At 71.5% G+C, this 115343-nt stretch carries 94 protein-coding genes and 1 pseudogene (1 of these 95 only partly in view); 35 read left to right on the top strand and 60 right to left on the bottom strand.

From position 1 onward, the window contains the following. From argB to FH608_RS23695, 7 genes are all read right to left on the bottom strand, one after another. A protein-coding gene (gene argB / locus FH608_RS23725; protein ID WP_139632750.1) for an acetylglutamate kinase crosses the window boundary here: on the bottom strand, positions 1-367 show its beginning. Its footprint begins 506 nt before the window's first position; only the first 367 of its 873 coding nucleotides appear in the window; its start codon is at positions 365-367; its stop codon lies off the left edge, out of view. Next, entirely contained in the window at positions 364-1515 is a 1152-nt protein-coding gene (gene argJ, locus FH608_RS23720) for a bifunctional glutamate N-acetyltransferase/amino-acid acetyltransferase ArgJ (RefSeq protein WP_139632749.1), read from the bottom strand. The genes argB and argJ overlap by 4 nt, the downstream gene beginning before the upstream one ends. Continuing rightward, a complete protein-coding gene (gene argC, locus FH608_RS23715; protein WP_139632748.1) occupies positions 1512-2534 on the bottom strand; it encodes an N-acetyl-gamma-glutamyl-phosphate reductase in 1023 nt (340 codons plus the stop codon). The genes argJ and argC overlap by 4 nt, the downstream gene beginning before the upstream one ends. Before the next feature lie 458 nt (positions 2535-2992). Then, positions 2993-5032, bottom strand: coding sequence for a bifunctional aldolase/short-chain dehydrogenase (locus FH608_RS23710; RefSeq protein WP_139632747.1), 2040 nt, complete (start codon positions 5030-5032; stop codon positions 2993-2995). A gap of 6 nt (positions 5033-5038) precedes the next feature. Further along, positions 5039-6196, bottom strand: a complete 1158-nt coding sequence (rhaI, locus tag FH608_RS23705; RefSeq protein ID WP_139632746.1) for an L-rhamnose isomerase — start codon at positions 6194-6196, stop codon at positions 5039-5041. 10 nt (positions 6197-6206) lie between these two features. Beyond that, positions 6207-6524 (bottom strand): L-rhamnose mutarotase, encoded by a 318-nt coding sequence (locus tag FH608_RS23700; protein ID WP_139632745.1) that lies wholly within the window; start codon positions 6522-6524, stop codon positions 6207-6209. Between the two features lie 136 nt (positions 6525-6660). Continuing rightward, positions 6661-8589, bottom strand: a complete 1929-nt coding sequence (locus FH608_RS23695; RefSeq protein WP_139632744.1) for a beta-galactosidase — start codon at positions 8587-8589, stop codon at positions 6661-6663. Positions 8590-8938: 349 nt separating this feature from the next. On the opposite strand from FH608_RS23695, the gene FH608_RS23690 reads away from it, so the two are divergent. From FH608_RS23690 to FH608_RS23665, 7 genes are all read left to right on the top strand, one after another. Further along, the gene (locus tag FH608_RS23690; RefSeq protein WP_449866993.1) at positions 8939-9937 is read left to right on the top strand and encodes a LacI family DNA-binding transcriptional regulator; all 999 of its coding nucleotides are present in this window, start codon (positions 8939-8941) and stop codon (positions 9935-9937) included. Next, positions 9934-11346, top strand: coding sequence for a rhamnulokinase (locus FH608_RS23685; protein ID WP_139632742.1), 1413 nt, complete (start codon positions 9934-9936; stop codon positions 11344-11346). Before FH608_RS23690 ends, FH608_RS23685 begins: the two co-directional genes overlap by 4 nt. Positions 11347-11483: 137 nt before the next feature. Beyond that, entirely contained in the window at positions 11484-14708 is a 3225-nt protein-coding gene (gene fdh, locus FH608_RS23680) for a formate dehydrogenase (protein WP_139632741.1), read from the top strand. Next, the gene (locus FH608_RS23675) at positions 14708-15502 is read left to right on the top strand and encodes a 4Fe-4S dicluster domain-containing protein (RefSeq protein ID WP_139632740.1); all 795 of its coding nucleotides are present in this window, start codon (positions 14708-14710) and stop codon (positions 15500-15502) included. Before fdh ends, FH608_RS23675 begins: the two co-directional genes overlap by 1 nt. After that, complete coding sequence (gene nrfD, locus FH608_RS23670; protein WP_139632739.1) at positions 15499-16482, top strand: NrfD/PsrC family molybdoenzyme membrane anchor subunit; 984 nt, start codon at positions 15499-15501, stop codon at positions 16480-16482. The genes FH608_RS23675 and nrfD overlap by 4 nt, the downstream gene beginning before the upstream one ends. After that, entirely contained in the window at positions 16479-16640 is a 162-nt protein-coding gene (locus FH608_RS51610; RefSeq protein ID WP_153263969.1) for a hypothetical protein, read from the top strand. Before nrfD ends, FH608_RS51610 begins: the two co-directional genes overlap by 4 nt. Further along, complete coding sequence (locus tag FH608_RS23665) at positions 16637-17173, top strand: NUDIX hydrolase family protein (RefSeq protein WP_139632738.1); 537 nt, start codon at positions 16637-16639, stop codon at positions 17171-17173. The genes FH608_RS51610 and FH608_RS23665 overlap by 4 nt, the downstream gene beginning before the upstream one ends. An 18-nt stretch (positions 17174-17191) precedes the next feature. Here FH608_RS23665 and FH608_RS23660 read toward each other — a convergent pair whose 3' ends face one another. Genes FH608_RS23660 through FH608_RS23650 form a run of 3 tightly spaced genes read right to left on the bottom strand, consistent with a single transcriptional unit; the run spans position 17192 to position 20661 of the window. Next, on the bottom strand, positions 17192-18787 hold the full coding sequence (locus FH608_RS23660; RefSeq protein WP_139632737.1) for an arylsulfatase: 1596 nt from the start codon (positions 18785-18787) through the stop codon (positions 17192-17194). 53 nt (positions 18788-18840) lie between these two features. Beyond that, a complete protein-coding gene (locus FH608_RS23655) occupies positions 18841-19719 on the bottom strand; it encodes a sulfotransferase (protein ID WP_139632736.1) in 879 nt (292 codons plus the stop codon). A 57-nt stretch (positions 19720-19776) separates the two neighbouring features. Continuing rightward, complete coding sequence (locus FH608_RS23650) at positions 19777-20661, bottom strand: MurR/RpiR family transcriptional regulator (protein ID WP_139632735.1); 885 nt, start codon at positions 20659-20661, stop codon at positions 19777-19779. An 85-nt stretch (positions 20662-20746) separates the two neighbouring features. On the opposite strand from FH608_RS23650, the gene FH608_RS23645 reads away from it, so the two are divergent. From FH608_RS23645 to FH608_RS23615, 7 genes are all read left to right on the top strand, one after another. Beyond that, positions 20747-22300 (top strand): ABC transporter substrate-binding protein, encoded by a 1554-nt coding sequence (locus tag FH608_RS23645; RefSeq protein WP_139632734.1) that lies wholly within the window; start codon positions 20747-20749, stop codon positions 22298-22300. Then, on the top strand, positions 22300-23250 hold the full coding sequence (locus FH608_RS23640; protein ID WP_139632733.1) for an ABC transporter permease: 951 nt from the start codon (positions 22300-22302) through the stop codon (positions 23248-23250). Before FH608_RS23645 ends, FH608_RS23640 begins: the two co-directional genes overlap by 1 nt. After that, positions 23247-24065, top strand: a complete 819-nt coding sequence (locus FH608_RS23635) for an ABC transporter permease (RefSeq protein ID WP_139632732.1) — start codon at positions 23247-23249, stop codon at positions 24063-24065. The genes FH608_RS23640 and FH608_RS23635 overlap by 4 nt, the downstream gene beginning before the upstream one ends. 11 nt (positions 24066-24076) lie before the next feature. Then, a complete protein-coding gene (locus FH608_RS23630) occupies positions 24077-25225 on the top strand; it encodes an anhydro-N-acetylmuramic acid kinase (protein WP_264372916.1) in 1149 nt (382 codons plus the stop codon). Beyond that, the gene (locus FH608_RS23625) at positions 25222-26274 is read left to right on the top strand and encodes a serine hydrolase domain-containing protein (protein ID WP_139632730.1); all 1053 of its coding nucleotides are present in this window, start codon (positions 25222-25224) and stop codon (positions 26272-26274) included. The genes FH608_RS23630 and FH608_RS23625 overlap by 4 nt, the downstream gene beginning before the upstream one ends. Further along, positions 26271-27902 (top strand): ABC transporter ATP-binding protein, encoded by a 1632-nt coding sequence (locus FH608_RS23620; RefSeq protein ID WP_139632729.1) that lies wholly within the window; start codon positions 26271-26273, stop codon positions 27900-27902. Before FH608_RS23625 ends, FH608_RS23620 begins: the two co-directional genes overlap by 4 nt. 71 nt (positions 27903-27973) lie before the next feature. Further along, the gene (locus tag FH608_RS23615; protein ID WP_193318576.1) at positions 27974-28657 is read left to right on the top strand and encodes a sensor domain-containing protein; all 684 of its coding nucleotides are present in this window, start codon (positions 27974-27976) and stop codon (positions 28655-28657) included. 80 nt (positions 28658-28737) lie between these two features. Here the strand turns inward: FH608_RS23615 and FH608_RS23610 are convergent, their stop codons facing one another. The 4 genes from FH608_RS23610 to FH608_RS23595 form a co-directional block, all read right to left on the bottom strand. After that, a complete protein-coding gene (locus FH608_RS23610; protein WP_139632727.1) occupies positions 28738-32472 on the bottom strand; it encodes a S8 family peptidase in 3735 nt (1244 codons plus the stop codon). Between the two features lie 156 nt (positions 32473-32628). Next, complete coding sequence (locus FH608_RS23605; protein WP_139632726.1) at positions 32629-33714, bottom strand: PqqD family protein; 1086 nt, start codon at positions 33712-33714, stop codon at positions 32629-32631. A gap of 22 nt (positions 33715-33736) precedes the next feature. Then, on the bottom strand, positions 33737-34786 hold the full coding sequence (locus FH608_RS23600) for a ThiF family adenylyltransferase (protein WP_139632725.1): 1050 nt from the start codon (positions 34784-34786) through the stop codon (positions 33737-33739). 224 nt (positions 34787-35010) lie between these two features. Continuing rightward, positions 35011-35568 carry a dienelactone hydrolase family protein gene (locus tag FH608_RS23595; protein ID WP_139632724.1) on the bottom strand — a complete coding sequence of 186 codons (558 nt, stop codon included), beginning with the start codon at positions 35566-35568 and terminating at the stop codon, positions 35011-35013. A gap of 130 nt (positions 35569-35698) precedes the next feature. Here FH608_RS23595 and FH608_RS23590 point away from each other — a divergent pair, with 130 nt between their 5' ends. Further along, positions 35699-38680: an alpha-mannosidase gene (locus FH608_RS23590; protein WP_139632723.1), complete on the top strand. Its 2982-nt coding sequence runs from the start codon at positions 35699-35701 to the stop codon at positions 38678-38680. Positions 38681-38713: 33 nt separating this feature from the next. Here the strand turns inward: FH608_RS23590 and FH608_RS23585 are convergent, their stop codons facing one another. Next, entirely contained in the window at positions 38714-39868 is a 1155-nt protein-coding gene (locus tag FH608_RS23585) for an ROK family transcriptional regulator (RefSeq protein WP_139632722.1), read from the bottom strand. A gap of 87 nt (positions 39869-39955) precedes the next feature. Here FH608_RS23585 and FH608_RS23580 point away from each other — a divergent pair, with 87 nt between their 5' ends. Genes FH608_RS23580 through FH608_RS23570 form a run of 3 tightly spaced genes read left to right on the top strand, consistent with a single transcriptional unit; the run spans position 39956 to position 43040 of the window. Beyond that, positions 39956-41311 (top strand): extracellular solute-binding protein, encoded by a 1356-nt coding sequence (locus FH608_RS23580; RefSeq protein WP_139632721.1) that lies wholly within the window; start codon positions 39956-39958, stop codon positions 41309-41311. Next, complete coding sequence (locus FH608_RS23575) at positions 41308-42222, top strand: carbohydrate ABC transporter permease (protein WP_139632720.1); 915 nt, start codon at positions 41308-41310, stop codon at positions 42220-42222. The genes FH608_RS23580 and FH608_RS23575 overlap by 4 nt, the downstream gene beginning before the upstream one ends. After that, positions 42219-43040 (top strand): carbohydrate ABC transporter permease, encoded by an 822-nt coding sequence (locus FH608_RS23570; protein WP_139632719.1) that lies wholly within the window; start codon positions 42219-42221, stop codon positions 43038-43040. The genes FH608_RS23575 and FH608_RS23570 overlap by 4 nt, the downstream gene beginning before the upstream one ends. Before the next feature lie 45 nt (positions 43041-43085). On the opposite strand, the gene FH608_RS23565 is transcribed toward FH608_RS23570, so the two are convergent. Then, positions 43086-44759, bottom strand: coding sequence for an endo-1,4-beta-xylanase (locus FH608_RS23565; protein ID WP_139632718.1), 1674 nt, complete (start codon positions 44757-44759; stop codon positions 43086-43088). A gap of 286 nt (positions 44760-45045) precedes the next feature. On the opposite strand from FH608_RS23565, the gene FH608_RS23560 reads away from it, so the two are divergent. The 6 genes and pseudogenes from FH608_RS23560 to FH608_RS52905 all read left to right on the top strand — a co-directional run bounded on the left by FH608_RS23560 (position 45046) and on the right by FH608_RS52905 (position 50257). Continuing rightward, the gene (locus FH608_RS23560; RefSeq protein ID WP_226899812.1) at positions 45046-45495 is read left to right on the top strand and encodes a cupin domain-containing protein; all 450 of its coding nucleotides are present in this window, start codon (positions 45046-45048) and stop codon (positions 45493-45495) included. 85 nt (positions 45496-45580) lie between these two features. Beyond that, positions 45581-47242 carry a class I adenylate-forming enzyme family protein gene (locus tag FH608_RS23555; RefSeq protein WP_139632716.1) on the top strand — a complete coding sequence of 554 codons (1662 nt, stop codon included), beginning with the start codon at positions 45581-45583 and terminating at the stop codon, positions 47240-47242. Positions 47243-47451: 209 nt separating this feature from the next. Next, a complete protein-coding gene (locus FH608_RS23550) occupies positions 47452-47862 on the top strand; it encodes a hypothetical protein (RefSeq protein ID WP_139632715.1) in 411 nt (136 codons plus the stop codon). 18 nt (positions 47863-47880) lie between these two features. Beyond that, positions 47881-48234 carry a nuclear transport factor 2 family protein gene (locus FH608_RS23545; RefSeq protein WP_226899811.1) on the top strand — a complete coding sequence of 118 codons (354 nt, stop codon included), beginning with the start codon at positions 47881-47883 and terminating at the stop codon, positions 48232-48234. Positions 48235-48381: 147 nt separating this feature from the next. Continuing rightward, on the top strand, positions 48382-49671 hold the full coding sequence (locus tag FH608_RS23540) for an MFS transporter (protein ID WP_139632713.1): 1290 nt from the start codon (positions 48382-48384) through the stop codon (positions 49669-49671). A gap of 149 nt (positions 49672-49820) precedes the next feature. Beyond that, positions 49821-50257: pseudogene (locus FH608_RS52905) on the top strand (Uma2 family endonuclease). 7 nt (positions 50258-50264) lie between these two features. Here FH608_RS52905 and FH608_RS23530 read toward each other — a convergent pair. The 8 genes from FH608_RS23530 to infC form a co-directional block, all read right to left on the bottom strand. Next, the gene (locus FH608_RS23530) at positions 50265-50498 is read right to left on the bottom strand and encodes a hypothetical protein (protein ID WP_139632712.1); all 234 of its coding nucleotides are present in this window, start codon (positions 50496-50498) and stop codon (positions 50265-50267) included. A gap of 264 nt (positions 50499-50762) precedes the next feature. Then, positions 50763-53318, bottom strand: a complete 2556-nt coding sequence (locus tag FH608_RS23525) for a phenylalanine--tRNA ligase subunit beta (protein ID WP_139632711.1) — start codon at positions 53316-53318, stop codon at positions 50763-50765. Continuing rightward, a complete protein-coding gene (gene pheS / locus FH608_RS23520; RefSeq protein WP_226899824.1) occupies positions 53318-54358 on the bottom strand; it encodes a phenylalanine--tRNA ligase subunit alpha in 1041 nt (346 codons plus the stop codon). The genes FH608_RS23525 and pheS overlap by 1 nt, the downstream gene beginning before the upstream one ends. 129 nt (positions 54359-54487) lie before the next feature. Next, a complete protein-coding gene (locus FH608_RS23515; RefSeq protein ID WP_139632709.1) occupies positions 54488-55579 on the bottom strand; it encodes a sensor histidine kinase in 1092 nt (363 codons plus the stop codon). A 50-nt stretch (positions 55580-55629) separates the two neighbouring features. Next, complete coding sequence (locus tag FH608_RS23510) at positions 55630-56439, bottom strand: TrmH family RNA methyltransferase (protein WP_139632708.1); 810 nt, start codon at positions 56437-56439, stop codon at positions 55630-55632. Positions 56440-56603: 164 nt separating this feature from the next. Further along, positions 56604-56987, bottom strand: a complete 384-nt coding sequence (rplT, locus tag FH608_RS23505) for a 50S ribosomal protein L20 (RefSeq protein ID WP_139632707.1) — start codon at positions 56985-56987, stop codon at positions 56604-56606. Positions 56988-57011: 24 nt separating this feature from the next. Then, positions 57012-57206 (bottom strand): 50S ribosomal protein L35, encoded by a 195-nt coding sequence (gene rpmI, locus FH608_RS23500; protein ID WP_043622108.1) that lies wholly within the window; start codon positions 57204-57206, stop codon positions 57012-57014. Positions 57207-57347: 141 nt separating this feature from the next. Beyond that, positions 57348-57917, bottom strand: a complete 570-nt coding sequence (gene infC / locus FH608_RS23495; protein WP_226899823.1) for a translation initiation factor IF-3 — start codon at positions 57915-57917, stop codon at positions 57348-57350. A 326-nt stretch (positions 57918-58243) separates the two neighbouring features. Between infC and FH608_RS23490 the strand changes: the two genes are divergently transcribed. Beyond that, positions 58244-58474, top strand: a complete 231-nt coding sequence (locus FH608_RS23490; RefSeq protein ID WP_139632706.1) for a prevent-host-death protein — start codon at positions 58244-58246, stop codon at positions 58472-58474. Between the two features lie 106 nt (positions 58475-58580). Here FH608_RS23490 and FH608_RS23485 read toward each other — a convergent pair whose 3' ends face one another. The 9 genes from FH608_RS23485 to FH608_RS23440 all read right to left on the bottom strand — a co-directional run bounded on the left by FH608_RS23485 (position 58581) and on the right by FH608_RS23440 (position 69565). Then, on the bottom strand, positions 58581-59435 hold the full coding sequence (locus FH608_RS23485; RefSeq protein WP_139632705.1) for a shikimate dehydrogenase: 855 nt from the start codon (positions 59433-59435) through the stop codon (positions 58581-58583). A 395-nt stretch (positions 59436-59830) separates the two neighbouring features. After that, a complete protein-coding gene (gene mltG / locus FH608_RS23480) occupies positions 59831-60985 on the bottom strand; it encodes an endolytic transglycosylase MltG (RefSeq protein ID WP_139632704.1) in 1155 nt (384 codons plus the stop codon). Positions 60986-61196: 211 nt separating this feature from the next. After that, positions 61197-62204, bottom strand: coding sequence for an endolytic transglycosylase MltG (gene mltG, locus FH608_RS23475; RefSeq protein ID WP_226899810.1), 1008 nt, complete (start codon positions 62202-62204; stop codon positions 61197-61199). An 880-nt stretch (positions 62205-63084) separates the two neighbouring features. Then, positions 63085-63564, bottom strand: coding sequence for a Holliday junction resolvase RuvX (gene ruvX / locus FH608_RS23465; protein WP_139632703.1), 480 nt, complete (start codon positions 63562-63564; stop codon positions 63085-63087). A gap of 1 nt (position 63565) precedes the next feature. Further along, entirely contained in the window at positions 63566-66238 is a 2673-nt protein-coding gene (gene alaS, locus FH608_RS23460) for an alanine--tRNA ligase (protein WP_139632702.1), read from the bottom strand. A 17-nt stretch (positions 66239-66255) separates the two neighbouring features. After that, the gene (locus tag FH608_RS23455; protein ID WP_139632701.1) at positions 66256-66486 is read right to left on the bottom strand and encodes a hypothetical protein; all 231 of its coding nucleotides are present in this window, start codon (positions 66484-66486) and stop codon (positions 66256-66258) included. Then, positions 66483-67013, bottom strand: a complete 531-nt coding sequence (locus FH608_RS23450) for a DUF948 domain-containing protein (protein ID WP_139632700.1) — start codon at positions 67011-67013, stop codon at positions 66483-66485. The genes FH608_RS23455 and FH608_RS23450 overlap by 4 nt, the downstream gene beginning before the upstream one ends. A gap of 758 nt (positions 67014-67771) precedes the next feature. Further along, positions 67772-69013 carry a replication-associated recombination protein A gene (locus tag FH608_RS23445; RefSeq protein WP_455430071.1) on the bottom strand — a complete coding sequence of 414 codons (1242 nt, stop codon included), beginning with the start codon at positions 69011-69013 and terminating at the stop codon, positions 67772-67774. A gap of 69 nt (positions 69014-69082) precedes the next feature. Further along, complete coding sequence (locus FH608_RS23440) at positions 69083-69565, bottom strand: DUF2231 domain-containing protein (protein ID WP_139632698.1); 483 nt, start codon at positions 69563-69565, stop codon at positions 69083-69085. Positions 69566-69734: 169 nt separating this feature from the next. Between FH608_RS23440 and FH608_RS23435 the strand changes: the two genes are divergently transcribed. After that, entirely contained in the window at positions 69735-70646 is a 912-nt protein-coding gene (locus FH608_RS23435) for a peptidylprolyl isomerase (RefSeq protein WP_226899809.1), read from the top strand. 53 nt (positions 70647-70699) lie between these two features. Here the strand turns inward: FH608_RS23435 and aspS are convergent, their stop codons facing one another. Genes aspS through FH608_RS23420 form a run of 3 tightly spaced genes read right to left on the bottom strand, consistent with a single transcriptional unit; the run spans position 70700 to position 74384 of the window. Further along, the gene (gene aspS / locus FH608_RS23430; RefSeq protein WP_139632696.1) at positions 70700-72451 is read right to left on the bottom strand and encodes an aspartate--tRNA ligase; all 1752 of its coding nucleotides are present in this window, start codon (positions 72449-72451) and stop codon (positions 70700-70702) included. Then, positions 72448-73704 carry a histidine--tRNA ligase gene (gene hisS / locus FH608_RS23425; protein ID WP_139632695.1) on the bottom strand — a complete coding sequence of 419 codons (1257 nt, stop codon included), beginning with the start codon at positions 73702-73704 and terminating at the stop codon, positions 72448-72450. The genes aspS and hisS overlap by 4 nt, the downstream gene beginning before the upstream one ends. Next, on the bottom strand, positions 73704-74384 hold the full coding sequence (locus FH608_RS23420) for an MBL fold metallo-hydrolase (protein ID WP_139632694.1): 681 nt from the start codon (positions 74382-74384) through the stop codon (positions 73704-73706). The genes hisS and FH608_RS23420 overlap by 1 nt, the downstream gene beginning before the upstream one ends. A 138-nt stretch (positions 74385-74522) precedes the next feature. Between FH608_RS23420 and FH608_RS23415 the strand changes: the two genes are divergently transcribed. The 3 genes from FH608_RS23415 (at position 74523) to FH608_RS52900 (ending at position 77883) form a co-directional block, all read left to right on the top strand. Next, positions 74523-75389 carry a peptidylprolyl isomerase gene (locus FH608_RS23415; protein WP_317135577.1) on the top strand — a complete coding sequence of 289 codons (867 nt, stop codon included), beginning with the start codon at positions 74523-74525 and terminating at the stop codon, positions 75387-75389. Positions 75390-75451: 62 nt separating this feature from the next. Then, the gene (locus tag FH608_RS23410; protein WP_139632692.1) at positions 75452-76681 is read left to right on the top strand and encodes a DUF349 domain-containing protein; all 1230 of its coding nucleotides are present in this window, start codon (positions 75452-75454) and stop codon (positions 76679-76681) included. 110 nt (positions 76682-76791) lie between these two features. Continuing rightward, on the top strand, positions 76792-77883 hold the full coding sequence (locus tag FH608_RS52900; RefSeq protein WP_226899808.1) for a cupin domain-containing protein: 1092 nt from the start codon (positions 76792-76794) through the stop codon (positions 77881-77883). Positions 77884-77902: 19 nt separating this feature from the next. Here FH608_RS52900 and FH608_RS23395 read toward each other — a convergent pair whose 3' ends face one another. From FH608_RS23395 to pgsA, 19 genes are all read right to left on the bottom strand, one after another. After that, on the bottom strand, positions 77903-80092 hold the full coding sequence (locus FH608_RS23395) for a RelA/SpoT family protein (RefSeq protein WP_226899807.1): 2190 nt from the start codon (positions 80090-80092) through the stop codon (positions 77903-77905). 188 nt (positions 80093-80280) lie between these two features. Further along, positions 80281-80799 (bottom strand): adenine phosphoribosyltransferase, encoded by a 519-nt coding sequence (locus FH608_RS23390; RefSeq protein WP_139632690.1) that lies wholly within the window; start codon positions 80797-80799, stop codon positions 80281-80283. A gap of 261 nt (positions 80800-81060) precedes the next feature. Beyond that, complete coding sequence (gene secF / locus FH608_RS23385) at positions 81061-82053, bottom strand: protein translocase subunit SecF (RefSeq protein ID WP_139632689.1); 993 nt, start codon at positions 82051-82053, stop codon at positions 81061-81063. A gap of 1 nt (position 82054) precedes the next feature. Beyond that, entirely contained in the window at positions 82055-83875 is a 1821-nt protein-coding gene (secD, locus tag FH608_RS23380) for a protein translocase subunit SecD (protein WP_226899806.1), read from the bottom strand. 42 nt (positions 83876-83917) lie between these two features. Next, entirely contained in the window at positions 83918-84292 is a 375-nt protein-coding gene (gene yajC / locus FH608_RS23375) for a preprotein translocase subunit YajC (protein WP_226899805.1), read from the bottom strand. 229 nt (positions 84293-84521) lie between these two features. Beyond that, complete coding sequence (gene ruvB / locus FH608_RS23370; RefSeq protein WP_394367696.1) at positions 84522-85559, bottom strand: Holliday junction branch migration DNA helicase RuvB; 1038 nt, start codon at positions 85557-85559, stop codon at positions 84522-84524. Positions 85560-85877: 318 nt separating this feature from the next. Then, positions 85878-86498 (bottom strand): Holliday junction branch migration protein RuvA, encoded by a 621-nt coding sequence (gene ruvA / locus FH608_RS23365; RefSeq protein ID WP_139632686.1) that lies wholly within the window; start codon positions 86496-86498, stop codon positions 85878-85880. Positions 86499-86739: 241 nt separating this feature from the next. Further along, positions 86740-87270 (bottom strand): crossover junction endodeoxyribonuclease RuvC, encoded by a 531-nt coding sequence (ruvC, locus tag FH608_RS23360; protein WP_139632794.1) that lies wholly within the window; start codon positions 87268-87270, stop codon positions 86740-86742. 232 nt (positions 87271-87502) lie between these two features. After that, positions 87503-88645: a GNAT family N-acetyltransferase gene (locus tag FH608_RS23355; protein WP_226899804.1), complete on the bottom strand. Its 1143-nt coding sequence runs from the start codon at positions 88643-88645 to the stop codon at positions 87503-87505. Positions 88646-88656: 11 nt separating this feature from the next. Continuing rightward, positions 88657-90477 (bottom strand): carbohydrate ABC transporter permease, encoded by a 1821-nt coding sequence (locus FH608_RS23350; protein WP_139632685.1) that lies wholly within the window; start codon positions 90475-90477, stop codon positions 88657-88659. 189 nt (positions 90478-90666) lie between these two features. Beyond that, positions 90667-91416 (bottom strand): YebC/PmpR family DNA-binding transcriptional regulator, encoded by a 750-nt coding sequence (locus tag FH608_RS23345; protein WP_139632684.1) that lies wholly within the window; start codon positions 91414-91416, stop codon positions 90667-90669. A 3-nt stretch (positions 91417-91419) separates the two neighbouring features. Next, a complete protein-coding gene (gene pdxT / locus FH608_RS23340; RefSeq protein WP_139632683.1) occupies positions 91420-92034 on the bottom strand; it encodes a pyridoxal 5'-phosphate synthase glutaminase subunit PdxT in 615 nt (204 codons plus the stop codon). A gap of 171 nt (positions 92035-92205) precedes the next feature. Next, entirely contained in the window at positions 92206-93867 is a 1662-nt protein-coding gene (locus FH608_RS23335) for an alkaline phosphatase D family protein (protein ID WP_139632682.1), read from the bottom strand. Between the two features lie 218 nt (positions 93868-94085). Beyond that, on the bottom strand, positions 94086-94934 hold the full coding sequence (pdxS, locus tag FH608_RS23330; RefSeq protein ID WP_394367700.1) for a pyridoxal 5'-phosphate synthase lyase subunit PdxS: 849 nt from the start codon (positions 94932-94934) through the stop codon (positions 94086-94088). Positions 94935-95116: 182 nt separating this feature from the next. Further along, positions 95117-96133: a DUF3048 domain-containing protein gene (locus tag FH608_RS23325; RefSeq protein WP_226899802.1), complete on the bottom strand. Its 1017-nt coding sequence runs from the start codon at positions 96131-96133 to the stop codon at positions 95117-95119. Between the two features lie 61 nt (positions 96134-96194). Then, positions 96195-96725, bottom strand: coding sequence for a hypothetical protein (locus tag FH608_RS23320; RefSeq protein ID WP_394367699.1), 531 nt, complete (start codon positions 96723-96725; stop codon positions 96195-96197). Positions 96726-96733: 8 nt separating this feature from the next. Then, the gene (locus FH608_RS23315; protein WP_139632679.1) at positions 96734-97864 is read right to left on the bottom strand and encodes a glycosyltransferase family 4 protein; all 1131 of its coding nucleotides are present in this window, start codon (positions 97862-97864) and stop codon (positions 96734-96736) included. Beyond that, positions 97861-98769, bottom strand: coding sequence for a phosphatidylinositol mannoside acyltransferase (locus FH608_RS23310; protein ID WP_139632678.1), 909 nt, complete (start codon positions 98767-98769; stop codon positions 97861-97863). The genes FH608_RS23315 and FH608_RS23310 overlap by 4 nt, the downstream gene beginning before the upstream one ends. Further along, on the bottom strand, positions 98766-99389 hold the full coding sequence (pgsA, locus tag FH608_RS23305) for a phosphatidylinositol phosphate synthase (RefSeq protein ID WP_139632677.1): 624 nt from the start codon (positions 99387-99389) through the stop codon (positions 98766-98768). Before pgsA ends, FH608_RS23310 begins: the two co-directional genes overlap by 4 nt. A gap of 234 nt (positions 99390-99623) precedes the next feature. On the opposite strand from pgsA, the gene FH608_RS23300 reads away from it, so the two are divergent. The 3 genes from FH608_RS23300 (at position 99624) to FH608_RS23290 (ending at position 105726) form a co-directional block, all read left to right on the top strand. Further along, positions 99624-101765, top strand: a complete 2142-nt coding sequence (locus FH608_RS23300; protein ID WP_139632676.1) for an elongation factor G-like protein EF-G2 — start codon at positions 99624-99626, stop codon at positions 101763-101765. A 130-nt stretch (positions 101766-101895) separates the two neighbouring features. Further along, positions 101896-103467 (top strand): glycoside hydrolase family 10 protein, encoded by a 1572-nt coding sequence (locus tag FH608_RS23295; RefSeq protein ID WP_139632675.1) that lies wholly within the window; start codon positions 101896-101898, stop codon positions 103465-103467. A 156-nt stretch (positions 103468-103623) separates the two neighbouring features. Then, complete coding sequence (locus tag FH608_RS23290) at positions 103624-105726, top strand: hypothetical protein (protein ID WP_193318574.1); 2103 nt, start codon at positions 103624-103626, stop codon at positions 105724-105726. Positions 105727-105732: 6 nt separating this feature from the next. Here FH608_RS23290 and FH608_RS23285 read toward each other — a convergent pair whose 3' ends face one another. After that, positions 105733-106263 carry an HIT family protein gene (locus tag FH608_RS23285; protein ID WP_226899801.1) on the bottom strand — a complete coding sequence of 177 codons (531 nt, stop codon included), beginning with the start codon at positions 106261-106263 and terminating at the stop codon, positions 105733-105735. Positions 106264-106335: 72 nt separating this feature from the next. Here FH608_RS23285 and FH608_RS23280 point away from each other — a divergent pair, with 72 nt between their 5' ends. Both FH608_RS23280 and FH608_RS23275 read left to right on the top strand, forming a co-directional pair. Next, positions 106336-107058: a PIG-L deacetylase family protein gene (locus FH608_RS23280; RefSeq protein ID WP_193318573.1), complete on the top strand. Its 723-nt coding sequence runs from the start codon at positions 106336-106338 to the stop codon at positions 107056-107058. Between the two features lie 132 nt (positions 107059-107190). After that, complete coding sequence (locus tag FH608_RS23275; RefSeq protein WP_139632672.1) at positions 107191-108042, top strand: phosphotransferase enzyme family protein; 852 nt, start codon at positions 107191-107193, stop codon at positions 108040-108042. Positions 108043-108414: 372 nt separating this feature from the next. On the opposite strand, the gene thrS is transcribed toward FH608_RS23275, so the two are convergent. Beyond that, entirely contained in the window at positions 108415-110379 is a 1965-nt protein-coding gene (gene thrS, locus FH608_RS23270; RefSeq protein WP_394367695.1) for a threonine--tRNA ligase, read from the bottom strand. 209 nt (positions 110380-110588) lie between these two features. Further along, positions 110589-111503 carry a TIGR03564 family F420-dependent LLM class oxidoreductase gene (locus tag FH608_RS23265; RefSeq protein ID WP_139632671.1) on the bottom strand — a complete coding sequence of 305 codons (915 nt, stop codon included), beginning with the start codon at positions 111501-111503 and terminating at the stop codon, positions 110589-110591. Positions 111504-111600: 97 nt separating this feature from the next. Here FH608_RS23265 and pgm point away from each other — a divergent pair, with 97 nt between their 5' ends. After that, positions 111601-113232, top strand: a complete 1632-nt coding sequence (pgm, locus tag FH608_RS23260) for a phosphoglucomutase (alpha-D-glucose-1,6-bisphosphate-dependent) (RefSeq protein WP_139632670.1) — start codon at positions 111601-111603, stop codon at positions 113230-113232. 57 nt (positions 113233-113289) lie between these two features. Here pgm and FH608_RS23255 read toward each other — a convergent pair whose 3' ends face one another. Then, positions 113290-113982 carry a DUF2786 domain-containing protein gene (locus tag FH608_RS23255; RefSeq protein ID WP_139632669.1) on the bottom strand — a complete coding sequence of 231 codons (693 nt, stop codon included), beginning with the start codon at positions 113980-113982 and terminating at the stop codon, positions 113290-113292. 42 nt (positions 113983-114024) lie between these two features. Beyond that, the gene (locus FH608_RS23250; protein WP_139632668.1) at positions 114025-115263 is read right to left on the bottom strand and encodes a hypothetical protein; all 1239 of its coding nucleotides are present in this window, start codon (positions 115261-115263) and stop codon (positions 114025-114027) included. Positions 115264-115343 lie beyond the last annotated feature (80 nt).

The raw sequence follows: 115343 nt of genomic DNA, 5'->3' as shown, positions 1-115343 counted from the left end.
CGACGGCGAACGGGCCGTGCCGGTTGACCATGCCCACGATGTCGCGGTTGACCTGGCCGACCAGGACCATCCTGACGACCTGCATGGCCTCAGGCGTGGTGACCCGCAGCCCGGCGGTGAACGTGGACTCGATGCCCAGCCGGTCGAGCGCGCTGCTGATCTGCGGGCCGCCGCCGTGCACGACGACCGGGCGCAGGCCGGCGTGCTGGAGGAAGACGACGTCCTCGGCGAAGCCCTGTTTGAGCGCCTCGTCGGTCATGGCGTTGCCGCCGTACTTGATGACGATGGTCGCGCCGTGGAAGCGGGTCAGCCAGGGCAGCGCCTCGATCAGCGTCCCGGCCTTGGCCTGCGCGGTGGTGATCCTCATGAGGAGTACGCCGAGTTCTCGTGCACGTAGTCGGCCGTGAGGTCGGTGGTGTGGACGGTCGCGGTGTGCGGGCCGGCCGACAGGTCGATGGTGATCGTCACGTCCCTGGGACGCATGTCGACCTTGTCGCGGTCGTCGCCGACGGCGCCGCCCCGGCAGATCCAGATGCCGTTGATCGCCACGTTGAGGCGGTCGGGCTCGAACACGGCGTCGGTGGTGCCGACGGCGGCCAGGACGCGGCCCCAGTTGGGGTCCTCGCCGTGGATGGCGCACTTGAGCAGGTTGGAGCGGGAGACCGCGCGGCCGACCTTGACCGCGTCGTCCTCGGAGTCGGCGCCGACCACCTCGATGGCGATCGCCTTGGAGGCGCCCTCGGCGTCCACCAGGAGCTGCCTGGCCAGGTCGGCGCAGACCTCCTGGACCTTCTGCCCGAACTCGGCGAGGTCCGGCCGCACCCCGGCGGCGCCGCTGGCCAGCAGGAGCACCGTGTCGTTGGTCGACATGCAGCCGTCGGTGTCGAGGCGGTCGAACGTCCTGGAGGTGGCCTGGCGCAGCGCGGCGTCGAGCTCCTCGCCGGTCAGGTCGGCGTCCGTGGTGATCACGCAGAGCATGGTGGCCAGGGCGGGCGCGAGCATGCCGGCGCCCTTGGCCATGCCGCCCACCATGTAGCCGGCGCCCCGGCGGAAGGAGATCTTGGAGACGGTGTCCGTGGTGCGGATGGCGTCGGCGGCGGCCAGGCCGCCGTCGCGGGAGAGCTGGGCCGAGGCGGTCTCGACGCCGGCGAGCAGCTCGTCCATCGGCAGGCGCTCGCCGATCAGCCCGGTCGAGCAGACCGCGATCTCGCCCGCGGAGTCCTGGAGCACCTCGGCCGCCTTCTCGGCGGTGGCGTGGGTGTCCTGGAAGCCCTCGGGCCCCGTGCAGGCGTTGGCGCCGCCCGAGTTGAGCACCACGGCCCGCAGCCGCCCGCCCGCCAGGACCTGCTGCGACCACAGCACCGGCGCGGCTTTCACGCGGTTGGCGGTGAAGACGCCGGCGGCGGCCCTGCTGGGGCCGTCGTTGACGACGAGTGCCAGGTCACGGGCCCCGCCGCCCTTGATCCCGGCGGCGACACCCGCGGCTCTGAAACCGAGTGGTGCTGTAACGCTCACGGTGCGACTCCTGTCAGGGGAAGGCCCATCTCTTCCGGCAGGCCGAGTGCGAGATTCACGCTCTGGAGTGCGCCTCCCGCCGTGCCCTTGGTGAGGTTGTCGACGGCGGCGACGGCCACCACGCGGCCCGCGCGCTCGTCGAGCGTCACCTGCAGGGCGGCGGTGTTGGCGCCGTAGGTCATGGAGGTGGCCGGCCAGACGCCCTCGGGCAGCAGCCTGACGAACGGCTCGCCCTTCAGCGCCACCTCGTACGCCGTGCGCAGCGACTCCTTGGTCAGGCCCGGCGCGGCGGGGGCGGTGCAGGTGGCGAGGATGCCGCGGCTCATGGGGGCCAGCGTCGGGGTGAAGGAGACCCGCACCCGGGTGCCGGCGACCGCCGACAGGCCCTGCTCCATCTCGGGGGTGTGGCGGTGCACGCCGCCCACGCCGTACGCGCTGACCGAGCCCATCACCTCGCTGCCGAGCAGGTGGGGCTTGAGCGACTTCCCTGCGCCGCTGGTGCCGCTGGCGGCCACCACGACCACGTCCGGCTCGGCCAGCCCGGCGGCGAAGGCGGGCCACAGGGCGAGCAGGACGGAGGTCGGGTAGCAGCCGGGGACCGCGATGCGGGTGGCCGACCTGAGGACCTCTCGCTGGCCGGGCAGCTCGGGCAGGCCGTACGGCCAGGTGCCGGCGTGCTCGCCGCCGTAGAACTCCCGCCAGGCGGCCGGGTCGGCGAGCCGGTGGTCGGCGCCGCAGTCGACGACGACGGTCTCCTCGCCGAGCTGCGCGGCGACGGCGGCCGAGTGGCCGTGCGGCAGCGCCAGGAAGACGACGTCGTGGCCGGCCAGCGTGGCGGCCGTGGTGTCCTCGATGACGCGGTCGGCCAGTCGTGGCAGGTGGGGCTGGTGGGCGCCGAGGCGGCTGCCCGCGCTGGATGCCGCGGTGACCGCGCCGATCTCGAACTCGGGATGGCCGAGCAGGAGGCGGAGCAGCTCACCTCCCGCGTAGCCGCTGGCGCCCGCGACCGCTGCCCTCATTCGACCCTCCTGCATAGTTATGCATCATACCTCATGACCTTACTGGTGAAGATGATGCACTGCAGGGGATGAATATGCAAGCTGGAGCCGGTGCGGTGCCCACATCGTGAGACCCCCGTTCGGGTGCGGTGGCGCGGCCGGCGACGGGTCGAGGCGGCCAGGACGAGGCCACCGTGCGAAGAGGGCGCGGCGATGTCGGGGCCGGCCATGAAGCACGCTCCCCCGCCTCCCGATAGGCGCCCTCGATCGTGCGCGACCGGGTCACCTCGGGCGCCGGCGCGCTGCCTGCGCGGGCGTCCCGGTCGGGCATGTTCATCCACCGTACCCCGTGCCCGGCCGGGGCGCCTCCCGAAGATTGCTCGGGGTGACGGCCGGGCGCCCACAGGAGGAAGGGCGCCCGGCCGCCACCGCCGGGCCTCTCAGGAGAGCCGGGCCCACCAGGAAAGGACCGGCCGAGGTCAGCGGAGGAAGGCGGCGGCCACGCCGGCGTCCACCGGGACGTGCAGGCCCGTGGTGTGGGTCAGGTCGCTGCCGGTCAGCGCGAAGACCGCGGCGGCCACGTGCTCGGGCAGGACCTCGCGCTTGAGCAGGGTCCGCTGCGCGTAGAACTCGCCCAGCTTCTCCTCCTCGACCCCGTAGACGGCCGCCCGGTTGGCGCCCCAGCCGGAGGCGAAGATGCCGGAGCCGCGCACGACGCCGTCGGGGTTGATGCCGTTGACGCGGATGCCGTGCGCGCCCAGCTCGGCCGCCAGCAGCCGCACCTGGTGCGCCTGGTCGGCCTTGGCGGCGCCGTAGGCGACGTTGTTCGGCCCGGCGAAGACGGCGTTCTTGGAGGAGATGTAGACGATGTCGCCGCCCATGGCCTGGTCGATCATGATCCGGGCGGTCTCCCTGGACACCAGGAAGGAGCCCCTGGCCATGACGTCGTGCTGAAGGTCCCAGTCGGCCAGGGTGGTCTCCAGGAGCGCGCGCGACAGCGACAGGCCGGCGTTGTTGACGACGAGGTCCATGCCGCCGAACGCCAGCACGGCCGCGCGTACCGCCTCGACGACCTGCTCCTCGGACGTGACGTCCGCGCCGACGGCCACCGCGACGTCGGACACCCGGTAGGCCGCGGCGCCGATCTCGGCGGCCACCTTCTCGGCGGCGGCCAGGTCGCGGTCGGCGACCACCACGCACGCGCCCTCGGCGGCCAGGCGGCGGGCCGTGGCCGCGCCGATGCCCGATCCGCCGCCGGTGACCAGCGCGACCCGGGTCGCGAGGGGCTTCGGCCTGGGCATGCGGCGGAGCTTGGCCTCCTCCAGCTCCCAATACTCGATGCGGAACTTCTCCGACTCGGGGATGGGCGCGTACGCGGAGACCGACTCGGCCCCGCGCATGACGTTGATGGCGTTGACGTAGAACTCGCCGGCCACCCGCGCGGTCTGCTTGTCCTTGCCGAAGGAGAACATGCCGACGCCCGGCACCAGCACGATCGCCGGGTCCGCGCCCCTGATGGGCGGGGAGTCGGGGGTGGCGTGCCGGTCGTAGTAGGCGGTGTAGTCCTCGCGGTAGGCGGCGTGCAGCTCGCGCAGCCGTTCGGCCGCCTGCTCCAGGGGCGCGTCCGGCGGCAGGTCGAGCACCAGCGGCGCGACTTTGGTGCGCAGGAAGTGGTCGGGGCAGGAGGTGCCGAGCGCGGCCAGGCGCGGGTGCTCGGAGCGGGAGACGAAGTCGAGCACCTCGGGCGTGTCGGTGTAGTGGCCGACGACGCGGAGGTCCGTGGAGGCCAGGCCGCGGATCAGGGGGAACAGCGCGGCGGCGCGCCGGTGCCGCTCCGCCTCGGGCAGCGTCTCGTGGATCACCGAGCCGAACGGGTCGGGGCGGCCGTGCTCGGCGAGGTACGCCTCGGCGGTGCGGATGATCTCCAGCGAGCGCGCCTCGCACTCCTGCGAGGTGTCGCCCCAGGCGGTGATGCCGTGACCGCCGAGCACGCACCCGATGGCCCCGGGGTTGGCCTCCTTGATGGCGGCGATGTCGAGACCGAGCTGGAACCCGGGCCGCCGCCACGGCACCCACACCACCCGGTCGCCGAAGACGCGCCGGGTCAGTTCCTCGCCGTCGGCCGCGGTGGCGATGGCGATGCCGGCGTCGGGATGCAGGTGGTCGACGTGGCCGGCCTCGACCAGGCCGTGCATGGCGGTGTCGATCGACGGCGCGGCCCCGCCCCTGCCGTGCAGGCAGTAGTCGAACGCGGCGACCATCTCGTCCTCGCGCTCCACGCCCGGGTAGACGCCCTTGAGCGCGCGCAGCCGGTCGAGGCGGAGCACGGCGAGCCCGGGCTCCTTCAGCGTGCCGAGGTCACCGCCGGAGCCCTTGACCCAGAGCAGCTCCACCTCCTCCCCGGTGACAGGGTCGGGCGCGGCGCCCTTGGCCGAGGTGTTGCCGCCCGCGAAGTTGGTGTTGCGCGGGTCGGCGCCCAGGCGGTGAGAGCGTTCCAGCAGTTCCCTGATGACGTCCATGGTGCTTCAGGCCCCCCAGCCGGCCTGCGTGCCGCCGACGCGCTCGGCGGCGATCTTCTCGAAGTATCCGGACCTGGCGTACGCGGCCATCGGGTCGGGCGCCAGCCCCGACTCCTCCCGCAGCTCGGCCAGCAGCGGCCGCACGTCGGTGTTGTAGGCGTCCATGAACACGGCGTTCGCGCCCAGCACGTCGCCCTCGGACTGGGCGGCGGCCAGCGCCTCCCGGTCCACCAGCAGCGCCTTGGCGGTGGCCTCCTGCACGTTCATCACCGAGCGGATCTGGCCCGGGATCTTGGGCTCGATGTTGTGGCACTGGTCCAGCATGAACGCCACCCCGGCCGCCGGGTCGAGCCCGCCGCCGCGCACCACCTCGAACATGATGCGGAACAGCTGGAACGGGTCCGCCGCCCCCACCATCAGGTCGTCGTCGGCGTAGAAGCGGGAGTTGAAGTCGAACCCGCCGAGCTTCCCTTCGCGCAGCAGGAAGGCCACGATGAACTCGATGTTGGTGCCCGGCGCGTGGTGGCCGGTGTCGACCACGACCTGCGCCTTGGGGCCCAGCTTGACGCAGTGGGCGTACGCGGTGCCCCAGTCGGGCACGTCGGTGGCGTAGAAGGCGGGCTCGAACAGCTTGTACTCCAGCAGGAAGCGCTGGCCCTCGCCGAGCCGCTCGTACACCTCGGCCAGCGACTCGGCCAGGCGGTCCTGGCGGGACCTGAGGTCGTCCTGGCCCGGGTAGTTGATGCCGTCGGAGAACCACAGCTTGAGCGTGTCGGAGCCGGTGGCGTCCATGATGTCCACGCACTCCAGCAGGTGGTCGGTGGCCTTGCGGCGCACCCGCTTGGAGGGGTTGGTGACGCTGCCGAGCATGTAGTCGTCGTCCTGGAAGACGTTGGAGTTGATCGCTCCGATGCCGACGCCCAGGTCGCGGGCGTGCCTGGCCAGGTCGGCGTAGTCGGCCACCTTGTCCCACGGGATGTGCAGGGCGACCGTGGGGGCGATGCCGGTGTGGGCGTGCACCTGGGCGGCGTCGGCCAGCTTCTCGTACGGGTCGCGCGGCACCCCCTTCTGCGCGAACACCTTGAACCTCGTGCCGCTGTTGCCGTACGCCCAGGACGGCGTCTCGATGTGCTGCGCCCGCAGCGCGGCCTTGATGTCAGTCATGACTCCCCGATCAATCCAGGTGGAAAACTTCGTCCAGCGGGTGCATGCCCTCGTCGGGCCGCCCGTCGAGGCTCTCGAAGAACGGCGCCATCTCGGCCTGCCAGCGGGCGTTGACCTCGGTCTCGGCCATCGCCTTCTTGGCGGCCTCGAAATCCTCGGTCTCCAGGTAGCCGACGAGGAGGCCGTCCTCCCTGAGGAAGAGCGAGTAGTTGTGCCAGCCGGTGCGCGCGAGCGCTTCTCGCATCTCCGGCCAGACGTCTCGGTGGCGTTCGCGGTACTCCGCCAGCCGCTCCGGGCGGACTTTCAGCAGGAAGCAGACGCGTTGCACTGACACTCCCTTCAAAACGTTTTAATCCTTCGCGAAGGAAACTATGATTCCTGGTGCTCGCTGTCAATGCGCCCCCGGCCGGTGGCGCACCTGCCAAGATCGTGCATGCTCATGACACGTTTTAATACCCACCGGGTCAGGCGGGGATGACGCGGACGTCGCCCGCCGCCACCGTGACCGGGCCGCCCCCGCGCGGGGTCACGACGGCGTCCTCGCCCGTGTGGTTGATGGCGAACAGGTAGGAGCGGCCGTCGGCGTGCGAGCGCCGTACCACCTCCACCCCGGCCGGGGCCTCGGCGGCCGGCGAGGCGCCCGCCTCGGCCGTGACGGCGGCCAGCACCTCCGCCAGCGCGCCGTCGTCGAGCCGGGTGGTGAGGTAGTGCGCGAACCCGTCGCCCCACTCGTTTCGGGTCCAGGCGGGCTCCCCGGTGACGTACGTGTCGAGCACCTTGGCCCCGGTGGCGTGCGCCACCTCGCTCCACACGCTCCCCGACCAGCCCGAGGCCAGCTCGATCGGCCCGTCCAGGGGGAAGAACTCCTCGACCGTCACGCCCAGCAGGTCGCGCCACGCCCCTGGGTAGCCGCCGAGCCGCACCCGGTCGTGCTCGTCCACGATCCCGCTGTACGGGCCGACGAGCGCGACCCCGCCCCGCCGGACGAAGGCGGCGAGGTTGGCCGCCCCCGAGTCGCTGACCAGGTAGAGCGCGGGCACCAGCACCAGGCGGTAGCCGGTCAGGTCGCCCTCGGGGTGGGCCAGGTCGCAGGTGATCCCGGCCCGCCAGAGCGCGGCGTGCCAGCGCTTGGCCTCCTCGACCGGGTCCATCTCGGAGCTGGGCTGGGCGGGGTGGTCCTGGGCCCACACGCTGGAGTGGTCGACGAGGATCGCGACGTCGGCCTGGACCGTGCTGCCCGCCACGCCGGCGAGCCCGGCCAGCTCCGCGCCGAGCGCGGTGACCTCGCGCCAGATCTTGGTGTTGGTGCCGGCGTGCGGCAGCATCGCCGAGTGCCACTTCTCGGCGCCCGCGCGGGAGGCCCGCCACTGGAAGAACATGATGCCGTCGGCCCCCCTGGCCAGGTGGGACATCGAGTTGCGGCGCAGCTCGCCGGGGGCCTTGGCGCGGTTGCGCGGCTGCCAGTTGACCGCGCTGGTCGAGTGCTCCATCAGCAGCCAGGGCCGGCCGCCGTTGAGCGAGCGGGCGTAGTCGGCGGCGAAGGCCAGGTCGATGTGGGGCTCGGGGCGGGCGCCGATCAGGTAGTGGTCGGTGGAGACGACGTCCATCTCGGCGGCGAAGGCCCAGCAGTCCATGTCCCAGTGCGCGCCGGCCATGAGGTTGGTGGTGGCGGGCACGTCCGGGGCGAGCTGCTTGAGCAGGTCGCGCTCGGCGATGTAGAGCTCGACCAGCGCGTCGGAGCTGAAGCGGCGGAAGTCGAGCTGCTGGCCCGGGTTGGGCAAGGACGGGGTGGCGCGCGGCGGCAGGATCTGGGCCCACTCGCCGTAGCGCTGGGACCAGAACGCGGTGCCCCACGCCTCGTTGAGCGCGTCGAGCGTGGCGTAGTGGGAGCGCAGCCAGGCGCGGAAGGCGGCGGCCGAGGTGTCGCAGTAGCAGCGGGCGTTGTGGCAGCCGTACTCGTTGTGGATGTGCCACATGGCCAGCGCCGGGTGGTCGCGGTAGCGCAGGCCCACCTGCTCGGCGATGCGCAGCGCCTTCTCGCGGTAGATCGGCGAGCTGGGGCAGAAGCCCTGCCTGCTGCCGTGCGCCAGCCGCCGCCCGTCGGCGTCGACCGGCAGCGCGTGCGGGTACGCGTCGCCGAACCAGGGCGGCGGCGAGGCCGTCGGCGTGGCCAGGTTGGCCTTGATCCCGTTGGCGGCCAGCAGGTCCATCGCGCGGTCGAGCGCGGCGAAGTCGAACACGCCCTCGGCCGGCTCCAGCAGCGACCAGGAGAAGATGCCGACGCTGACCCGGTTGACGCCGGCCTCGCGCATCAGCGCGACGTCCTGACCCCACGTCTCCTCGGGCCACTGCTCTGGATTCCAGTCCCCGCCGTAGGCGATGGCGTCCGGCATGAAGGTCTGCCTTTCGAGATAACTGTTAGCGCTCACAGCGTGTTCACCGGGGATTAAAACGTTCCTCAGCGGCCTCGCACAAGGCCCGGACCGGCGCGACGGCGCGGGTCACCGGTGATCCACACGGGCGATTGCGCAGGCAGGCAGCCCGGATCGAGCAACGACCCGTGATGCTGGCGTTACGCGACCGTTATGAAAGCAGGGGATAGCGGGCGTTCGTGCGGCCGGATAGAAACGTTTTACAGAACCTTCGCCCCCGCACGGCCTCGTGCGATGGCGGGATCCGCGTCCCACCGGTGCCGCGACTGGCGCCTCGTTCGTTTGTACGTTTTAATAGATCCTCATGGCCATGGTCAGCATCAAGGACGTCGCCGCGCACGCCGGCGTCTCCCCCGGCACGGTCTCCAACGTACTGAACCGGCCCGGCAAGGTGGCACCCGCCACCAGGGAGCGCGTGGAGGCGGCGATCAGCGAGCTGGGGTTCGTCCGCCACGGCTCGGCCTCGACGCTGCGCGCCGGGCACAGCAGGACGATCGGCCTGAGCGTGATCGACATCGGCAACCCGTTCTTCACGGAGGTGGCGGCCGGGGCCGAGGACGTGGCCAGCCAGCTGGGCTACGCGGTGATCCTGGGCAACTCGGCGGGCTCCCCCGACAAGGAGGACCGCAACCTGCGCGTGCTGGCCGAGCACCGGGTGCGCGGCGTGCTGATCACCCCGTCGGGCGAGGACCCGGGCAGGCTCGACCGGCTGCGCGAGCGCGGCATCAGCGTGGTGCTGGTCGACCATCCGGCGCACCGGCCCGACCAGTGCGCGGTCGCCGTGGACGACGTCGCGGGCGGCCGGGCCGCCGTCGCCCACCTGCTGGCCAGGGGCGCGCGCGCCGTCGCGTACGTGACGGGGCCGCTGACGATCAGGCAGTGCGTGGAGCGCCGGGAGGGCGCGAAGGCGGCGTTGCGGGCGGCCGGGCTCGACCCCGCCGACCTGAGGGTGACCGAGGCCACGACGATGACGGCCCGCTCGGGAGAGAAGGCCGCGGCCGAGCTGATCGCGCAGGGCGACCTGCCCGAGGCCGTGTTCTGCGCCAACGACCTGCTCGCGCTGGGCGTGCTGCGGGCGCTGCTGCGGGCCGGGGTGCGGGTGCCGGAGGACGTGGCGCTGATCGGCTACGACGACATCGACTTCGCCGCCGCCTCGACGGTGTCGCTCAGCTCGATGCGGCAGCCGACGTACCAGCTCGGCCGGATCGCCACCGAGCTGCTGCTGGACGAGTGCGACAACCCCGACACGCACGCGCACCAGCACATCATGTTCCAGCCGGAGCTCGTCGCCAGGGAGTCGACCCAATGAGCCGCCGTTTCGCCGCCGTCGACCTCGGCGCCTCCAGCGGCCGGGTGATGCTGGCCGATCTGTCCGGCGGGCTGGAACTGACCGAGGCGCACCGCTTCCCCAACGGCCCCGTGCGCGTGGCGGACCGGCTCCACTGGGACGTGCTCGGCCTCTACCGCGAGATCCTGGCCGGGCTCCGCGCGGCGGGGCCGGTGTCGTCCATCGGCGTGGACTCGTGGGCGGTCGACTACGGCCTGCTCGACGAGTCGGGGGCGCTGCTGGGCAATCCGGTGCATTACCGCGACGACCGCACGCGCGGCGTGGCCGAGCGGGTGGCCGCGTCGGTCGGCGCCGAGACGCTCTACGACGTGTCGGGCCTGCAGGTCCTGCCGTTCAACACGGTCTACCAGCTGCTGGCCGACCGGCTCGACGGGGCGGCCACGATGCTGCTGATCCCCGACCTGATCGGCTACTGGCTCACCGGCGAGCTGGGCGCCGAGGTGACCAACGCCTCGACCACGGGGCTGCTCGACGTGCGCACCCGGTCGTGGGCGACGCCGCTGATCGAGCGGCTGGGCCTGCCGGCCGGGCTGTTCGCGCCGCTGCGGCAGCCGGGCGAGATGGTCGGCGGGCTGCGGCGCGACGTGGCCGCCGAGATCGGCTGGTCGGCCCCGCTCCGTACGGTGGCCTCCCACGACACCGCCTCGGCCGTGGCCGCCGTGCCCGCCTCGGGGCCCGCGTTCGCCTACATCTCGTGCGGCACGTGGTCGCTGGCCGGCGTGGAGCTGACCGGCCCCGTGCTGACGCCGCGCAGCCGCGCCGCGAACTTCACCAACGAGGCCGGGATCGACGGCACCGTGCGCTACCTGCGCAACGTCATGGGGCTGTGGCTGCTGCAGGAGTGCCTGCGGGCCTGGCCGGGCTCCGACCTGGGCGAGCTGCTGAAGGCGGCGGCGGGCGAGCGGCCGTTCGCGGCCGTGGTGAACCCGGACGAGCCGGTGTTCCTGCCGCCGGGCGACATGCCGGCCAGGATCGCCGCCGAGTGCCGCCGCACGGGCCAGCGGCCCCCGTCGTCCCCGGCGGCGTACGCGCGGTGCGTGCTGGAGAGCCTGGCGCTGGGCCACCGGCTGGCGGTGCGGCAGGCCATGGAGCTGTCGGGGCGCGACGTCGAGGTCGTGCACCTGGTGGGCGGCGGGTCGCGCAACGAGCTGCTGTGCCAGTGGACCGCCGACGCGTGCGGGCTGCCGGTGGTGGCCGGGCCCGCCGAGGCGACCACGTTCGGCAACGTGCTGGTGCAGGCGCGGGCGGCGGGGCTGGTGTCGGACCTGGCGGAGATGCGCGCGCTGGTCGCCTCCTCCCAGCCGCTGCGCCGCTACGAGCCCGAGGGCGACGCCCGGGCCTGGGACGAGGCCGCCGCGCGCCTGTCCTGACCTCGCCGTCCGGCTGCCCTGACCTCGCCGTCCCGCTGTCCTGACCGCGCCGTCCCGCAGCCTTGGGCCCTCCGGCCTGCGCGTTTTCGTTTCCCGGCAGAGGGGGAGGAACCGGGCCGGAGGCATCGGGGGGCGTCATGGATCTGGGGTGGCCGCTGCTGCGGCAGCTGACCGGCAAGGACCGCACAGGGCGGGGAGAGGCGGTGAAGTCGGCCAGGACGGCGGCGCTGCGCGCCCGCACGGCCACGGCCGACCGGGTGGTCAAGTCGATCTGCCCGTACTGCGCGGTGGGCTGTGCCCAGAACGTCTACGTCCGCGATGAGAAGGTCGTCCAGATCGAGGGCGACCCCGACTCCCCCATCAGCCGCGGCCGGCTGTGCCCCAAGGGCGCGGCCAGCCTGCAGCTCACCACCGCCTCCGGCCGCCGGTACAAGGCGCTGCGCCGGGCGCCGGGCGCGGCCGACTGGGAGGAGATCGACCTCGCGGCCGCCATGGACATGGTGGCCGACCGGATCATCGCCACCCGGCGGCGGACCTGGGAGTGGGAGAAGGACGGCAAGCGCGTCAACCGGACCATGGGCATCGCGAGCCTGGGCGGCGCCACGCTGGACAACGAGGAGAACTACCTCATCAAGAAGCTGCTGACGGCGCTCGGCGTGGTGCAGATCGAGAACCAGGCCCGGGTGTGCCACAGCTCGACCGTGGTGGGGCTCGGCACGTCGTTCGGCCGGGGCGGCGCCACCACGTTCATGCAGGACCTCCAGCACTCCGACTGCGTGGTCATCCAGGGCTCCAACTTCGCCGAGGCGCACCCGGTGGGCTTCCAGTGGGTGATGGAGGCCAAGGCGCGCGGCGCGGTGGTCATCCACGTCGATCCGCGGTTCACCCGTACGAGCGCGCTGGCCGACCTGCACGTGCCCATCCGCGCGGGCTCCGACGTGGCCTTCCTCGGCGGGATCGTCAACCACGTGCTGGAGAACGAGCTCTACTTCCACGAGTACGTGGTCAACTACACCAACGCGGCCACGATCCTGCGCGAGGACTACCGCGACGCCGAGGACCTCGACGGCCTGTTCTCCGGCTTCGACCCGGACTCGCGCTCCTACGACGACCAGAGCTGGCAGTACGAGGGCATGCAGACCGTCGCGGCCTCGGGCGAGCGGGACGTCGACTACGAGCGCCGCACGGGCCCGCCGGCGGGACGGCCGGAGATGCAGGGCGGCGGGGGCGTCCCGCTGGACGGCGAGCCGGAGCGCGACGAGACGCTGCGCCACCCGCGCTGCGTCATGCAGGTGCTGCGCCGCCACTTCGCCCGCTACACGCCGGAGATGGTCGAGCGGGTGTGCGGGGTGCCGCCCGAGCTGTTCCTGCGCGTGTGCCGGCACCTGACCGACAACTCGGGGCCGGACAAGACCTCGGAGTTCGTGTACGCGGTCGGCTGGACGCAGCACAGCGACGGCTCGCAGTTCATCAGGACGGCGAGCGTCCTGCAGCTCCTGCTCGGCAACATCGGGCGGCCGGGCGGCGGCATCCAGGCGCTGCGCGGGCACGCCAGCATCCAGGGCTCCAGCGACGTGCCGACGCTGTTCAACCTGCTGCCGGGCTACATCCCGATGCCGCACGCGCACGAAGACCTGAGCCTGCGCAGGTTCCTGCGGGCCGACGCGCCGCACCGGGGTTTCTGGGCCGACATGCCCTCCTACCTGGTCAGCCTGCTGAAGGCGTGGTGGGGCGAGTCGGCCCAGCCGGACAACGACTTCAGGTTCGGCTACCTGCCCAGGCTGACCGGCTCGCACAGCACGTACGACACGGTGCTGGCGCAGCTCGACGGCGTGTGCAAGGGCTACATCCTGCTGGGCGAGAACCCCGCGGTGGGCTCGGCCAACGCCAAGATGCAGCGCCTCGGCATGGCCGAGCTCGACTGGCTGGTCGTGCGCGACTTCAACCTGATCGAGAGCGCCACCTGGTGGAAGGACGGCCCGGAGATCGAGACCGGCGAGCTGTCCACCGCCGACATCGGCACCGAGGTGTTCTTCTTCCCGGCGGCCTGCCACACGGAGAAGAGCGGCAGCTTCACCAACACCAACCGGCTGCTGCAGTGGCACCACCAGGCGGTCGAGCCGGCCGGCGACGCGCGCAGCGACCTGTGGTTCATGTATCACCTGGGGCGGATCATCAGGGAGAAGCTGGCCGGCTCCACCGACCCGATGGACGCGCCCGTCCTCGACCTCACGTGGGACTACCCGGTCGAGGGCCCCGTGGCCGAGCCGTCCGCCGAGGCGGTGCTGGCCGAGATCAACGGCTGGGACGCCGAGCGGCGCCCGCTGCCCGGCTACCAGGCGCTCAAGGACGACGGCTCCACCGCGTGCGGCTGCTGGATCTACAGCGGCGTGTACGCCGACGGCGTCAACCAGGCCGCCCGCCGCAAGCCGCACACCCAGCAGGACTGGATCGCCGCCGAGTGGGCGTGGGCGTGGCCGGCGAACCGGCGCATCCTCTACAACCGGGCCTCGGCCCGGCCGGACGGCACCCCGTGGAGCGAGCGCAAGAAGCTGGTCTGGTGGGACGGCGGCGCGGGCCGGTGGACCGGCTTCGACGTGCCCGACTTCGAGCACGACAAGGACCCCGGCTACCGGCCGCCGCCCGACGCGGAGGGGGTGGCGGCGCTGTCGGGCATCGACCCGTTCATCATGCAGGCCGACGGCAAGGGCTGGCTGTTCGCCCCTTCCGGGGTGGTGGACGGGCCGCTGCCGAGCCACTACGAGCCGCAGGACTCGCCGGTGGCCAACCCGCTCTACGGGCACCAGCGCAACCCGGCGCGCAAGGTCTACCCGCACGCGGGCAACCGCTACCAGCCGAGCGGCGACGAGCCGGGCGCCTCGGTCTACCCGTACGTCGTGACGACGTACCGGCTGACCGAGCACTTCACGGCGGGCGGCATGAGCCGGCACACGCCCTACCTGGCGGAGCTGCAGCCGGAGATGTTCTGCGAGGTCTCGCCCGAGCTGGCCGCCGAGCGGGGGCTCGTGCACGGCGACTGGGCCACGATCGTGACCGCGCGCAACGCCATCGAGGCCAGGGTCATGGTCACCGACCGGATGCCGTCGCTGCACCTGGACGGCCGGGTGCTGCACCAGATCGGGCTGCCGTTCCACTACGGCCCCAACGGCCTGGCCACGGGCGACGCGGCCAACGAGCTGTCGGCGATCTCGCTCGACCCCAACTCCCACATCCAGGAGGTCAAGGCCCTGGCGGCCGACATCCGGCCGGGGCGGCGGCCGCGCGGGCCGGCGCTGCCCGAGCTGGTCAGGTCCTACCAGCGGCGGGCCGGCGTGACGGCCGGCACGGGAACGGAGGCGTGATGGGCCGCGTGGGGTTCTTCACCGACACCAGCATCTGCATCGGCTGCAAGGCGTGCGAGGTGGCCTGCAAGGAGTGGAACGCGGTCCCCGACGACGGCCTGACCTTCACCGGCATGTCCTACGACAACACGGTGAGCCTGAGCGCCGACACCTGGCGGCACGTCGCGTTCGTCGAGCAGCGCCGCCCGCTCGGCCACCAGGAGCCCGGGGTCGGCGACATGGACTTCCGCTGGCTGATGGCCTCCGACGTGTGCAAGCACTGCACGGAGGCGGCCTGCCTGGACGTGTGCCCGACGGGCTCGCTGTTCCGCACCGAGTACGGCACGGTCGTGGTGCAGGAGGACATCTGCAACGGCTGCGGCTACTGCGTGCCGGCCTGCCCGTTCGGCGTGATCGGCAAGCGCGAGAGCGGCGGCCTCGCGGCCAAGTGCACGATGTGCTACGACCGCCTGGGCGACGGCCAGGAGCCGGCGTGCGCCAAGACGTGCCCGACGGACTCGATCCAGTTCGGCGACCTCGACGAGCTGCGCGAGCGGGCCGCGCTCCGGCTCGACCAGGTGCGCGAGGAGGGCATCGGGTCCGCCCGCCTGTACGGGCACGACCCGGACGACGGGGTGGGCGGCATGGGGGCGTTCTTCCTGCTGCTGGACGAGCCCGAGGTGTACGGCCTGCCGCCCGACCCGGTGGTGACCACGAGAGACCTGCCGTCGATGTGGCGGCACGCGGGCGTGGCGGCGCTGGCGCTGCTCGCGGGGGTGGCGGCGACGACGTTCAGCTGGAGGAGACGCGGATGAGCGGGCAGACCGACGTGCGCATGGACGGCTCCGCGGAGGTGCGGACCGACCGCCAGGCCACCCCGGGCTCGGGAGGCCACCGGCGCGAGCGGCGGCCGACGCAGGAGACCTTCGACTCCTACTACGGGCTGCCGGTGCTGAACGAGCCTCCCTGGACGGAGCACGACATCGCCGGCTACCTGTTCCTCGGCGGCCTGGCCGGCGCCTCGTCCACGCTGGCCGCCGCCGCCGAGCTCACCGGCCGGCCCCGGCTGGCCAGGGCGGCCAAGGTGGGTGCCCTGTGCGCGCTGGGCGGCTCGCTCTACGCGCTGATCCACGACCTGGGGCGGCCCGAGCGGTTCGTCAACATGCTGCGGGTGTTCAAGGTGACCTCGCCCATGAGCGTCGGCACCTGGCTCCTCACCGCGTACGGGCCGCAGGCCGGGTGCGCGGCGGCCACGGACCTGGCCGGGCGCTTTCCCCGGCTGGGCCGGGCCGCCACGGTCGGGGCGGCGCTGACGGGGCCCGCGGTGGCCACCTACACCGCCGCGCTGATCTGCGACACCGCGGTGCCGGCCTGGCACGAGGGGTTCAGGGAGATGCCGTTCCTGTTCGCGGGCTCGGCCGCGGCGGCGGCGGGCGGACTCGGCATGCTGGCCGCGCCGCCGGAGGAGGCGGGCCCGGCCCGGCGGGTGGCGGTGCTCGGCGCGGGCGCCGAGTGCGTGGCCGCCATCCGGATGGAGCGGCGGCTCGGCCCGCTGGCCGAGCCGCTCAAGCGCAGCAGGCTGCTGCGCGCCGGCGAGGCGCTGGTCCTGGCGGGCGCGCTGGCGGGGCTGGCCGCGGGCCGGCGCAGCAGGATCGCGTCCATGGCGGCCGGCGCGGCCCTGCTGGCGGGCTCGGCGTGCACCCGGTTCGGGATCTTCCGCGCCGGCATGGAGTCCGCGAACGACCCCAAGTACACCGTCCAGCCGCAGCGCAGGCGGCAGAGGGAGCTGTCATGAAGCGCGAAGCCGTCGCCTACCTGCCGTTCCTCGGCATCGTGCTGGCCACCTGCGCGGCGTCCTGGCTGGCCGGCCGGACGGTGCCGGCCGGCGGGGCGGTGCCGGCCGGCCGGACGGTGCCCGGGCGCCGGAGCCGGAGACGTACGATCGGCAGATGACCGAAAAGACCGAAACCACGCCTGGATGGCTCTCACCGGACGAGCTCGAATCGGTGCGGGGCCAGCTGCCGATCCTCTACGTCGACGCGGTGCCGGTGCGCGTCGACGACACCGGCGTGGTCACCCGCGTCGGCCTGCTGCTGCGCATCGCGCCGGACGGCACGGTCAGCCGGGCGCTGGTCTCGGGCCGGGTCCTGCACCACGAGCGGATCCGCGACGCGCTGCTGCGTCACCTGGAGAAGGACCTCGGTCCCGTGGCGCTGCCCCGCATCCCCGCTTCCCCGCAGCCGTTCACCGTGGCCGAGTACTTCCCGACGCCGGGGGTCACCCCCTACCACGATCCGCGCCAGCACGCGGTGTCGCTGGCCTACATCGTGCCGGTCGCGGGCGACTGCCGGCCCCGGCAGGACGCCCTCGATCTGGAGTGGTTCACCCCTGAGGACGCCGCGTCGCCGGCGGTGCAGCAGGAGATGACCGGCGGGCAGGGGGTGCTGCTCAAGCAGGCGCTCGCCCACGTGGGCTGCCTGCGCTGACCCCCCGCCTCGGGGCGGTCAGCGGCCGGCCGGGGCCGGGGTGCGGAAGGTGTGCGACCGCTTCCCGGCCCGGAACCGGGCGCGGGCACTGAGCCGCCCGCCCGACGGCACCGGGAAGCCGACGGCGATCGCCGTGCCGGGGTTCACCACCTCCACCGTCCGGGCCTTGGCGCCGTTCAGGCTCAGCCGGACCTCGTGCCAGGCCACCTTCGAGCCGTTGGACAGGGTGACCACGAGTTCCTCGCCGACGACCTCGGTCCGCAGCCCGTACGGGACCCGCGGGTCGTCGCCGATGGCGCCGTCGAGGACGAGCATCAGCTCGTCGGCCAGCTCGATTCTGGTGGCGGCCACGTCGTGGCGCTCCCCCGGGTCGGCGGCGAGGTCGTACAGCTCGACCCGGCCCTCGGGTCCGGCGCCGGCGATGTGCGGCGCGAAACGGATGAGCTTCCACCGGCCGCGGCGGATCGCCTGCATCTTGCGCGGCCGGTTCCACACCAGGTGGTCGTGCTGGGGCGCGTGGGTACCGGCGAGCAGGCCGCGGAAGGAGAGCCCGTCGAGGTGGGCGGGCACCGGCACCCTGGCCAGGTCCGCCAGCGTCGGCAGCAGGTCCCACGACGCGACCGGCTGCTTGACCACGCGCGGGCGCAGGCGCGGCGACCAGGCGATGAGGGGCACGCGGATGCCGCCCTCGTACAGGTTGCGTTTGACGCCGCGGTGCGGCCCGTTGGAGTCGAACAGGTCCGGCGTCACGCCCTTCTCGTGATGGGGGCCGTTGTCGCTGGTGAACAGCACGAGGGTGCGATCGGCGACGCCCGCGTCCTTCAGCGCGCGCACCAGCGCCGCCACGTCGGAGTCGAGCCGGGACACCTGCGCGGCATGGCGCCGGTTGGCACCGGTCCACGGCTCGTGCGCGTACTCCCCCGCGTCGCCGGGCACGGCGCTCGGCGCGTGCGGCAGGTTGGTGGGGAAGTACAGCAGGAACGGGTCGTCCCCGGACTTCCGGATGAAGTCGATCGCCCGCTCGCGGAAGACGTCGGGTGCGTACGTCTTGCCGTCGAGGGCCACCTTGGCGCCGTTGTGCCACAGGTAGGTGGGGAAGTAGTGGTGGGCGTGGCGGTGCGTGATGTAGCCGTAGAACTCGTCGAAGCCGCGCTCGTTCGGGTGGGAGGGCTGGCCCGCCTGCTCGGGGCCGAAGCCCCACTTGCCGATGCAGGCCGTCCGGTAGCCGGACATCCGCAGCAGCTCGGCGAAGGTGAGGTCGGCGTCGGTCAGCGCGTGCTGCGGCCCGCCCTCCGGGTTCTCGCGTACGGTGCCGTGCCCGGCGTGCAGCCCGGTGAGCATGGCGCAGCGGGAGGGGGCGCACAGCGGCGCCCCCGCGTACGCGGTCTCGAAGCGCACTCCCTCCTTGGCCATCCGGTCCAGATTCGGCGTGTGGATGAGGCGCTGCCCGTAGCTGCCGATCTCCGACCCGCCGAGGTCGTCGGCCAGGATCACGACGATGTTGGGGCGCGCGGGTAACTCCGCCGCCTCGGCTTTCTGGGACGCTAATGCGGGCACGGCCAGGCCGGCGAGGCTACCGGCGAGCAGGGTGCGGCGCGAGGGCCAGTCGATCACGAAGGCAACTTACCGGAGCCCGGGCGAAACGGCGGACAAATCACCGCCGAACTTCAGTAGTCCCACAGGTGGCAGATCTCCCGCAGCTCGGCCGGCACCTGGTCCGGAGACGGCAGGGGGCGGGCGGCGACGACCGTGCCCGCGCGGATCTTGTCGCGCCAGTCGCCGATGCCCTTGACGAAGGCGCCGTGGTCCTTCTCGCCGTAGGAGAGCATGGCCGGCTCGAACTCCAGGCCCAGGAAGAGGCAGAGCCGCCGCAGCTCGCGCTCCGGGTCGGCGACCAGGTCCTCGTAGCGCAGGGTCAGCCCGTCGAGGTGGGTACGCGCCTCCTGCAGGTGGGTCATGTAGGTGAGGGTGCGCGGCACGGCCTGCTCCATGGGCCGTCTGTCCGGGTCGGCCTCGTGCCAGGACTGCGCGATGGACAGCGGGTGGCGCAGCAGGAAGACGAAGCGCGCGTCCGGCCAGCAGGTCGCGATGCGCCGCCAGGCGAAGACGTTGCTCGGCGTCTTCTCGGCCAGGACCGGCTTGCCGCTGCGGGCCAGCTCGCGGTGGAGCAGCCGGTCCCACACGATGTGCTCGATGTCGCTGTGGGTGTGGCCGAGCGCCTCCATGGCCTGCCGTACGGGATCGGTGCCGAGCCCGACCGTGACCCGCCGGAAGTGCGTCTCGATGGGCGAGTGCACCTGGGAGTGGCTGTCGAGCATCACGCGCAGCAGCGTGGAGCCCGAGCGTACGGACGACAGCAGGAAGACCGGCTCGCGCAGCAGCCGGTCGTGCTCGGGGTCGGCGGGTGGCCGCACCTGGTCGCCCGGCAGCCGCTGGAGTGTCAGCGGCTGGGGCGGCGGTTTGGACGGCTCCTGACGAAGTCGTCGCGTCAGCGTGTATCCCGTCAGGCCCTCCAGCGTGGCGTTGGCCCGGTACCTCCAGCTCATGGCGCTCCACCGTAGACAGCCCCCGTGAACCGGAGGTGAATCCGGCCTGTGAACCCGTCACCCGCGCCGGTGCTCCACCCGGGAGTGCACGACCGCGTACGTGTTGCGCAGCGCCGCCATCGACCGGTCGTAGGACGCCTGCGCCACCCCCGTGAACAGGCAGTCCACCACCATGAGCTGCGCGATGCGGCTGCCCAGCGCGCCGGAGCGGAACTTGGTCTCCCTGGCGGCCGTGGTGAGCGTCACATCGGCGGCGCGGGCCAGCGGCGAGTCGCGGAAGTTCGTGATGGCCACGGTCGCGGCGCCCGATTTGTGGGCGATGGCGAGGAACTCGACGGTGTCCACGGTGGCGCCGGTGTGGGAGACGGCCACGGCCACGCAGCCGGAGTCGAGCGTGGCCGCCGAGGTCCAGGCCGAGTGCGAGTCGTGCCAGTTGATCGCCGTACGCCCGATGCGGGAGAGCTTCTGCTGCAGGTCGAGCCCCACGAGAGAGCTCGCGCCCACGCCGAAGCTGTCGATCCTGCGGGCGGCCAGCAGCAGCGACACGGCCTCGCCCAGCGCCTCCATGTCGAGCGCGCGGGCGGTGTCGGCGATGGACAGCGTCTCGTTCATCGCCACCTTGGAGACGATGCCCTCCAGGCTGTCGTGGCGGTCGATGTCGCCGGAGACCTCCGGCAGGCTCGACGTGGTCAGCTCCTCGCGCGCCACCGCCCTGGCCAGGTCGATCCTGAGGTCCTTGTAGTGGGCGTAGCCCATGCGCTGGTAGAAGCGCACCACCGAGGTCGTCGAGGTGCCGCAGCGCGCGGCCAGCTCGGCGATCGACAGATTCGCGGCGCCGGCGGGGTCGCCGACGAACTCCTCGGCGATCCGCCGCTCGGACGGCCGCAGCGCGGGCATGGCGGCCCGGATGCGGATCAGCACGGTCCCGTCGTCCTCAGCCATCCTCACCCATCCCGCTAAAGGAAAAGAAAGTACCCTGATGGTAGGGTCTGCGTAATTTTATGACCCACTCCCCCGAGGAGACCACATGCCCCGTGGCGCCTACTCCGCGGTCGGCATCGCCGCTGCGTTGTCCCTTGCCCTCACCGCCTGCTCGTCGTCGTCCTCGCCCTCCGGCTCCGCCGCGACGGGCGACGGTGGCGGAGATGCCGGGAAGACCATCGTGGTCGGTGTCACCTCCGACCCCGACACGCTCTTCCCCTGGAAGGCCACCCAGTTCCAGGCCGTCAACGTGCTGCAGAACCTGTACGGCACGCTCACCGAGTTCGACAAGGACCTGAACGTGGTGCCCGGGCTGGCCGAGTCGTGGCAGACCTCGGACGACGGCAAGAAGCTGACGCTCAAGCTCCGCCAGGGAGTCACGTTCGCCGACGGCAGCACGTTCGGCTCCGAGGACGTCAAGTGGTCGCTCGACAAGATCATGGACGAGAAGACGGCGGCCGTGGCCAGGGCGTCGCTGTCGTCGGTGAAGTCCGTCAAGGCCCCCGACGCGAACACCGTGGTGCTGGAGCTGAACGGGCCCGACGCCGCGCTACCCGCCAACCTGGCCACCGTCAACATGGCGATGCTCTCCTCCGACGACACCGAGGACAAGCTCAACGCCACCCCGAACGGCACGGGCCCCTTCACCCTCAAGAACCGGGTGCCGAGCCAGTCGATCACGCTGGCCAGGAACGACGCGTACTGGGGCGACAAGGCCAAGGCCGCGGCGGTCGAGTTCCGCGTGATCCCCGACGAGTCGTCGATCGTGTCGGCCATGCAGTCGGGCAACGTGCAGCTCTCGGTCTTCGACGACCCGCTCGTCGCGCAGACCGCCGAGGCCGGCGGCACGATCACGGTGGCCAAGACGCCGCAGCTCAGCTACCACGTGCTCCAGCTGAACGCGACCCACGGCGACCTCAAGGACGTCAACGTGCGCCTGGCGATCCAGTGCGCCATCGACCGCAAGCAGGTTCTCGACACGGCCGCGCTGGGCGAGGGCGAGGTGACCGGGCCGATCACCGCGCCGGCGTTCAAGTCGGACCCGAACAACCGCCCCTGCCCCACGCGCGACCTGGCCAAGGCGGCCGACTACCTGGCCAAGGCCGGCAAGGCGAGCGGGGTCACCGTCAAGACCATCGTCTCCCAGGGCGAGTACGCGACCTCCGTCAACGAGGCCCAGAACCTCAAGGCGCAGCTCGCCGAGGCCAAGATCAACCTCGACCTGGAGGTGCTGGAGTCCGGCGCGTACGTGGACCGCTGGGTGGCCGCCGACTTCGACGCGGCCGTCGCGCTCAACGGCGGCCGGCCCGACCCCGACGGCTCCTACGGCCGCTACTTCACCAGCGACGGCAACCTGAACAAGGTGGCCGGCTACAGCTCGCCCGAGCTGGACAAGCTGTTCGCCGAGGGCAAGGCGACGACCGACCAGGCCGCCCGCAAGGGCATCTACGACCAGGTCTCGACGCTGCTGGAGCAGAACGCCCCGTGGATCTGGCTGTTCTCCGGCTACACCTACACCGCCACGACGGCCGGCGTGCAGGGGTTCGTGCCGATGGCCAGCGGGTCGCTGCAGTTCCTGCGGACCACCTCCGTCAGCTGATGCGCCTTCGCAACCGCATCCTGACCACGGTGGGCACCCTGTTCGGGGTCGCCGTGCTCGTGTTCGTGATGCTCCGGGCGATCCCCGGCGACCAGATCACGGCGGGGCTCGGCACCGAGGCGGCGGCGCTCACCCCGGCACAGCGGCAGGCGCTGGAGCAGTACTACGGGCTCGACCAGTCGCTGTTCACGCAGTTCTTCTCGTGGCTGGGCAACATGCTGACGGGCAACTTCGGCTACTCGGCCCGCCAGCAGCAGAGCGTGCTCGACCTGACCCTGCACTCGCTGCCGGTGACGATCGAGCTGGCGGTGCTGTCGATCGTGCTGGCCCTGCTGATCGGGGTGCCGCTCGGCATGCTGGCCGCCTCCAGGACGAACTCCGCCAGGGACGCGCTCGGCCAGGTCGTCAGCCTGGCCGGGCTGTCGGTCCCGGCGTTCCTGCTGGCCACCACGCTGCTGTCGGTGTTCGCCGCGTCGTTCGGCTTCAACCCCAACGGGCAGGGCTTCGCCACGCTCGCCGACGACCCGCTGCTCAACCTGCGGCAGATGCTGCTGCCGGCGCTGGTGCTGGGCTTCGGCATCGCCGCGCCGATCCTGCGCACCACCCGTACGGCGGTGCTGGAGGTGCGCTCGGAGGACTTCGTGCGCACCGCCCGCGCCAAGGGCGTGCCGGAGCGGCGACTGCAGGTCAGGCACGTGCTCGGCAACGCTCTCGTGCCGATCGTGACCATGACCGGCCTGCAGTTCGGCTACCTGCTGGGCGGCGCGGTCGTGGTGGAGCAGATCTTCTCCGTGCCGGGCATCGGCAGGCAGGTGCTGCTGGGCATCCAGCAGAAGGAGTACGCGGTCGTGCAGAGCACCGTGCTGGTGATCGCGCTGGCGTTCGTGCTGGTGAACCTGCTGACCGACGCGCTGTACCGGGTGATCGACCCGCGGGTGAGGGCGTCGTGAGGCGCAGTCCCGCCCTGCTGGGGGGCGCGGTGATCCTCGCGCTGCTGGCCGTCGTGGCGGTGGCGTCGTTCGCGGGGCTACTGCCGTACGACCCGATCGCGCAGCACCCGCCCTCGCGCTTCGCCGCGCCCTCGGGTGCGCACCTGTTCGGCACCGACCAGTTCGGCCGGGACGTGTTCTCGCGGGTGGCCTCCGGGGTGGGCAACTCGGCGCTCATCGCGCTCGTCGCGGTGGCGTTCGCGACCGCGGCGGGCACGCTGGGCGGGCTGGTGTCCGGCTTCTACCGGGGCGTCGCCGACGGCGCGATCGGCGGGGTGACGAACGTGCTGTTCGCGTTCCCGCCGCTGCTGCTGGCGCTGTCGCTGGCCTCGGTGCTGGACCGCAACTGGTTCACGATCGCCGTGGCCATCGCCATCGTGTACGTGCCGATCTTCGTCCGCGTCACCCGCGGTCCCGTGCTGTCGCTGCGGGAGATCGAGTACGTCAGGGCGGCCGTCTCGACCGGGATGAGCCGCTGGCAGATCATGTTCCGGCACGTCCTGCCGAACATCACCTCGATCATCGTCATCCAGATCGCGCTGTCGCTGTCGTGGGCGGTGCTGACGGAGGCGTCGCTGAGCTTCCTCGGCCTGGGCACGCCACCGCCCGCGCCGTCGCTCGGCTCGATGATCTACGAGGCGCGCAGCCTCGTCTTCGTGGCACCGTGGACGCTGATCGCGCCGGGCGCGGTCGTCGTCCTGCTGGTCGTGGGGCTCAACCTGCTCGGCGACGGACTGCGCGACACGCTCGACCCACGGAACCGAGGCAGGCGATGAGAGTACTTGGCATGATCTCCGGCACGTCGCACGACGGCATCGACGTGGCCGTGGTGGACTTCCGCCTCACCGGCGGCCTGCTGGAGGGCCGGGTCGGGCACACGGCGAGCACGCCGTACCCGGCGGAGCTGCGGGCCCGGCTGATCGAGGCGCTGCCGCCCGCGCGCACGACGCTGGCCGAGGTGTGCGAGCTGGACACGCTCATCGGGCAGAGCTTCGCCGCCGCCGCGGCCTCGGCCATCGCGCTGGGCGGGCCCGTCGACCTGGTCGTCTCCCACGGGCAGACCGTCTACCACTGGGTGGAGGGCGCGCACGCGCTCGGCACGCTCCAGATCGGCCAGCCCGCCTGGATCGCCGAGCGGACCGGCGTCCCGGTGCTGTCGGACGTCCGCATCAGGGACATCACGGCCGGCGGGCACGGCGCGCCGCTCGTGTCCGTGCTGGACGGGCTGCTGCTCGGCGCGCACGAGGGCGGCGCGGGCGCGCTCAACCTGGGCGGCATCGCGAACATGACCGTGGTGCGCGGCGGCGAGCTGTACGCCTACGACATCGGGCCCGCGAACGCGCTGATCGACGCGGTGGTGACGAGCCGGGCGCTGAACCCCCGCGGCTTCGACGAGGGCGGCCGGATCGCCGCCTCGGGCCGGGTGGACGCGAAGCTGCTCGACGTGCTGCTGGACGAGCCGTACTACGGGCTGCCCGCGCCGAAGAGCACCGGCAAGGAGCTGTTCCACCTCGGGTACGTGGAGGCCGCACTGGCTCAGGTGGGGCACGAGGTCACGGAGGCCGACCTGGTCGCCACGCTCACCGAGCTGACCGTGCGCACGGTCGCCGACGACGTGCGGGCCGCCGAGGTGGGCGCCCTCGTCGTCTCGGGCGGCGGCTGCCGCAATCCCGTGATCATGGACGGGCTGCGGGCGGCGCTGCCGGGCGTGGACGTGGCGCCGTCCGACGACTACGGCGCGCCCTCCGACGACAAGGAGGCCATCGCGTTCGCGCTGATCGGCTGGCTGACCGCGCACGGCCTGCCGGGCACCGTGCCGGGAGGGACGGGCGCGCGGGCCGCCCGCGTGCTGGGCACGCTGACGCCGGGCGCCGGGCCGCTCGCCCTGCCCGCGCCGGTCGCCGAGCCGCCCCGCTCGCTGGTGCTGACGCGATGACCGGGAACGAGGCGGTGGACGCCCCCGCCGGGGTGGTCATGGCCGCGCGGACGCCGTGGTTCGACCTCACCGAGTGCTCCGGCCACCGGACCGTGCGCCGGCAGGACGGCGAGCTCGTGGGCGACGAGCCGATGACCCTGGAGACCGCCCACGACCTCGCCTCGGTCACGAAGGTCCTCGCCACCACCACGGCGCTCATCCGCCTGGTGTCCGACCGGCTGGTGGACCTGGACGCGCCGCTGAGCGCGTACCTGAGGCGCTCGTACGAGGCCATCACGGTGCGGGACCTGCTGCTGCACCGCGGCGGGCTGTGGGAGTGGTGGCCGCTCTACATCCAGCCCGACCTGCCGCCGCCGCGCTACCGGCCCGGCAGGGCCCGCCACTACTCCGACCTGGGCTTCGTGCTGCTCGGCCGGATCGTCGCAAGCGTCACCGGCCTGAGCCTCGACCAGGCCGTGACCGAGCTGGTCACCGAGCCGCTCGGGCTGGCCGCCACCCGGTACGCCCGCCCGGCCGGCCCCGAGGTGGCCATGAGCGCCCTGGACGACCGGGTCGAGATGACCATGCTCGACACCGGACGGCCCTACCCCGTGCCCTACCGCAGCTCCGACTTCGCGCGCTGGCGGCGCGGGTCCGTGCTGGGCGAGGTCTGCGACGGCAACGCCTACCACGCCTTCGACGGGGTCTCGGGGCACGCGGGGCTGTTCTCGACCGTGCCCGACCTGCTCGCGTACGGGCTGGCGATGTCCCGCTACGAGGAGCACGACGGGCTGTGGCGGCCCGAGGTCGCCCGGGAGTTCTTCACGCCGGGACCCGACGCCGGGCAGGCGCTGGGGTTCCGCACGTACGAGCTGGAGCTGTGGGACGAGACCGTGACCGTGCTCGGCCACCCCGGCTTCGTGGGCTGCGCGGTCGGCTTCGTGCCCGGCCGCGACATCGCCCTGGCCCTGGCCAGCAACCGGCTGCTCGTCGAGGGCGAGCCCACCCCCACCGACGCCCTCTGGGCCGGCCTGCTCCGGGCCACCACGCAACGATCGAGGACAGCATGACCCCGCTCCTGGAGATCCGCGACCTGTCGGTCGCCTTCCGCACCCGCAGGCGGGACGTCACCGCCGTCGAGAACGTCTCGATGGAGATCCTGCCCGGCCAGACCGTCGCGGTCGTCGGCGAGTCGGGCTCCGGCAAGTCCACCACGGCGGCCGCGGTCAACCGGCTGCTGCCCGCCAACGGCCGCATCACCGGCGGCCAGGTGCTGTTCGACGGCCGCGACCTGGTCAAGGCGAGCGCGCGCGAGATGAGCGCCATCCGCGGCGCCGGCATCGGCCTGGTCCCGCAGGACCCCATGTCCAACCTCAACCCGCTCATGCGCATCGGCGACCAGATCGCCGAGGCACTCGAGGTGCACGGCGTCGCCACCGGCAAGGCCGCCCGGGCGCGCGTGCTGGAGCTGCTGAACCTCGTCGGCATCCCCGACCCGGCGCGGCGCATCGGGCAGTACCCGCACGAGTTCTCCGGCGGCATGCGCCAGCGCGCGCTGATCGCCATGGGGCTGGCCTGCCGGCCGAAGCTGCTCATCGCCGACGAGCCCACCTCCGCGCTGGACGTGACCGTGCAGCGGCGCATCCTCGACCAGCTGGAGCAGCTCACCGCCGAGATGGGCACGGCGGTCTTCCTCATCACGCACGACCTGGCGCTGGCGGCGGAGCGGGCCGACGTGGTGGCCGTCATGCACCAGGGCCGGATCGTGGAGACCGGCAAGGCGGGGGAGATCCTGGCCGAGCCGGAGCACGAGTACACCAGGCGGCTGCTGGGGGCCGTGCCGAGCCTGTCGTCGGTCCGCGTCGCCGAGCCCGAGCGGGCGGCAGAAGACCTGGTCGTCGTGGAGGGCCTGCGCAAGGTGTTCCCGATCAGGGGCACCGGCGAGGAGCTGACCGCCGTGGACGCGGTCTCGTTCGCCATCCCGCGCGGCCGTACCGTGTCGATCGTGGGCGAGTCGGGCTCGGGCAAGTCGACGACCGCGAACCTGCTGCTCGGCCTGGACGGCGCCACCTCCGGCAGCATCCGGTTCGACGGGACGGACCTGGCGGGGCTCGGCCGGCGGGAGCTGTTCGCCTTCCGCAGGCGGGTGCAGCCGGTCTTCCAGAACCCGTACGCCTCGCTCGACCCGCGCTACCCGGTCGGCAAGTCCATCGCCGAGCCGCTGCGCGTGCACCGCGTCGGCGGCGCGGCCGAGCGGAAGAAGGCGGCGGCCGAGCTGCTGGAGAAGGTGTCGCTGCCGGCGTCCATGGCCGACCGGCTGCCGCACGAGCTGTCCGGCGGCCAGCGCCAGCGGGTGGCCATCGCCAGGGCGCTGGCGCTCTCCCCGGAGCTGGTGGTGCTGGACGAGGCCGTCTCCGCGCTGGACGTGCTGGTGCAGGCGCAGATCCTGGAGCTGCTCGCCGAGCTGCAGCGCGAGCTGGGGCTCAGCTACCTGTTCATCAGCCACGACCTGGCCGTGGTGCGGATGATCTCGCACGCGGTGCACGTCATGCGCAACGGCCGCATCGTGGAGAGCGGCACGGCCGAGGACATCTTCGACCACCCCGAACAGGACTACACCCGCGAGCTGCTGGCCGCGATCCCCGGTGCGGGACCGAGCGGAGAGCGGGGCGGAGAGCGGGGCGGAGGGCAGGGGTAGGGCTGTCCCTACCACGCACATGCCCGTGCGCAGGCTCGATGGCCGCCCGGCCGGCTCGTAGCGTTTACGGCATGAGAACCCTCCAGCGCCGCCTCAGCACCGACACCCGCTACACCCTGCTCGGCCTCCCCGCGGCCGTCGCCTCTTTCACCGTCACGGTCGCCGGGGTCTCCGCGGGCCTCGGCAGCGCCGTCGTCTTCGTCGGCCTGCCGGTGCTCGCCGCGACCGCGGCCGCCTCCCGGCACCTGGCCGACCTCGAACGGGTCGCGCTCCCCGGCGTGCTCGGCCAGCCCGTGGCCCGCCCTGAGTACCCGGCCGCCCCCGCGAGCGCGGGCCTGGTGCGCCGCATGCTGAACCCGATGACCGCCGGGCAGGCGTGGATGGACCTGCTGTACGGGATCGTCGGGTTCCCGTTCGCCCTGGTCTCCTTCATCCTGACCGCCGTATGGTGGACGGGGGCCGTGGCCGGCCTGACCTTCCCCCTCTACGGCTGGGCCATCGCCCGGATCCCCGGCGCCGGGCACGGGCTGACGGAGTGGCTGGGACTGGCCGACACCCCCGTCATGTTCGTGGCCGTCAACACGGCGGTGGGCGCGCTGTTCGCCCTGACGCTGGTGCCGGTGGTCCGGATGGCCGCCCTGATGAAGGCGAGCGTGGCGCAGGCCATGCTCACCCGCGCCGCCTACCCCGGCGGCCACCCCGGCGCCGGCTCCGAGCCCGCGGTGATCCGCGAGCCGGCCTGGTCGGCCCGGTAGCCCATGTCCCTTCCGACGCGGCCGCCTCCACCCCGCACACGGCGGGGGGAGGCGGCCTTCACCTTGTGACGGACCTTGTCCTAGTGGACCGCGTAGGCGCGGATCACCTCCTGCGACAGGGTGTTGCCGTTGACGTCGGAGGCGTTGAGCCGCAGCGAGACGAACCCGGAGGGCGAGCGGCCGATGGTGGCCTCGTAGGAGCGCTCGCCCCTGTCACGCAGGCGGGCCTTCGTCCAGGTGGCGCCGTCGTCGTACGACACCTCCAGCGAGACGTCCTTGATCGCGCTCTGCTCCGCACCCTCCTGCTGGTAGAGGGACAGGCCCAGCTTCCTGCTCGACCGCGCCTGGTTCTTCAGGTCCACCGGCGCGTCGAACGTGGCCAGCAGCAGCGGCACCACGGTCGTGCCGTCGGCGCGTTCCGAGGTGAAGGTCCAGGCGGCCTTCGTGCGGGTGGACAGCTTCGCCCACCCGGCCTCGTTGGTGACGTCGTACTCGATCCGGTACGTCCCCTTCTCCGGCGGGAGCGTGCCCGAGCCGGAGGGCAGGTAGTTTGTCTGCCACAGCAGCGTGTCGCCCTGGTAGAGCCGGAAGTCGGTCTTCAGGCCGTGCTCGAAGTCGCTGGTGTAGGCCGCGCCGTAGTTCCGGTCGGCGTCCACGAAGCCCTGCATCGACAGGCGGAGCAGGTCGCCCTCCCTGCGCAGCGGGTTGCGCGGGTTGATGCCGGGCAGCAGCGGCTGCTTGAACACCGTCCGGCTGACCCGCTCCCCCTTCTCATAGGGGCGGAACTCCGGCGACGACAGGCCCATGAGCACCGTGTCGGGGTGCGGCCACATGTTGTTGTAGGACCGCTCGGGGCTGCCCGCCGACGTGCTCCACCGCAGCTCGGGGTCCGGGGTGACGTAGTCCGTACGGGTGCGCGGCGTCTTGGCCATGGGGTGGTTGGTGGAGATGGAGGAGGTGTCCCACGGCTCGAAGACGAACCTGGCCTCGTTCACCGTCACGTCGTCGGCCAGCTGGCTGTGGTAGCCGGTCTCGATCCTGGCCAGCGACCTCGACCTCACCACGTACGTGAGCGAGTCGCGCACCCGGCCCTGCTCGCGCAGGTACAGGTCGTACAGGTACGGGCTGGCGACGACGCCCTTGGCCACGATCGGCACCGGCAGGCGGCGCAGCCGTTCGACCAGCTTCGTCCCCTCCTCGTGCGTCAGGCGCACGGTGGGGACGGACAGCTTGACCCGGTTGCCGCCGGTGGTGACGTCGGCGCCGGGCTTGTCGCTGTAGACGGCGACCATGGCCGCCCCGGCCGCCGCCGCCGCGTTGGACTGGGTGGAGACGGGCACGCCGTCGGTGCGCCGGATGACGGCGAGCTTGCCGCGCAGGTCGCGGGCCTTGATCTCCTCGGCGCTGCCCCGGCCGGCGTCCACGGCCATGAGCAGCCGGGTGCCGTCCAGGCGCGGGTACTCGGTGGCGAAGTCGCTGAACTGCACCGGGTCGACGTAGTACGGGTCCAGGCGCAGGCCGAGCGTGGAGAAGGTGATCTGGGGGGCGGTCAGCCGCCAGCGGGTGGCGACGGTGAAGGTGCCCTTGGTGACCTTCCTGGTGGGCTGCACGAACAGCCGCTCCTCGACCTGCCCGCCGGGCGTGATCGTGGTGCCGCCGCGCAGCGCGGTGCCCTTCCCGGCCGAGCGGTACCACATGAGGGCCGCGGCGGCCCCGGTGTTGCGCTTGGTCCTGTGGTCGGGCGTCTTGACCTCGACCTCGACGGCCTTGCGGGCGTCCAGGACGACCTCGGTGTTCTCGGTGATCGTCATCTCCGGATCGCCGAGCAGGCTCTCGTTGAGCGGCTTGCCGGTGGCGGTGCTGTCCTGGGTGGCGGGCATGGTGAAGATGTGGCCGAGCACCGAGTAGGTGCCGGGCTTGACGAGCAGGCAGGTGCCCGAGCCGTACTTCTGGTCGGTGCAGGGCTGGGACGGGTCGCCGGGCAGCACGCGCCCGACGAGGGTGCCCTCGTCCAGGTTGAGCACGGTGAAGCCGCCGCGTCCTGGGCGGCCGTCCCTGGCGATGCCGCGCACGCGCAGCTCGACCCGCTTCACGTCCACGCTGCCGGTCAGCAGCGTGCGCACCGTGCCCCCGCCGCCCGCGAGGGTGGCGGTGAGCTCCTGGCGCAGCAGCCCCGGCCGGTCCGCCGAGGCCGTCACCCGCACCTCGGCCGTCCCTCCGGCCGGCACGGTCAGCTGGGCGGGCTCGACGGTGAACCCGTCGCCTGCCGACAGGGCGAGCTCGGCGGGGGCCTGGCCGAGGTTGTGGTAGCCGACGGTGAGGCTCTTCCGCTCTCCCACGGTGAGCTTGCCGAAGCCGGCCGACCCCGTGGAGGCGGCGACCGTGCCCTTGAGCGCGGCGGCCACGTCGATGCGGCCCGCGCCCTGGGCGTCCACGGCGATGCCCTCGCCGGGCTCGGCGGCGGCCATGAGCAGCGACTTCAGCTCGTTGCCGGTGACGCCGGGGCGGGCCTGGCGCAGCAGCGCGGCGGCGCCCGCCACGTGCGGGGTGGCCATCGAGGTGCCGGACAGCGTGAGCTCGCCGCCGCCGGTCCTGGCGGCGGTGATGTCCACGCCGGGGGCGGTGACGTCGGGCTTGACGGCCAGGTCGGCGGTGATCGGGCCCTTGCTGGAGAAGTCGGCGAGCTTGTCCTGCTTGTCCACCGCGCCGACGGTCAGCGCCTCGGGGGCGTCGCCCGGCGAGCCCACGCACTCGTCGCAGCCGCCGTTGCCGGCGGCGACCACGAACAGCGTGCCGTACTGGCGGGTGAGCTCCGTGACGGCCGCGGTGAGCGGGCCGCCCTGCTCGGGGCTGCCGAGGCTCATGTTGACGATCGCGGCGTGCTGCTCGCCGGCCGCCCACTCCATGCCGTCGATGATCCAGGACAGCTGCCCGTAGCCGTCCGCCCCGAGCACGCGCCCGCTGAGCAGCGTGGCGCCGGGCGCGACGCCCTTGGCGACGCCGCCGGCCCCGATGCCGGCGATGGTGCTGGCGACGTGGGTGCCGTGGCCGTGGGGGTCGCCCGCGGCGCTCTCGCCGGTGAAGTCGCGCTGGGAGGCCACCTTGCCCGCCAGGTCGGGGTGGGTGGCGTCCACGCCGGTGTCGAGCACGGCCACGGTGGTGCCGGTGCCGTCGTACCCGGCGGCCCACGCCTCGGGAGCGCCGATCTGCGGCACGCTCTGCTCCAGGTCCGGCTCCACCTTGCGGTCGAGCCAGATCTTCTCGACGCCGGCGAGCGGGCCGGCCGCGCGCAGCGCCGGCGTGGCGAGCCTGGTCAGCTCGGCCCCGAAGGCCGCCGCGTCGTCCGTGGCGACCTGGACGGCCGCGCCGCCGATGCTCTCCAGCGTGCGCACCTGCTTGACGGCGGGGATCGCCGCCTTGGTGGTGTTGCCGGTGTACGTGAGGATCAGCGGGATGGCCGAGCCGTAGCCCTGCTCGGCTAACGCGGTCACGTTGAACAGGGCGCTGTCGAGCCGCTGGGGGACCAGGGTGGCGACGTCGTCGGGGATGACGGTCAGGCCGTCGTCCGACTCCAGCACCTGGAACGTCGGCACGGACCCGTCCGCCCGCGGCGCCGGGGTGACCGTCACGGCGTGGTGCCCGCCGTCAACGGCCCGCACCTCCACCTGGTCGCCGGTGATCAGGGTGATCTCGTCGCTCGCGGGGGCGCTCGTGAACGCCCCCGGCGGCGAGGTGGCGTCCGCGTGCGCGCCGGGCGCCGCGAGCACCGAGACGACCATGACCATGGAGACGGCCGCAGCCCGCCATCGCCCCATGGACGACCTCCAAGAAATAGGTGAGCCAGAAATGCGGTAAGCACGAATACCGCATTCCTAGTCATCCGGGGGTGACGGTGTCCATGAGGTTGATGTGGCCACTTCCCGACTTGTCGCGAATCCGCCAGCACGCCGGCGCAGGGGGCCGGCCGCGCCTCAGCGGCCGCGCCGCAGCGAGGTGACCAGGCGGCGGCCGAGCAGGACGAGGTAGACCGCCCACCCGGCGGCGAGCAGGGCGAGCGCGGCCACCGGCGGCCAGCCGGGCAGCTCGGCGACGGCCCGCCGTACCAGCGTCACCGTGATCGGCACCGTGTAGAGGGCGAAGAAGCCCAGCCCGAGCACCCGCCCCACCACCAGGAACCACGCGTAGACGCGGACGCTGCGGCGGGCCGGGACCGGCCGGCGGGCGAGCGCCGCCCGCAGGTACGCCTGCGCGTCCGCCATCAGGTTCTTGTCCCCGGCGGCGTTGGCGAAGGCGTAGTAGACGTCGGTCCGCATGAAGAACAGGAACTGCCAGGCGATCTGCGACAGGCAGATGAGCACCGCCAGCCGCACGAGGGGCAGGTCGGCGGCGTACAGGACGCACGTTCCCGCGCAGACCACGAACCAGTCGGCCCGCATGCCGGCCAGGTGGGCGCGGTAGCGGGCGCGCCTGGGGACGCCCCAGATGCCGGTGATCCTGGTCTGCACGACCAGGAACTGCAGCCGGGTGCCGAGCGACAGCTCCGCCCGGACGCCCAGCGACCGGGCGGCGGCGATGTGGCCGAGCTCGTGCACCAGCACGAGGATCCACGAGCCCACGGCGAACGCGACGGTGAAGGTGAGGCTGTCGGACCACACCAGCGACGACAGTCCGGGCATGACCCGCGGCTCGGCGACCGCGGCGGCCACGGCCGCGGCGGTCAGCAGCAGCAGCGCGGCGTGGGCGGGGCGGGAGAAGAGCCAGGCCACGTGGCCCGGCCGGATCCGGTCCCAGAGGTTCGGGCGGGGACGCGGCCGGCTCAGCAGCCCCGCCCCTTCGAGGCCGGTGACGAACTCGGCCACGTCCACGTCCACGCCATGCTCGGCCAGGACCCGGGCGCGGGCCTCCTCGGCCGTCCTGGTGCCGTCGAGCGCCGCGATCACGGCCGCCGCCACCCCAGGCACGTTGACGAACGTCTCGCCGTTGCCGATCACGTAGTCGTCCGGCCCGTCGGCGACGACGCTGAGGAACGACAGGTCGGTCCTCACGTCCGCGACCACGAAGGCTCCCCCGCCGGTTCCCTCACGCGCAGACCTCGCAGTCGGGCAGCCGGTCGAAGTCGCGGGTGGTGGTGGTGAGCGTGAGCAGGTCGAGCCAGACGCCGCGCCCCTCGATCGCCGGCGCGCCGGTGCCGGTCAGGTGGCGGATCACCTCCGAGGCGAGCACGCCCGACACGATCCCGCACAGCGGCCCGAACGACGGGATCGTGCGGCCGGGGTTGTCGCTGACCGGCAGCGTGGCGGAGCCGTAGCGCTCGGCGAGCGCGCGTTCCTGGCAGGCCAGGCAGCCGGTCCTGCCGGGCACGACGAGCGGCCCGAGCAGGCCGACGTGCTGGTTGAAGCCTCCGGTGACGAACGGCGTGCCGGCCTCGACGCAGGCCCGGTTGACCCACCGGCCGATGTGCGGCTGCGGCGTGTCCACGGTGTTGACCACGAGATCGGCGTCGGTGACGACGTCGCCGGGGCCGGTGATGCGCCGCTCGACCTGCCTGACCTCCAGGTCGGGGCAGTGGTCGAGAAGGGTGCGGGCGGCGGCGGCCGTCTTGGGCTCGCCGACGTCTCGGGGGGAGTAGAGGTGCTGGCGGTGCAGGTTGCTGAGCTCCACCCGGTCGTCGTCCAGGATCGTCAGCCGGCCCACGCCGGAGGTGGCGAGGTGGAGCGCGACCTGCCCGCCGATGGCTCCCGCGCCCAGCACCGCGACGTGCCTGCCCGCCAGGCCGGCGACGGCCGCGGCGGCCTGCTCCGCCGGATGGAACATGGACAGCCACAGGCCGAGCCGGGACAGCCTCGCGTCGCCGGTCACCGCCTCCAGTTCGGCGTCGGTGACGAGGATCCGCGCGGCCCTGAGCTGCTCGACCGCCGCGTCGACGTCGGCGGGTTCGACACCGTCGACGAGCTCGCGCAATTCGCGCTGCTCGACGGGCGACTGCGCGCAGAGCCGGATCAGGCGGCGCAGCGGCGGCGGGGCCGGGTCCAGTATTTGGCCGGTCGGCGGGAAATCGCCGAGCCGGACCCGCCCATGCGTCTCGTCAATGAAAAGAGGAAAAGCCGGATTCACCTGAATCCTTGCCATGAAAGCCGCTCCAGGGCAGGTCGGAGGCGGGCCTCCTGCGGGCGGGGGCCTCCGCAGGAGGCCGCGCGAACGGTCAGCAGCTGTTGCTGTTGCCCGTCGTCTCGACTTCTTCGACCTTCTTGATCTCGATCGTCATGTGCGATCCCTCCGTCGATCTCGATTGGCCGATGTGATAGTAAATTAAAACGCCCGAGAAAGGGGAGACCCAATGTAAGGAAATCGCGTTATGTCCGAGTGAGAAAGTCGAGCGCGCGCTTCCACATGAGCGCCGCCGACTCCGGCGCGTAGTCGGGCAGGCCGGGATCGGCGAAAAGGTGCCGCTCCCCCGGATAGACGAACCGCTCGAACCCCGGCCCCACCGCCGCCGCGAGCCGGTCGATCTCCTCCACGTCCAGCCACGGGTCGTGCTCGGCGTAATGCACCTGCACCGGGACGCCTCGCGGCCACTCCCCCTCCGGGGCGACCCCGCCGTGGAAGAGCAGCGCGCCCCGCGCCATCGGGTGCGTCGCGGCGAGCGACTGCGCCCCGTACGCCCCCAGCGAGAACCCGGCGAACACCACGGGCCCCGTCACGTCCTCGCCGATCCGGCGGAAGCGGCGCTCGATCTCCCCGAAGCCGAGCGCGTCGCGCTTGCGCAGGCCGGACGCGACGTCGGCGAAGATCTCGCCGTCGTAGTAGTCGGGCGTCCGCACGACGTGCCCGCCCGAGCGCAGAACCTCCGCCGCCACGCCGACCCCCGGGCGCAGGCCCTGTGCGGAGTGCAAGAGGACGATCTCTGCCATGACGACTGTGTACCACCGGGACACGGGGTGGGCCAGCGTTGCCCGGCGGGACCCGATTGCTTAACGTGCTACAGGGCGATTTATCACCTTTTCAATCGCCTTTTCCGCCTCTACATGGGAGCCGCCTGACATGCACGATGACCGCAACCTGGTCGAGGCCCGACTGAAGCGGGTGCTGGACGAGCGCGTCCGCCCGGCCGTCCACCCCGAGTCCGTGCCGCTGGAGGTGGCCGTCTGGCACGCGCCGGGAGAGCCCGTACCGGTCGCGGAAGGGCTGGCGGCGACCCCGGAGCCGATCGCGCCCGGGACGGCATGGGGCGCGCCGTGGGGCACGAGCTGGTTCACGGTCACCGGCACGGTGCCGGCCGCGTGGGCGGGCAGGACCGTCGAAGCCCTGCTCGACCTGGGCTTCAACGAGAACTCGCCGGGCTTCCAGTCCGAAGGGCTGGTCTACCGCCCCGACGGCTCCCCGGTGAAGGGCCTCAACCCCCGCAACCAGTGGGTACGCGTCGGCTCCCCCGTCTCCGGCGGCGAGCGCGTGCACCTGCACATCGAGGCCGCCTCCAACCCGGTGATCCTCGGCCGCCCGGCCTTCCAGCCCACCCTCCTGGGCGACAAGGAGACGGCCGGCACCGAGCCGCTCTACCGGCTGGGCCGGATGGACCTGGCCGTCTTCGACGAGACCGTGTGGCAGCTCGTGATGGACCTGGAGGTGCTGGGCGAGCTGATGGCGGAACTGCCCGCCGACGGCGCCCGGCGCTGGGAACTGCTGCGGGCCGTCGAGCGCGCGCTGGACGCCCTCGACCTGCAGGACGTGGGCGGCACGGCCGCCGCCGCCCGGGCCGAGCTGACCGGCGTCATGTCGTCCCCCGCGGCGCCGTCGGCCCACCGGATCAGCGCGGTCGGGCACGCCCACATCGACTCGGCGTGGCTGTGGCCGCTGCGCGAGACCGTGCGCAAGGTGGCCCGCACCGCCTCGAACATGACCGCGCTGCTGGAGGACGAGCCGGACTTCGTGTTCGCGATGTCGCAGGCGCAGCAGTGGGCGTGGATCAAGGAGCACCGGCCCGAGGTGTGGGCGAAGGTGACCAAGGCGGTGGCCTCCGGCAGGTTCGTCCCGACGGGCGGCATGTGGGTGGAGTCCGACACCAACATGCCCGGCTCGGAGGCCATGGCCAGGCAGTTCGTGCACGGCAAGCGCTTCTTCATCGACGAGTTCGGCATCGACAACGAGGAGGTCTGGCTGCCGGACACGTTCGGGTTCGCGGCGGGGCTGCCGCAGATCATCAAGGCGGCCGGGTCGAAGCGGCTGCTCACGCAGAAGATCTCATGGAGCCAGACGAACACGTTCCCCCACCACACGTTCCTGTGGGAGGGCATCGACGGGACGCGGATCTTCACGCACTTCCCGCCCGTCGACACCTACAACTGCTCGATGAGCGGCCGGGAGCTGGCGCACGCCGCGCGCAACTTCAAGGACAAGGGCGTCGCGCGCCACTCGCTCGCGCCGACCGGCTGGGGCGACGGGGGCGGCGGCACCACGCGCGAGGTGGTCGCCAAGGCGGCCAGGGTCCGCGACCTGGAGGGCTCGCCGGCCGTCACCTGGGAGCCGCCCGCGGCGTTCTTCGCCAGGGCCGAGGCCGAGTACCCCGACCCGCCGGTCTGGGTGGGCGAGCTCTACCTGGAGCTGCACCGCGCCACCCTCACCAGCCAGGCCAAGACCAAGCAGGGCAACCGGCGCAGCGAGTCGCTGCTGCGCGAGGCCGAGCTGTGGGCGGCGACCGCGGCCGTACGCACCGGGGCGCCGTACCCGTACGAGGACCTGGACCGGATCTGGAAGACGGTGCTGCTGCACCAGTTCCACGACATCCTGCCGGGCTCGTCGATCGCGTGGGTGCACCGGGAGGCGCGCAGGACGTACGAGCGGGTGGCCGAGGAGCTGAACGGCATCATCGACGCGGCCCAGCGCGCCCTGGCCGGCGACGGCGACCGTACGGTGGTCTTCAACGGCGCGCCGCACGCCCGCCGTGGCGTGCCGGGCGGCGGCGCCGGGGCCGGCTCCGGCGCGGGAGAGGGACGGGCGAGCGCCCGCGACGGCGGCGGTTTCGTGCTGGAGAACGACCTGCTCAGGGTGGAGATCGACGCCCGCGGGCTGGTGGTCTCGGCCTACGACCGGACCGCGCGCCGCGAGGCCGTGGCGCCCGGTCAGGCCGCCAACCTCCTGCAGCTCCACCCCGACTTCCCCAACAAGTGGGACGCCTGGGACGTGGACCGCTTCTACCGCAACACGGTCACGGACCTGGTCGAGGCCGACGAGGTCCGCCTCGACGGCGGCACGGTGCGCGTGCGGCGCTCGTTCGGCTCGTCCTCGGTCACGCAGACGCTCTCGCTGGCCGGCGGGCGGCTGGACATCGACACGGAGGTCGACTGGCACGAGACGGAGAAGTTCCTCAAGCTGGCCTTCCCGCTGGACGTGCACGCCGACCGGTACGCCTCCGAGAGCCAGTACGGCCACGCCTTCCGCCCCACGCACACCAACACGAGCTGGGAGGCGGCCAAGTTCGAGGCGTGCAACCACCGCTTCGTGCACGTGGAGGAGCCCGGCTGGGGCGTCGCGCTGGTCAACGACTCGACCTACGGCCACGACGTCACCCGCACGGTCACCGGGTCGGGCACCACGACGACGGTGCGCGCCTCCCTGCTGCGGGCCCCGCGCTTCCCCGACCCCGAGACCGACCAGGGCGTGCACCGCTTCCGCCACGCGCTCGTGCCGGGTGCGGCGATCGGCGACGCGGTGCGCGAGGGCTACTTCGTCAACCTGCCCGAGCGGCGCGTGACCGGCGCCGCGTCCGAGCGGGTGGAGCCGCTGATCGCGGTGGACGACGACGCGGTGGTGGTGACGGCCGTCAAGCTGGCCGACGACGGGAGCGGCGACGTGATCGTGCGCTTCCACGAGTCCAGGGGCGGACGGGCCCGCGCCACGCTGACGCCGGGCTTCCCCGTCGCCGGGGTGGTGGCCACCGACCTGCTGGAGCGCCCGACGGGCGAGGGCTCGCTGACCGTGTCGCTGCGCCCGTTCCAGCTGGTCACCCTGCGCCTGAAGCGGGCCTGACCGCCGCCGGGCCGGGCGGAGGTCCCGCAGGGGCTAGCCGCCCAGGCGGGGCGCGTACGTGGCGTGGAAGACGAGGGAGGCCGCGCCGATCGCGGCGGCGTCGTCCGCGATCGGCGAGGTCTCCACCCGCACCGCGTGCAGCCGCCTGGCCAGCGGCCGGTCCGCCACGGCCCGCGCGATCACCTCCCGGTAGATCTCCCCGGCCGCGCCGAGCGCCGGCCCGCCGAGCACGAGCAGGTCGATGTCGAGCATGTTGACCACGCTCACGGCGGCGTCGGCCAGCCGCCCCGCCACGTGCTCGATCGCCCGCCGCGCCGCCGGCTCGCCCCGGGCGGCGGCGGCGCAGACGTCCGCGTGGGGCAGCCCCGTGGCCGCCTCGATGGCGCTCGGGCAGCAGACCGCCTCCACGCAGCCCCGGTTGCCGCAGTAGCACTCCGGGCCGTCGGGCTCGACCGTGATGTGGCCGAACTCGGCCGCGTTCAGCGACCGGCCCCGGTACACCTGGTCGTCGAGGAAGATCCCGCCACCGATGCCCGTCCCCAGGTACAGGTAGGCGAAGCTGGGCGTGGCACGCGCTGTCCCGGCCCACCGCTCGCCGATGGCCGCGGCGGTGGCGTCGTTGTCCACGGTCACCGGGAAGCCGGCGTGCCGGCACAGCAGCGCCTTGATCGGCACCTGGTCCCAGCCGGGCAGCCGGGGCGGCGAGATCATCACGCCGTCCGCGTCCAGCGGCCCCGGGCAGGCCAGCCCCACCCCGAGCACCTTGCCGTCGGGCACCCGCGCCTCGCGCAGGATGCGCCGCGCGGCCCTGGCCATCTGCCGGACCACCGACTCGGGACGCAGCCCGGCGCGTACGGGCAGGCGCGACCGCGCGACGGGCCGTCCGGCGAGGTCGGCCAGCACGCAGGAGATCTCCTTGGGGTCGAAGTGCACGCCGACCGCGTATCCGGCGGCCGGGTCGACGCGCAGGATCGTGCGGGGCTTGCCGCCGCCCGACGGCTCGGACCCGTCCTCGACGACGAGCCCCTCCTCCAGCAGCCGGCGCACGATCACGGAAACCGTCTGCGCGGTGAGCCTGGTGCGGGCGGCGATCTGGACCCGGCTGATGCCGTCGGAGGCCTGGATGCTCTCCAGCACCACGGCCCGGTTGTAGCTCCCCACCTCGGGCAAATTCGTGCCCAGTCGCATGTGAGACATGTCACCACAAAGTGTTGACTTAGTAAATCAAAAAGATTTACCTTCTGCGCAAAGCCCAGCCAACACGGGGAGACCGTGATGAAACGTACGCTGGCCGGTTCCCTCCTCCTCCTGACGGCCGTCGCCGGATGCGGATCAGACCCCGAAGAGCCCGCCTCCGGCGGCAAGGAACTCGAGGTGCTCTACAAGGTCGAGCCCACCTGGCCGCATCTGGAGAAGATGCTCGGCGACGCGAAGAAGCAGTACGAATCCGCCCACCCCGGCGTCACGATCAAGCTCACGCCCGTCCAGGGCAACAACGAGGCCTACTACACCAAACTGGCGCTGCTCAACCGCTCCCCCGACTCGGCTCCCGACCTCTACTACCACGACACGTTCCAGGTCAACGCGGACGTCGCGGCCGGCAAGCTGGCCCCGCTCGACGACTACCTGGCGAAGTGGCCCGACTGGACCGCCCAGTTCCCCGACTCGGTCAAGCAGGCCGCCAAGGGCCCCGACGGCAAGATCTACGGCGTGCCGATCAGCACGGACACGCGCGGCCTGTGGTACCAGAAGGACGTCTTCGCCAAGGCCGGCCTGCCGGTCCCGTGGGAGCCGAAGACGTGGAACGACGTGCTGACGGCGGCCCGTACGATCAAGCAGAAGCTGCCCGGCGTGGTGCCCTTCAGCATGTACTCCACGAAGATCCACGGCGAGGCGTCGACCATGCAGGGCTTCGAGATGCTCCTGTACGGCACGCCCGGCGGCACCCTCTACGACGAGACGCAGAAGAAGTGGGTGGCGGGCGGCAAGCAGTTCACCGACGCGCTGGCGTTCATCAACACCATCTACCGCGAGGAGCTGGGCCCCAAGCAGGCCGACGCCCACAACGCCAAGCTGTCCGACAAGAACAACTTCGAGTGGTTCCCCGACGCCAAGCTCGGCATCGCGCTCGACGGCGCGTGGACGGCGGCGGCGTGGAAGCCGACCAGCACCAAGCCGTGGCCGCAGTGGCAGGACAAGATGGGCTGGACGGCCATGCCGACGCAGAACGGCGAGGCCCCCGGCGCGGTCAGCATGTCGGGCGGCTGGGTCATGGCGATGAGCGCCTTCACGAAGAACAAGCAGGAGGCGTTCGACTTCATCACCGTGGCCACGAACAAGCAGAACTCGATGACGTACTCCGTGGGCACGGGTGACCTGGCCCCCCGCAAGGACGTGGCCGCCGACCCGAAGTACAGCGCCGACAATCCGAGCGTCAAGTTCTTCACCGACCTGGCCTCCGTGACCCACTACCGGCCGGCCTTCGAGGCGTACCCGAAGGTGTCGGCCCAGATCCAGGAGGCCATGGAGGCGGTCACGACCGGCTCGCGCAGCCCTGAGGAGGCCGCGGCGGCCTACGCCGAGGCGCTGCCCGGAGCCGTCGGGGGCGCCGACAAGGTGCTCGCCCCATGACGGTCACCGCCGCGCCGCACCCGCCCGTGACGAGCCCGCCGGTGCGCGGCTCGGCACGGCGGGGGGTGCTGCGCTGGCTGCTGCCGCTCGGACCGGCCCTCGTCCTGCTGGTCCTCTTCCTGGCGGGGCCGATCCTGTGGAGCGTCTACATCGCGTTCACCAACGAGGCGCTGACGGGCTCGGCCTCGGTCGACTCGCGGTTCGTCGGCCTGGCCAACTTCGTCAAGCTCTTCGGTGACCCCAATTTCCTGAACTCGTTCCTGCTGACGTTCGTCTTCGTGATCGGCTCGGCGGTCATCGGCCAGAACACCCTGGGCCTGGTCATCGCGCTGCTCCAGCGCGGGCGCGGCCGGGTGACGCGCGGCGTGGTCAACGGCGTGGTGATCGCCGCCTGGGTCGTGCCGGAGGTCGTGGCCGCGGCCTGCTGGTTCTCGTTCCTGGCCGAGGAGGGCACGCTCAACACGGTGCTCGGCATCTCGCAGGAGTGGCTCTACACGGCGCCCATGCTGGCGGTCATCCTGGCCAACATCTGGCGCGGCACGGCCTTCTCGATGCTCGTCTACTCGGCCGCCCTCTCGGAGGTGCCCGCCGACCTGCTGGAGTCGGCCGCGGTCGACGGCGCGGGTCCCGGCCGCCGGCTGCTGCACATCACGCTCCCGCTGATCCGCCGCTCGATCATGGCCAACCTCATGCTGATCACGCTGCAGACCCTGGCGAGCTTCGGGCTCATCTACGCGCTGACCGGCGGCGGCCCCGGCACGGCCAGCCAGACGACGCCGCTCTACATGTACGAGCAGGCGTTCCGCTACTTCGAGATCGGCTACGGCTCGGCGATCGCGCTGGTGCTGCTGGTGATCGGCGCGCTGTTCTCGCTGGTCTACCTGCGGCTGATCAAGGTGGAGGAGGCATGACGAGGCCGGCCGCCCGGGGGGCGGCGCTGCTGGCGCTCGCGGTCATCACGCTCGCCTTCCTCGGCCCGTTCCTGTGGGTGCTGATCGCCTCGTTCCAGCCGGAGGCGACCCTGGCCGCCCAGCCCACGCTCAGCTTCTCGCTGGACAACTTCAAGGCGGTGCTGACCTGGGAGACGATCATCCTGCCGCTGATCAACTCGGTCGTCATCTCGGGCGCGACCGCCGTGCTGACGGTCCTGGTGGCCGGGCTGGCGGCCTACCCGCTCTCGCGCTACCAGCTGCGCTACCGCCGCCACTTCATGCTGACCCTGCTGTTCACCACGGGCCTGCCGGTCACGGCCATCCTCGTCCCGGTTTACGCGATGTTCTTCCGCTTCAACCTGTACGGCTCCGTGCCGGCCATGGTGCTGTTCCTGACGGCGAGCTCGCTGCCGTTCTCGATCTGGATGATGAAGAACTTCATGGACGGGGTGCCGGTGAGCCTGGAGGAGGCCGCCTGGGTGGACGGCGCGGGGTGGCTGCGGTCGCTGACCGCGGTGGTGGGGCCGCTGATGGCCCCCGGCGTCGCGGTGGTGGCCATCTTCGTGTTCGTCGGCCAGTGGGGGAACTTCTTCGCCCCGTTCGTCCTGCTGGACACCCCGGAGAAGCAGCCGGCGGCGGTCACCGTCTACACGTTCTTCTCGCAGTACGGGCAGGTCGCCTACGGGCAGCTGGCCGCGTTCTCGATCCTCTACACCGCGCCGGCCGTCGTGCTCTACGTGGCGGTCAACAAGTACCTGGCCGGCTCGTTCAGCTTCGCCGGCTCGGTGAAGGGCTGAGCTCCTCCCCCCGGCGGGCGCCCGCCGGGGGGGAGGAGGCCGGGGTCAGGCGCAGGTGTAGCCGGAAGGCGTCTGCGTGTTGCCGTTGGGCCGGCTGACCTGGAAGCCGAACGAGGTGCTCGCGTTCGGCGCCAGGGTGCCGTTGTAGGCGGCGTTCTTGGCGGTGACGGTCTGCCCGCTGACGGTGACGGCCGCGTTCCACGAGCCGACCAGCGTGTGCCCGCTGGGCAGGGTGAAGGTGACGGTCCAGCCGGTGATGCCCGAACTGCCGGTGTTGGTGACGGTGACGGGCTGCACGACGTACCCGCCGTTCCACTGGGTCTGCACCGTGGGGGTGGCCGTGCAGGTGCCGCCGGGGCCGGGGCCGCCGTCGCCTTCCGTCGTGGTGAAGGAGCCGGTCGAGGAGTTCGACGACAGGTTGCCGGCGCCGTCACGCGCCCGGACGTACACCTGGTACTGCGTCGAGGCGCTCAGCCCGGTCAGCGTGATCGAGTTGGTGCTGGACTGCCCGAGCAGCTGGTCGTTCGAGCCCTGCTCGCGGTAGACGTTGTAGCCCGCCAGGCCGCTGCCGCCGGTGTCGGTGGAGGCGGTCCAGCTGAGCTGGGCCGAGTTCGAGGTGACGTTGCTCGCCGAGGGCGTGCCCGGCGTGCTCGGCGGGGTGGTGTCGCTGCTGGAGCCGCCGGCCAGCGCGTCGTGCACGGCGGTGTAGGAGGGCTTCTGCTGGTAGTTCTCGTCGTAGATCAGGGCCGCGCCCTGGCCGGAGAACGTGTCGGGCACCCAGGAGTACTTGTCGGTGAAGCCCCAGATCGTCACGCCAGCGCAGGCGGTCACGGCCATACAGGCGTTGACGACGTTGCGGTAGTACGTGGCCTGGGTGGCGTCCTTGGAGGAGCTCCTGGGCATCTGCATGCGCACGTCCAGCTCGGTGATGCGCACCTGGACGCCGAGCGCGGCGAAGCGCTCGAGGTTCTGCTGGAAGTCGTTCGGGAAGCCGTACTGGATGGCGAGGTGCGTCTGGAAGCCCACGCAGTCGACCGGCACGCCCTGCTGGCGCAGCGACGAGACGAGGTTGTAGATCGCCGTGCTCTTGGCGTTGATCCCCTCGGTGTTGTAGTCGTTGATGCACAGGCGCGCGTCGGGGTCGGCGGCGCGGGCGGCGCGGAAGGCGTCGGCGATGTAGCCCTGGCCGAGCGTGTTGTACCAGAACGAGGTCCGGTAGTTGCCGTTGTCCTCGAAGGCCTCGTTCACCACGTCCCAGGAGACCACGGCCGGGTTGTCCGCGTAGCGGCCGACGACCTGGCTGATGTGGTTCTGCATGGCGGTGCGCATGGCGCTGGCGCCGAGGTTCTGCACCCAGCCCGGGGTCTGGTTGTGCCAGACGAGCGTGTGGCCGTGCACCTGCATGTCGTTCTGGGTGGCGAAGTTGACGATGGCGTCGGCGCCGGAGAAGTTGAACTGGCCCTGGCTGGGCTCGGTCGAGTCCCACTTCATCGCGTTCTCGGCGGTGACCTGGTTGAACTCGGTGGCGGCGATGGTGCGGTAGGAGTTCTCGTTGGAGAGCGGGCTGGTGGCGAGCGCCGCGCCGATGAACTTGCCGCGGGCCGCCGCGTGCGTGCGCAGGGGCGCGGAGGCGTCGGCCGAGGTGGTGGGCAGGAGGAAGGCGGCGAGCACCCCCGCGACGGTGAGGGCTCTGAGGAGTAACGACGAATGCACGGACATCTACCTCCGGAGGGCAGGCACTCGATTCCGAAAGCTTTCGACCCCGTTGGATCGCATCGCAGACGGTATTGACATGCGAGAGCACGGTCAATGGGCAGATCGCACGGTCGCTAAACCAGCAGTTGGAGACCGGAAACTATCGGATCCCACATGAAACTTTCATGGGCCTTGTCCGCCGGACGCCACGGGTGAAGATTGGTGGGGAATCCCTCAGAGAAAGGGCAGACCCATGACGGACGGGCTCGTATTATCCCCCGGCTCCGGCCAGTCACTCGGATCCATGGGCATGACGCTCAAGGTGGGGGCGGAGCAGTCGAAGACCTGGTCGGTGTTCGAGAACACCATCGCGCCGGGCTTCGACGTGGGAGCCCACTTCCACCATCACGCCGAGGAGCTGTTCTACGTCCTCGACGGCGAGCTGGACCTGCTCGCGTTCCAGCCGCGCACGATCAGCGAGGGGCCGTGGCAGAGCTGGGAGTCGGAGAGCGGCGCCAGAGTGGTGCGCGGCGGCCCCGGCAGCCTCATGTACGTGCCGGCCGGCTGTCCTCACGCTTTCTCCAACCCCGGCACCACGCCGACCAGGATGCTCTTCGTCGTCACCCCCGCGGGCCACGAGCACTACCTTCGGGAGCTGGGCGAGCTGCTGTCCCGCCCGGGGCCGCCCGACCAGGCCGCGGTGATCGACCTGCGGGCCCGGTACGACATCCAGCAGCTGTCACCCATCGGCCTCGGCTGAGCCGTTCCCGCCGCCCTAGCGCGACGTACCTACCGGTCGGTATCGTGAATTCACCAGAATAATCGTCCAGCCGGGAGTTCTGCGCATGTCCCCTACGCACGCCCAGGTTCAGGCCCAGCTCACTGGACCCGGCCAGCCGTTCGAGATGGAAGAGATCGGCGACACCGGGATCCGCACCTGGAAACACGCGCCGGCTCACTTCCGGGCGCTGCTGGAGCTGAGCAGGAGCCACGGCGAGCAGGTCTTCCTCGCGTACGAGGACGAGCACATCACGTTCGAGGACCATTTCCGCCGCGCCGCCACCCTGGCCCGCCGGCTGGTCGACGAGTACGGCGTGCGCAAGGGAGACCGGGTGGGCGTGGCCATGCGCAACTACCCGGAATGGGTGATCTCGCTGTCGGCCGCGCTGGCGGCGGGAGCGGTCGCCGTACCGCTCAACGCGTGGTGGACGGAGGCCGAGCTGGGCTACGGCGTGAGCGACTCCGGCGCCAAGGTGCTGATCGCCGACGGCGAGCGCGCCGCCCGGCTCGCCTCGACGGGCGTCCCGCTGATCGTCGCCCGGGGCGAGGTCCCGGACGGCGCCCGCGCGTTCGACGAGGTCATGGGCGAGATCGCGGCCGACGTCCGGCTGCCCGACGTGGAGCTCCGGCCGGAGGACCCGGCCACGATCTTCTACACCTCCGGCACGACCGGCAGCCCCAAGGGCGCGCTGGGCAGCCACCGCAACCTCGGCCAGTCGCCCATGACCGTCAGCTACGGCTTCGTGCGCGCGATGGCCCTGGCCGGCAAGGACGCCGCCGCCGGGGCCGGCGTCCGCAGGGTCACGCTCCTGACCGTGCCCCTGTTCCACGTCACCGGCTGCTTCTCGGCCCTGACCACCTCCATGTTCGGCGGCGGCGGCCTGGTGCTCATGTACAAGTGGGACGCCGGGCAGGCGCTGCGCCTCATCGAGCGGGAGCGCGTGACCGGCATGATCGGCGTGCCCACGAACGCCTGGCAGCTCATGTCCCACCCCGACTTCGGCAAGCACGACCTGTCGTCGCTGTCGAGCCTCGGCTACGGCGGCGCGCCCGCCCCGCCCAAGCTCCTGGAGCGCATCACCCGCAACCTGCCCAACCGCGCGCCCTCCAACGGCTACGGCATGACCGAGACGACCGCCCTGGCCATCGGCAACGGCGGCGCCGACTACCACGCCAGGCCCGACAGCATCGGCCGGCCCGTGCCCGTGGTGGACGTGCGCGTGGTGGACCCGGCGGGCGCCGAGCTTCCGGCGGGCGAGGTGGGCGAGCTGTGCCTGCGCGGCCCCAACGTCATCATGGGCTACTGGAACAAGCCGGAGGCGACGGCCCAGACCTTCGTGGACGGCTGGCTGCACACCGGCGACCTGGCCAGGCTCGACGACGACGGCTTCGTCTACATCGTGGACCGGGCCAAGGACATGGTGATCAGGGGCGGGGAGAACGTCTACTGCGCCGAGGTGGAGGCGGCGCTGTTCGACCACCCGGCGGTGGACGACGCCGCGGTGATCGGCGTGCCGCACGAGGAGCTCGGGGAGGAGGTCGGCGCGGTCATCCGGCTCGTGCCTGGCGCCTCGCTCGCCACGGAGGACCTGACGTCGTTCCTCGGCGACCGGATCGCCAAGTTCAAGATCCCCGTTCACTTCTGGTTCCGCGAGGACGAGCTGCCCCGCAACCCCGGCGGCAAGATCCTCAAGACCCACCTGCGCAGGGAGATCCTCGGCGCCTGACCTCTCGCGAGGCCCCCCCGCTCGGAAGGTGGGCGGGGGCCTTTCGCCATCCTGGGCCGGGGCGTGACCACCGTCACAACTCATTGCGTTTCCCCAGGTCGAGCGAGCCATGGCCGCGCTCCCTTACGTCGCGGGTAATCGCGCCCCCTACGTGCCGGCTGACATCTTTCAGGTGTCGCGAAACACGCCGCCGTAAGGGAGCCAGGGACATGACCAACGCCTTGACCGTCACCGCCGACCGGACGAGGTTCCTGCGCCTCGCGCTGGCCGCCGACGCCGTCGTCACCGGCGTCAACGGGCTGGCCTACCTCGCCTTCGCCGCCCCCGTGAGCGACCTGCTCGGCCCCGGCGCGGGCCCGCTGCGCGGCATCGGCGCCTTCCTGCTGGCGTACGGCGTCGCGGTCGGCCTCCTCGCCGCCCGCCGCACGATCAGCCCGGCCGCCACCAGGGCGGTCATCGCGCTGAACGTCATCTGGACGCTCGGCAGCGTGGTCGCCGTCGTGACCGGCGCCGCGGATCTGACCACCGCCGGCGCGATCTGGACCATCGCCCAGGCCCTGGTGGTCGGCGTGTTCGCCGAGCTCCAGATCACCGGCCTGCGCAGGACCCGTACCAACTGACCCCGAAGGGAAACGATGATGAACCTCCTTGACCGTTACCTCGCCGCCTGGAACGAGACCGACCCCGAGGCCCGCGCCAAGGCCGTGGCCGAGCTGTGGACCGAGGACGGCACCTACACCGACCCGCTGGCCGACGTGAGCGGCCACGCCGCGATCGCCGCGGTGATCGAGGGCGCGCGGGGCATGTTCCCCGGCATGGTGTTCACCCCGGGCGAGCTGTACGACGCCCACCACCACATCGCCCGCTTCACCTGGCACCTCGGCCAGGAGGGCGCGGAGCCGGTGGTGGTCGGGTTCGACGTGGTGGAACTGGCGGAGGACGGGCGGATCCGCTCGGTCCTCGGCTTCCTCGACAAGGTGCCCACCGCCTGACCCCTCCTCACGCCCAGCGGTCCCCGGCCACCTCGCCGGGGGCCGCTTCCGCGCGAACCGGCCGGCCCCCGCGCCTCGGCGTACGTGATCGCCGACGTGCGAAAACAATTTGCCCGAAGCCCCTCCGAACTCGGACAATGAACGCTCGTGCCGACCGGAACCAAGCGCCTCCTGCGCCACTTCTCGATAGACCTGAGCCCCCTGCGCGACTCCCGCGACTACCGGCTGCTGTTCGCCTCGGGCGTCATCACGATGTTCGGCACGATGATCACCATGGTGGCCGTCCCCTACCAGATGAAGGAGCTGACGGACTCCTACCTGGCGGTCGGCCTGGTGAGCCTGGCGGAGTTCGTGCCGATGGTGGTGTGCGGGCTGTGGGGCGGCGCGATCGCCGACGCGCTCGACCGGCGCAAGATCATCCTCATCAGCGAGCTGGGTCTCCTGGTCACCACCGCCGCCCTCACGGTCAACGCGCTGCTCCCGAGCCCCCAGATCTGGGTCCTGTACGTGATGGGCGCCGTCTCCACGGGCATCTCCTGCCTGCAGCGCCCCAGCCTGGAGGCCGTGTTCCAGCAGGTCGTCAAGCACGAGCAGCAGGCCGCGGCGGCGGTGCTGTCGAGCCTGCGCTGGAACTTCGGCGCCATCGTGGCCCCGGCCCTGGGCGGCCTGCTGGTCACGGCGTACAGCCCGGCGGCGGCCTACGGCCTCGACACGCTGAGCTTCGTCCTCTCGCTGGTCCTGCTGTGGCGCATCAGGTCGCTGCCGCCGGCCGAGGACGCCGCCCCCGCGTCACTGAAGTCGCTGGTCGAGGGCATGCGGTACGCGGTGGGCCGGCCCGACCTGATGGGCACCTACCTGGTGGACATCGCGGCCATGGTCTTCGCCATGGCCACGTCGCTGTTCCCGTTCCTGGCCGACGAGCTGCGCGCGCCGGAGGCGCTGGGGCTGCTGTACTCGGCCGGGGCGGTGGGCGCGCTGATCGCCTCGATCACCGGCGCCTGGACCGCCCGCGTGCAGCGCCAGGGCCTCGGGGTGATCGTCGCGGCGGCCCTGTGGGGCGCGGCGGTGGCGCTGTCCGCCCTGGCCCCGAACGTGTGGGTGCTGGTGTTCTGCATCGCGCTCGCCGGCGCGGCCGACATGGTCAGCGGCATCTTCCGCAGCACCATGTGGAACCAGACGATCCCGCGGGAGCTGCGCGGCCGCCTGGCCGGGATCGAGCTGCTCTCCTACGCCTCCGGCCCGATGCTGGGCAACGCCCGGGCCAGCCTGATGGCCGGCGTCGGCGGCACCCGCTTCTCCCTCGGGGCGGGCGGCCTGCTGTGCGTGGCCGCCGTGCTCGGCCTGGCCGCCGCGCTGCCGAAATTCCGCAGGTACGACGCCCGGACCGACGAGTTCGCCCTGGCCGAGAAGGCCCGCAGGCAGGCCACCCCCGCCTGACCCACCGGCCCTCGGGCGCGGCGCCATCCCCGCGCGGAACGGCGTTCGCGCCCGACGAGCACTCATCCTGTGTATGCACGCATTCACCTGGCGTGAGCACATGACATTGGTAGCGTTGAATCATGACTGCCGAAGCGGTGATCGCGATCATGAATCCCTCGCTGCCCGACTGGGTCTTCCCGCCGCCCGGAGGCTTCACCGCCGAAGATCTCGATCACATTCCGGATCTGCCTGCGCACACAGAGTTGATCGATGGAAGCTTGGTCTTCGTGAGTCCACGGGCTTCCTTCCATGCGCACGTCGTCGACATCCTCGTCGTCGCCCTGCGCCGAGCCGCCCCGAAAGACTTCAAGGTGCGACGCGAGATAGGAGCGCGACCGCCTCCGCAAACCGCAACCCTACGCCGAAGCAGCGATTCCGCACTTCTGGCGCATCGAGAAGGTTTCGGGCGACCCGGTCGTCTATGTATACGAGCTCGATCCCGCCACCAACACCTACGTGATCACCGGCGTCCACCACACGAGCGTGAAGCTGACCCGTTCCTTTCGATCTTGACGTCGATTTCGCCGGGATCGACGACCTCTAAGGTCCGCTCAGCCCGCCTCGCGCCACCCTTCGTACCGCTCCGCGAGCTCGTCCACCCTGGCCAGCGCGCCCTCGTCAAGCCCCTCGACGACGACCAGCCACTGGGCGTCCTCGGCGTCGTCCTCCCCGGCCAGCGTCTCCCGCACCACCCGTGGCACCCCGAGTGATGGGAACCACTCCCCGAGGGTCTCCGCGACCTCCTCGGCGTCATCCCGCTCGGCGAACACCAGCAACTGCCTCATGCGACCGCATCCTTCCCTTCGCATCGCTCACCTCCCGCGTAGCCGCGGCGCCCCAGCCGCACTCTGGCCATGGCAGGAGAACACGATGTCGAAGAGCTACCGTCCTGGGTCCGCCATCCACCCGTGCGCCGTGTCCCACCTCGGCTCCGCCCTTCGCCGCTGGTCGCCGGAGAGGCTGCGCGTGCGCCGGCCGGATGACCGTCATCCTCGACCAAGGGCCGGCACGGCGCCCGCCGTGCCGGCCCCTCAGGCCGTTCGGGTCGATCAGGCGCCGCGCAGCTGGGCACCCACACGGTCGGCCGCCATGGCCACCGCCGCGTCGCGCGCCGCCGTCGTCTCCTCCACCGTCAACGTGCGGTCCGCGGCGCGGAAGCGCATCGTGTAGGCGAGCGACTTGTTGCCCTCGCCCACCTGCTCCCCCGCGTACACGTCGAACAGCCGGATCGACTCCAGCAGCTCCCCGGCGCCGTCGCGCAGCGCGGCCTCCACGTCGGCGACCGGCGTGAAGTCGGGCACGATCAGCGCGACGTCCTGCGTGGCCACCGGGTAGGCGGACACGGCGGGCGTCTGGACCGGGCCGGGCATGGCCGACTCCAGGCGTGACAGCTCCAGCTCCATGGCCGCGGTCCGAGCGGGCAGCCCGTACGCCTCGATGACGCGCGGGTGCAGCTCGCCCGCGTGGCCCACCAGCGTGTCGCCGACGTAGAGGGCGGCGCAGCGGCCGGGGTGCCAGGGCTCGTGCTGGTCGGCGCTGATCGACAGCTCCAGCCGGGCCTCGGCGGCGACCAGCCGGGCGGCCTGCACCGCGTCGGCCCAGGAGGCCGCGCGCCCGCCGCCCCACCAGCCGGAGCGCTCGAACTCCCCGGCCAGCACCACCGCGACCCGCAGCGGCTGGTCGGGCAGCGCGGCCTCGATGGAGGCCAGCTCCTCGGCGGTCGGCCGGCGCTCGACCCCGAGCACCGGCGCCACCTCGGGAGCGCCCTCGCGCGGCCGGTAGACCGGGCCCGTCTCGAACAGCGCCACGTCGGCGAAGCCGCGGCCGACGTTGCGGACCAGGGTCTTGAGCAGCCCCGGCAGCAGCGTCGTGCGCATGAGCGGCTCGTCCTCCGACAGCGGGTTGGCCAGCCGCATGGCGTGGCGGCGAGCGTCCTCGGCGGGCAGCAGCAGCCGGTCGAAGTCGTCGGGGCTGATGAACGGGTAGCTCAGCACCTCGACGTGACCGGCCTCGGCCAGCGCCCGGCCGACCCGCCTGCGCAGCCGCTGCCCCTCGGTGAGCCCGGCCCCGGCCGGGGCGGCGGGCAGCACCGACGGGAGGCGCTCGTAGCCCTCCAGCCGGATGACCTCCTCGGCGAGGTCGTTGGGGTCGGTGAGGTCGGGCCGCCACGACGGCGGCGTCACCGTGATCATGTCGTCGCCGGTCACGGCCAGCCGGGCGGCCAGCGCCCCGCCGGTCACCACACCGGTCGGATCGACGCCGCCCTGCCGCACGGCGGGGTCGTCGCCGGGCGTCACGACGCAACCGACCTGCTCCAGCCGGGCGACGACGGTCTCCTTCGCGTACGGCATGCCGGCCACGGCCCCGGGGTGCCCGGCCGGGATCGCGATGCGCGCCGGCGACACCTCGACCTGGGCGTGGGTGACCCCGGGCTGGACGCTCGCGCCGCCCAGCTCGGCCAGCAGCTGCACGGCCCGCCACGAGGCGACGAGCGGCAGCTCCCTGTCGACGCCGCGCTCGAACCGCTTGGACGCCTCCGAGACCAGCCCGTGCCTGCGGGAGGCGCGGGAGGTGCCGGTGGCGGAGAAGTGGGCGGCCTCGATGACGATGTCGGTCGACGCGCCGGAGATCTCGGTCGCCAGGCCGCCCATCGTGCCCGCGATCGAGATCGGCCCCGTCTGGTCGGTGATCAGGATGTCGTCGGGGTCGAGCTCGCGTACGACGTGGTCGAGCGTCTCCAGGCGCTCGCCCGCGACGGCGCGCCGCACGACGATCTCGCCGGTCAGCTTGGCGCGGTCGAACGCGTGCAGCGGCTGGCCCAGCTCCAGCATGAGGTAGTTGGTGATGTCGACGGCCAGCGACACGGGACGCATGCCGGCGCGCGTGAGGCGTACCCGCATCCAGAGGGGGCTCTGGGCGTCGGGGTCGAAGCCGCGGACCTCGCGAAGCACGAACCTGTCGCACGCGGTCGGGTCGGCGATCGAGGCCGGCCACGACGTGCCGTCCTCGGCGGGCGGCACGACGTCGGCGGGATCGTGGAAGGCCGCCCCGAACGCGATCGCCGCCTCGCGCGCGACACCCCTGATCGACAGCGCGTAGCCGATGTCGGGCGTGATCTCCAGCTCGATGACGTCGTCGCGCAGGCCGAGCAGCTCGACCACGTCCGCGCCGATCGGGGTGTCGGGCGGCAGCACCATGATGCCGTTGTGGTCGTCGCCCAGCCCGAGCTCGCGCTCGGAGCAGATCATGCCCTCCGACATGCGCCCGTACGTCTTGCGCGCGCCGACCTCGAACCCTCCGGGCAGCACGCCGCCGGGCAGGACGACCGGCACGCGGTCGCCGGCCGCGAAGTTGGTGGCGCCACAGACGATCATGCGCGGCGTGGCCTCGCCGGTCTCGACCCTGCAGTGGCGGATCGGCTTCTTGAAGCCGGTCAGCTCCTCGACCTCGAGCACCTCGCCGACGACGACGTTCTTGACGTCGTGGCCGTGCGAGGTGATCGACTCGAGCTTGAGCCCGGCGGCGGTGAGCTTGTCGGCCACCTCGTGGGCGGTGACCGCCGGGAGATCGACATACTCCCGCAGCCAGGAGAGCGGGACCTTCATCAGATCTCCATTCCGAACGGGAGCGTGAAGCGCACGTCTCCCTCGACCATGTCTCGCATGTCCTCCGCGTTGTGGCGGAACATCAGCGTGCGCTCGATGCCCATGCCGAACGCGAATCCGGAGTATCGCGACGGATCGACCCCGCAGGCCACGAGCACGCGGGGGTTGACCATGCCACAGCCGCCCCACTCGATCCAGCCCTCCGACTTGCAGGTGCGGCAGGGCGGGTTGCCGGGCACGGCCGAGGCGCCGCGGCAGACGAAGCACTTGAGGTCCATCTCGGCGGACGGCTCGGTGAACGGGAAGTAGTTGGGCCGGAACCGGGTCGTGATGCCCTTGCCGAACATCACCTCCGCGAACCTGTCGAGCGTGCCCTTCAGGTGGGCCATCGTCAGGCCCTCGTCCACGGCCAGCCCCTCGGTCTGGTGGAAGACCGGGGTGTGGGTGGCGTCGAGCTCGTCGGTGCGGAACGTCTTGCCCGGCGAGATCACGTAGACCGGCAGCTCGCGCTGGAGCAGCGCCCGGATCTGCACCGGCGAGGTCTGCGTGCGCAGCACCATGCCGGAGTCGGTCGACCCGACGAAGAACGTGTCGTGGTCGGAGCGGGCCGGGTGGTCCTTGGCGATGTTGAGCGCGTCGAAGTTGAACCACTCGCCTTCGAGATCGGGCCCTTCGGCCATCTCGTATCCCATGGCGATGAACGCGTCGGCGATGCGCTCCTGCAGCGTGGTCAGCGGGTGGCGGGCGCCGCGCGGCCGCCGGTCCCACGGCAGGGTGACGTCGACGGTCTCCTCGACGAGCACCCGCGCGTCGCGCTCGGCCTCCAGCTCGGCCTGGCGGGCGGCGAGCGCCTCGTTGATGGCCTTGCGGGCGGCGCCGACGCGCCTGCCGGCCTCGGCTCGGGCGGCCGGCGGCAGGGCGCCGATCTCGCGGTTGGCCAGGGCGATGGGCGAGCGGTCGCCCGCGTGCGCCAGCCTGGCCTGCTTGAGTGCGTCGAGGCCGTCGGCCGCCTTGATCGCCGCGATGGCGTCGGCCTCCATGCGTGACACCTCGTCGGCATGCAACGGTGTCACCTCGACGGGGTCGTAGTCAGACAAGAGTGAGCTCCGTATCCAGGGCTTGAGCGGAAAAGAGTCTAGTGGGCCCGCCCACCGGGACCGACTCGATCGCTACGGGGTGGCGAAGTCGGGCGTGCCGGTGGGCACGGTAAATCGGAACTCCGCCCCGCCCTCGGGCGCGCGCTGCACGGCGATCGTGCCGCCGTGCGCCTCGACCAGGCCCTTGACGATGAACAGGCCGAGCCCGGTGCCGCCACGCCTGCGGCTGTTGCCGCCCCGCCAGAACTGCCGGAAGACGCGCGGAGCCAGCTCGGGCTCGATGCCCTCACCCTCGTCGCGCACCGACACGGCGACTCCCCATCCGACGGACTCGATCTCTATTGTCACAGTGCCGCGCCCGTGGCGCAGCGCGTTTTCCACCAGGTTACCCAGGATCTGGTCGACTTTGTCCTGGTCGAGCCACATTTCCGGGAGGTCGTCGTCGACCAGCAGGCGGAACCGCTCCTCGCTCTCCCCGGCCGCGACCCGCCCGGCGATGAGCCTGCGCACCCTGGCCGGGAGGTCGACGACCTGCCGGCGCACCTCCAGCCGGCCCGACTCGATGCGCGAGACGTCGAGCAGCTCGGTGATGAGCCGGGTGACGCGGTCGGCGTCGTTGTTGACGGTCTCGAGCATGACGCGCTTCTGCTCGTCGGTGAAGCGGGACCACTTGGCCAGCATGGTCGCGGTGAAGCCCTTGACGCTGGTCAGCGGCGAGCGCAGCTCGTGGGCCACCGTGGAGACCAGGTCGGCGCGGCTGCGCTCCAGCCGGGCGCGGGCGCCGCCGTCGCGCAGGGTGATCGTGACGCGCTCGACCTCGCCGCCGCGCTCGGGCTCGCGGACCAGCCGGGCCGCGACGTAGAGCTCCTGGCCGCCGGGCAGGTGCAGCGGCCGCTCCGGCGCCCTGCTCCTGATGCGCAGCCCGCCCTCGGGGTCGAGCGCCTTCCACCAGTCGCGCCCGTCGTGGTCGCGGAAGGGGAACACGTCGCTCATGTGCCGGCCGACGGCGCGCTCCATGGTGACGCCGGTGAGCCGGGCGGCAGCCCGGTTGACGGCCAGGACGCAACCATATCGGTCGGTCACGATGAGGCCGTCGGGAAGGTCGTCGATGGCTATCGTGCACGCGGCGGCCACCACTCGCCCGTCGGTGTCTGCGCCGTGCACGACCTCGCCTCCTCCGCCTACAACGCCGACAATAGCGGGTTTCCCGCCGCCTAGGGCACTCGCTGAGCCCTGGCCGAGGAGTAAAGGCATACCGCCGCGGCGGTGGCCAGGTTCAGGCTTTCCGCCTGTCCGTAGATGGGCACTCTGACCACATCGTCCGCCTCGGCGAGTATCTCCTCCGGCAGCCCCCATGCCTCGTTTCCGAAGATCCACGCGGTGGGTCCCGCGAGATCGACATCGTCGAGCGTGTGCTTGCCCGCGCCGTCGGCCGCCAGCACGCGAAGTCCCCGCTCCTTCAGTTGACGCACGGCGGCGGCCACCGGTGCACCGATGACGACGGGCAAGTGGAAAAGACTTCCCGCGCTGGCGCGCACGCACTTGCCGTTGTACGGGTCGACGGAGGCGTCGGTGAAGATCACCGCGTCGGCGCCCGCCGCGTCGGCCGCCCGCATGACGGTGCCGGCGTTGCCGGGGTCGCGCACGTGGGCCAGCACCGCGACCAGGCGCGGCTCGGCCACCGCCTCGTCGAGGGCGTCCAGGGGTACGTGGACGTGGCGGCAGACCGCCACCAGGCCCTGCGGGGTCACGGTCTGGGTCAGCTCCGCGATGACCTCGCCGCTGGCCCGGTGCACGGGCACGCCCTTGAGCGTGGCCTCGGTGATCAGTTCGGGGTGACGCAGCTCGGCCTCGGCCGTGGTGAACAGGTCGAGGGGCACGCCGTCGAGCTTGAGCGCCTCGCGCACCGCCTGCGGGCCCTCGGCCAGGAACCTGCGGTCCTGCTCCCTGAAGGCCCGCTTGGTGAGCCGCCTGGCGGCTTTCACGCGCGGCGACTTCACGTTGGTCAGCTCGGACCCGGTCATGCTCTCTCCCGTCCCGACAGCCCTGTCTCCGAAAGCCCTGCTTCCCGGCAGCGCGCTGTCTTGATCACCGCTGCCGCGAGCGGAATCGCCGCATGACAGCAACAAAGGGCCCACCGTCATCGGTGGGCCCCTCGATTAAGGCAACCGCCTCAGCTCGCGACTCGTCAGCTCGCGGCCGGGGCGTTCACGTTCGCCGGCAGCGCCTTCTTGGCGGCCTCGACGAGCGCGGCGAAGGTCTGGCCGTCGTTGACGGCGAGGTCGGCGAGGATCTTGCGGTCGACCTCGACGCCGGCCAGGCGCAGACCCTGGATCAGACGGTTGTAGGTCATGCCGTTCTGGCGGGCGGCGGCGTTGATCCGCTGGATCCACAGACGGCGGAACGCACCCTTACGGTCCTTGCGGTCCCGGTAGGCGTACGTCATGGAGTGGAGCATCTGCTCCTTGGCCTTGCGGTAAAGGCGCGACCGCTGGCCACGGTAACCGCTCGCCCTCTCGAGGACGACCCTGCGCTTCTTCTTGGCGTTGAGCGCCCGCTTCACGCGTGCCATGTTTCTTCTCCCCGGGGAATCGCGCTACTTGGCGAGCAGCTTCTTGATCTTCTTGGAATCGGCGTCGGAAAGGACGACCTCGTTCTTGAGACGGCGCGTCAGCGTGGACGACTTCCACTCGTTGTAGTGCGCGCGGTTGGCACGGCGGCGCTTGATCTTGCCGGTGCCGGTGAGCCGGAACCGCTTTTTCGCACCGCTGTGCGTCTTCATCTTCGGCATGTCGCCGTCTCTCCTCGTTTCGGTCGTGCCGCTGGCCGGGCCGGTGCGTCGGCCGACCCGGTAGCGGCGTCTTCGTCTGCTGGTGGCTGAATCGGGCTGCCCGGAATCGGGGTGCTCTGTAAGGCTAACCCCAACCTCGGGTCATCCTTCCTGTGGGGAAGAATCCTCGCTGCCACGCTGGGCCCTGGCGGCGGCCTTTTCAGCCTTTGCCTCGGCCTTCTTCTTGTGCGGACCGATCACCATGATCATGTTACGGCCGTCCTGCTTGGCGTGGGACTCCACGAACCCCAGCTCCTGGACGTCGTCCGCCAGCCGCTGCAGCAGCCGGAAGCCCAGCTCCGGCCGGGACTGCTCGCGACCACGGAACATGATCGTGACTTTGACCTTGTCTCCCGCCTTGAGGAACCGCACGACGTGACCCTTCTTGGTCTCGTAGTCGTGCTGGTCGATCTTCGGCCGGAGCTTGATCTCCTTGATGATCGTGTGCGCCTGATTCTTGCGCGCCTCGCGCGCCTTCATCGCGGACTCGTACTTGAACTTGCCGTAGTCCATGAGCTTGCACACGGGCGGTCGAGCCGTGGCCGCGACCTCGACGAGGTCGAGGTCGGCCTCCTGGGCGAGCTTCAGGGCGTCGTGAATCGAGACGATGCCTACCTGCTCGCCGTTCGGGCCCACGAGGCGAACCTCGGGAACTCGGATACGCTCGTTGATGCGGGGCTCAGTGCTGATGGGGCCTCCTAGGTTTGCGATCCCTACGTGCTCGTCGTTGCGGGGACTCTTCGCTCGAACGCGAAAAGCCCCGCACGTCGCGCATGCGGGGCCACTGAGCTCTGTGGCTTCGTGGCCGTTGAGCTCCCCGGAGTAGTCCGGCGTGATCCTGGACCCGGCCGCCTTTCGGCGACTCGGGTGGGAGGGAGACCTCCGCTTGCGCGTCCAGCAAGGCATGCCGGACCGATCAGAGAGCTACATTACCACAACCACCAGATGTCCTCGAATCATCCCCGCCGGCCGAAACAGATCAGCCAGAACGGGGCCTTATGACCTTCGTCCTGCCAGAAGCGGGCAAGTGTCAGCCGCAGGAGGCCGAACAGCGGGTCAGCGAAGCCGTCAGGGGCGCCCATGACGACATGATCGAGGAGTACCGCCCGCTCTCCAGGAGTGGGCAGCCGGACTTCAAAGAATTCCTGCTGAGCGTTCCCGACCGGCCGGACGATCTGGAGCTGCCGCGCGACAAGGGACTCCCGCGAGAGGCGGACCTCGACGGATGACCTGCGCCTGCTCCCGGCCTCCCATGCCTCGATCGCAGCCATGGCCGGGGCCCGCGCCTGGAGTGTGGTCATCCGCAACGTGAAGGGGACACCGGCGTGACCGTGATCAGTCCGTTCGAGCCGACCGGCTGACGAGCTCGGCCTCGCCGGCCGCCCGCATCGCCGCCACCGGCACGTCCGCGCGGCCCGTCATGAGCTCCACCTGCCGCACCGCCTGGTGCAGCAGCATCGCGAACCCCCCGACCACGGTGCCGCCCGCAGCCCGGACGGCCGCCGCCGCGCTGGTCGGCCAGGGCGAGTAGACCACGTCGAAGAGCGCGGGCACCCCCGCCAGCCGGTCGGCGAACGCGTCGCCCGCGCCGCCGGGCAGCGTGGAGACCACCAGGTCGACCTGCGTCAGGGCGTCGAGCTTGTCGAACGTCTCCACCGCCAGCGCCACGCCCAGCCGCTCGGCCACCGCCATCGTCTCCCCCGCCCGCGCGGGGTCGCGCACCAGCAGCGTCGCCGAGTACAGCCCGAGATTGCGCAGCGCCGCCAGCGCGGAGGCCGCCGTGGCGCCCCCGCCCAGCACGGTCGCCGAGCGCGGCGCGGGCACCCCCGCCTCGGCCAGCGCCTGCTCGATGCCGTAGACGTCGGTGTTGTGGCCGTGGCGGTGACCGTCGCGGAACACCACGGTGTTGGCCCCGCCGACCTCCAGGGCCGCCTCGGAGACGGTGTCGAGGAGGGGCAGCACGGCCCGCTTGAGCGGCATCGTCAGAGAGAGGCCCGCCCAGGCGTCCCCGTCATCGGACCCCTGGCCGCGCACCGGCACCAGCTCGTCCAGCAGCCCCGGCAGCCGCGCCTCGTCGCACTCGAACGCCTCGTAGCTCCACCTGTCGAGCCCCATCGCGTGGTACGCGGCCCGATGCAGGTAGGGCGAGAGCGAATGCCCGATGGGCGACCCCATCACCGCAGCCCGCATCCCCCACTCCTCCCAGATCAGCAAAACCCTACCGCCCCCGGCCCAGCCGTCCTCGCACCCTTGAAAGGGACCCGCAGCAACCGCCATGCCACCCGCCGAGCCATCCGCCTCCCGGCTCCACCGGCCATCCGGCCTCACCGTCCGACCGGGCCATCACGTCCTTACCGGCCGACCCGGCCATCGGGTCTTGCCGTCCGGCCCTGTCATCCAGTCGTCCCGGCCGCACCCCGGTGATCTGCCCCACCACCCGGACGGCCCACGGGGCGCGCGTCACGGCGGGAGGCGTCATCACCGGAGCGGCGTCCCTTGGACAGACCCCGGGGCACGTCGGCGGGAGGTGCTCACCGTGCGGAGCCGTAAAAGAGCTGAAAAAGAGTGGGATGCGAAGACGGGCGTCAGCCACCGTTCCGGCGGTACTCGGCGAGGAGCTCCTTGAACTCGGCCTCGGTGGAGGCGAAGCGGGTGACGTTGCTCTTGGGGTCGGTGGCGACGAACCAGAGCCAGTCTCCCTTGGCCGGGTTGAGCGCCGCCTCGATCGCGTGATCGCCGGGGTTCGTGATGGGCCCCGGTGGCAGCCCCATGTGGATGTACGTGTTGTACGGGCTCTTGGTCTTGGTCTCCGCGAACGTGGCGGCCGTGCCGTACTTCTTCAGCGCGTACATGACCGTGCTGTCCATCTTCAGCATCATCTGCGGCTTTCGCTCAAGCCGGTTGTAGATGACGCGGGCGATCTTCGGCATGTCCTCCTGCCGGCCCGCCTCGGCCTGGACGATGCTCGCGATGATCATGATCTCGTGGGGCGTGTGGCCGAGCGCCTTCGCACCGCCCGCGAGGTCCATCTCGTCGGCGGTCTGGTTGAACCGCTTGACCATGGCCGCCAGCATCTCTGTCGGCGTGGTCTTGGGCTGGAACTCGTACGTGGCCGGGAAGACGTATCCCTCGAGCTTGTCATCGGCGTAGCGCGGCAGGTCGAACTCGTCGATGTTCTTGGCGGCCGCGGTGAACTCCTTGAGCGGCTTGCCGGTCTCCTTGGCGAGCGTGGCCAGCGTGTCGGACAGCCGCAGGCCCTCCTTGATCGTCACCTTGGCGAGCAGCTTGTTGTCCGGGACGAGCAGCGCCGCCGCGCTGGCCGCCGACATGTGCTTGCGCAGCTTGTACGAGCCGGGCTGGAGCGAGGCGCTCCTTCCGGCGTTGGCGATCGCGTTGGTGAACGCCCTCGCACTGGCCACGACCCCCAGCCGCTCCAGCTCCTGCGCCACGTCCGAGGCGCTCTGGCCGTCCTTGATCTCCACGATGACCTCGCCGGCGCCCTGACCGGTGAAGTCGTCGGGCACGAGCGCGTCGCTGAGCCACAGGTAGCCGTAGTATCCGCCGCCGCCGATGATGCCCGCCAGCACCACGAAGGCCAGCAGTGGGGCGATGAAGCCGCCCCGGTTCCTGCGCCTGCGCCGGCGGCGCCCGCCGCGCTTGCCGGAGCCGCGCGAACGGCGTCGGGCACGACCCTCGTCGTCCTCGGCGCCGAGCAAGGTGTTCAGATCGAGATCGTTCATAGGTGCGCTGGCCAATCTCCCGGTACGGCCGGTCGGGCGTCAAGCGAAACCACCGAACCGGCAGGGGTCACCGAGCGGAACTGGGGGGTCCGCCGGACGCGCTCCCACGGCCAGCGGAGATCACTCTGGGTAGCCATGCTAAGGGATGGAAAGAGGGCGCATGCCCCTTTTTGAGGCATTTGCGCCGGGACGGGGGGAGTCCCATCGAACATCAGTTCGTCCCGAGGTTCTTGTTCAACTCTTCCCGGTATCTCACGAACTCGCTCTCTTTGTTGGTGAATTTGGTGATTCTATGCGCCGGATCCGTCGTGACAAACCAGTGCCAATCGCCCTTAGCTGGGTTCAGGGCTGCTAGCAGCGCCTTCTCCCCCGGATTCGCGATGGGTCCCGGCGGCAGTCCTTTGTGGCGATAGGTATTGTAGGGCGAGTCGATCTTGGTGTCCTTCTCCGTGACTCTCAGTGTCCGCCGGTTCTGCGCATACAGGACAGTGCTGTCGATCTCGAGCTTGGTGCCCTTCTGGAGACGGTTGTAGATCACCCTGGCGATCTTCGGGTAGTCCTCGTCGGTCCCGCCCTCGGCCTGGATCAGGCTGGCCACCGTGACGGCCTCCAGCGGAGTCAGGTGCTTGCTCGCCGCCTGCTCCTCCAGGCCCACCTTCCGCGCGGCGACGCCGAAGCGCTCCACCATCGCCGCCAGCACGTCCACGGCCTTGTCGCCCGGCTCGATCTCGTACGTCGCGGGGAACAGGAACCCCTCCAGCCCCGGCGCGTACTCGGGCAGGCCGACGAGACCCTTGTCGACGCCCTGGAACTCCTTGAGCGGCAGCCCGGTCTGCTTGGCGAGCCTGGCCAGCACCTCGGACGTCCGCATGCCCTCAGGGATGGTGACGCGCCGCACGACCCTGGACGACGGGGCGAGCAGCAGGTCGAGCGCCGCCCCGGCGGCCATGCCCTTACGGAGGCGGTAGTGTCCCGGCCGCAGCCGGTTGGTGACCGCGCGCTCCTCCGCCGCCCGTACGAACGAGCCGGCGCTCGCCACCACTCCGGAGTCCGCCAGCGTGGACCCGATCTCCTGCGCGCTGGAGCCGGGCGCGATCCGCACCGTCACGACGCCGCTGCCGGGCCCGTCGAAGTCGTCGGGGCTGAAGTACGGCCTGAGCATCGCGAACGCGCCTGCGCCGAGCGCCACCAGGGCCGCGGCCAGACCCACGGACACCATGCCCGCCTTACGGATCGCCCGGCGACGACTCCCCGGCCCTCCGCCTACGCCCTCCCGCCCGCGCCCGACCGCACCGGGTGCGATGGCTTGACCGCGCTCAGGTTCCTCTTCGGCCTGCCCGGGTTCCCGGGCCTCGTGCTCCCTGTCGAGCCCGGCCGGCCCCACCCCGGCCTGCCCCGGCCCCTGGGCCCTCCCAGCCGCCGCCTCGTCAACGCGCTCGCCGGCCGAGCCCCGGGCCTCCCCAGGGTCCGTCCGGCCTGCCTGGGCCTGCCTGGCCTGCGCGTCCTCAGACTCCGCTCCCCCGGTTCGACCCGCGCGCGCCTCCTCGGACGGCTGCTGATCGGACCACGCCCGCTCGGCTCCCGCCTGCCCGGCGCCACCCACCGGCTCGGCCCGCGAGGCCTCGTGCCGCGACGGCTCCCGCTGCGGCACCTCAGACGGCGGCGCCCCAGATGAAGACACCGCAGATGAAGACGCCGCAGACGGAGACATGTCAGACGGAGACATCTCAGACGGGGATGCCGCAGAACGAGACGCCGCAGACGGAGACATCCCAGAGGGAGATGCCCCAGAGGGAGACGCCGCAGACGGCGAAGGCTCGGACGGCGATGGACCGGACGGCGATGCCTCAGACGGAGACGGCCCGGCCTGAGGAGCCACCCCCGACCGCAACGGCTCCTGCTGCGACCGCGACTGCGACGCCTCGGCATCCTCCGAGTCGAAGTCGCCGCCGGTGGAACCGTCCGCGGCGGCATCGTCCGCGGCGGGGTCGTCGGAGAACGGGATCAGGTCGCCGCGATCGTCCCCGTCCTGCGGCGCGCCGTTCACGCGACCACCCCGCAGGCCGGAGCCGCAGGTGACACCCCCGTGACGCGCGCGTTCATGAGGCAGGTCCGTCGGCCGCTGGGGGCGGTGCGACGGGCCTGCCTGGGGGTCTGTCCGTGGCGCGCTCGGAGTCGAGCGCGTCCTGCAGCAGCACGACCGCGGCCGCCTGGTCGACGACGCCGCGCTGCTTCTTGGCCTTCACGCCGCTGGCCCGCAGCCCCTGCTGCGCCGCCACCGTGGTCAGCCGCTCGTCGAACAGTCGCACGGGCGTGGAGCCGAGCCGGGCGGCGAGGTCGGTGGCGAACTGGCGGGCCAGTGCGGCCGCCTGCCCCTCGCGCCCGGACAGCGACGTGGGCAGGCCCACGATCACCTCGATCGCCTCGTGTTCGGAGACGATCGAGGCGATCCGGTCGAGGTCGCCCTTGCCGCGCCTGACGGTTTCGACCGGCGTGGCCAGCAGCCCGGATGGGTCACTGCGGGCCACGCCGACGCGTACGGACCCGACGTCCACGCCGATCCGCGTGCCGAACCTCATGTCAGCCGAGCTGATCCACGATGGCCTGCTCGACCAGCTGCAACGCGTCGCCGATCGCCTCCGGCCGTGTGCCGCCGCCTTGCGCGACGTCGTCCTTGCCGCCACCGCCACCCCCAAGAGCCTTGGCGGCGACGCCGACCAGCCTTCCGGCCTTGAGCCCCCGCTCGCGCCCCGCCTCGTTGACCGCGGCAACCACCACTGGACGGTCGGAGGGGACACCGGCGATCACGATGACCGCCGGCCTGTCGGCCGGGAACCTGCCACGCACATCAAGCGCGAGCTTACGCAAATCGTCCGCACCGGTGCCATCAGGCGCGCGGTGTGTCACGACGGAGACTTCCCGCAGGTCACGGGCCTTGGCGGCCAGGTCGCCGGCCACCTGGAGCACCTGGGCGGAGCGCAGCTTCTCCAGCTCCTTCTCCGCCGTGCGCAGCCGGGTGACGATGCCGTCGATGCGCTCGGGCAGCTCCTCGCGGCGCGCCTTCAGCTGCTCGGTGAGCTGCGCGACCAGCACGCTCTCGCGAGCCAGGAAGCGGAAGGCGTCGATGCCGACGAGCGCCTCGACGCGGCGCACGCCCGCGCCGACCGACTGCTCACCCAGCACCTTGACCAGGCCGAGCTGGCCGGAGCTGTGGACGTGGGTGCCGCCGCACAGCTCGCGGGAGTAGTCGCCGATCTCGACCACGCGGACCTCTTCGCCGTACTTCTCGCCGAACATGGCCAGCGCGCCCATCGCCCTGGCCTCCGCCTGCGAGGTGTAGAAGGCGTTGACCTTGAGGTCGTTGATGAGCACGGCGTTGACCTCGTCCTCGACGTCGCGCAGCACGCTCGGCGGCACCGCGCCCGCCGCGGTGAAGTCGAAGCGGAAGCGGCCGGGAGAGTTCTCGGAGCCGGCCTGCGCGGCCGTCTCGCCGAGCGCGTTCTTGAAGCCACGGTGGACGAGGTGCGTCGCGCTGTGGCTGCGCGAGATCGCGCGGCGGCGTTCGAGGTCGATCTCGGCCTGCGCCTCGTCGCCGACCTTGACCTCGCCGGTGCGGACCTTGCCGCGGTGCACGACGAGGCCCGCGAGGGGCGACTGCACGTCGACGATGTCGATCTCGGCGCCGCTGGTGCGGATCACGCCCTGGTCGGCGAGCTGGCCGCCGCCCTCGGCATAGAACGGGGTGCGCCCGAGCACGATCTCCACGGCCGTGCCCGCACCCGCCACCGGCACGGCCGCGCCGTCGACGAGGATGCCGACCACGCTCGTGTCGGCCTCGGTCTGGTCGTAGCCGAGGAACTCGACCTTGCCCGCCTTCTCCAGCAGCTGCCCGAAGACGGAGATGTCGGCGTTGCCGGTCTTCTTCGCCGCGGCGTCGGCCTTGGCCCGCTGCCGCTGCTCCTTCATGAGCCGGCGGAAGCCCTCCTCGTCGACCTGGAGACCGTGCTCGGCCGCCATCTCCAGCGTGAGGTCGATCGGGAAGCCGTAGGTGTCGTGGAGCTGGAACGCCTGGTCGCCCGAGAGCGTGCTGCCGGACTTGCGCTTGGTCTCCTCGACCGCCACGTCGAAGATCGCCGTGCCGGTGCGGAGCGTGCCGAGGAACGACGCCTCCTCCGCGTCGATGACGCCGTGGATCTGCGGCGCGTCGGCCTTGAGCTCGGGATACTGCTCGCCCATGACGTTGATCGCGACGTCGGTCAGCTCGTGCATGTAGCGGTCCTCGCCGGAACCGAGCAGCCGCAGGTTGCGCACGGACCTGCGCAGGATGCGGCGCAGAACGTAGCCGCGGCCCTCGTTACTGGGCAGCACGCCGTCGGCGACCAGCATGGTGCCGGTGCGGACGTGGTCGGCGATCACCCGCAGGCTGACGTCGGCGCGGTGGTCGCGCCCGTAACGGGTCTTGGTGAGCTCGGCCGCCCGGTCGAGGATCTTGTAGGTGGTGTCGATCTCGTAGAGGTTGTCCACGCCCTGCAGGATCGTGGCCATGCGCTCCAGGCCCATGCCGGTGTCGATGTTCTTCGCCGGCAGCTCGCCCGCCACGTCGAAGTCGACCTTGGAACGGACCTCGCTGAGCTGGTACTGCATGAAGACGAGGTTCCACACCTCGAGGTAGCGGTCTTCGTCGGCGACCGGGCCGCCGTCCTTGCCGTATTCGGGACCGCGGTCGTAGTAGATCTCCGAGCACGGGCCGCCGGGGCCGGCCACGCCCATGTGCCAGTAGTTGTCCTCCAGGCCGCGCCGCTGGATGCGCTCATCGGGCAGGCCGACGCGGTTGCGCCAGATGTCGTACGCCTCGTCGTCGTCGTGGAAGACCGTCGCCCAGAGCTTCTCCTCGGGGAAGCCGAAGCCGCCGTCGGACTCGGATCGGGTGAGCAGCTCCCAGGCGAACGGGATCACTTCGGCCTTGAAGTAGTCGCCGAAGGAGAAGTTGCCCAGCATCTGGAAGAACGTCGCGTGCCGCGTGGTCTTGCCGACCTCTTCGATGTCGGGGGTGCGCACGCACTTCTGTGCGGTGGCCAGCCGGGACGCCGGAGGCTTGCGCTGCCCCAGGAAGTACGGCTTGAACGGCACCATACCGGCAGGAACCAGGAGTAGCGTGGGGTCTTCGGCGATCAGGCTGGCCGAGGGCACGACCTTGTGCCCACGCTCCTCGAAGAAGCGCAGGAAGCGGCGGGCGATCTCTGCCGACTCCATGGTGGCCATCCTTTGCGTTAGTTGTTGTCTTCAGCGTTGTCGAGCCCGAAGCGTGCCCGCAACTCGGTTTCGCGCTCCGCGGCCTCGCCGAGCGCGTCGAAAGTAAAGTCTCTCACCTGCCGCAGCATCCCCGCGGCGCCGTCCGCCGTGCGGCGGGCGACGTGGTTGGGGTGCAGCGCCTGCAGCCTGCGCATCACCCAGAAGGTGAGGAACGCGCCCAGCGACAGATAGAACAGCCGCCTGATCATCGCGCTCGCCTCACCCCGTCAGCGCCCGCGCCGGCCCTGCTCGCCTCCGCCTTGCGGACCCCCGCGTCGCGGACCTCCGCCGTCGCCTGGGCCGCGCTCCCGGCTTCGGCTGCGGCGCCGGCTCGGGACGTCGCCCGGCTGCTGGACGCTCGCTGGAGCCGGGTCCTGGGCTTGTGCGCCCTGCGGGCCGCGATGGCGCGCCGCACGCCGTATCCGATCGACGACACCTTGATCAGCGGGCCGGTGAAGATGGTCTGGGTGACGGCGCTCAGCTTGGCGGCGTGGCCACTGACCTGCTTGACGTCCTTGGCGATGGCCTCGACCGCGACCAGCTGCCTGTTGGTCTCGTTGACCGTGACGCTCACGTCGTCGAGCAGCGGCGTCAGGCGCTCGTTCAGGTCGGAGACCGCCTTGGTGGTCTCGGTGAGCAGTCTGGCGAGCTTGACGAGCACCATGGCCAGAACGCAGACCAGGACTATCCAGCCCGTGGCCGCGATCAGCCCGGCGACCTCTCCGGCGGTAAGCATCCGCTCATCTCCCTCGTACGCTGGGCCGGAACGGCAAGACCCTATCGCGTCCGGGTGACAACCTCGGTGAGGTCGCCGACCTTGATCGGTCCGCCACGCCGGCACCGGCCGCTTCCACGGCTCCCGGCGGCCCCGCCGGCGGCCTTCCCGGGCCCCGGCCCGACGCCGCCGCACCCGGCTCGGCCAGGCACCACGCCGTCCGCCGCCGGCCTGACACCGGGCGTCGGATCCGCTTCCGGCCTGACACCGCGCGTCGGCCACCTCTCCGTCCAGCCGCCTCTCGACGCCTCGACGCACGTCCCAACCTACGCCATCCCAGGACCCCCGCCCGCCGCCCGCAGACGCCCATGGAGCCCGTCCCAGGTCGCCCGGCGTCCGCCGGATAGAGGCCGGCAGGCATGACGCCTCCAGCCCGGGGACCGCCACCTCGCCGCTCGCACGGCGCCGACCTCCGCCGCACCACCACCCGCCGACCGCGCCCAGGAGACCGGGCCGCCCGTAAGCCCCTGCCCGCGCGGCACAGCGACCCCGCGCCCCTTCACCGCACCGCAAGCCGCCCCGGCGCGCACGAGCCCGCCGCCGCGCACAGACACCCCTCACGCAGCACGACGAACCCACGGACCGCGGCCCCACGGGCCGCGGCCCCACGGACCGCGGCCCCACGGGCCGCGGCGCAGCCCCTCCGGCTCCGCGCCCACAAGCCGGCCTCCCGGAGTGATCCCGCGCGCACGGGCGGCGAGCCCCGCGGAGGCAGGGGGTTACGAGCCGCGGAGGAAGTCGCGGATCTTGGTCCAGCGGTCGGCCACCGGGGCCTCCGCGCCGTGGCGGGTCGGCTCGTAGTAGCGCCGCTCGCGCACCTGCTCAGGCGCGTACTCCTGCCGCACCAGCCCGTGGTCGAAGTCGTGCGGATATTTGTATCCGTCGCCGTGGCCGAGCTTGGCCGCGCCCGGGTAGTGGGCGTCGCGGAGGTGGCCGGGCACCTGACCGATGAGCCCGCGCCGGACGTCGTCGACGGCCGCCCCGATGGCCTTGACCACGGCGTTGGACTTGGGGGCCATGGCGCAGTGGATGACCGCCTGGGCCAGGTTGATCTGCCCCTCGGGCAGCCCGATGAGCTGCACCGCCTGCGCGACCGCGACCGCGGTCTGCAGGCAGGTGGGGTCGGCCATGCCCACGTCCTCGGAGGCGAAGATGACGATGCGGCGGGCGATGAAGCGCGGGTCCTCGCCTGCCTCGATCATGCGGGCGAGGTAGTGGAGCGCCGCGTCGGCGTCGGAGCCGCGCATCGACTTGATGAACGCGCTGATCACGTCGTAGTGCTGGTCGCCCTGCCGGTCGTAGCGTACGGCGGCCTTGTCGACGGCCTTCTCCACCACCTCCACGGTGATGTCGTCGGCCAGGAGCGCGGCGGCCTCCAGGTAGGTCAGCGACCGGCGCGCGTCACCGCCCGCCAGGCGTACCAGATGGTCGAGGGCCTGGGGCGCGAGCGTGGCGCGCTCGCCGAGGCCGCGCGGGTCGGACACGGCGCGCTCCAGCACGGCGCGCACGTCGTCGTCGGACAGCGACTCCAGCGTGAGCAGCAGCGAGCGCGACAGCAGCGGCGAGATGACCGAGAAGAACGGGTTTTCGGTGGTGGCGCCGATGAAGGTGACCCAGCGGTTCTCGACGGCGGGCAGGAGGGCGTCCTGCTGGGCCTTGTTGAAGCGGTGCACCTCGTCGACGAAGAGCACGGTCTGGCGGCCGGTCATGCCGAGCTCGCGCCGTGCGTTGTCGATGGCCGCGCGGACGTCCTTGACGCCGGCGGAGACGGCGGAGATCTCGACGAAGCGGCGCTTGGTGACGTTGGAGACGACGTAGGCGAGCGTGGTCTTGCCGGTGCCGGGCGGCCCCCACAGGAACAGCGACATGGGCGCCTCGCTCTCGACCAGCCGCCGCAGCGGGGTGCCGGGGCCGAGCAGGTGCCGCTGGCCGATCACCTCGTCGAGCGTGCGCGGGCGCATCCGCACCGCGAGGGGCTGCGGGGTGGCCTCCTCGGCCGCCGAGTCGAACAGGCTATCCACAACGCGAGATTACATGCCCCACACGGCCCTCGCTCCCGAGTCTCCGGCACGGAAGACGTAGTAGCCGGCCACGACGGCCAGCACCAGCGTCACGGCTGACAGGGTCACGCTGACGGTCCGGCCGAAGCGGTCGCGGCCGACCGAGTCGCGGGCGGGCCGGGTGGCGTACACGAGGAGCAGCGCCGACACCCCGAGGCCGAGCGCCGACAGCAGCAGTGGGGTGGCGAAGCTCTCGTGGGTGGCGACGCGGGCGCCGAGCTCGCCCTCCGCCGTGGCGAAGCGAGCCTGTTTGAGGCTTTCGCCACTCTCCTTGGCCGCGAAGACGGTCACGGGCGCGGCCAGGGCGAGCAGCACCACCGCCCACCACATGGAGGGGCGCCAGCGCGGCAGCAGCGCGTAGGCGGCGGCGGTCGCGACCAGCAGCGGGGTCAGGACGACGGCGAAATGGATGATCAGCGGGTGCGCCGGCAGGCCGAGGATCTCGTCGAACATGGGGAACTCCTTAGTTCTCATTTCAACTACGAATCCGAGCACCATAAGGTTCGCGACCTCAGCTGTCGCATCGGCGGCTTTCGCCACTTACGTCCGGCACATATCGAAGGCCGGTAGCATGCGCGGAGTTGTTTGGTCATGCGCAGGCAAAAGGCGAGAGGACATAGCGGTGAGCGGCGACGACCGCCAGAACGAGGAAGACCGCCAGAGCGAGCTGGCGCGGGAGCACAAGGAACGGCAGGCCAAGCGGGCCGCCGCCCAGACCGCCAAGGCGAGGCGGAACACCTTCATCGGCGCGGGCGTGGCCGTCGTCGTGGTCGCGGGCGGCATCTTCGCCGCGACGACCCTGGTCAACAGGAACTCCGGTGAGGCCGAGGCGCAGAGCACCCCCTCCGCGAGCGCCAGTGCCAGCGCCAGCGCCAGCGCGTCGCAGGAGCCGACGCCCTCGCCGGCCAACACCGGCCCGGTCACCTGCACCTACAAGCGCGACGACTCGCTGCCGAACAAGTTCGTCGGGCTGCCGGGCAAGCGGCCCAACATGAAGCTGAAGAAGATGACGATCGAGCTGAACCGCGGCACCGTCGTCGTGGATCTCATGACGGACGCGGCGCCGTGCTCGGTCAACTCGCTCAGGTTCCTGGCGAAGAAGAAGTTCTACGACAACATGAAGTGCCACCGCCTGGTCACGCCGGACGTGTCCGGCCTGCACCTGCTGCAGTGCGGCGACCCGCAGGCCAAGGCCGACGGCAAGAACCCGACGGACGGCCTGGGCACGGCGGGCTACGTCTACGGCGACGAGAACACCGAGATCCCGATCGGCAAGGGCGTGGTGTTCATGACGCAGCCGTCCGAGGCGGCCGGGCAGAACAACAGCCAGTTCGCGATCTCGCTGTCGGACGAGAACACGCAGGTCGGCGCCGGCTACAACGTCATCGGCATGGTCAGCGAGGGCATGGACATGCTGGTGGGGCTGGCCTCCAGCGGCAAGGACCTGATCGTCAACGAGGCCGACATCACCGGTGACGGCGGCACGACCGCCCCCAAGAACCCGGTGATCATCAAGAAGATCACGTTCCAGTAAGACACGCGAAAACGGCGGGCACCGGTCTCGGTGCCCGCCGTTTCCTGTCCGCGCTAGGCCTCGGCCTTGGGGCGGGCGTCGACGCCCGCCTCCTTGCGCTGCTCGGCCGTGATCGCCGTGGGCGCACCGGTCAGCGGGTCGAAGCCGGAGGCGGTCTTCGGGAACGCGATCACGTCGCGGATCGACTCGCCGCCGGACAGCAGCATGCAGATGCGGTCCCAGCCGTAGGCGATGCCGCCGTGCGGCGGGGGCCCGTACTTGAACGCCTCCAGCAGGAAGCCGAACTTGCTCTCGGCCTCCTCCTTGGAGATGCCGAGCACGTCGAACACGCGCTGCTGCATCTCGGCCCGGTGGATACGGATCGAGCCGCCGCCGATCTCCATGCCGTTGCAGACCATGTCGTACGCGTACGCCAGCGCCTCGCCCGGGTGGTCCTGGAAGGTGTCGGCCCACTCCGGCTTGGGGCCGGTGAACGGGTGGTGCACGGCCGTCCACCCGATCTCGCGGCCCACCTCGTCGTGCACGGGCTCGAACATGGGGGCGTCGACCACCCACAGGAACGCCCACGCGGACTCGTCGATCAGCTCGCAGCGGCGGCCGATCTCCAGGCGGGCCGCGCCGAGCAGCTCGCGGGAGGCGTGCCGCGGCCCGGCCGCGAAGAAGATCGCGTCGCCGGGCTCGGCGCCGACCTTGGCGGCCAGCCCGGACAGCTCCTCCTCGGAGAGGTTCTTGGCGACGGGGCCGCCCAGCGTCCCGTCAGCCTGGACGAGGACGTAGGCCAGGCCGCGGGCGCCGCGGCTGCGCGCCCACTCCTGCCAGCCGTCGAGCTCCTTGCGGGTCTGGGAGGCGCCGCCCGGCATGACGACGGCGCCGACGTACTCGGCCTGGAAGACGCGGAAGGAGGTGTCGGCGAAGTAGCCGGTCATCTCGACCAGCTCCTGGCCGAAGCGCAGGTCGGGCTTGTCGGAGCCGTAGCGGGCCATGGCGTCGGCGTACGTCATGCGCGGCAGCGGCGTCGGCAGCTCGTAGCCGGCGATCTCCTTCCAGAGCCGGCCGATCAGCTTCTCGCCGACCTCGATGACGTCCTCCTGGTCGACGAACGACATCTCGACGTCGATCTGGGTGAACTCCGGCTGCCGGTCGGCCCGCAGGTCCTCGTCGCGGTAGCACTTGGCCAGCTGGTAGTAGCGCTCCAGGCCGGCGACCTGGAGGAGCTGCTTGAACAGCTGGGGCGACTGGGGCAGGGCGTACCAGTTGCCGGGCTGCAGCCGCACCGGGACCAGGAAGTCGCGCGCGCCCTCGGGCGTGGAGCGGGTCAGGGTGGGCGTCTCGACGTAGACGAAGCCCAGCTCGTGCATCACCTCGTTGGCGAGGTAGGTGGCCTTGGAGCGGGTGCGCATCGCGTCGGCCACCTGCTGGCGGCGGATGTCGAGGTAGCGGTACTTCAGCCGGGCCTCCTCCGAGACCCCCACGTTGCCCTCGATGGGGAACGGCAGCGGCGCGGCCTCGCTCAGCACCTCGACCCGCTCGGCCACCACCTCGATGGCGCCGGTGGGCAGGTCGGGGTTCTCGTTGCCCTCGGGGCGGACCCTGACCTGGCCGACGACCTGCACGCAGTATTCGGCGCGCAGGTCGTGGGCGTGGTCCTCCTCACGGAAGACCACCTGCGCCGAGCCGGAGGCGTCGCGCAGGTCGATGAAGACCACGCCGCCGTGGTCGCGGCGGCGGGCCACCCATCCTGCGAGCGTCACCTGCTGCCCGGCGTGCTCCTCGCGGAGCGACCCGGCCTGATGCGTGCGGATCACTGAAGTTTCCCTTTCAGAACGTCCACGACCTGGGCCAGCGGCACCTCGGTCTGGTCAGCGGTGGTCAGGTCCTTCACTTGCACGGCCTCGGCCGCCAGGTCGCGCTCGCCGAGGATCAGCGCGAAGCGGGCGCCGGAACGGTCGGCCCCCTTCATCGCCCCCTTGAGCCCCTTGCCGCCGAAGGCCATGTCGGCGGCGACGCCGGCCGCGCGCAGCTCGCTCAGGAGCCTGAACATGGCCCGCGCCGCCTCGTCGCCCAGCGCCACACCGTACACCTCGCAGCGCGGCGGGGTGTCGAGCTGAACGCCTTCGCGCTCCAGGGCCAGGACGGTGCGGTCGAGCCCGAGCCCGAAGCCGATGCCGGGCAGCGGCGGCCCGCCGATCGCCTCGGAGAGCCCGTCGTAGCGGCCGCCGCCGCCGATGCCGGACTGCGCGCCCAGCAGCGGGTGGTCGAACTCGAACGTGGTGCGGGTGTAGTAGTCGAGGCCGCGCACCAGCTTCGGTGAGTCCTCCCACGGGATGTCCAGGTCGGCCAGGAGCTGCTTGACCCGGTCGTGGTAGGCCTTGCAGTCAGCGCACAGGTGGTCGCCGATGAGCGGCGCGTTCTCCAGCTGCGCGCGCACCTCGGGACGCCGGTCGTCGAGCACCCGCAACGGATTGATCTCGATCCGGGCCCTGGTGGCCTCGTCGAGGTCGAGCCCGCGCAGGAACTCCTGCAGCCTGGCCCGGTAGATCGGGCGGCACTCCTTGCAGCCCAGGGAGTTGAGCAGCAGCCGCACCCGGGTCAGGCCGAGCGCGGAGTACCACTGCCAGGCCAGCGCGATGGTCTCGGCGTCGACCGCAGGGTCCTCGCTGCCGATGGCCTCCAGGTCGAGCTGGTAGAACTGCCGGTAGCGGCCCTCCTGGGGCGCCTCCGCGCGGAAGACGGGCCCGTTGGCCCAGACCTTCACCGGCAGCTGGCCGCGGTGCAGGCCGTATTCGAGGACCGCGCGCAGCACGCCGGCGGTGAACTCCGGGCGCAGCGTCAGCGACCTGCCGCCGCGGTCGGTGAAGGTGTACATCTCCTTGCTGACGACGTCGGTGGACTCGCCTACGCCGCGGGCGAACAGCTGGGTGTCCTCGAAGACGGCGGTCTCCAGGTAGGAGTATCCGGCGCGCCTGGCCGTCTCGGCGAACGCCGCGCGGATCGCGGAGAACGTCGAGGCCTGCGGCGGAACGTATTCCTTGACCCCTTTAGGTGCTTGGAAGCTCATTAGATCCCTCGTGTGGGACCGGCCTGCGGCGCCGCCTCTTTCAGGTATGGATTGCTGGCGCGCTCGCGGCCGATCGTCGTCTGTGGTCCGTGGCCCGGCAGGACGACCGTATCGTCAGGCAGCGGCAGACACTTGGTAGCCAGGCTGCTCAGGATGGTCGCGTAGTCGCCGCCGGGAAGGTCGGTGCGGCCGATGGAGCCGGCGAACAGCAGGTCGCCCGAGAACATGATCTCGTCTTCGGGCAGCCGGAAGCTCACCGACCCCCTGGTATGGCCGGGCGTGTGGTCGACCGTGAGCTCCAGGCCGGCGAGCGTCAGCACGGCGCCGTCGGACAGCTCGCGCACGTCGTCGGGCTCGCTCAGCTCCAGCCCGGCGAACATCGCGCCGGTCGGTCCTGACCAGCCGGCGGCCGGGTCGCTGAGCAGGTGACGGTCGTCGGGGTGGATCCACGCGGGGACGTCGCGCGCGCCGCACACCGGGGCGACCGACCAGACGTGGTCGAGGTGGCCGTGGGTGAGCAGGACGGCGACCGGCTTGAGCCGGTGCTCGCGCAGCAGCTCGTCGACGCCTTCCGTGGCGTCCTGGCCTGGATCGACGATCACGCATTCCTCGCCGGCCGCGGGCGCGACAACGTAACAATTGGTCTGGAAGGCCCCTGCGGGGAAGCCGGCGATGAGCATCTGCCTCAGGTGATCTCGTCGAAAATCCAATGGGAATGTAACCGAAGGGTACCGGTGCGGGTCGCCGGGCTGCGAATCATTACCCGTTGGCCGATACGATTCGCCCACCTCAGTTGATTGACTATGGGAGGCAAAGCGGTGGCCACGGGGAAGGACCGGCAGAAGCAGCTGGCGCGTGAGCACTACGAGCGGCAGATGCAGCGCCGCATCGAGCGCGAGCAGAAGGCCAAGCGCACGGCGATCATCGGCTCCACGGTGGGCGTCGTGATCGTGGTCGGCGGCATCGTGACCGCCGTCGCGATGCTGGGCGGAAATGACGCGGGCACCGAGGCGGCCTCCGCGCCCACGGCGTCGGCCGCCGACACCGCCACGGCGGCGCCGAGCGCGGGGCCCAAGCCGTACGACGCGGCCACCGGCACCTGCGACTACGTCAAGGACGCGTCAGGCCAGGTCAAAGATGTCGGCATGCCGCCGGCCAAGGTCAAGACCACGCCGGCGAAGAAGAAGATGACGCTGGAGACCAACCTCGGCGACATCGTGGTCGAGCTCGACAACGCCAAGGCGCCCTGCACGACCAACTCGCTGGAGTTCCTGGCCAAGAAGAACTACTACGACGGCAGCAAGTGCCACCGGCTCGGCAGCGCCCAGTTCCCGATGCTGCAGTGCGGCGACCCGACGGCCAAGGCCGACGGCAAGAGCCAGGACGGCTCCGGCGGCCCCGGCTACGTCATGGCCGAGGAGAACCTCGAGGGCGCCACGTACAAGCGCGGCGTGATGGCCATGGCCAAGACGTCGGCCCCGGGCTCCACCGGCAGCCAGTTCTTCCTGGTTTTCGGAGACATCCAACTCACCCCGGATTACACGCCGGTGGGTACGATCACCAAGGGGCTCGACATCCTGGACAAGGTGAGCAAAGCAGGCGTCATCGCCGACATGGGGGACGGGACGGGAGCACCGAAGGAATCCGTCCAAATCAAAGACGTGACAATCGCCGGCAAGAGCTGACGTAATACAAACTAGGGACGAAGTAGTCCCGAAGGGTCTGATGGATAGTGCGGGAGGACACGGTGAGCACCGACCCGTGGGGCCGGGTAGACGACGACGGCACCGTCTACGTGCGTACGGCTGAGGGAGAGCGGGCCGTCGGCTCCTGGCAGGCCGGTGAACCCGAAGAGGCACTGGCCTACTTCCATCGCAAGTACGACGAGCTGGCCGGTCAGGTGCAGCTCCTCGAGCAGCGCGTCAGGGGCACCGACCTGGCTCCGGCCCAGGCCGAGGCGAGCATCGTCAAGCTGCGCGAGGCGGTGGCCGACGCCCACGCCATCGGCGACCTCGACGCGCTGACGGCCCGGCTCGACACGCTGACCGAGCTGGTCGCCCAGCGCCGCGAGGAGGTCAAGGCCGCGCGCGAGCACGCGCGCGCCGAGGCCAGGGCGGTCAAGGAGCGCATCGTCGCCGAGGCCGAGCGCATCGCCGACGAGACCACCCACTGGAAGTCGGGTGGCGAACGGCTGCGCCAGCTCGTCGAGGAGTGGAAGGCGGCCGACCGCATCGACCGGGTCACCGAGGCCGCGCTGTGGAAGCGGCTCTCGGCCGCGCGCACGGCGTTCGCCAAGCGGCGCAAGGCGTACTTCGCCGGCCTGGACGAGCAGCGCGAGGGCGTACGGGCCGCCAAGGAGCGCATCGTCGCCGAGGCGGAGGCGCTGGCGGGCTCGACCGACTGGGGCCCCACCGCCGCCGTCTACCGCGACCTCATGCAGCAGTGGAAGAGCGCGGGGCGGGCCTCGCGCGAGGCCGAGGACGAGCTGTGGGCGCGTTTCAAGGGCGCCCAGGACCAGTTCTTCCAGGCGCGTTCGGCCGTCTTCGCCGAGCGTGACGCCTCGCTGGCCGCCAACGCCGAGGTCAAGGAGGTGCTGCTGGCCGAGGCCGAGAAGATCCTCCCGGTCACGGACGTCCGCACGGCCCGCTCGGCGCTGCGCAGCATCCTGGAGCGCTGGGAGGCCGCCGGGCCGGTGCCGCGCGAGCAGCGCGACCGGCTGGAGGGCGGGCTCCGCAAGGTGGACGAGGCCGTGCGCAAGGCCGAGGACGCCGAGTGGAAGCGCTCCAACCCCGAGGCGAGGGCCCGCGCGCAGAGCACCGTCGACCAGCTGCGCACCTCGATCGACCAGCTGGAGAAGCGGCTGTCCAAGGCGCAGGCCGCCGGTCGCGCCAAGGACGTCAAGGAGGCCGAGGAGGCCCTCACCGCCCGCCGTTCGTGGCTGGAGGAGGCCGAGCGCACGCTCGCCGAGTTCAGCTGACCCGGTGGAGGCCCTCACCGGCCTCCACCGGGCCCGCCTCCTTCCCAGGAGGCCCGGGCGGTGCGCGGAATGGGCGGCGGCGGAGAGGGCGGAGACCTAGGCTGGCGGGCATGGATCCGGTCAGCGCCGCGCGTGCCCTCGTCGAGGACATGTTCCCGGGCGCCCTGTACGCCTTCGTCGGCGGCAGCGCCCTCACCGAGCACCGCACCAGCACCTCAGACCTCGACGTCGTGGTGGTGCTCGACGGTCTGCCCACCCCTTACCGCGAGTCGCTGCGGTGGCGCGAGTGGCCCGTCGAGCTGTTCGTGCACAGCGAGACCAGCCTGCACGCCTACCTCGACAAGGACTTCGACAGGCGCCAGCCGAGCCTGGCCCGCATGTGCGCCGACGGCGCGGTGCTGGCCGACCGGACCAGCGGCCGGGCCAGCGACCTCCAGGCCGCGCTGAGCGACCGCCTGGCGGCCGGGCCGGGCGGGCTGACCAGCTCGCAGGCCGAACGCGCCAGATACGCCCTCTCCGACCTCCTGGACGACCTGTCGGGCGCCACGGACCCGGGCGAGCAGACGTTCATCCGCTGGCAGGTGGTGCAGGAGACGGCCAGGATGGCGCTCGGCCTGGGACAAAGGTGGCAGGGAAGCGGCAAGTGGCTGCTGCGCGAGCTGCGCGCCCACGACCCGGAGCTGGCCGGGCAGCTTCTCGCCTGCCACGAGGACTCGGCGCGGCTGGCCGGCGTCGCCTCGAACGTGCTGGAGCGCGCCGGAGGACGCCTCTGGGAGGGCTACAGGGCCGAGGGTGACCCGTTCCACCAGCCGCTGCGTCACGTGCGCTCACGAGAGCTCTCGGGCGAGACGGCGCAGAGCTCGGGCATGCGCCGGCTGGCCGCGATCAGCGGCGCCACGGCGGGGTCCGCGCGACTGTGGATGGGCCAGACCCACGTCGCGCCCGCCACCCGCTCCTCCGACCACCACCACGGCGCATCCGAGACGGCCATCTACGTGGTCAGCGGCACGCCGTCGTTCGTGTTCCTGGAGGACGGCAAGGAGGTGCGGCTGGAGACGGAGCCCGGCGACTACGTCTTCGTCCCGCCGTACGTGCCGCATCGCGAGGAGAACCCGGACCCGTCGCGGGAGGCGGTGGTCGTCATCGCCCGGAGCACGCAGGAGGCCATGGTGGTCAACCTGCCGGACCTGCGCCCCCGCTGAGCCGCGCCGCGCCTGCTCGTCAGCCGCTCGCGCCGCTGACCCGGTAGACGTCGAACACGCCCTGGATGCCGCGTACGGCCTTGAGCACGTGGCCCAGGTGCTTCGGGTCGCCCATCTCGAACGTGAACTTGCTGATCGCCACCCGGTCGCGCGAGGTGGTGACGGACGCGCTCAGGATGTTGACGTGCTGGTCGGAGAGCGTGCGGGTGACGTCGGACAGCAGGCGGGGCCGGTCGAGCGCCTCCACCTGGATCGCCACCAGGAACACGCTGTCGTCGCTGGGCGACCAGCTCACCTCGACCAGCCGGTCGGGCTGCGACTTGAGCTGCTGCACGTTGGTGCAGTCGGCCCGGTGCACCGACACGCCGTGGCCCCGCGTGACGAACCCGACGATCTCGTCGCCGGGCACGGGGGTGCAGCACTTCGACAGGCGTACCCACACGTCGGCGTCGCCCGCCACGACCACGCCCGCGCCCCCGCCGCGCGGGCGCCCGCGCAGCCGGGTGGGCAGGGAGGTCTCGGCGATGTCCTCCTCGGCGCTCTCGACGCCGCCGATGGAGGCCACCAGCTTCTGCACGACGGCCTGGGCGGCGATGTGCCCCTCCCCCACGGCCGCGTAGAGCGCGGACACGTCGGGGTAGCGCAGGTCGCGGGCGAGAGCCAGCAGCGCCTCGGTGGACATCAGCCGCTGCAGCGGCAGGCCCTGCTTGCGCATGGCCCGCCCGATGGCCTCCTTGCCGGCCTCGATCGCGGTCTCGCGGCGCTCCTTGGAGAACCACTGGCGGATCTTGTTACGGGCCCGCCCCGACTTGACGAACTTCAGCCAGTCGCGCGACGGCCCGGCGTCGGGCGACTTGGAGGTGAAGATCTCGACCGTGTCGCCGTTGCCGAGCCGCGACTCCAGCGGCACCAGCCGCCCGTTGACGCGGGCGCCGATGCAGCGGTGGCCCACCTCGGTGTGCACGGCGTAGGCGAAGTCGACCGGCGTGGACCCCTCCGGCAGGGCGATGACCTGGCCCTTCGGGGTGAACACGTAGACCTCGGAGACCGACAGGTCGAAGCGGAGCGACTCCAGGAACTCGCCCGGGTCGGAGGTCTCCTTCTGCCAGTCGAGGAGCTGGCGCAGCCAGGCCATGTCGCTGCCCGGCTTGACCTTGCCCGTGGGGCCGGGCGTGCCGACCTCCTCTTTGTACTTCCAGTGGGCGGCCACGCCGTATTCGGCCCTGTGGTGCATCGCGTGGGTGCGGATCTGCAGCTCCACCGGCTTGCCCTCGGGACCGATCACCGTCGTGTGCAGCGACTGGTACATGTTGAACTTGGGCATCGCGATGTAGTCCTTGAAGCGCCCAGGCACCGGGTTCCACCGGGCGTGGATGGTGCCGAGCGCCGCGTAGCAGTCGCGCACGCTGTCGACCAGGACGCGGATGCCCACCAGGTCGTAGATGTCGTCGAACGCCACGTCGCGGGCGATCATCTTCTGGTAGACCGAGTAGTAGTGCTTCGGCCGGCCCTTGACCACGGCGCGGATCTTGGCGTCGCGCAGGTCGCCGGAGACCTTCTCGATGACCTCCTGCAGGAACAGGTCGCGGCGCGGCGCGCGCTCCGAGACCATGCGGGCGATCTCGTCGTAGCGCTTGGGATAGAGCATCGCGAAGGCGAGGTCTTCCAGCTCCCACTTGATCGTGTTCATGCCCAGGCGGTGGGCCAGCGGGGCGAAGATCTCCAGGGTCTCGCGGGACTTCTGGTGGCGCTTGTGCTCGGGGAGGTAGCGCATGGTGCGCATGTTGTGCAGCCGGTCGGCCAGCTTGATGATCAGCACCCGGATGTCGCGGGACATCGCCACGACCATCTTGCGCACGGTCTCGGCCTGCGCCGCGTCGCCGAACTTCACCTTGTCGAGCTTGGTCACGCCGTCGACCAGCGAGGCGATCGTGTCGCCGAAGTCGCCGCGCAGCTCGTCGAGGCTGTAGGCGGTGTCCTCCACCGTGTCGTGCAGCAGCGCGGCGCACAGGGTCTCGTCGTCGGTGCCGAGCTCGGCCAGGATCGTGGCGACGGCCAGCGGGTGCGTGATGTACGGGTCGCCCGACTTCCGCTTCTGGTCGCGGTGGTGGTAGGCGGCGACGTCGTACGCGTGCTCGATCACGCGCAGGTCGGCCTTGGGGTGGGTGGCGCGGACCGTACGGAACAACGGCTCCAGCACCGGGTTCATGGCCCCACCCCCAAAACGCCTGCGACGCACCGCCGGAACGCCGGGCGCCTCGGCGCCACCGGCGTCGGTTACGTCGGGCACGACCACATCACGGGGCACACAGACTCCTCACGCAATGGCTCCTCACGTTCGAGTCCAGGTCCCCCAGTGTATCCAGGCGCCGAACCCGGACCGTCGCGGGCCGGGGCTCACACGATCACGAGGGAGTGCAGGTCCACTCCCGACAGGCGTTCCCGTCCCTTGAGAAAGGCCAGCTCCATGAGCACGGCGATGCCGACGACCTCGGCTCCGGCCCTCTTCACGAGCTCCACGGTGGCCTTCGCGGTGCCACCCGTCGCCAGCACGTCGTCGACCACGAGAACGCGATCTCCGGGCGCGAAGGCGTCACGGTGGACCTCGATGGTCGCGGAGCCGTACTCCAGATCGTAGGACTCCTCAAGTGTCGCGGCAGGCAGTTTCCCCTTCTTTCGCACCGGCACGAACCCGGCCGCCGCCCGGTACGCCACCGGGGCCGCCAGGATGAAGCCACGCGCCTCGATCCCGACGATCTTGTCGACCTCGTGGAGCCCGGCCAGCTCCTCCACCACGGCCGCCATGGCGACCGGGTCGGCCAGGAGCGGGGTGATGTCCTTGAACAGCACGCCCGGCTTGGGGTAGTCGGGCACGTCCCTGATCTTGTCCAGGATCATCGTGCTCAGCTCCGTCATGACATTCCTCGCAATTCTCCACCGGCGGTGTGCCTCGCTCCATCAGGTTCAGCGAGGGTACCGGGTTTACAGGCAGGAGACTCGCTTCCCTGTTATGGTCTGTGTGTTCGAAACGGGCAGGGCTTGTCCGTCGCCTACCTCAACGGGGGAAGCGAGAAGCCACTCCCCTGGGGAGTGGAGGAGTCACGATGGTGCATCGCGCTCGCACACGACGACGCCCCCGCCCTTTCCCGGGCGGGGGCGTCGTGCGGACGACTCCGGCTATCCCTTGGCTACGGCTGCGCTTTTGGAGCCCTTCGACCCCTTGCCGCCGCCCGTGGAGGCGAGCCTCTTGGCGATGGCCTGGTACTTCGGCTCCCGTTCCTTCAGCGTCACCAGCAGCGGCGTGGCCACGCACAGCGAGGAGTAGGTGCCGACGATCATGCCGACGAACAGGGCCAGCGACAGGTCCTTCAGCGTGCCCGCGCCGAGCAGCGTGGTGCCGATGAACAGGATCGCCGCCACCGGCAGGATCGCGACCAGCGAGGTGTTGAGCGAGCGGATCAGCGTGTGGTTGAGCGCGTTGTTGGCCGCCATCGAGTACGTCTGCTTCGACGTGTGCCCCAGCTTGGCCGTGACCTCCTTGATCATGTCGAACACCACGACCGCGTCGTAGAGCGAGTAACCGAGGATGGTCAGGAAGCCCAGCAGCGTCGCCGGCGTGACCTCGAAGCCGGACCAGGCGTAGATGCCGGCCGTGATGACGAGGTCGTGGATGAGCGCGACGATCGCCGACAACGCCATCTTCGGCTCGAACGCCATCGACAGATACAGGATGATCGCCAGCATGAACACGCCCAGGCCGATCCAGGCCTTCTGGGAGACCTCACCGCCCCAGGTGGCGCCGATCGACTGGATGCTGACCTGGCCGGCGGGGACGTTGAACTCCTTGGAGACGGCGCTCTGCACCTGGGTGAGAGTGCCCTCCCCGAGGGTCTCGGTGGTGACCCGCCAGCCCTCGCCCGCCGTCTGCACGATCGGCTGGTGCACGCCCTGATCGGTGAACTCCTGGCGCACCTGCTCGATGGTGGCGGTCGGAGCCTTGAAGGAGAAGACCGTGCCGCCCCTGAACTCCACGCCCAGGTTGAGGCCGTTGATCAGCAGCCCGGCCAGCGAGACGACCAGCAGGAAGCCGGACAGGCTGTACCACAGTCGCCACTTGCCGACGAAGTCGACGTTGATCTCACCGCGGTAGAGGCGGCGCGCCAATCCCATCTCAGGCCTCCTGCGGCTTGGTCGTGTGGCCGGAGGTGCCGGCCTCGCTCATGCGTTCGGCGTCGAGACCGGACAGCGGATGGCCCTTGGCGAAGAACTTCAGCTTCGCCAGCAGGGCGATGAACGGCTTCGTGAACAGGAACACCACCACGATGTCGATCAGCGTGGTCAGGCCCATCGCGAACGCGAACCCGGCCACGCCGCCCACCGCCAGGAAGTAGAGCACGATCGCGGCGATGAACATGACGGCGTCGGCGATGAGGATCGTGCGCCGGGCGCGTACCCAGGCCACCTCGACCGCCGCGCGGAGCGACCGGCGGCCCTCCTTCATCTCGTCACGTATGCGTTCGAAGTAGACGATGAACGAGTCTGCGGTGATGCCGATCGAGACCACGAGGCCGATGATGTGCGGCAGCGACAGCCGGAAGTTAGCGTTGTGGCCGAGCACGACCACAGCCGTGTACGTCAGGACCGTCGCGACCACGAGGCTCAGCACCGCCACGATGCCGAGGCCCCGGTAGTACAGCATCGAGTAGACGACCACCAGCGCGAGGCCGATGATGCCCGCGATCAGGCCGCCCTGCAGCTGGTCCTGGCCGAGGCTCGAGGAGACCGTGTCGATGGAGCTGCGGTTGAACTTCAGCGGCAGCGCGCCGTACTTGAGCTGGTCGGCCAGGTTGGTGGCGCTGATCTGGTCGAAACCGCCGGTGATCTCGGCCCGCCCGCCGGGGATCGGGCTGATGATGTTGGGGGCGGTGATGACGACGCCGTCGAGCACGACCGCGACCTTGTTACGCGGCTCCTGCGAGTTGTAGGCCTCCGTGGTGAGCTTGCTCCACGCGGCCGCGCCCTGGCTCTTGAAGTCGAGCTGGACGACCCACTCGGTGGTGCCCTGCTGGATGCCGGCCGAGGCGGTGTCGATGTCGGTGCCGACGACCTTGGCGACGTCGAGCACGTACTTGAAGCTGCCGTCGGTCTCGCAGGCGGCGTACTGCTTCTTCGGGTCGTCCTGGACGCCCTGGCCGCGGTTCTTCGGGTCGGCGCAGTCGAGCTTGTTGTACTGGGCGAGCACCGCCGGGTCGATGCCCGCGGTGTTGACGCCCGGGTTCTGGGCGGGCGGCGGGCTGGCCTGGCCGGTGGGGGTCGCGCTCGGGGAGGCCTTGGCGCCCTTGCCGTCCTGCTGCTTCTTGGGGTTCTGCGTGCTGTCGGGGCTCTGCCTGTTATTCGGGCCTTGCCCGTCGTCGGGGTCGTCGGACGGCTGCCTGGACGCCGCGGGCGTCGGCGCGGTCAGCGCGGACGCCGGCGCTTTGCCCGTCGGGGACGCGTCGGGCTTGGGGGTGCCCGCCTCGGGGGTCTTGCTGGACTTGGGGGTGGCGGACCGGCTCGGCGAGGCCGACGCGCTCGGCGTCGGCGCGTTCGTGGCCAGATCCTGCGGCGCCTGCGTGGCCTCCATCGCGAGCACCTGACGGAACCGCAGCTCCGCGGTGGTGGCGACCAGCTTGATGGCCTCGCTCTGCCCGACGCCCGGAATCGAGATGATGATGTTACTGCCGGACTTGGCGACCTCCGCGTCGGAGATGCCTGTGCCGTTGACCCGGTCGCGGATGATGTTGACCGCGCGGTCGAGGATCTCCTCAGGCGGCGCCGCGTTGTTCTGGGTCACGGGAGACAGAGTCACCGTCGTACCGCCGGCGAGGTCGAGCCCCAGCTTGGGCGTGAACGCCTTCTGCAAGAGCATCGTCCCGCCCAGGGCGAGGATGAGCGCCAGCAGCACCAGGAGCGTTCGCCCCGGTCGGCTGTGGCGGCTGGTCGGTCGGGCCACTGGTCGTCAGTTCTTTCGATAGAGGTTTGTCGCAGAGCTTAGTCAGGACTGCTTCGTACTGGAGCCCTGGTCGCCGTTGCGCTCCACGGTGGCCTCGGACTCGTTGTCATCCTCCTCGCCGTCCTCGCCGGAGCGCGACTCGCTCGTGGAAGCGTCGCCCGGAGTGACGACGCGGCCGATCGCGGCCTTGACCCAGCGGGTCTCGATCCCGGGCGCGACCTCGAGGATCACGTCCTCATTGTCCACCGCGACCACGGTGGCGAACAGCCCGGTCGTGGTCATGACCCGGGCACCGGGCGTCAAGGAGTTCTGCATCTGGATCGCTTCTTGCTGGCGCTTGCGCTGCGGACGGATCAGCAGGAAGTAGAACACCACGACCAGAAGGATCAGCGGCACGATGCTTGTGAGTTGTCCCATGTCCATGAGGGGCACCCTTCATTGTCGTACAGGAAAGTTGACACCGGCCTCGCGCCGGAAATTCCGTGCGTTGCGTCGGACCGCGCCGCTCAGCCCGTCAGCCTACACAGGCAGCCAAGCCACGGAGTGTAGGCGCTTGTTGCGAAACGCGGCAACGAGGCAGCGTTTCGGCGCGCGGGGAAGTTCCCAATTTGAAACTGTTGCAACCGTTCTGTGATCAGGCTGGTAGTCAGTCGAAAAGTGCGGCTCCGAACGCGTCAGGGGGCGGGGTCATGCCCAGATGGCTCCAGGCGGCGGCGGTGGCGACCCGGCCGCGCGGGGTTCTGGCCAGCAGGCCCTGGCGTACGAGGAACGGCTCGGCGACGACCTCGACCGTCTCCGGCTCCTCCCCCACGGCCACGGCGAGCGTGGACAGGCCGACCGGCCCGCCGCCGAACTTCTTCAGCAGCACGCCCAGGACGGCCCGGTCGAGCCGGTCGAGCCCTTCGGCGTCGACCTCGTACAGATTGAGCGCCGCAGACGCGATTTCCCGATTTATTACCCCATCAGCACGTACGTCCGCAAAATCCCGTACTCGCCTGAGCAGCCGATTCGCGATTCGGGGCGTCCCCCTGGACCGCCGCGCGATTTCCTCCGCCCCGTCCTGCGGCAGGGCGACGCCGAGCAGCCTGGCCGAGCGGTGCAGCACCTGCTCCAGCTCGGCTGCCTCGTAGAAGTCCATGTGCGCGGTGAACCCGAACCGGTCGCGCAGCGGCGCGGGCAGCAGCCCCGCCCGGGTGGTGGCGCCGACGAGCGTGAACGGCGCGATGTCGAGCGGGATGGCCGTGGCACCCGGCCCCTTGCCGACGACGATGTCGACCCGGAAGTCCTCCATCGCGAGGTAGAGCATCTCCTCGGCGGGCCTGGCCATCCGGTGGATCTCGTCGATGAACAGCACCTCGCCCTCGGCCAGCGTCGACAGGATGGCGGCGAGGTCTCCCGCCCTCTCCAGCGCGGGCCCGGAGGTGATCCTCAGCGGCGCGTTGAGCTCGGCTGCGATGATCATGGCGAGCGTGGTCTTGCCGAGCCCCGGCGACCCGCTCATCAGCACGTGGTCGGGCGGCACCCCGCGCCGCGACGCGCTCTCCAGCACCAGCGACAGCTGCTCGCGCACGCGGCCCTGGCCGATGAACTCGGCCAGCCGCTTGGGCCGCAGCGCCGCCTCGATCTGCAGCTCGTCGCCCCCGGCGTCGGGCGACACGAGCTCCCGCTCAAACTCCACGCTCACACCTCCCCGGCACGCTCACGACCACGCTTCCCTCCGCCTCGGGCACAGCCGGCTCGACGTGCCGGAACGCGCCGAACGGACGGGCCCCGGGACTGCAGGTCGTGGCCAAGGGGCGGGCCTCAAAACGACGGGGCATGGGACGGCGGGACGCCGCGAACAGGCATGGCCCGGGAAGGCGTGGCCCCGGACGGCGGGCCTCGGCGAACGAGTGGGCCCCAGGAGCGTGGGACGCCACGAACGGGCGGGATACGGGAAGGCGGGGCCCGGGACGACGGGAGGCGGTGAACGGGCGGGACGCGGGGGAAGCGGCGGCTCGGGTCATCGGACGCTCAGGGACTGGAGCGCGGCCTTGAGCAGCGTGGCGACCTGCGGCTGGCGACCGGCCGCGAGATCGGCGTCGGCCTGCGGCTCCACGGCGGCGACCGCCTCGTCGGCGTCCTTGCCGGAGTAGCCGAGCCCGACCAGCCCCGAATGGACCTGCTCGCGCCACACCGCCATCCGCCGCTTTCCGTTGAGCGCGGCGTCGACCGCCTCCTCGGGGGTGCCGAGCCGGTCCTTCAGCTCCAGCACGATCCGCTGCGCCCCCTTCTGCCCGATGCCCGGCACCTGCGTGAGCGCCTTGAGGTCGGCACTGGCCACGGCGACGCGCAGCGCGTTGGGCGTGTGCACGGCGAGCATCGACAGCGCCAGCTTGGGGCCCACTCCGCTGGCGGTCTGGAGTAGCTCGAACACGGCCCGCTCGTCGTCGGTGGCGAAGCCGTACAGGGTGAGTGACTCCTCGCGCACCACCAGCGACGTGGCCAGGCGCGCGTCCTCTCCGATCCGCAGGGTGGCGAGCGTGCCGGGCGTGCAGTGGGTGAGGATGCCGACGCCGCCGACCTCGATCACGGCTCCGTCGGGAGCGATCGCCGTCACCTTTCCCGCCACCGACGCGATCACAGCCCACCATCCTTCCACGCCGCCACAGCGCCCACGCCCGGCCTCACAGCTTCACATCCTTGCGCATCTCCGGGACACATGACACGCCGCCGGAACCCAGGCGCAGCATCCGCCCTGCCCACCGAGACGGCTCCGGCCGCGACTCCTCTGTCACCACAGGCCACAGCCGCCATCACCCCTGACGCCCGCCCACCCCCGCAGGCGGCACGGCCGCGGGGCGCGGGTGGCGTCGGGGAGGCGGTCACGGCCGGGTGTCCTTCCGGGTGGCTCGGGCGAGGGCCGCCGCCAGGCGGTGCTGGGCTCCGCCTCGCCAGACGTGGCAGATGGCCAGGGCGAGCGCGTCGGCGGCGTCGGCGGGCCTGGGCATCTCGCTCAGCCGCAGCAGCCGGGTGACCATGGCGCCTATCTGCTTCTTGTCGGCGGTGCCGCTGCCTGTGATGGCCGCTTTGACCTCGGACGGGGTGTGCAGCGCCACGGGCAGCCCGCGCCGGGCGGCGCACAGGACGGCGATCCCGGCGGCCTGCGCGGTGCCCATCACGGTGCGGACGTTGTGCTGGCTGAAGACCCGCTCCACCGCCACCGCGTCGGGCCGCACGTCGTCGAGCCACCGCTCGATGCCCGCCTCGATGCCGACGAGCCGCGCGCCGAGCTCCTCGTCGGCGCCCGTGCGCACCACCCCGACGGCCACCAGCGTCAGGGGCGCGCCCGGCCGCCCCTCGACGGCGCCCAGGCCGCACCGGGTCAGCCCCGGATCGACGCCCATCACCCGCACCGGCCCGCCCCTCCCAGCCTTGCCGAACATCTGTTCGGCACGAGACTTTACCGCGACGGCGGCTCGGGCGCACTGCGAATCGCCCACGGCACCGCACGACCGGCGGACACCGCCGCGACGCGAGCCCGAGCGGTCCCGTCGCCAGGCCCCCGCCGGACCGGGGTCAGGCCGGGCCGCACCGGGCCGCACCGCATCGCGCCGCGCCGACCGCGCCCGGCATCGGCCGGTGAGATCAGAAGTCGTCCAGCATGTACGGCTTGGCGGCGAAGGCCATGTCGAGGGCCTCGTCGTACCGTTCGTCGCCCGACATGAGCCCGCACATGCGCAGCGTGCCCGTGGGAATCCCGGCGTACAGGGCGGAGAACCCGTTCACGCTGAGCACGACCCCGGCCTCCTCCGCGGGCGTGGCCGCGCCGGACCCGCCCGCGAACTCGAGCCGCCACGACCTTCTCCCCGCGAGCGGATCCTCCACGGTGACCAGGGCGTCGCAGGCGGCGTGCGCCGGGTAGCCGCGACGCTCGACCGCGGCGGCCACGTCCAGCACCCTGAACATCCAGCGCGCCTGCGTCACCTCCTCGTGCGACCGCTCGCGCAGCAGCCACAGCACGGGGTCGTCCGGCGCCACGGAGGCGACGACGTTGCGCGCGATCGAGGACGCGCTGCCCACCAGCGACCACAGGGCCTTGGTGGTGTCGGGAGACGCGGCGACGAGGCTCTCGACTCGCATGTCCCCGCCGCGCCACCGGTAGACGACGAAGCCGTCCTCGGCGAGGTAGAGGAAGTCGTCCTTGTTCTCCAGCCACAGGCTCCAGGTGTCCTCGTCCCAGGAGACGGGACCGCTGGAACGGGCGGCGGCGTGGACGCGGTGGAGCACGGAGATGAGCTCCGCGGCGTCGCCTGGCCCCATCCTGCGGATCTTGACCGGCCCGGACGGCCGGATCCCACGCAGTGACTCGGCGGGGAGCGTCACGTTGTACTGAGCGCCGGCGTGCTCGTAGCCGAGCGAGCGGTAGATGGGGGTGGTGGCCGGATAGAGGGCGGAGACGGCGTCGCCCAGTGCGGTGGCGCGTTCGACGACGGCCCGCATGATCCGGGTGCCGACGCCGCGCCCGCGGTCCTCGGGGCCGACGGTGACTCCCGCCACGCCCGCCATCGGCTGCGGCCTGCCGTGCCACCACTGCGTGAACCGGCGCAGCCGGGCGGCGGCGGCCAGCCTGGAGCCGTCGAACGCCCCGAGGTAGCGGCCCTCACCGAGCGACGGGAGCACCGCCCGGCGCCAGGTGTCGTTGTCGGACGAGGACAACGGCCCGAACGCGCGTTTGCGGAGGTCGAGGACGTCGTCGAGGTCTTCAGGGGTCAGGTCGCGAATTTCCACGAGCACACAACCTACGCATCAGGGGTACGTGGCCGCGAACCGTTTGCCGTGATGACGAGCCGGTCGAGGTAGAGCAGCTGGGCGGCCACCACGGCGACCAGCGCGACGGCGACGACGAGCAGCGGCGTGGCGGCCCCGACGTCCGGCGCGGTGACGGAGAAGCCGCCCAGCTGGGACAGCTGCGCGACCGGCGCCGGGAACAGCGACGCGTCCTGGGCCACGAGCAGCGGCCAGAAGAGCTCCTGGCCGTTCACCAGGGCGACCGCGCCGGCCAGGATGCCCGCCATGGGGAGAGACGGCACGAGGACGCCGCCGACGAAGTCCCTGCCGGAGCGCTCCGCGAGCCCCTTGCACAGCAGGGTGAGCACCAGCAGCGCCGGGACGCTGACGAGGAACGGCGGGAAGATCGCCAGGAAGGTGTTGAGGAGGCCCAGGCTGCGCATGGTCTGCCAGTCGGCGACGCCCAACGGGCCGGTCCCGACGAACAGCCAGGGCGCGAACGCCAGCAGCAGCCACTCGCTCCGCCGCCCGAGCGGCCGCAGGCCGCCGATGCCGAGGGCGGCGAGGTAGGCGACGCCGACGGAGACGACCGCTCCGGCCACCGCGGGCACCCACGTGTTGACCTGGGCGCGCAGGCCGCCCGCCTCGGTGTCGGGCGAGGCGAGCACGCCGTCGATCCACGGCCGGGCGAACACCACGGCGACGGCCACGACCACCACGAGCGCCGCCACCCCGACCGCCATGCCGGCGGCCCCTGACCCGCCGCGGGCGCCTTCCCCGCGCCTCGGGGACGCGTGCCGGACGCGCGGGGCCAGCGTGATGCTCAGCCGGGACGCCACCGCGATGACGGTCGCGACGATGCCGAGCACGCCGAGGATCAGGCCCATGACGGTCGCTACGGCCGCTCCAGGCCCGAACTGGGCCAATCTGAAGGCGTAGTCGTACGAGAGGCCCGCGAGCGTCTCTGTGGAGCGCTCAGGGCCGCCCCGGGTCAGCACCAGCCCCATGGAGAACGCCTGGAGGCCGACGGCGACCATGGTGATGGCCAGGAGCGCCCCCACCACGAGCATCCCGGGCGCCGCGCCGCCGGCGCGCCGTGGCTCGGGCCAAGCCCCTGATGCTGGGGCAGGAGCGCCACCCCTCGGCCCGAAACCGGACGCTACGGAGCCGGGCCGAACGGCGCCTGGCGGCATGGAGCCCGGTGGAACGGCGCCGGGCGGGGCGACCGGCGGCGACGGGGTGAGGCCGTGCGGAGCGGAGGGGGCACGCAGGGCGGGGAGGAAGGCCATGACGGCCAGCGCGCACACCACGCCGAACGTCCCGAGTGCGACGATCAGCCGGAGCGTTCCAGGGGCCGTCTCCGGCTCGCGCAGCCCTTCCACCAGCCCGGCCAGGCCCGGCGCGTCCGGCATGAGCCCGCGCATCCAGGCGGCCGCGACCCCCACTGGGGAGAACGTGACGACGGCCAGCGACAGCGCGACGCGCCCGGCCCGCCGGGGCCACGTGCCCGCCCGGTCGAGCGCCAGCGCGAGCAGCGGCGCCACCACGACGGCCACCAGCAACGGCCCCACGATCAGCGACACCGTGAACCACAGCGCCCGCCAGAACTCGCCGTCGCCCAGCACCGCGCCGTAGTTGGCCGGTCCCACGAAAGTGCTCTCCCGCAGGACGCCGCCCTTCTGGAGGCTCAGCCAGATCGTCTGGACGGTCGGCAGCAGGAGCGAGATCAGGGTGCCGAACAGCGCGGGCGCGGCCAGCAGCCAGCCGAGCGCCGGTGCGGGGGCCGCCGGTGCGGGTGCGAAGACGGCCGGTGCCGGGGTGGGGGAAGTCACGTCGCCCGACCCTACGCCGCCGGGCCGCTCCACGCACACGGGAAGGGCGAGCGCACCGCCCGCCGATCCGCGAGGGAACCGCCAACGGGTTCGCACGCGGCCGCCGATCCGCGGAGAAGCCGCCTGCAGGTCCGCGTGCGGCCGCCGGCCCGTGGAGGAGCCGGCCTCGGCCTGCGGGAGACCCGGGCGCTAGTCCAGGGCCGCCAGCACGTCGTCGGAGACGTCGAAGTTGGCGAAGACGTTCTGCACGTCGTCGCTGTCCTCCAGCGCGTCGATGAGGCGGAACACCTTCTTGGCCCCCTCCTCGTCGAGCGGCACGCTCATCGTCGGCAGGAAGCTCGACTCGGCCGAGTCGTAGTCGATGCCGGCGTCCTGCAGCGCCTTGCGCACCGGCACCAGGTCGCCGGCCTCGGAGACGACCTCGAACGACTCGCCCAGGTCGTTGACCTCCTCGGCGCCGGCGTCGAGGACGGCCATGAGCACGGTGTCCTCGTCGAGGTCGTTCTTGGGGACGATCACGACGCCCTTGCGGTTGAACATGTAGGACACCGAGCCCGGGTCGGCCAGGGAGCCGCCGTTGCGGGTCAGCGCCACGCGCACCTCGGAGGCGGCGCGGTTGCGGTTGTCGGTGAGGCACTCGATGAGCACCGCGACGCCGCCGGGCGCGTAGCCCTCGTACATGATCGTCTGGTATTCGGCGCCGCCGGCCTCCAGGCCGCCGCCGCGCTTGCGGGCCCGCTCGATGTTGTCGTTGGGCACGGAGTTCTTCTTCGCCTTGAAGATGGCGTCGAAGAGGGTGGGGTTGGCGTCGGGGTCAGGGCCGCCGGTCCGTGCCGCCACCTCGATGTTCTTGATGAGCTTCGCGAACAGCTTGCCCCGCTTGGCGTCGAGCGCGGCCTTCTTGTGCTTCGTCGTCGCCCATTTGGAGTGGCCGGACATTACCTAGAGCTCCCTCACCATGTCTACGAAGTAACGGTGCACGCGCGCGTCCCCGGTCAGCTCGGGGTGGAACGACGTCGCGAGCAACGGTCCTTGACGGACCGCGACGATCCTATCCCCAGCTTCGGTCCTGCCCAGCACTTCGACATCGTCGCCGACCGACTCGACCCAGGGAGCGCGGATGAACACCGCGTGCACCCGCTGCCCCGCGAAGTCCAGATCGGACTCGAAGGAGTCGACCTGGCGGCCGAACGCGTTGCGCCTGACCACCATGTCGATGCCGCCGACGGTCTGCTGCCCGGCGATGCCGTCCTCGATCCTGTCGGCCAGCATGATCATGCCGGCGCAGGAGCCGTAGGCGGGCATGCCTTCCTTGACGCGCATCCGCAGCGGCTGCAGCATGTCGAAGGTGTCGGCGAGCTTCCACATGGTGGTCGACTCCCCACCGGGGATGACCAGGCCGTCGACCGCGTCCAGCTCGGCGGGCCTGCGTACGGCGGTCGCCGAGGCGCCTGCCTCCTGAAGCATGCGCACATGCTCGCGCACGTCTCCCTGGAGAGCGAGTACACCGATCGTGGGCACGGCCGATCCTTCCGTCCGGTTGCGGGTTCCGACCATTCAACACCACGACGGCCTTGGATCTTCCTGGGCATGCGGTCCGGTGGCGGGAAACGGCCCGCCGCCCCGTCCCGTCCGGCGGCGGGAGACGGGCCGGCCCCGTCCCGTCCGGTGGCGGAAACGGGTCGGCGCGCCGTCCCGTGGACGGCGCGCCGGCGGTGAGGGCCCGTCCTACGGGCGTTCGGTCTCCATGCGCACGGTGTCCTCCACCGTCATCTCGTTGGCCCTGCGCAGCGCCGGGTCGAGCGGCCGCAGGTACGTCTGCCGCACCCCCGGCACCCGGTCCTCCATCACGAACGTGGCCCTGGTGTACGACTCGGCGTCGGGCACCTGCACGCGCGGCACCACCTTGAAGTCCGCCGACATGAGGTCCTTGTCGATCCTGGTCAGCACGTAGCCGCGCTGGTTGTTGTAGAACTTCAGGTGCGGGTTGATCGCCAGGAACGGGTGCGCCGCCGGGTCGGAGTCGGCGCCGTCGCCGGTGGTCGAGACGGAGCTGGTCACCAGCTCGGAGCCCACCGACGGGCCGGTCGGGTCGTCGTAGTCGAGCTTGAGGTCGCCGGCCCAGTGGGCGTGCACGTCGCCGGTCAGCACGACCGCGTTGCGCACCTCGGCGTCCACCCAGCCCTGCGTGATGCGCCGGCGGGAGGCCACGTAGCCGTCCCAGGCGTCCTGGCTGGTGATCTTGGCGGGGCCGTCGTTGTTGTCGCGCTGGGCGAAGAACACCTGCTGCCCGATGATGTCCCACTGCGCCCGCGACTGCCGGAAGCCGTCCAGCAGCCACGCCTCCTGCTCGGCGCCCGTGATGGAGCGCGCCGGGTCGACCGAGGCGGGGCAGTCGCGGTAGCCGTCGCCGCAGCCCTGGTCGTCGCGGTACTGGCGGGTGTCGAGCATGTGGAAGGTGGCCAGCCGCCCCCACCGGATGCGCCGGTAGAGCTGCATGTCGATGCCGCGCGGGATGGAGGTGCGGCGCAGCGGCATGTTCTCGTAGTAGGCGCGGAAGGCGGCCTCGCGCCTGGCCAGGAAGTTCGGCTGGGGGTTCTGGGGCTTCTCCGGCACCTCGTCGGCCCAGTTGTTGTCGAGCTCGTGGTCGTCCCACACCACCAGCCACGGCGCGGCGGCGTGCGCGGCCTGCAGGTCGGGGTCGGCCTTGTACTGGGCGTGGCGCTGGCGGTAGTTCGCCAGGGTCTCGGTCTCCGGACCCTCGTGGTCGCGGATGTTGCCGCCGGGGATGGTGTAGGTGTCCTTGGTGTATTCGTACTGGTAGTCGCCCAGGTGCAGGACGATGTCCGGGCGATCCTCGGCGAGCCTGCGGTACGAGGTGAAGTAGCCGTGCTCGTACTGGGCGCACGAGACGAACGCCATGGCGAGCGGTCCCCCGTACGTGAGGGGGTGCGGCGCGGTGCGGGTGCGCCCGACGGGCGAGACGTACCGGCCGACGCGGAAGCGGTACCAGTACTCGCGGCCGGGGCGCAGCCGGTCGACCTCGACGTGCACGCTGTGGCCCCACTCGGGGGCGGCCACGCTGACGCCGGCGCGGACGACGTGGCGGCAGCGCTCGTCCTCGTAGACCTGCCACTGCACGGTGTACGGCCGCTGCGGCATGCCGCCGAGCCCGTCCTCGGCCAGCGGCTGCTGGGCGAGCCGGGTCCACAGCACGAAGCCCTCGTGGTCGGGGTCTCCCGAGGCCACGCCGAGCGTGAACGGGTCGGTGGTGAGCTCGCCGGAGGAGGTGGCGCGCGCGGCGGTGGCGGGCAGGGTGGCGGACAGGGTCACGGCGGCGCCCGCCGCTAACCCCGTGACCAGGAAGTGGCGGCGGTTCGGGTAGGACATGGTGGTGCTCCTGTGACGGTCGAGGGGCAGGGGATCACAGGAAGCCTTACTGACGATCATGACCAAGCGGTTAACCCCAAACGACACGGAAAAGGCGACATCCTTCGTGGATGCCGCCTTTTCCGGCGATTTCCGCCGTCACTCTGTGCCGCACCCCCGACTGCCAGGCGTGATCATGTCACACCGGCGGGCCGGGAGGCCCGCACCGACGCGCCGGGCTACCAGCCGCGCTCGGCCAGGCGGTGGGGCTGGGGGATGTCGTCGACGTTGATGCCGACCATGGCCTCGCCCAGGCCGCGCGAGACCTTGGCGATGACGTCGGGGTCGTCGTAGAAGGTGGTGGCCTTGACGATGGCCGCGGCGCGCTTGGCCGGGTCGCCCGACTTGAAGATGCCCGAGCCCACGAACACGCCCTCGGCGCCGAGCTGCATCATCATCGCGGCGTCGGCCGGGGTGGCGATGCCGCCCGCGGTGAACAGCACGACGGGCAGCTTGCCGGTCTTGGCGACCTCGGCGACCAGCTCGTACGGCGCCTGCAGCTCCTTGGCCGCGACATAGAGCTCGTCCTCGGGCAGCGAGGTGAGCCGCTTGATCTCGGCGCGGATCGTCCGCATGTGGGTGACGGCGTTGGAGACGTCGCCGGTGCCGGCCTCGCCCTTGGAGCGGATCATGGCCGCGCCCTCGGTGATGCGGCGCATGGCCTCGCCCAGGTTGGTGGCCCCGCACACGAACGGCACCGTGAACTGCCACTTGTCGATGTGGTTGGCGTAGTCGGCGGGGGTCAGCACCTCCGACTCGTCGACATAGTCGACGCCGAGCGCCTGCAGCACCTTGGCCTCGACGAAGTGGCCGATGCGGGCCTTGGCCATCACGGGGATCGACACGGCGCCGATGATGCCGTCGATCATGTCGGGGTCGCTCATCCTGGACACGCCGCCCTGCGCGCGGATGTCGGCGGGCACGCGCTCGAGGGCCATCACGGCGACCGCGCCGGCGTCCTCAGCGATCTTGGCCTGCTCCGGGGTGACGACGTCCATGATGACGCCGCCTTTGAGCATCTCGGCCATGCCGCGCTTGACACGGGCGGTTCCGGTGACGGGGGTGCTTTCAGGCGTGCTGGTGGACACGGTCTTCCTCACGGCTCTAGCGGCTGGTCGGTAAGTTATCAACCCCATGGTAGGTCCTGGAGGACCGCTCCCTGACATGCCAGGATGTCAGGATTCGCCGCCGTCCATGGACAGATCGGCACCTAGGGGATGACGGGCTTGCGGCTGGCGAGCGCCACCCAGACCTGGCCGGGCGCGAAGTTCATCGGCTCGCCGCTCATGGTGGTGAACGTCGTGCCGGTCTCCTCTGATTCCCGCTCCCACTTCGCCTTGTACGCCTTGCCGTCGCGCAGCACGATGGCCGAGCCCTTGCCGACGGTGTGCACGAGCGGCGTGTAGCTCTGGTTCTTGTCGTGGAACTCCGAGCGCTCGGTCTTGGTGTACTGGACGACGATCGTGGGCGCGCCCAGCTGGCCGCCCTCCGCCGCCATGTCCTTCTTGCCGTCCTGCCAGATCAGCCACTGCTTCTTGCCCTCCGACCAGGCGAAGGTGAAGCGCGCCGCGGGCCACTTGACGGTGTACGACTTCTTGTCCACGCCGCCCTCGGCGGGCGCGTCGCCGAAGGTGAAGCCGATGTCCTTGGCCTTGCTCGCCTTGGGCGCGGCGGAGAAGAGCTTCTTGGTGGTGGCGAACAGGTTGTAGGGGGCGAAGCGGCCCGGCTGGCGGAAGTACGCGCCGGGGTTGCGGGTGTCGCCCACGTCGTACAGCGACGCCTCGGCCACGAACGGCAGCATCTTGGTCTGCACGCCCGAGTAAGCGAACGCGGGCTTGCCGAACTGCGGCGTGAGGTGCAGGTCGGAGATGCGCGCGCTGCGGACCGGGCCCACCTTGGCGGGCACCTTGGAGGAGAAGATCGCCATGAGCCGGGTCAGGCCGGCCTCGACCTGCTCGATGTAGACGATGTCCGCGCTCTTCAGGCCGAGCTGCGGCTTGCCCGCCGCGGTGTTCTCGATCTTCACCGCGAGCACCGGCTTCAGCTTGTCGTACGGCTCGCCAGTGAACGGGTGCGCGTTGACCTCCTCGGTGGGCTCCTCGCTCGGCGCCACCGTGGCCGCTTCTGGCGCCTGACCAGGGGCGGGCTCCTCCGAGGAGCAGGCGGCCACGGGCAGCAGCACGGCCGCGCCCGCCAGTGTGACCGTGATCATCCGGGGTAGCCGCACGTAACTCTCCTCGCTTCAGCCCAGAAAACGGGATGAAGCTTACTGGCTTCCCCAAATCAGGTCATTCGGTTGCCATAGTCGCGGGCGGATTGTCATCGATCTCGAAGAATCGGGGGTATTCGGTGTGCCCTGCCAGGCGAAGCGTCCTGGCGAGCCAGCGCCGCTGCGCCGTACGCGTGACCGCCACGGCGTTGTTGAGGAAGCGGCGGGAGTAGACGACCTTCGTCACCGCGGTGTCGAGCTCCTCCAGCAGCTCGCGCCCGCCGGGCGACTCCGACAGCTTCTCCCTGAAGCGCTCCTGGTCCACGGCCGCGCGCAGGGCCCGCGACAGGTCGCTCTCGGCGTGCTCGCGCTCCTCGGGCCCGGCCGTCCTGGCCTCGTGCGCCGCGGCGGCCAGCACCAGCGAGGTGGCCGGGTCGAGCAGGCGCGATCCGGCCAGCTCCAGCACCACGGCCCTGCGCCGCATCAGCGCGGCGTCCAGCGACTCCTGGGCCAGCTCCAGCCGGATGTGCAGGCGGTCGAGCCGGCCCGCGCGCCAGGAGATGTAGACGGCCGTGAGCACCACGACGATGCCCGCGATCAGCATGATCATGGTGGGGGTCACAGGTCCTCCTCCACGCGCCCCGCGCCGACGGCGGTGACCGTCTCGTAGACGCGTACGACGTCGCGCGCCACCGTCGACCAGTCGTACTTGCGCACCGCCACCAGGGCCTCGGCGGCCAGCTTGGCCCGCCGCTCCGGCGCGTCGAGCAGCGCGGCGGCCTCGCGCGCCAGCGAGGCCGCGTCGCCGTTGGCGAACAGCGCGCCCGCCTGCCCGTCACCGAGCACCCTGCGGAAGGCCGGGATGTCGCTGGCCAGCACCGTCGCCCCGGAGGCCATGGCCTCGGCCAGCACGATGCCGAAGCTCTCGCCGCGGGTGTTGGGGGCGCAGAACACGTCCACCGAGTGGTACGCGCGGATCTTGTCGGCCTCGCTCACCATGCCCAGCACGTGCACCCGCTCGTGGAAGCGCTTGGGCACCCGCTCGTAGACGTCCTTGGCGTCGCCGGGGCCGGCGATGAGCAGCTTCACGTCCGGCCGCTCGGCCGCCAGCACCGCGAACGCGTCGAGCAGGATGGGCAGGCCCTTGCGCTCCTCGTCCATCCGCCCGAGGAAGCCGATCGTGGCGCCGTCGGGCCCCCAGCCGTCGAGCGGCTCGGCCTCGGTGTAGCGGGAGACGGTCACGCCGTTGGGGATCAGCACGGCGTCGCCGCCGAACTGCTCGACCAGGCTCTTGCGGGCCGCGTCGGAGACCGCGATGCGGCCCATCAGCTTCTCCAGCGCGCTGCGCAGCAGCGGCTCGGCCACCGCGATGGCCCGCGAGCGGGTGAACGAGGCGTGGAACGTGGCCACGATCGGCCCCTTGGCCGCCCAGCAGGCCAGCACCCCGAGGCTCGGGATCAGCGGCTCATGGATGTGCAGCACGTCGAACTCGCCCGTGCGCACCCACCGCCGCACCCGCGCGGCCGACAGGAAGCCGAACGACATCCTGGCCACCGACCCGTTGTACGGCACCGGCACCGCCCGGCCCGCGCCGGTCACGTAGGGGGGAAGGTCGTCGTCGTCGGCCGCCGGCGCGATCACCGACACGTCGTGCCCCTGCGCCAATAAGGCCTGGGCCAGGTCGTCGATGTGCTGCTTGACGCCGCCCGGCATGTCCCAGGAGTAGGGGCAGACGATGCCGATCCTCATCGCGAGAGGTCTTCCAGCCACAGGCGCTGCAACATGTGCCAGTCCTCCGGATGCTCGGAGATGCCCTTCTCGAAGACGTCGGCCAGCCCCTGCGCCAGGGCCGCGACCTTCTCCTGCCGGGTGCCCTCGGCGGGGACCGGCAGCTCCGCGTGGATGTGGATGCCCCAGTCGCGGCCCACGTTGTAGACGGTGGCCGGCAGCAGCGCGGCCCCGGTCTGCACGGCCAGCAGCGGCGGCCCCGCCGGCACCTTGGTGGCGGCGCCGAAGAAGCTCACCTCGACGCCGCTCTTGGTCAGGTCGCGCTCGGCGGGCAGGCACACCACGCCGCCCTTGCGCACGCGGGTGGCCAGCGTGCCGAAGTTGTGGCCGTCGCCGCCGGTGAGCGGCAGCACCTCCATGCCGAGCCCCTCGCGGAAGGCGACGTACCGGCGGAACAGCGACTCCGGCTTGAGCCGCTCGGCCACGGTCGTGAACGGGTGGCCCACGGCCACCAGCCACGCGCCCGCCTCGTCCCAGTTGCCCATGTGCGGCAGCGCCAGCACCACGCCCCTGCCGGCCGCCACGGTGTCGTGGATGTGCTCGGCCCCGATGACGTGGGTGCGGCGCACGATCTCGCCGGCGCTCATCGACGGCAGCCGGAAGATCTCGTGGAAGTAGCGGAAGTACGAGCGCATGCCGGCCCTGCTCAGCTCGCGCACCTCGGCGCTGCCCGCGTCGAGCCCGGTCACCCTGGCCAGGTTGGACTCCAGCCGGCGCACGGACCTGCCCCGCCTGCTCCAGACCCGGTCGGCCAGGAAGCGGAAGACCGCCGCCGTCGGGCGCTCGGGCAGCAGCGGCACGAGCTTCCAGCCCGCCGCGAAGCCCGCGGCCACGACGCGGTCGCCGAAAGAGGTGTTGTCCGTCATCTCTCCCTCGTCTGCCGGTAGACCTCCACCACCCGCTGCACCACGGTGATCACGCTGGCCGCCGCCAGCAGCCACATCCCCACGGCCAGCACGTACGGGACGCCGAGCCCCGCGAAGAACGCCGCGACCAGCGCCACGACCAGCCGCTCCGGCCGCTCGGCCAGCCCGACGTCGGCCGTCAGCCCGAGCCCCTCGGCCCTGGCCTTGGCGTAGGACACCACGGCGCCCGCGGTCAGGCAGACCGTCGTCACCGCGGCCATCAGCGTGTCGTCCACGGAGATGAAGTAGAAGATCAGCCCGGCGAAGATGGCCGCGTCGGCCACCCGGTCGAGCGTCGAGTCGAGGAACGCCCCCCAGGTCGAGCCGCCCTTGCCACCGAGCCTGGCCACCACGCCGTCGAGCAGGTCGAACAGCACGAACACGGTGATCGCCAGAGCGCCCCAGGTCAGGTGTCCCAAGGGGAAGAGGAGCAGGGCGGAGACCACCGTGCCGAGGGTGCCGATCGCCGTGACGGCGTTCGGGCCGATCCCGCGGCCGGCGAGTGCCCTGCCCAGCGGGGTGAGTATCCGGGTCATGGCCGGGCGCAGGAGTTTGAGCATCGCCGTCCGATCGTAGGCCATGAAACGCCTGACAACTTTCTTTGCCCCACCCCCCTTGTGATATCCGCCACAGGGGTATTTGGTGAACACACCGCGTCCATGCGGTTTCTGCCACCTTCCGCGCGGGTGCGGTCGGAGCGTCGTGCCTGCAACAGGAGCGTATCGACCTGCGAGGAGGGAAGACGACGGAGGGTAACGGCCCCGTAGCGACCGAAGGAGCCTCGGAACGCAGAGGCCAACATCAGGGAGGTCGATGTGGCAGAACGGAACACGGGCGGCGCCGCGGGAGCCGCGGGCAGGGCACCCGCGGCCGACAGGGCGGATGCGATACGCAATGTCGTGCTGGTCGGCCACTCAGGAGCGGGTAAGACGACCCTCGTCGAGCAGCTGCTGGCCGCGACGGGCACGATCCAGCGTCCAGGACGGGTCGAGGACGGCAACACGGTCAGCGACTTCGACGAGGTCGAGGTGCGCCAGCAGCGCTCGGTGAACCTCGCCGTCGCGCCACTGGTGCACAACGGTGTCAAGGTCAACCTGGTCGACACGCCCGGCTACGCCGACTTCGTGGGCGACCTGCGCGCGGGACTGCGCGCGGCGGACGCCGCGCTGTTCGTGGTGTCGGCCGCCGAGGGGATCGACGGGCTCACCCAGATGCTGTGGGAGGAGTGCGCCCAGGTCGGCATGCCGCGGGCGGTGGTGATCACCAAGATCGACCACCAGCGGGCCGACTTCGACGAGGTGCTCACGACCTGCCAGGCCGTCTTCGGCGACGGCGTCGCGCCCCTCTACCTCCCCGTCATCACCAACGGCCACGTGAACGGCCTGCTCGGGCTGCTGTCGCAGCGGTTCTACAACTACGCCACGGGCACGCGCACGGAGAACGAGCCGGGCGCCGGCTACGCGGAGCTGATCGAGGAGCGGCGCGGCGAGCTGATCGAGGGCATCATCCAGGAGAGCGAGGACGAGTCGCTCATGGAGCGCTACCTCGAGGGCGAGCCCATCGACACCAAGGTGCTCGTGGCCGACCTGGAGAAGGCCGTCGCGCGCGGCAGCTTCTACCCGGTGCTGTGCAGCGGGCTCGGCGTCGGCGCGGAAGAGCTGCTGGAGATCGTGACCCAGGGCTTCCCTTCGCCCCTCGAACACCCCATGCCGGAGATCACCGATCTGTCGGGCAAGCCGGTCAAGTACATCAAGTGCGACCCGGACGGCCCGCTCGTGGCCGAGGTGGTCAAGACCACCAGCGACCCGTACGTCGGCCGCATCAGCCTCGTCCGCGTCTTCTCCGGCACGCTGCGGCCCGACATGACCGTGCACGTGTCCGGCCACGGCCTGGCCGAGCGCGGGCACGAGGACCATGACGTCGACGAGCGCATCGGCACGCTGACCGGCCCGCTGGGCAAGCAGCAGCGCCCGGCCGCCAAGGGCGTCGCGGGCGACATCGTGGCGGTGGCCAAGCTGTCGCGGGCCGAGACCGGCGACACGCTGTCCGACGCCGACCATCCGCTGCTGATGACCGCCTGGGCGATGCCCGACCCGCTGCTGCCCGTGGCGATCAGGGCCAAGTCGAAGGCCGACGAGGACAAGCTGTCGCAGGCCCTCGGCAGGCTGGTGGCCGAGGACCCGACGCTGCGCCTGGAGAACAACGCCGAGACCAAGCAGCTCGTGCTGTGGTGCATGGGCGAGGCCCACACCGACGTGCTGCTCGACCGCCTGGCCAAGCGCTACGGCGTCGAGGTGGAGCGGATCGACCTGCGGGTGCCGCTGCGCGAGACGTTCGGCGGCAAATGCCAGGCGATGGGCCGCAACGTCAAGCAGACCGGCGGCCACGGCCAGTACGCGATCTGCCATCTGGAGGTCGAGCCGCTGCCGTCGGGCGCCGGGTTCGAGTTCGTGGACAAGATCGTCGGTGGCGTGGTGCCGCGGCAGTTCATCCCGTCGGTGGAGAAGGGCGTGCGGACCCAGATGGAGCGCGGCGTGGTGGCCGGCTACCCGATGGTGGACGTGCGCGTCACGCTGTACGACGGCAAGGCCCACTCCGTCGACTCCTCCGACATGGCCTTCCAGATCGCCGGGCAGCTCGCGCTGAAGGAGGCGGCGGCCAAGGTGCCGACGCTGCTGCTGGAGCCGGTCGACGAGCTGTCGGTGCTGGTGGCCGACGACTACGTGGGATCGGTGATGTCCGACCTGTCGTCGCGGCGCGGGCGCGTGCTCGGCACCGAGCCCGTCGGCACGGGCCGCACGCTGGTCAAGGCGGAGGTGCCCGAGCTGGAGATCACGCGGTACGCCATCGACCTGCGGTCCATGTCGCACGGCACCGGGACGTTCCAGCGGACCTTCCTGCGGTACGAGCCGCTCCCGCCGAACCTGGCGAGCAAGGTGGCCGCGCCCGCCGAGTGAGGGCGCGAAGGGAGCCGGGAGGGCGTTGCCCCTCCCGGCCCGCCCATGCTCTTTCATCACAAGAGCATCACGAGTCCATTCCGTTTTCTGTCCCGAGCATGCCGGGCCACCTGCCACACTGGGTGGCATTATGCGAACTGGACGCCCACTTCTGGCCGCCGCGGCCCTCGCGGTCGTCACCACCGCCACCGCCTACGTCCTCGGTCCCGGCGCCGGGCAGAGCCCCGCGGAGAGCGAGAAGCGGACCGCCCTCACCGCCGCTGACGATGCGGCCGCCGCCGCGTGCAAGGCCGACGCCCGCCATCCCAAGCGCGAGCTGCGCGGCGTGTGGATCGCCACGACGCAGAACATCGACTGGCCCTCCAAGCCGGGGCTGTCGCCCGCCCGGCAGCGGGCCGAGTACGTGAAGATCCTCGACGCGGCCGCCAAGCGCAACCTCAACGCGGTCTTCGTCCAGGTGCGCCCCGCCTCCGACGCGCTGTACAAGTCGTCGCTGGAGCCGTGGACGCAGTATCTGACGGGCAAGGCGGGCAAGGACCCCGGCTGGGACCCGCTGCCGTTCCTCGTCGACGAGGCGCACAAGCGGGGCATGGAGTTCCACGCCTGGTTCAACCCGTACCGCGCCTCCTACGGCGACAGCACCGCCAAGCTGCCCGCCGGCCACCCGGCGCGCAAGCACCCCGACTGGGTGGTCAAATACGGCGGCCGGCTCTACTACAACCCCGGGCTGCCCGCCGTGCGCCATCACGTGACCAAGGTCATCACCGACGTGGTGTCCCGCTACGACATCGACGGCGTCCACTTCGACGACTACTTCTACCCGTACCCGGTGGCGGGCCAGAAGTTCGACGACTCGGCGGCGTTCGCCAAGTACGGCCACGGCAAGAAGCTCGCCGCCTGGCGGCGCGCCAACGTCAACACGCTCGTGGCCGAGGTCGACAAGGCCGTCCACGCCACCAAGGACTACGTCAAGTTCGGCATCAGCCCGTTCGGGATCTGGCGCAACAAGTCGAACGACCCTTCCGGTTCCGACACCGCGGGCATGTCCGCGTACGACTCGATCTACGCGGACACGCGCGCCTGGATCAAGGCGGGCACCGTCGACTACGTGCTGCCCCAGCTCTACTGGCCGCGCGGCCACAAGCTGGCCGACTACAACACGCTGGTGTCCTGGTGGTCCGACGAGGTCAAGGGCACCGACGTGCAGCTCTACATCGGCCAGGGCCTCTACCGGGTGGGCGCCAAGGACGACCGCACCTGGCGCAAGCCCGGCGAGCTGGCCGCCGAGGTCCGGGTCAACCGCGAGCACAAGCAGGTGGACGGCGAGGTCTACTTCAGCGCCAAGAACCTGCTGGCCAACCCGCTCGGGTCGGTGGACCGCGTGGTCAAGGACCACTACGGACGTCCCGCCCTGCTGCCGCTGATGGAGGAGCGCGGCGGCACCGCGCCGCCACCGCCGTCCGGGGCCGAGGCCGCCGGCTCGCGGATCTCGTGGACGCCCTCGCGGGGGGCGCGGGCGTACGCGGTGTACGAGGTGCCGAAGTCGGGCAAGGACTGCTACCGCACGGACGCCCGCAACCTGGTGGCCGTCGTGACCAGCCCGTCGTTCACGGCCAGGTCGGAGGGCACCTACCTGATCACGGCGCTCGACCGGCTGGAGCACGAGAGCAAGGCGGTCAAGGTGAAGGTGGAGGCCGTCTGACCCGGTGACCTCCGCCGGACGCACGGGCACCCCGCCACACGGTCCGAAGCGCGCACGTGATACACGCGCGCCGTGAGAGGGTAGGCGGGTCTGGTGGCGCCGGACCATGACCTTGCTCGGCCGCGCCACGGAACCCTTCGAGCGGGAGGTCATCGGGTGAGGCGCGCGCTGGTCGTCCTGGCCGTGCTGATCGGTCAGGCGCTGATCGGTCAGGGGCTGTTCGCGGGGCCTGCCCAGGCGCGGGCCTCGGGGCAGGAGCCCGCGAGCCGGGTCGCGCTCATCGGCGTGCCCGGCCTGCACTGGAACGACATCACCCAGGCCGACGCCCCCAACCTGTGGGAGCTGGCCAGGTCGAGCGCGATCGGCTCGCTGTCCGTACGCGCCGTGGGCAGCGTGACCTGCCCCTACGACGGCTGGCTGACCGTCTCGGCGGGCACCAGGTCCGCGGTCGGCTACCGCTGCGGCGCTCCTCCCCTGCCCGAGCAGCGCGGCGCGGGCGCGGTCATCCCCGGCTACGGCTACCTCACGGACGTCGCCCGGCAACGAGGCGCCGGCACCCTCGGCGAGTCGCTCAAGGCGGCCGGGCAGTGCTCGATCGCGATCGGCCCCGGCGCCGCGCTGGCGCTGGCCGACCGGCAGGGCGCGGTCCCGCGCTACCACTCCTCGCCGCTCCAGGTCAGGACCGCCGACCTCGAACAGTGCCGCGTGATCGCCATGGACGTGGACGACCTCGTGCTCCCCTACCTGGCCGACGGCTCGCTGCCCAGGGTGCCCGACCGGCTCGGCCCCGCCGAGCGCCGCGACGCGCTGCGGATGGCCGACGCCAAGGCGGGCGCGCTGCTGTCGGTGCTGCCGCAGGGCACGACGGTGCTGCTGGCCGGGCTGTCCGACCACGGCTCGGTGCCCCACCTGCGGGTGGCCGCGATGCGCGAGCCCGGCGCGCAGGGCCACCTGCTGGGCGCGGCCTCCACCCAGCGCGAGGACATCTCCATCCTGCCCGACCTGACCGCCACCGTGCTGGCCAAGCTGGGCGTGCCGGTGCCGAGCACCGTGGTGGGCGTGCCGCTGCGGGTGGGAAGCGCCGGCGCCACCTTCGAGCGGCTCCAGCGCGCCGACGCCACCGCGCAGGCCATCCGCTCGGTCAAGGGCATCTACTTCACGGCCGTGGCGGTGCTCCAGGTGCTGTTCTACCTGGTCGCGTTCCTGCTGCTGCGCCGCCGCAAGGGCCTGTCCCCGGTCCGCCTCGCCGCCGTCGCGCTGGCCGCCCTGCCGGTCTCCAGCTATCTGGTCAACCTGCTGCCCTGGTCGAGCCTGCCGCAGCTGGTCGCCGGGGTGCTCGGCTGGGCGGCGGTGATCACGGGGGTGGCGTTCGCCGGGCCGTGGCGGCGCCGCCCGCTCGGGCCGCTGGCGGTGGTGGCCGGGCTCACCGCGCTGACGCTCGCCGGCGACCTGCTGACCGGCACGACATTGCAGCTCAACAGCGTGATGGGCTACAGCGCGGACGTCGGCGCCCGCTACTACGGCCTGGGCAACATCCCGTTCGCGCTGCTGGCCACCGGCACGCTGCTCGCCACCACGGCCATCGCGCACCGCTGGCCCGGCAAGGTGGGCCTGGCCGCGATCGTCCTGCTGGGCGCGTTCGCGATGGTGCTCGGCGGGTCGGGGATGGGCAGCGACTTCGGCGGCGTGATCGCGTTCGTGCCCGGCATCGCGGTGACCGCGCTGATCCTGGCGGGCAAGCGGGTCTCGCTGGTGAAGCTGGGCGCGTTCCTGGTGGCCGGCGGGGTGATCGTGATGACGTTCGCCTGGCTCAACTACCTGAGGCCGGCCAGCGAGCAGACGCACCTGGGCAGGTTCGTGGGGCAGGTGCTGAGCGGGGAGGCGTTCGACATCATCCTGCGCAAGCTGCAGGCCATGCTGTCCACGCTGCTCAGCCCCAACCTCATGCCGATCGTGATCGCCGCCGCCGCGTTCCTCGTGTACGCGATCCTGCGGCCCGACCAGGCGTCGGCCGGCGTGGTGCCGGCCGCCTTCGAGCACTCCCCCGCGCTGCGCGCCGGGCTGATCGGCACGCTGGTCAGCGGCGTGGTGGGCATGCTGGTCAACGACTCGGGCGCGGCCGTGCTGTCCATGGCGCTGGCGCTGGCCGTGCCGCTGCTGCTGGCCACCGGCATCGGCGCGCTGCCGCGCGACCGCGAACGCGACCGGGAGCCGGTCGTCGGCCCGGTGGCCGACTTAACGGCCGCCACGACCAAGTGACGCCGGTCAGTCCCACGCCTCGGCGATGAGCCGGCGGGTGTCGCGCAGCAGCTGCGGCAGCACCTTGGTCTGCGCCACGACCGGCATGAAGTTCGTGTCGCCGCCCCACCGGGGCACCACGTGCTGGTGCAGGTGGGCGGCGATGCCCGCGCCGGCGACGTCACCGAGGTTCATGCCGACGTTGAAGCCCTGCGCCCCGCTGGCCTTGCGCAGCGCGCGCAGCGACTTCTGCGTGAACTCCCCCAGCTCGACCAGCTCGGCCGCCACCAGCTCGTCGTAGTCGGACACGTGCCGGTAGGGGACCACCATCAGGTGGCCCGAGTTGTAGGGGTAGAGGTTGAGCACGGCGTAGACCGTCTCGCCCCTGGCGACGATCAGGCCGTCCTCGTCACTCATCTTGGGGATCGCGTCGAACGGGCAGCCGTCCTCGGGGCCCGTGCCCGTCGGCTTGTTCTCGCCCTTGATGTACGCCATGCGATGCGGGGTCCACAGACGTCCGAAGTTGTCGGGGGCCCCTGCCCCTGCCTGATCGTGCATATCTAGCAGCATAGGACCACCGGAGCCGGGGCTCTCGCGGCACGGTCCAGGAGCGGCCCTATGGTGGGGGACATGACGGATCAACTCGCCCCCATGCCCGGCGACTGGCAGCGCGCGCTGGCCATCGTCGCCCACCCCGACGATCTCGAGTACGGCTGCGCCTCCGCCGTGGCGGCCTGGACCGACGAGGGCCGCGAGGTCACGTACCTCCTCGTCACCCGGGGCGAGGCGGGCATCGACACGCTCGCGCCGGCCGAGTCCGCGGCGGTGCGCGAGCGGGAGGAGCGGGCCAGCGCGGCCGTCGTCGGGGTGACGCGCGTGGAGTTCCTCGACCACCTCGACGGAGTGATCGAGTACGGCCCGGCGCTGCGGAAGGACCTCGCCGCCGCCATCCGCAGGCACCGGCCCGAGCTGCTGATCACCTTGAACCCGGACGACACGTGGGGAGGGACGTACTGGAACACCCCCGACCACCGGGCCGTCGGCCGGGCCGTCCTGGACGCCGCCGGAGACGCCGGAAATCGATGGATATTTCCTGATACGGAGGCCGAGCCCTGGAACGGCGTCCGCTGGGTCGCCGTCTCGGGCAGCGACTCCCCCACCCACGCCGTGGACGTCACCGCCACCCTGGAGCGCGGGGTGCGGTCCCTGCTGGAGCACCGGGCGTACATCGAGGCCCTGACGACCAAGGACCCCGAGACGTACGCCCGCGAGCTCATCGAGGGCTTCGCCCACCAGGAGGCGCCACGCTTCGGCGGCCGCCCGTCCGTGACGTTCCGGCTCTACCCCCGCTAGACCCAGTGACCCCCTTGGTAGGGTGCCGAGGTCGGTATGGCGCCGGGACCGGTCGGGTGCCGGGGCCATTCAGGCGCCGGGGCGGCGCCGCCTGGAGGGTGCGGCGGCGCGCGAGCGAGGAGGCAGGGGACCATGCAGGCGTCAGAGGCCTCACGCGCGATGGCCGTGGCCATGTCGACCGCCGCATCGCTCGGCCTGACAGCCGACGACGCGATCGTCCTTCACGACTCGAACAAGCTCACCCTGCGCCTGCTGCCGTGTGACGTCCTGGCCCGGGTGGCGCCTGTGGCGTATCAGGTGGCGGAGTTCGAGCTCGATCTGGCGCGGCGGCTCGCCGGAGCCGGGAGCCCTGTGGCCGTTCCCGATCCGCGGGTGGAGCCACGGGTCCATGAGCGTGACGGCTTCGTGGTCACGCTGTGGACCTATTACGAGCCGGTGGCGCAGGATGAGCTCTCACCGGTCGCCTTCGCCGGCGCGCTCGGGCGGCTGCATGCCGGCATGCGCACGCTCGATGTCCCGACGCCGCACTTCACGGATCGGATCGAAGATGCCCAACAGCTCGTGGCGAGCCGCGACCGCACGCCGGAACTCGCGGACGCGGACCGGCGGCTCCTCGACGACACGCTGCGGAACCTGAGGCGGGCCGTCTGCGAGCGCGGCGCCGCCGAGCAGCTGCTGCACGGCGAGCCGCACCCGGGCAACGTGCTCGCCACGAAGGACGGGCCGCTGTTCATCGACCTGGAGACGTGCTGCCGTGGGCCTGTCGAGTTCGACCTCGCCCATGCGCCCGACGAGGCGGGCGAGCACTATCCGGGGGTCGACCAGCGCTTGCTGCGCGAGTGCCGGATCCTCGTGCTGGCGATGATCACGGCGTGGCGCTGGGACAGAGCCGACCAGTTCCCCGACGGGCGCCGGCTGGGCACGGAGTGGCTCGGCCAGATCCGGGCAGCGCTCGGCCGCGACGGCCTGAACGCCCTCGGCTGATCGCAGGCCCAGCCCCACCGCGCCGCCGAAGCTGGAATGCCGAGCGGTCACTCAAGACACCAGACGTCCATACTGGGCGTTCGCTCCCGGCACCGGGACATCCACGCCGACCGGTCACGCGGTTAGGCGCCGGACGTTCCACGCCAAGCATCCACGCGGAGAGGGCCGGACGTTCCACGCCGACCGGTCACGCGGCTAGGCCGCACATCCCACGCCCAGCAGTCACGCCGGGAGGCCCGACGTCCCACGCCGAGCGGTCGCTCAGGCGTGGGACGGAGACATGGCCGACTCGACCGCGGCGAAGCCGCACCGGCGGTGGAGCGGCCCGACGCGAGCGGCCCCGGCCCGTGGGGTCCGCCGGTCGGGGTGCGGTCACACCTGGACGCGGCGCTCCACGGCGCTGACGATCTCGGCGACGGCGTCCTCGATCGGCACGCCGTTCTTCTGCTCCCCGCTGCGGTAACGGAACGACACGGCGCCGTTGGCGATGTCGTCGTCGCCGGCCAGCAGCATGTAGGGGATCTTGGCCTTCTGCGCGTTGCGGATCTTCTTCTGCATCCGGTCGTCGGAGGCGTCCACCTCGATCCGGATGCCGCGCTCGCGCAGCTTCTTCGCCACGTCCTGCAGATAGGGCACGTGCGCGTCGGCGATCGGGATGCCCGTCACCTGGACCGGCGCCAGCCAGGGCGGGAAGGCGCCCGCGTAGTGCTCGGTGAGCACGCCGAGGAACCGCTCGACGGAGCCGAACAGCGCCCGGTGGATCATGACCGGGGTCTGCCTGCTGCCGTCGGCCGCCTGGTATTCGAGCCCGAACCGCTTGGGCTGGTTGAGGTCGAGCTGGATGGTGGACAGCTGCCAGGTGCGGCCGATCGCGTCCTTGGCCTGCACGGAGATCTTCGGACCGTAGAAGGCCGCGCCGCCCGGGTCGTCGACGAGCTCCAGCCCCGACTCGGTGGCCACCTGGTGCAGCGCCCGCGTGGCCTCCTCCCACTCGGCGGGGTCGCCGATGAACTTGTCGGAGTCGTCGCGGGTGGACAGCTCGAGGTAGAAGTCGGTCAGGCCGAAGTCGCGCAGCACGCTGAGCACGAATCTCAGCAGAGACTTGATCTCATCGGCCATCTGCTCCCTGGTGGTGTAGATGTGCGCGTCGTCCTGCGTCATGCCGCGCACCCGGGTCAGCCCGTGGACCACCCCGGACTTCTCGTAGCGGTAGACCGAGCCGAACTCGCACAGCCGCAGCGGCAGCTCGCGGTAGGACCGCCCGCGCGCCCTGAAGATCAGGTTGTGCATCGGGCAGTTCATCGGCTTGACGCGGTATTCGACGCCCTCCAGCTCGAAGGGCGGGAACATGTCGTCGGCGTACCAGGGAAGGTGGCCGGAGGTCTCGAACAGCGCCGACTTGGTGATGTGCGGGGTGTTGACGAACTCGTAGCCCGCCTCGGCCTGCCGCCGGCGCATGTAGTCTTCCATCTCCTTGCGGATGATCCCGCCCTTGGGATGGAAGATGGGCAGGCCGCTGCCCAGCTCCGGTGGGAAGCTGAACAGGTCGAGCTCCGCGCCCAGCTTGCGGTGGTCGCGCTTCTCGGCCTCCTCCAGTAGCTTGAGGTATTCGTCCTGTTTGTCGCGGGACTCCCAGGCCGTGCCGTAGATGCGCTGGAGCTGCGGGTTCTTCTCGCTGCCGCGCCAGTAGGCGCCGCCCGAGCGCATGATCTTGAACGCCGGGATCGCGCGGGTGGACGGCACGTGCGGGCCGCGGCACAGGTCCTTCCAGCACAGCTCGCCCGTCTTGGGGTCGAGGTTGTCGTAGATGGTCAGCTGCCCGGCGCCGACCTCGACGGACTCCTCGTCGGCGGCGCCGCCCTTGAGCCCGATCAGCTCCAGCTTGTACGGCTCCGCCGCCAGCTCCGCGCGGGCGTCCTCGTCGGAGACGGGCCGGCGGGAGAACAGCTGCCCCTGCTTGACGATCTCCCGCATGCGCTTCTCGACGCGCTTGAGATCGTCGGGGTGGAACGCCTGCTCGACGTCGAAGTCGTAGTAGAAGCCGTTTTCCACGGGCGGGCCGATGCCCAGCCTGGCCTCGGGGAACAGCTCCTGGACCGCCTGCGCCATGACGTGGGCGGTGGAGTGGCGGACGATGGCCCGGCCGTCCTCGCTGGCGATCTCGATCGGCTCGACCAGGTCGCCATCGGACAGCGGGTGGGCCAGGTCGCGCGGCTCGCCGTTGACCCTGGCCGCGATGACCGTGCGGCCGTCGGCGTCGAGCGCCTCCCCGGCCGTCGTGCCCGCCGCCACCACACGCTCGGCTCCGGCGAGGGTGATGCGTAGCTGGGCTGACACGGTGACTCCCTTGGATCGCGCCCCGGCGCTCGGCACCGGCGCTGCTTCGATGGTGAACACCGATGCTATCGCGGGTGAAACCCCGGCTTGGTCAGCCGCCGCCCGCTCGCGCCGGATCGGCCCCCACCCGCGCGGGCCCGCCGCGCCGCCCGGCCCGCCACCGAACCCACCACCAGGCCCGCCATCGAGCCCACCACCCAGCCCGCAGCTCAGCCCTTCGCCGCGCTGATGAGCAGGCTCCGCGTGCGCTCCTTGCCGGAGAACACCGCGCCCACGAAGTCCGTCACACCCGCCTGCCGCAGCTCGTCCAGCCTGGCCAGCACCGCGGCCTCGTCGCCGATGATCGCGACGTCGCCCGGGGTGGCCGCGCCCTCCCTGTCGAGCATCGCGCGGTAGGAGGGCAGCTGCCCGTACACCTCGTAGACCTGGTTCGCGCGTTCGAGGGCGGCGGCCGGGTCGTCGGTGACGCAGATCGGCAGCGCGCAGACGATCCGCGGCGCCTCGCGGCCGGCCTCGGCGGCGGCCGCCGTGATGGTGGGCGCGACGTGCCGGGCGACCGTCTTGGGGCCGGTCATCCACAGGACGGTGCCGTCGGCCACGGTGCCCGCCAGCTTGAGCATGCGCGGCCCGAGCGCGGCCACCAGCACCGGGAAGCCCGCTCCCGGCGTGGAGAGCCGCAGGTTGACCTTGAGCGTCTCGCCCGCGTACTCGACGTGCTCGCCCCTGCTGGCCGGGAGGAGGACGTCGAGATATTCCTTCATGTGCCGGTACGGGCGCTCGAAGCTCTGGCCGTACATGCCCTCGATGACCAGCTGGTGAGACAGGCCGACGCCGAGCGCGAGGCGTCCGCCGAGCGCGGCGTTGGCGGTCATGGCCTGCTGGGCGAGGGCGGCCGGGTGGCGCGGGTAGGTCGGGACGACGGCGGTGCCCAGCTCGATGCCCGGCTCTCGCGGGCCGGAGACCTGGGAGCCGGCGGCGGCCAGGGCGGTGAGGGCGTCGAGCCCGAAGATGTTCGAGAGCCAGGCGGAGGTGAAGCCGTCGTCGGCCGCCTGGGCGATCTGGTCGCGCAGCCCGCCGATCGGATCGGGCCCCTTCGGCTCTGTCAGGTAATATCCGAATCGCATCGAACAGAACTCCGTTCTAGTGGCTGACGCGACTGTATCTTCCCACGCCGACGCGCGATCATCCGCCGGCCGGAGCCGCGTTTGTAAAGTGGGCTTCATGACGCACGAACGCGCAGGACAGCCCGCTCAGCCCGCCGACCTCGTCGACGTCGCCAGGCTCGTGACGTCCTACTACGCCCTGCATCCCGATCCCGGCGACGCGGGGCAGCGGGTGGCGTTCGGCACGTCGGGACACCGGGGCTCGTCACTGCGGACGGCGTTCAACGAGGACCACATCCTGGCGACGACGCAGGCCATCTGCGAATACCGGCGCTCCAAGGGCACCGACGGGCCGCTGTTCCTCGGCATCGACACGCACGCGCTGTCGGAGCCGGCGCGGGTCTCGGCGCTGGAGGTGCTGGTCGCCAACGGGGTCGAGGTGCTGATCGACACGCGCGACGGCTACACGCCGACCCCGTCCGTCTCGCACGCCATCCTGCGGCACAACCGGGGCCGCACCAGCGCGCTCGCCGACGGCATCGTGATCACGCCGTCGCACAACCCGCCGGGCGACGGCGGGTTCAAGTACAACCCGCCGCACGGCGGTCCCGCCGACACCGACGCCACCACGTGGATCCAGGACCGCGCCAACCGGCTGCTGGCGAGCGGGCTGGAGAGCGTGCTGCGGGTCTCGTACGCCAAGGCGCTGGGCGGGGTGGGGCGTTACGACTTCCTCGGGACGTACGTGGACGACCTGCCCTCCATGCTCGACCTGGACGCGATCCGGGCGGCCGGGGTGCGCATCGGGGCCGATCCGCTGGGCGGCGCGAGCGTGGCCTACTGGGGGGAGATCGCCGAGCGGCACCGGCTCGACCTGACCGTGGTCAACCCGCTGGTCGATCCGACGTGGCGGTTCATGACGCTCGACTGGGACGGCAAGATCCGGATGGACTGCTCGTCGCCGTACGCGATGGCCTCGCTCATCGAAAACCGGGATAAATACGATATTTCCACCGGCAATGACGCCGACGCCGACCGGCACGGCATCGTCACCCCCGACGGCGGCCTGCTCAACCCCAACCACTACCTCGCCGTCGCCGTCTCCTACCTCTACGCGCACCGCGACGGCTGGCCCGCCGACGCCGGGGTGGGCAAGACCATGGTCAGCAGCCGGATCATCGACCGCGTCGCGGCCTCCCTGCAGCGGCGGCTCTACGAGGTCCCGGTCGGGTTCAAGTGGTTCGTCCCGGGGCTGCTGGACGGGTCGCTGGGGTTCGGGGGCGAGGAGAGCGCCGGGGCGTCCTTCCTGCGGCGCGACGGGTCCGTGTGGTCCACCGACAAGGACGGGATCATCCTGGCCCTGCTGGCGTCGGAGATCCTGGCCGTGACGGGTAAGTCGCCGAGCGCGCACTACCGGGAACTGGTCGGGCGGTTCGGCGAGCCCGCGTACGCCCGGGTGGACGCCCCGGCGACGCGCGAGGAGAAGGCGGTGCTCGGGAAGCTGTCGGCCAAGCAGGTGACGGCGTCGTCGCTGGCGGGCGAGCCGATCACGGCCGTGCAGACCGCCGCGCCCGGCAACGGGGCGGAACTGGGCGGGGTGAAGGTCTCGACGGAGAACGCCTGGTTCGCGGCCCGGCCGTCGGGGACGGAGGACGTCTACAAGATCTACGCCGAGTCGTTCCGCGGCGCCGACCACCTGGCCAAGGTCCAGGAGGAGGCCCGCTCCCTCGTCTCGGCCGCGCTCGGCTGACCCGCCCCGCCGGTCGGCGGCGGTCGTCTCCGGCGGGGGCGGCTCACGGCGGCGGCTTCAGGCGGAGGGCAGTTCGGGCGCGGTGGCGGTGGTCATCCCCGTACGGCCGAGGTCGGCGCGGCGGCCGGCCGCCACCCCGTCGCGGTAGCCCGTGCCGCTCGTCCTCGGCACGCTGACCCGGATGTCCGGGTAGTGGGCCGCCACCGCCCGCTCGACCTCGGCCCGGCGGTCGGCCAGCACCAGCGCGGCGCCCGTACTCGCCTTCTCGGCCCGTGACTCGGCCGCGCACAGCAGCCGGTACACCTCGTCCGTGAAGCCCAGCAGCCACGACCGCCGGTAGGCCCGCACGGCGCTCACGCCGTCGGGCACCTCCACGTGCGCCAGCCCGGACGCCATCTGCAACAGCAACGACGTGGCCAGCAGGTCGGCCCGCTCCAGGTCGGCCGCGAACCCGAACACGTGCACCCGCTGGCCGCCCTCCTCCCCCCGCCCGACGAGCAGGGGACGGCAGCGCACCGCCTGCGCGACCAGGCTGACGAGGCGGGCCTTCTCCCTGGCCCACGGGGCGGGCAGGGTGACGATCCGGTCGCCGGGCGTCTGCCGGGTGCCCGCCGGGGGAAGCGAGTCGATGCCGTGCTTGGCCATCAGCGCCGACGCGGCGGCCATGAACGTCGCCCGCTCGTGCTCGTTGTCGGTGCGTTCGGCCTTGGCCAGGAGTTTCCTGACACGTTCGAGCGTGCGCTCCCGCAAGCGTGCTCCCCCTACGACCCCGGCCGGCCGCCCGCCGGCCGGCTACGACTTGGTCAGGACCCTCCCGTCGTCCGCGATGGCGGGGAAGGCGCCCGTGTCGACGATGCCGTGCTGCTGGTACAGCGCCTCGATGAGGGCGTGCGCCTGCGGCTCCAGCTTCCACAGGGCACGATACTCGCGCGCCGTGGCCAGCGAGATGCCGATCTCCTGGGCGATGTCCACCGTACGGGGCACGATGCCCTTGGCGATCTGGCGGTCCCAGAACGCGCGGGCCTGGCGCATGAGGGCGGCCCGCTGGGCGGTGTCGACGACCTGCGGGGTGGTGTCGAGCACCTCGATGTCCTCGTCCTCGTCCTCGACGAGTTCGGCCAGCGCGGGCGGGAGCGCCGGGCGGGCGGGCACGGGGTGGTGGTCGGCCTCGGGCTCCCACGGGACGCGCGGGTCGGCGTCGATGAGGGCGGAGGTGTTGTAGAGGGCGGCGATCTGGGCCAGCAGCGCCTCCTGGCGGGCCTGGTCGACGGCCAGCCCGGTGTGCTCGACGGCCTGGTCCATGGCCTTGTCGAGCTTGGCCAGCGCGGCGCGCATCTTGCGCTCGGACGCGCCGCCCTCGCGCAGCGCCTTGGCCTTCTTGGCGGCCAGCGCGACGCGGGTCAGCCTGCGGTGGGCGTCGACCTCGCTCGCCGTACGGTCGCTGACCTCGGCCAGGCCCATCCTGACCAGCAGCCGCTCGGGCGTCAGCCGCCAGTTGATCCGGCCGGTGCCGCGGATGCGGTGGCGCTCGATGGCCATGCCGCGCTCCCACAGCCAGGCGGCCACCAGCGGCGCGGCCAGCCTGAACACCGCCTCGGGCAGACTGCGCGCGTCCATGCTGGACAGCACGGCGGTCAGGCAGGTCAGCGCCCACACGGCGATGCCGTCGATCCCGGCGGAGAAGTTCTCGCGCATGTTGCGGCGGGCGCGTACCGCGCTCGTGATGATCGCGACCTCGATGAACGCGAACAGCAGCAACCTCAGCGGGCCGTCCAGGCCGAGCACGTCTCCGGAGAAGCGCCACATGCCCTGCGCGGACACGCCGGTGGCGATCGACGCGGCCACGATGGTCAGCACGTCCTCGATGGGACGGGGGGCGACGTATCGCGCGAACAACCAGGCGACGGCGCGCCAGGCGACCCTGAGCACCAGGAACGCCAGCGCCAGCCCCGCCAGGGTCAGGAGGGCGATGACGGCGGTGGCGAGGGGCTTCTCGCTGACGAAGGCTGCTATTTCCTCAAATGTCGGCATCAGTCACTATCCGTAGAGGCTCATATCTCCGGCTCTATGCGACGAGATCATCGCAGAATGTCGCCATCTTGTACGCCAAA

Origin of the sequence: Nonomuraea phyllanthi, from assembly GCF_006334985.2 — a bacterium.
GTDB lineage: Bacteria > Actinomycetota > Actinomycetes > Streptosporangiales > Streptosporangiaceae > Nonomuraea > Nonomuraea phyllanthi.
The sequence above is the reverse complement of the archived record's forward strand: the minus strand, read 5'-3'. Positions and strand labels throughout refer to the sequence as shown.

Excerpts from the sequence above, each read along its gene's own strand:
- argC (WP_139632748.1), bottom strand. The coding sequence starts at position 2,534 with ATGAGGGCAGCGGTCGCGGGCGCCAGCGGCTACGCGGGAGGTGAGCTG.
- FH608_RS23710 (WP_139632747.1), bottom strand. The coding sequence starts at position 5,032 with ATGGACGTCATCAGGGAACTGCTGGAACGCTCTCACCGCCTGGGCGCC.
- rhaI (WP_139632746.1), bottom strand. The coding sequence starts at position 6,196 with ATGACTGACATCAAGGCCGCGCTGCGGGCGCAGCACATCGAGACGCCG.
- FH608_RS23695 (WP_139632744.1), bottom strand. The coding sequence starts at position 8,589 with ATGCCGGACGCCATCGCCTACGGCGGGGACTGGAATCCAGAGCAGTGG.
- FH608_RS23690 (WP_449866993.1), top strand. The coding sequence starts at position 8,939 with ATGGTCAGCATCAAGGACGTCGCCGCGCACGCCGGCGTCTCCCCCGGC.
- FH608_RS23685 (WP_139632742.1), top strand. The coding sequence starts at position 9,934 with ATGAGCCGCCGTTTCGCCGCCGTCGACCTCGGCGCCTCCAGCGGCCGG.
- fdh (WP_139632741.1), top strand. The coding sequence starts at position 11,484 with ATGGATCTGGGGTGGCCGCTGCTGCGGCAGCTGACCGGCAAGGACCGC.
- FH608_RS23675 (WP_139632740.1), top strand. The coding sequence starts at position 14,708 with ATGGGCCGCGTGGGGTTCTTCACCGACACCAGCATCTGCATCGGCTGC.
- nrfD (WP_139632739.1), top strand. The coding sequence starts at position 15,499 with ATGAGCGGGCAGACCGACGTGCGCATGGACGGCTCCGCGGAGGTGCGG.
- FH608_RS51610 (WP_153263969.1), top strand. The coding sequence starts at position 16,479 with ATGAAGCGCGAAGCCGTCGCCTACCTGCCGTTCCTCGGCATCGTGCTG.
- FH608_RS23665 (WP_139632738.1), top strand. The coding sequence starts at position 16,637 with ATGACCGAAAAGACCGAAACCACGCCTGGATGGCTCTCACCGGACGAG.
- FH608_RS23655 (WP_139632736.1), bottom strand. The coding sequence starts at position 19,719 with ATGAGCTGGAGGTACCGGGCCAACGCCACGCTGGAGGGCCTGACGGGA.
- FH608_RS23650 (WP_139632735.1), bottom strand. The coding sequence starts at position 20,661 with ATGGCTGAGGACGACGGGACCGTGCTGATCCGCATCCGGGCCGCCATG.
- FH608_RS23645 (WP_139632734.1), top strand. The coding sequence starts at position 20,747 with ATGCCCCGTGGCGCCTACTCCGCGGTCGGCATCGCCGCTGCGTTGTCC.
- FH608_RS23640 (WP_139632733.1), top strand. The coding sequence starts at position 22,300 with ATGCGCCTTCGCAACCGCATCCTGACCACGGTGGGCACCCTGTTCGGG.
- FH608_RS23630 (WP_264372916.1), top strand. The coding sequence starts at position 24,077 with ATGATCTCCGGCACGTCGCACGACGGCATCGACGTGGCCGTGGTGGAC.
- FH608_RS23625 (WP_139632730.1), top strand. The coding sequence starts at position 25,222 with ATGACCGGGAACGAGGCGGTGGACGCCCCCGCCGGGGTGGTCATGGCC.
- FH608_RS23620 (WP_139632729.1), top strand. The coding sequence starts at position 26,271 with ATGACCCCGCTCCTGGAGATCCGCGACCTGTCGGTCGCCTTCCGCACC.
- FH608_RS23615 (WP_193318576.1), top strand. The coding sequence starts at position 27,974 with ATGAGAACCCTCCAGCGCCGCCTCAGCACCGACACCCGCTACACCCTG.
- FH608_RS23610 (WP_139632727.1), bottom strand. The coding sequence starts at position 32,472 with ATGGGGCGATGGCGGGCTGCGGCCGTCTCCATGGTCATGGTCGTCTCG.
- FH608_RS23600 (WP_139632725.1), bottom strand. The coding sequence starts at position 34,786 with ATGGCAAGGATTCAGGTGAATCCGGCTTTTCCTCTTTTCATTGACGAG.
- FH608_RS23595 (WP_139632724.1), bottom strand. The coding sequence starts at position 35,568 with ATGGCAGAGATCGTCCTCTTGCACTCCGCACAGGGCCTGCGCCCGGGG.
- FH608_RS23590 (WP_139632723.1), top strand. The coding sequence starts at position 35,699 with ATGCACGATGACCGCAACCTGGTCGAGGCCCGACTGAAGCGGGTGCTG.
- FH608_RS23585 (WP_139632722.1), bottom strand. The coding sequence starts at position 39,868 with ATGCGACTGGGCACGAATTTGCCCGAGGTGGGGAGCTACAACCGGGCC.
- FH608_RS23580 (WP_139632721.1), top strand. The coding sequence starts at position 39,956 with ATGAAACGTACGCTGGCCGGTTCCCTCCTCCTCCTGACGGCCGTCGCC.
- FH608_RS23575 (WP_139632720.1), top strand. The coding sequence starts at position 41,308 with ATGACGGTCACCGCCGCGCCGCACCCGCCCGTGACGAGCCCGCCGGTG.
- FH608_RS23570 (WP_139632719.1), top strand. The coding sequence starts at position 42,219 with ATGACGAGGCCGGCCGCCCGGGGGGCGGCGCTGCTGGCGCTCGCGGTC.
- FH608_RS23565 (WP_139632718.1), bottom strand. The coding sequence starts at position 44,759 with ATGTCCGTGCATTCGTCGTTACTCCTCAGAGCCCTCACCGTCGCGGGG.
- FH608_RS23560 (WP_226899812.1), top strand. The coding sequence starts at position 45,046 with ATGACGCTCAAGGTGGGGGCGGAGCAGTCGAAGACCTGGTCGGTGTTC.
- FH608_RS23555 (WP_139632716.1), top strand. The coding sequence starts at position 45,581 with ATGTCCCCTACGCACGCCCAGGTTCAGGCCCAGCTCACTGGACCCGGC.
- FH608_RS23550 (WP_139632715.1), top strand. The coding sequence starts at position 47,452 with ATGACCAACGCCTTGACCGTCACCGCCGACCGGACGAGGTTCCTGCGC.
- FH608_RS23545 (WP_226899811.1), top strand. The coding sequence starts at position 47,881 with ATGAACCTCCTTGACCGTTACCTCGCCGCCTGGAACGAGACCGACCCC.
- FH608_RS23530 (WP_139632712.1), bottom strand. The coding sequence starts at position 50,498 with ATGAGGCAGTTGCTGGTGTTCGCCGAGCGGGATGACGCCGAGGAGGTC.
- FH608_RS23525 (WP_139632711.1), bottom strand. The coding sequence starts at position 53,318 with ATGAAGGTCCCGCTCTCCTGGCTGCGGGAGTATGTCGATCTCCCGGCG.
- pheS (WP_226899824.1), bottom strand. The coding sequence starts at position 54,358 with ATGGAGGCCGACGCCATCGCGGCGATCAAGGCGGCCGACGGCCTCGAC.
- FH608_RS23510 (WP_139632708.1), bottom strand. The coding sequence starts at position 56,439 with ATGACCGGGTCCGAGCTGACCAACGTGAAGTCGCCGCGCGTGAAAGCC.
- rplT (WP_139632707.1), bottom strand. The coding sequence starts at position 56,987 with ATGGCACGCGTGAAGCGGGCGCTCAACGCCAAGAAGAAGCGCAGGGTC.
- rpmI (WP_043622108.1), bottom strand. The coding sequence starts at position 57,206 with ATGCCGAAGATGAAGACGCACAGCGGTGCGAAAAAGCGGTTCCGGCTC.
- FH608_RS23490 (WP_139632706.1), top strand. The coding sequence starts at position 58,244 with ATGACCTTCGTCCTGCCAGAAGCGGGCAAGTGTCAGCCGCAGGAGGCC.
- FH608_RS23485 (WP_139632705.1), bottom strand. The coding sequence starts at position 59,435 with ATGCGGGCTGCGGTGATGGGGTCGCCCATCGGGCATTCGCTCTCGCCC.
- mltG (WP_139632704.1), bottom strand. The coding sequence starts at position 60,985 with ATGAACGATCTCGATCTGAACACCTTGCTCGGCGCCGAGGACGACGAG.
- mltG (WP_226899810.1), bottom strand. The coding sequence starts at position 62,204 with ATGGTGTCCGTGGGTCTGGCCGCGGCCCTGGTGGCGCTCGGCGCAGGC.
- ruvX (WP_139632703.1), bottom strand. The coding sequence starts at position 63,564 with ATGAGGTTCGGCACGCGGATCGGCGTGGACGTCGGGTCCGTACGCGTC.
- alaS (WP_139632702.1), bottom strand. The coding sequence starts at position 66,238 with ATGGAGTCGGCAGAGATCGCCCGCCGCTTCCTGCGCTTCTTCGAGGAG.
- FH608_RS23455 (WP_139632701.1), bottom strand. The coding sequence starts at position 66,486 with ATGATCAGGCGGCTGTTCTATCTGTCGCTGGGCGCGTTCCTCACCTTC.
- FH608_RS23450 (WP_139632700.1), bottom strand. The coding sequence starts at position 67,013 with ATGCTTACCGCCGGAGAGGTCGCCGGGCTGATCGCGGCCACGGGCTGG.
- FH608_RS23445 (WP_455430071.1), bottom strand. The coding sequence starts at position 69,013 with ATGCGCCCGCGCACGCTCGACGAGGTGATCGGCCAGCGGCACCTGCTC.
- FH608_RS23440 (WP_139632698.1), bottom strand. The coding sequence starts at position 69,565 with ATGTTCGACGAGATCCTCGGCCTGCCGGCGCACCCGCTGATCATCCAT.
- hisS (WP_139632695.1), bottom strand. The coding sequence starts at position 73,704 with ATGAGCTTCCAAGCACCTAAAGGGGTCAAGGAATACGTTCCGCCGCAG.
- FH608_RS23420 (WP_139632694.1), bottom strand. The coding sequence starts at position 74,384 with ATGCTCATCGCCGGCTTCCCCGCAGGGGCCTTCCAGACCAATTGTTAC.
- FH608_RS52900 (WP_226899808.1), top strand. The coding sequence starts at position 76,792 with ATGGATCCGGTCAGCGCCGCGCGTGCCCTCGTCGAGGACATGTTCCCG.
- FH608_RS23395 (WP_226899807.1), bottom strand. The coding sequence starts at position 80,092 with ATGAACCCGGTGCTGGAGCCGTTGTTCCGTACGGTCCGCGCCACCCAC.
- FH608_RS23390 (WP_139632690.1), bottom strand. The coding sequence starts at position 80,799 with ATGACGGAGCTGAGCACGATGATCCTGGACAAGATCAGGGACGTGCCC.
- secF (WP_139632689.1), bottom strand. The coding sequence starts at position 82,053 with ATGGGATTGGCGCGCCGCCTCTACCGCGGTGAGATCAACGTCGACTTC.
- yajC (WP_226899805.1), bottom strand. The coding sequence starts at position 84,292 with ATGGGACAACTCACAAGCATCGTGCCGCTGATCCTTCTGGTCGTGGTG.
- FH608_RS23345 (WP_139632684.1), bottom strand. The coding sequence starts at position 91,416 with ATGTCCGGCCACTCCAAATGGGCGACGACGAAGCACAAGAAGGCCGCG.
- pdxT (WP_139632683.1), bottom strand. The coding sequence starts at position 92,034 with ATGGTCGGAACCCGCAACCGGACGGAAGGATCGGCCGTGCCCACGATC.
- FH608_RS23335 (WP_139632682.1), bottom strand. The coding sequence starts at position 93,867 with ATGTCCTACCCGAACCGCCGCCACTTCCTGGTCACGGGGTTAGCGGCG.
- pdxS (WP_394367700.1), bottom strand. The coding sequence starts at position 94,934 with ATGGCCGAGATGCTCAAAGGCGGCGTCATCATGGACGTCGTCACCCCG.
- FH608_RS23320 (WP_394367699.1), bottom strand. The coding sequence starts at position 96,725 with ATGATCATGCTGATCGCGGGCATCGTCGTGGTGCTCACGGCCGTCTAC.
- FH608_RS23315 (WP_139632679.1), bottom strand. The coding sequence starts at position 97,864 with ATGAGGATCGGCATCGTCTGCCCCTACTCCTGGGACATGCCGGGCGGC.
- FH608_RS23310 (WP_139632678.1), bottom strand. The coding sequence starts at position 98,769 with ATGACGGACAACACCTCTTTCGGCGACCGCGTCGTGGCCGCGGGCTTC.
- pgsA (WP_139632677.1), bottom strand. The coding sequence starts at position 99,389 with ATGGCCTACGATCGGACGGCGATGCTCAAACTCCTGCGCCCGGCCATG.
- FH608_RS23295 (WP_139632675.1), top strand. The coding sequence starts at position 101,896 with ATGCGAACTGGACGCCCACTTCTGGCCGCCGCGGCCCTCGCGGTCGTC.
- FH608_RS23285 (WP_226899801.1), bottom strand. The coding sequence starts at position 106,263 with ATGCACGATCAGGCAGGGGCAGGGGCCCCCGACAACTTCGGACGTCTG.
- FH608_RS23280 (WP_193318573.1), top strand. The coding sequence starts at position 106,336 with ATGACGGATCAACTCGCCCCCATGCCCGGCGACTGGCAGCGCGCGCTG.
- FH608_RS23275 (WP_139632672.1), top strand. The coding sequence starts at position 107,191 with ATGCAGGCGTCAGAGGCCTCACGCGCGATGGCCGTGGCCATGTCGACC.
- FH608_RS23265 (WP_139632671.1), bottom strand. The coding sequence starts at position 111,503 with ATGCGATTCGGATATTACCTGACAGAGCCGAAGGGGCCCGATCCGATC.
- pgm (WP_139632670.1), top strand. The coding sequence starts at position 111,601 with ATGACGCACGAACGCGCAGGACAGCCCGCTCAGCCCGCCGACCTCGTC.
- FH608_RS23250 (WP_139632668.1), bottom strand. The coding sequence starts at position 115,263 with ATGCCGACATTTGAGGAAATAGCAGCCTTCGTCAGCGAGAAGCCCCTC.